The sequence below is a fragment of the Sphingobium sp. WCS2017Hpa-17 genome (assembly GCF_031843765.1).
Taxonomy (GTDB): Bacteria; Pseudomonadota; Alphaproteobacteria; order Sphingomonadales; family Sphingomonadaceae; genus Sphingobium.
The window spans coordinates 790,913-901,649 of sequence record NZ_JAVTIV010000001.1; the positions used below are offsets into that span (position 1 = coordinate 790,913).

General features: G+C 63.4%; 114 protein-coding genes and 1 pseudogene (2 of these 115 cut by a window edge). 34 read left to right on the top strand and 81 right to left on the bottom strand.

Annotated elements, in window-relative coordinates:
• Positions 1-383, bottom strand: the beginning of a protein-coding gene (gene tyrS, locus RQH62_RS03775) for a tyrosine--tRNA ligase (RefSeq protein ID WP_311267376.1). 835 nt of this gene lie to the left of the window's left edge; 383 of the gene's 1,218 nt are visible here — the first part of the coding sequence; the start codon lies at positions 381-383; its stop codon lies off the left edge, out of view.
• 241 nt (positions 384-624) lie between these two features.
• Here tyrS and RQH62_RS03780 point away from each other — a divergent pair, with 241 nt between their 5' ends.
• Both RQH62_RS03780 and RQH62_RS03785 read left to right on the top strand, forming a co-directional pair.
• Positions 625-1,419 (top strand): prephenate dehydrogenase, encoded by a 795-nt coding sequence (locus tag RQH62_RS03780; RefSeq protein WP_311267377.1) that lies wholly within the window; start codon positions 625-627, stop codon positions 1,417-1,419.
• 96 nt (positions 1,420-1,515) lie between these two features.
• Complete coding sequence (locus tag RQH62_RS03785) at positions 1,516-2,601, top strand: anhydro-N-acetylmuramic acid kinase (RefSeq protein ID WP_311267526.1); 1,086 nt, start codon at positions 1,516-1,518, stop codon at positions 2,599-2,601.
• A 191-nt stretch (positions 2,602-2,792) separates the two neighbouring features.
• Here the strand turns inward: RQH62_RS03785 and RQH62_RS03790 are convergent, their stop codons facing one another.
• Both RQH62_RS03790 and RQH62_RS03795 read right to left on the bottom strand, forming a co-directional pair.
• Positions 2,793-3,326 carry a hypothetical protein gene (locus RQH62_RS03790; RefSeq protein WP_311267378.1) on the bottom strand — a complete coding sequence of 178 codons (534 nt, stop codon included), beginning with the start codon at positions 3,324-3,326 and terminating at the stop codon, positions 2,793-2,795.
• A 58-nt stretch (positions 3,327-3,384) separates the two neighbouring features.
• A complete protein-coding gene (locus RQH62_RS03795; RefSeq protein WP_311267379.1) occupies positions 3,385-4,560 on the bottom strand; it encodes a VWA domain-containing protein in 1,176 nt (391 codons plus the stop codon).
• 145 nt (positions 4,561-4,705) lie between these two features.
• Here RQH62_RS03795 and RQH62_RS03800 point away from each other — a divergent pair, with 145 nt between their 5' ends.
• Positions 4,706-6,070, top strand: coding sequence for a methyl-accepting chemotaxis protein (locus RQH62_RS03800; protein ID WP_311267380.1), 1,365 nt, complete (start codon positions 4,706-4,708; stop codon positions 6,068-6,070).
• Positions 6,071-6,181: 111 nt separating this feature from the next.
• On the top strand, positions 6,182-6,649 hold the full coding sequence (locus tag RQH62_RS03805) for a hypothetical protein (RefSeq protein WP_311267381.1): 468 nt from the start codon (positions 6,182-6,184) through the stop codon (positions 6,647-6,649).
• A 31-nt stretch (positions 6,650-6,680) separates the two neighbouring features.
• Here RQH62_RS03805 and RQH62_RS03810 read toward each other — a convergent pair whose 3' ends face one another.
• The 9 genes and pseudogenes from RQH62_RS03810 to RQH62_RS03850 form a co-directional block, all read right to left on the bottom strand.
• On the bottom strand, positions 6,681-7,712 hold the full coding sequence (locus RQH62_RS03810; RefSeq protein ID WP_311267527.1) for a hypothetical protein: 1,032 nt from the start codon (positions 7,710-7,712) through the stop codon (positions 6,681-6,683).
• A gap of 92 nt (positions 7,713-7,804) precedes the next feature.
• Positions 7,805-8,218, bottom strand: coding sequence for a GFA family protein (locus RQH62_RS03815; protein WP_311267382.1), 414 nt, complete (start codon positions 8,216-8,218; stop codon positions 7,805-7,807).
• 23 nt (positions 8,219-8,241) lie between these two features.
• Positions 8,242-10,254, bottom strand: coding sequence for a M3 family metallopeptidase (locus RQH62_RS03820; protein WP_311267383.1), 2,013 nt, complete (start codon positions 10,252-10,254; stop codon positions 8,242-8,244).
• 152 nt (positions 10,255-10,406) lie between these two features.
• Positions 10,407-11,252 carry a MoxR family ATPase gene (locus tag RQH62_RS03825; protein ID WP_311267528.1) on the bottom strand — a complete coding sequence of 282 codons (846 nt, stop codon included), beginning with the start codon at positions 11,250-11,252 and terminating at the stop codon, positions 10,407-10,409.
• 76 nt (positions 11,253-11,328) lie between these two features.
• Positions 11,329-12,009 carry a DUF6975 family protein gene (locus tag RQH62_RS03830; protein WP_311267384.1) on the bottom strand — a complete coding sequence of 227 codons (681 nt, stop codon included), beginning with the start codon at positions 12,007-12,009 and terminating at the stop codon, positions 11,329-11,331.
• A 155-nt stretch (positions 12,010-12,164) separates the two neighbouring features.
• Positions 12,165-14,210, bottom strand: a complete 2,046-nt coding sequence (gene rpoD / locus RQH62_RS03835; RefSeq protein ID WP_311267385.1) for an RNA polymerase sigma factor RpoD — start codon at positions 14,208-14,210, stop codon at positions 12,165-12,167.
• Positions 14,211-14,254: 44 nt separating this feature from the next.
• A pseudogene (locus RQH62_RS03840) lies at positions 14,255-14,593 on the bottom strand (DNA primase); the annotation flags it as partial.
• Between the two features lie 8 nt (positions 14,594-14,601).
• Entirely contained in the window at positions 14,602-16,479 is a 1,878-nt protein-coding gene (dnaG, locus tag RQH62_RS03845) for a DNA primase (protein WP_311267386.1), read from the bottom strand.
• A 201-nt stretch (positions 16,480-16,680) separates the two neighbouring features.
• Complete coding sequence (locus tag RQH62_RS03850; protein ID WP_311267387.1) at positions 16,681-17,133, bottom strand: GatB/YqeY domain-containing protein; 453 nt, start codon at positions 17,131-17,133, stop codon at positions 16,681-16,683.
• A 153-nt stretch (positions 17,134-17,286) separates the two neighbouring features.
• On the opposite strand from RQH62_RS03850, the gene carA reads away from it, so the two are divergent.
• The 6 genes from carA to RQH62_RS03880 all read left to right on the top strand — a co-directional run bounded on the left by carA (position 17,287) and on the right by RQH62_RS03880 (position 23,818).
• Positions 17,287-18,465 carry a glutamine-hydrolyzing carbamoyl-phosphate synthase small subunit gene (gene carA, locus RQH62_RS03855; RefSeq protein ID WP_311267388.1) on the top strand — a complete coding sequence of 393 codons (1,179 nt, stop codon included), beginning with the start codon at positions 17,287-17,289 and terminating at the stop codon, positions 18,463-18,465.
• The gene (locus tag RQH62_RS03860; protein WP_311267389.1) at positions 18,462-18,830 is read left to right on the top strand and encodes a ribonuclease E inhibitor RraB; all 369 of its coding nucleotides are present in this window, start codon (positions 18,462-18,464) and stop codon (positions 18,828-18,830) included. The genes carA and RQH62_RS03860 overlap by 4 nt, the downstream gene beginning before the upstream one ends.
• A 16-nt stretch (positions 18,831-18,846) precedes the next feature.
• Positions 18,847-19,215, top strand: a complete 369-nt coding sequence (locus RQH62_RS03865) for a hypothetical protein (protein ID WP_311267390.1) — start codon at positions 18,847-18,849, stop codon at positions 19,213-19,215.
• 47 nt (positions 19,216-19,262) lie between these two features.
• Positions 19,263-22,598 carry a carbamoyl-phosphate synthase large subunit gene (gene carB / locus RQH62_RS03870; RefSeq protein WP_311267391.1) on the top strand — a complete coding sequence of 1,112 codons (3,336 nt, stop codon included), beginning with the start codon at positions 19,263-19,265 and terminating at the stop codon, positions 22,596-22,598.
• A gap of 81 nt (positions 22,599-22,679) precedes the next feature.
• The gene (gene greA / locus RQH62_RS03875; RefSeq protein ID WP_184271360.1) at positions 22,680-23,156 is read left to right on the top strand and encodes a transcription elongation factor GreA; all 477 of its coding nucleotides are present in this window, start codon (positions 22,680-22,682) and stop codon (positions 23,154-23,156) included.
• Between the two features lie 2 nt (positions 23,157-23,158).
• The gene (locus RQH62_RS03880; protein ID WP_311267392.1) at positions 23,159-23,818 is read left to right on the top strand and encodes a rhomboid family intramembrane serine protease; all 660 of its coding nucleotides are present in this window, start codon (positions 23,159-23,161) and stop codon (positions 23,816-23,818) included.
• A gap of 97 nt (positions 23,819-23,915) precedes the next feature.
• Here RQH62_RS03880 and RQH62_RS03885 read toward each other — a convergent pair whose 3' ends face one another.
• The 5 genes from RQH62_RS03885 to RQH62_RS03905 form a co-directional block, all read right to left on the bottom strand.
• Positions 23,916-24,137: a DUF4170 domain-containing protein gene (locus tag RQH62_RS03885; protein WP_311267393.1), complete on the bottom strand. Its 222-nt coding sequence runs from the start codon at positions 24,135-24,137 to the stop codon at positions 23,916-23,918.
• Positions 24,138-24,242: 105 nt separating this feature from the next.
• Entirely contained in the window at positions 24,243-24,872 is a 630-nt protein-coding gene (locus RQH62_RS03890) for a hypothetical protein (protein ID WP_311267394.1), read from the bottom strand.
• Positions 24,865-25,188, bottom strand: a complete 324-nt coding sequence (locus RQH62_RS03895; protein WP_311267395.1) for a hypothetical protein — start codon at positions 25,186-25,188, stop codon at positions 24,865-24,867. The genes RQH62_RS03890 and RQH62_RS03895 overlap by 8 nt, the downstream gene beginning before the upstream one ends.
• The gene (locus RQH62_RS03900) at positions 25,185-25,589 is read right to left on the bottom strand and encodes a hypothetical protein (RefSeq protein WP_311267396.1); all 405 of its coding nucleotides are present in this window, start codon (positions 25,587-25,589) and stop codon (positions 25,185-25,187) included. The genes RQH62_RS03895 and RQH62_RS03900 overlap by 4 nt, the downstream gene beginning before the upstream one ends.
• Before the next feature lie 62 nt (positions 25,590-25,651).
• Entirely contained in the window at positions 25,652-26,278 is a 627-nt protein-coding gene (locus tag RQH62_RS03905) for a hypothetical protein (RefSeq protein WP_311267397.1), read from the bottom strand.
• Between the two features lie 228 nt (positions 26,279-26,506).
• On the opposite strand from RQH62_RS03905, the gene eno reads away from it, so the two are divergent.
• From eno to RQH62_RS03925, 4 genes are all read left to right on the top strand, one after another.
• Entirely contained in the window at positions 26,507-27,781 is a 1,275-nt protein-coding gene (eno, locus tag RQH62_RS03910) for a phosphopyruvate hydratase (RefSeq protein WP_311267398.1), read from the top strand.
• A 79-nt stretch (positions 27,782-27,860) separates the two neighbouring features.
• Entirely contained in the window at positions 27,861-28,172 is a 312-nt protein-coding gene (locus RQH62_RS03915; RefSeq protein ID WP_184271383.1) for a septum formation initiator family protein, read from the top strand.
• A gap of 232 nt (positions 28,173-28,404) precedes the next feature.
• Positions 28,405-29,484 carry a pyruvate dehydrogenase (acetyl-transferring) E1 component subunit alpha gene (gene pdhA, locus RQH62_RS03920; protein WP_311267399.1) on the top strand — a complete coding sequence of 360 codons (1,080 nt, stop codon included), beginning with the start codon at positions 28,405-28,407 and terminating at the stop codon, positions 29,482-29,484.
• A complete protein-coding gene (locus RQH62_RS03925; protein WP_311267400.1) occupies positions 29,484-30,851 on the top strand; it encodes a pyruvate dehydrogenase complex E1 component subunit beta in 1,368 nt (455 codons plus the stop codon). Before pdhA ends, RQH62_RS03925 begins: the two co-directional genes overlap by 1 nt.
• Positions 30,852-30,933: 82 nt before the next feature.
• On the opposite strand, the gene RQH62_RS03930 is transcribed toward RQH62_RS03925, so the two are convergent.
• Genes RQH62_RS03930 through RQH62_RS03940 form a run of 3 tightly spaced genes read right to left on the bottom strand, consistent with a single transcriptional unit; the run spans position 30,934 to position 34,192 of the window.
• A complete protein-coding gene (locus tag RQH62_RS03930) occupies positions 30,934-31,596 on the bottom strand; it encodes a TadE/TadG family type IV pilus assembly protein (RefSeq protein ID WP_311267401.1) in 663 nt (220 codons plus the stop codon).
• The gene (locus RQH62_RS03935; protein WP_311267402.1) at positions 31,596-32,192 is read right to left on the bottom strand and encodes a TadE/TadG family type IV pilus assembly protein; all 597 of its coding nucleotides are present in this window, start codon (positions 32,190-32,192) and stop codon (positions 31,596-31,598) included. Before RQH62_RS03935 ends, RQH62_RS03930 begins: the two co-directional genes overlap by 1 nt.
• Complete coding sequence (locus tag RQH62_RS03940) at positions 32,189-34,192, bottom strand: pilus assembly protein TadG-related protein (RefSeq protein WP_311267403.1); 2,004 nt, start codon at positions 34,190-34,192, stop codon at positions 32,189-32,191. Before RQH62_RS03940 ends, RQH62_RS03935 begins: the two co-directional genes overlap by 4 nt.
• A 153-nt stretch (positions 34,193-34,345) precedes the next feature.
• On the opposite strand from RQH62_RS03940, the gene RQH62_RS03945 reads away from it, so the two are divergent.
• Together RQH62_RS03945 and RQH62_RS03950 are read left to right on the top strand one after the other, a co-directional pair.
• Positions 34,346-35,005 (top strand): hypothetical protein, encoded by a 660-nt coding sequence (locus RQH62_RS03945; RefSeq protein WP_311267404.1) that lies wholly within the window; start codon positions 34,346-34,348, stop codon positions 35,003-35,005.
• Between the two features lie 44 nt (positions 35,006-35,049).
• Positions 35,050-35,514: a hypothetical protein gene (locus RQH62_RS03950; protein ID WP_311267405.1), complete on the top strand. Its 465-nt coding sequence runs from the start codon at positions 35,050-35,052 to the stop codon at positions 35,512-35,514.
• 37 nt (positions 35,515-35,551) lie between these two features.
• Here RQH62_RS03950 and trmFO read toward each other — a convergent pair whose 3' ends face one another.
• Both trmFO and RQH62_RS03960 read right to left on the bottom strand, forming a co-directional pair.
• Positions 35,552-36,895 carry a methylenetetrahydrofolate--tRNA-(uracil(54)-C(5))-methyltransferase (FADH(2)-oxidizing) TrmFO gene (gene trmFO, locus RQH62_RS03955; RefSeq protein ID WP_311267406.1) on the bottom strand — a complete coding sequence of 448 codons (1,344 nt, stop codon included), beginning with the start codon at positions 36,893-36,895 and terminating at the stop codon, positions 35,552-35,554.
• A gap of 27 nt (positions 36,896-36,922) precedes the next feature.
• Complete coding sequence (locus RQH62_RS03960) at positions 36,923-38,236, bottom strand: dicarboxylate/amino acid:cation symporter (RefSeq protein ID WP_311267407.1); 1,314 nt, start codon at positions 38,234-38,236, stop codon at positions 36,923-36,925.
• A 186-nt stretch (positions 38,237-38,422) separates the two neighbouring features.
• On the opposite strand from RQH62_RS03960, the gene RQH62_RS03965 reads away from it, so the two are divergent.
• On the top strand, positions 38,423-39,790 hold the full coding sequence (locus RQH62_RS03965; RefSeq protein WP_311267408.1) for a M20/M25/M40 family metallo-hydrolase: 1,368 nt from the start codon (positions 38,423-38,425) through the stop codon (positions 39,788-39,790).
• A gap of 107 nt (positions 39,791-39,897) precedes the next feature.
• Here the strand turns inward: RQH62_RS03965 and leuA are convergent, their stop codons facing one another.
• From leuA to miaA, 8 genes are all read right to left on the bottom strand, one after another.
• The gene (gene leuA, locus RQH62_RS03970) at positions 39,898-41,571 is read right to left on the bottom strand and encodes a 2-isopropylmalate synthase (protein ID WP_311267409.1); all 1,674 of its coding nucleotides are present in this window, start codon (positions 41,569-41,571) and stop codon (positions 39,898-39,900) included.
• Positions 41,572-41,804: 233 nt separating this feature from the next.
• A complete protein-coding gene (locus tag RQH62_RS03975; protein WP_311267410.1) occupies positions 41,805-42,431 on the bottom strand; it encodes a YceI family protein in 627 nt (208 codons plus the stop codon).
• A gap of 5 nt (positions 42,432-42,436) precedes the next feature.
• Positions 42,437-43,054, bottom strand: a complete 618-nt coding sequence (locus tag RQH62_RS03980) for a YceI family protein (RefSeq protein ID WP_311267411.1) — start codon at positions 43,052-43,054, stop codon at positions 42,437-42,439.
• Between the two features lie 113 nt (positions 43,055-43,167).
• The gene (gene ilvC, locus RQH62_RS03985; RefSeq protein WP_311267412.1) at positions 43,168-44,187 is read right to left on the bottom strand and encodes a ketol-acid reductoisomerase; all 1,020 of its coding nucleotides are present in this window, start codon (positions 44,185-44,187) and stop codon (positions 43,168-43,170) included.
• 93 nt (positions 44,188-44,280) lie between these two features.
• Entirely contained in the window at positions 44,281-44,796 is a 516-nt protein-coding gene (ilvN, locus tag RQH62_RS03990) for an acetolactate synthase small subunit (protein WP_311267413.1), read from the bottom strand.
• The gene (locus tag RQH62_RS03995; protein WP_311267414.1) at positions 44,796-45,170 is read right to left on the bottom strand and encodes a hypothetical protein; all 375 of its coding nucleotides are present in this window, start codon (positions 45,168-45,170) and stop codon (positions 44,796-44,798) included. The genes ilvN and RQH62_RS03995 overlap by 1 nt, the downstream gene beginning before the upstream one ends.
• Positions 45,171-45,180: 10 nt before the next feature.
• On the bottom strand, positions 45,181-46,932 hold the full coding sequence (locus RQH62_RS04000; protein ID WP_311267415.1) for an acetolactate synthase 3 large subunit: 1,752 nt from the start codon (positions 46,930-46,932) through the stop codon (positions 45,181-45,183).
• Positions 46,933-47,044: 112 nt separating this feature from the next.
• A complete protein-coding gene (gene miaA / locus RQH62_RS04005) occupies positions 47,045-47,989 on the bottom strand; it encodes a tRNA (adenosine(37)-N6)-dimethylallyltransferase MiaA (RefSeq protein ID WP_311267416.1) in 945 nt (314 codons plus the stop codon).
• Here miaA and serB point away from each other — a divergent pair.
• From serB to RQH62_RS04020, 3 genes are all read left to right on the top strand, one after another.
• Positions 47,988-48,866: a phosphoserine phosphatase SerB gene (gene serB, locus RQH62_RS04010; RefSeq protein ID WP_311267417.1), complete on the top strand. Its 879-nt coding sequence runs from the start codon at positions 47,988-47,990 to the stop codon at positions 48,864-48,866. The genes miaA and serB overlap by 2 nt on opposite strands.
• 153 nt (positions 48,867-49,019) lie before the next feature.
• Positions 49,020-49,277, top strand: a complete 258-nt coding sequence (locus RQH62_RS04015; RefSeq protein WP_311267418.1) for a hypothetical protein — start codon at positions 49,020-49,022, stop codon at positions 49,275-49,277.
• 71 nt (positions 49,278-49,348) lie between these two features.
• Positions 49,349-50,839 (top strand): L,D-transpeptidase family protein, encoded by a 1,491-nt coding sequence (locus RQH62_RS04020; RefSeq protein ID WP_311267529.1) that lies wholly within the window; start codon positions 49,349-49,351, stop codon positions 50,837-50,839.
• 83 nt (positions 50,840-50,922) lie between these two features.
• Here RQH62_RS04020 and RQH62_RS04025 read toward each other — a convergent pair whose 3' ends face one another.
• Positions 50,923-51,672: a glutaredoxin gene (locus RQH62_RS04025; protein WP_311267419.1), complete on the bottom strand. Its 750-nt coding sequence runs from the start codon at positions 51,670-51,672 to the stop codon at positions 50,923-50,925.
• A 68-nt stretch (positions 51,673-51,740) separates the two neighbouring features.
• On the opposite strand from RQH62_RS04025, the gene RQH62_RS04030 reads away from it, so the two are divergent.
• Complete coding sequence (locus RQH62_RS04030; protein ID WP_311267420.1) at positions 51,741-52,133, top strand: MerR family transcriptional regulator; 393 nt, start codon at positions 51,741-51,743, stop codon at positions 52,131-52,133.
• Between the two features lie 501 nt (positions 52,134-52,634).
• Here RQH62_RS04030 and RQH62_RS04035 read toward each other — a convergent pair.
• From RQH62_RS04035 to RQH62_RS04045, 3 genes are all read right to left on the bottom strand, one after another.
• A complete protein-coding gene (locus RQH62_RS04035) occupies positions 52,635-53,045 on the bottom strand; it encodes a Rap1a/Tai family immunity protein (RefSeq protein WP_311267421.1) in 411 nt (136 codons plus the stop codon).
• An 81-nt stretch (positions 53,046-53,126) separates the two neighbouring features.
• Entirely contained in the window at positions 53,127-53,615 is a 489-nt protein-coding gene (gene ruvX, locus RQH62_RS04040; RefSeq protein WP_405053509.1) for a Holliday junction resolvase RuvX, read from the bottom strand.
• A 31-nt stretch (positions 53,616-53,646) separates the two neighbouring features.
• Complete coding sequence (locus RQH62_RS04045) at positions 53,647-54,762, bottom strand: DUF3089 domain-containing protein (protein WP_311267422.1); 1,116 nt, start codon at positions 54,760-54,762, stop codon at positions 53,647-53,649.
• 108 nt (positions 54,763-54,870) lie between these two features.
• Between RQH62_RS04045 and gatC the strand changes: the two genes are divergently transcribed.
• The 4 genes from gatC to RQH62_RS04065 all read left to right on the top strand — a co-directional run bounded on the left by gatC (position 54,871) and on the right by RQH62_RS04065 (position 58,924).
• On the top strand, positions 54,871-55,158 hold the full coding sequence (gene gatC, locus RQH62_RS04050) for an Asp-tRNA(Asn)/Glu-tRNA(Gln) amidotransferase subunit GatC (RefSeq protein ID WP_093015170.1): 288 nt from the start codon (positions 54,871-54,873) through the stop codon (positions 55,156-55,158).
• Positions 55,158-56,645 carry an Asp-tRNA(Asn)/Glu-tRNA(Gln) amidotransferase subunit GatA gene (gatA, locus tag RQH62_RS04055; protein ID WP_311267423.1) on the top strand — a complete coding sequence of 496 codons (1,488 nt, stop codon included), beginning with the start codon at positions 55,158-55,160 and terminating at the stop codon, positions 56,643-56,645. The genes gatC and gatA overlap by 1 nt, the downstream gene beginning before the upstream one ends.
• A 152-nt stretch (positions 56,646-56,797) precedes the next feature.
• Entirely contained in the window at positions 56,798-58,303 is a 1,506-nt protein-coding gene (gatB, locus tag RQH62_RS04060) for an Asp-tRNA(Asn)/Glu-tRNA(Gln) amidotransferase subunit GatB (protein WP_311267424.1), read from the top strand.
• Between the two features lie 117 nt (positions 58,304-58,420).
• A complete protein-coding gene (locus RQH62_RS04065) occupies positions 58,421-58,924 on the top strand; it encodes a hypothetical protein (protein WP_311267425.1) in 504 nt (167 codons plus the stop codon).
• Positions 58,925-59,127: 203 nt separating this feature from the next.
• Here RQH62_RS04065 and RQH62_RS04070 read toward each other — a convergent pair whose 3' ends face one another.
• From RQH62_RS04070 to RQH62_RS04085, 4 genes are all read right to left on the bottom strand, one after another.
• Entirely contained in the window at positions 59,128-62,337 is a 3,210-nt protein-coding gene (locus RQH62_RS04070) for an autotransporter domain-containing protein (RefSeq protein WP_311267426.1), read from the bottom strand.
• A gap of 252 nt (positions 62,338-62,589) precedes the next feature.
• On the bottom strand, positions 62,590-65,034 hold the full coding sequence (locus RQH62_RS04075) for a TonB-dependent receptor (RefSeq protein WP_311267427.1): 2,445 nt from the start codon (positions 65,032-65,034) through the stop codon (positions 62,590-62,592).
• Positions 65,018-65,947, bottom strand: coding sequence for a FecR domain-containing protein (locus tag RQH62_RS04080; RefSeq protein WP_311267531.1), 930 nt, complete (start codon positions 65,945-65,947; stop codon positions 65,018-65,020). The genes RQH62_RS04075 and RQH62_RS04080 overlap by 17 nt, the downstream gene beginning before the upstream one ends.
• A gap of 55 nt (positions 65,948-66,002) precedes the next feature.
• Positions 66,003-66,515 carry a sigma-70 family RNA polymerase sigma factor gene (locus RQH62_RS04085; protein WP_311267532.1) on the bottom strand — a complete coding sequence of 171 codons (513 nt, stop codon included), beginning with the start codon at positions 66,513-66,515 and terminating at the stop codon, positions 66,003-66,005.
• A gap of 123 nt (positions 66,516-66,638) precedes the next feature.
• On the opposite strand from RQH62_RS04085, the gene RQH62_RS04090 reads away from it, so the two are divergent.
• From RQH62_RS04090 to glgX, 6 genes are all read left to right on the top strand, one after another.
• Positions 66,639-67,850, top strand: a complete 1,212-nt coding sequence (locus tag RQH62_RS04090) for a serine hydrolase domain-containing protein (RefSeq protein ID WP_311267428.1) — start codon at positions 66,639-66,641, stop codon at positions 67,848-67,850.
• 108 nt (positions 67,851-67,958) lie between these two features.
• The gene (locus tag RQH62_RS04095; protein WP_311267429.1) at positions 67,959-70,427 is read left to right on the top strand and encodes a glycogen/starch/alpha-glucan phosphorylase; all 2,469 of its coding nucleotides are present in this window, start codon (positions 67,959-67,961) and stop codon (positions 70,425-70,427) included.
• A gap of 21 nt (positions 70,428-70,448) precedes the next feature.
• Entirely contained in the window at positions 70,449-72,608 is a 2,160-nt protein-coding gene (gene glgB, locus RQH62_RS04100) for a 1,4-alpha-glucan branching protein GlgB (protein ID WP_311267430.1), read from the top strand.
• Between the two features lie 49 nt (positions 72,609-72,657).
• Positions 72,658-73,917: a glucose-1-phosphate adenylyltransferase gene (gene glgC, locus RQH62_RS04105; RefSeq protein WP_311267431.1), complete on the top strand. Its 1,260-nt coding sequence runs from the start codon at positions 72,658-72,660 to the stop codon at positions 73,915-73,917.
• A gap of 8 nt (positions 73,918-73,925) precedes the next feature.
• The gene (glgA, locus tag RQH62_RS04110) at positions 73,926-75,374 is read left to right on the top strand and encodes a glycogen synthase GlgA (protein ID WP_311267432.1); all 1,449 of its coding nucleotides are present in this window, start codon (positions 73,926-73,928) and stop codon (positions 75,372-75,374) included.
• Positions 75,371-77,242 (top strand): glycogen debranching protein GlgX, encoded by a 1,872-nt coding sequence (gene glgX, locus RQH62_RS04115; protein ID WP_311267433.1) that lies wholly within the window; start codon positions 75,371-75,373, stop codon positions 77,240-77,242. Before glgA ends, glgX begins: the two co-directional genes overlap by 4 nt.
• On the opposite strand, the gene RQH62_RS04120 is transcribed toward glgX, so the two are convergent.
• The 15 genes from RQH62_RS04120 to RQH62_RS04190 all read right to left on the bottom strand — a co-directional run bounded on the left by RQH62_RS04120 (position 77,223) and on the right by RQH62_RS04190 (position 94,488).
• Complete coding sequence (locus RQH62_RS04120; RefSeq protein ID WP_311267434.1) at positions 77,223-77,792, bottom strand: NUDIX hydrolase; 570 nt, start codon at positions 77,790-77,792, stop codon at positions 77,223-77,225. The genes glgX and RQH62_RS04120 overlap by 20 nt on opposite strands.
• Before the next feature lie 149 nt (positions 77,793-77,941).
• Entirely contained in the window at positions 77,942-78,439 is a 498-nt protein-coding gene (locus RQH62_RS04125) for a hypothetical protein (protein WP_311267435.1), read from the bottom strand.
• 39 nt (positions 78,440-78,478) lie between these two features.
• Complete coding sequence (locus RQH62_RS04130) at positions 78,479-78,661, bottom strand: hypothetical protein (RefSeq protein ID WP_311267436.1); 183 nt, start codon at positions 78,659-78,661, stop codon at positions 78,479-78,481.
• Complete coding sequence (locus RQH62_RS04135) at positions 78,661-79,344, bottom strand: glycoside hydrolase family 19 protein (protein WP_311267437.1); 684 nt, start codon at positions 79,342-79,344, stop codon at positions 78,661-78,663. The genes RQH62_RS04130 and RQH62_RS04135 overlap by 1 nt, the downstream gene beginning before the upstream one ends.
• 25 nt (positions 79,345-79,369) lie before the next feature.
• Positions 79,370-79,720, bottom strand: coding sequence for a hypothetical protein (locus tag RQH62_RS04140; RefSeq protein WP_311267438.1), 351 nt, complete (start codon positions 79,718-79,720; stop codon positions 79,370-79,372).
• A 29-nt stretch (positions 79,721-79,749) separates the two neighbouring features.
• The gene (locus tag RQH62_RS04145; RefSeq protein WP_311267439.1) at positions 79,750-80,298 is read right to left on the bottom strand and encodes a hypothetical protein; all 549 of its coding nucleotides are present in this window, start codon (positions 80,296-80,298) and stop codon (positions 79,750-79,752) included.
• A gap of 25 nt (positions 80,299-80,323) precedes the next feature.
• Positions 80,324-81,127, bottom strand: a complete 804-nt coding sequence (locus RQH62_RS04150; RefSeq protein ID WP_311267440.1) for a hypothetical protein — start codon at positions 81,125-81,127, stop codon at positions 80,324-80,326.
• Positions 81,128-81,142: 15 nt separating this feature from the next.
• Complete coding sequence (locus RQH62_RS04155) at positions 81,143-85,786, bottom strand: hypothetical protein (protein ID WP_311267441.1); 4,644 nt, start codon at positions 85,784-85,786, stop codon at positions 81,143-81,145.
• A gap of 25 nt (positions 85,787-85,811) precedes the next feature.
• Positions 85,812-86,237 carry a hypothetical protein gene (locus tag RQH62_RS04160; protein WP_311267442.1) on the bottom strand — a complete coding sequence of 142 codons (426 nt, stop codon included), beginning with the start codon at positions 86,235-86,237 and terminating at the stop codon, positions 85,812-85,814.
• 22 nt (positions 86,238-86,259) lie between these two features.
• Positions 86,260-86,832, bottom strand: a complete 573-nt coding sequence (locus RQH62_RS04165) for a hypothetical protein (protein ID WP_311267443.1) — start codon at positions 86,830-86,832, stop codon at positions 86,260-86,262.
• 13 nt (positions 86,833-86,845) lie between these two features.
• Positions 86,846-89,629 carry a hypothetical protein gene (locus RQH62_RS04170; RefSeq protein ID WP_311267444.1) on the bottom strand — a complete coding sequence of 928 codons (2,784 nt, stop codon included), beginning with the start codon at positions 89,627-89,629 and terminating at the stop codon, positions 86,846-86,848.
• Positions 89,629-90,027 carry a DUF6950 family protein gene (locus tag RQH62_RS04175; RefSeq protein WP_311267445.1) on the bottom strand — a complete coding sequence of 133 codons (399 nt, stop codon included), beginning with the start codon at positions 90,025-90,027 and terminating at the stop codon, positions 89,629-89,631. Before RQH62_RS04175 ends, RQH62_RS04170 begins: the two co-directional genes overlap by 1 nt.
• Complete coding sequence (locus tag RQH62_RS04180) at positions 90,024-90,578, bottom strand: hypothetical protein (protein WP_311267446.1); 555 nt, start codon at positions 90,576-90,578, stop codon at positions 90,024-90,026. Before RQH62_RS04180 ends, RQH62_RS04175 begins: the two co-directional genes overlap by 4 nt.
• Complete coding sequence (locus RQH62_RS04185; RefSeq protein WP_311267447.1) at positions 90,578-91,186, bottom strand: hypothetical protein; 609 nt, start codon at positions 91,184-91,186, stop codon at positions 90,578-90,580. The genes RQH62_RS04180 and RQH62_RS04185 overlap by 1 nt, the downstream gene beginning before the upstream one ends.
• The gene (locus tag RQH62_RS04190; protein ID WP_311267448.1) at positions 91,183-94,488 is read right to left on the bottom strand and encodes a phage tail tape measure protein; all 3,306 of its coding nucleotides are present in this window, start codon (positions 94,486-94,488) and stop codon (positions 91,183-91,185) included. The genes RQH62_RS04185 and RQH62_RS04190 overlap by 4 nt, the downstream gene beginning before the upstream one ends.
• Positions 94,489-94,534: 46 nt before the next feature.
• On the opposite strand from RQH62_RS04190, the gene RQH62_RS04195 reads away from it, so the two are divergent.
• Positions 94,535-95,035, top strand: coding sequence for a hypothetical protein (locus tag RQH62_RS04195; protein ID WP_311267449.1), 501 nt, complete (start codon positions 94,535-94,537; stop codon positions 95,033-95,035).
• Here the strand turns inward: RQH62_RS04195 and RQH62_RS04200 are convergent.
• The 16 genes from RQH62_RS04200 to RQH62_RS04275 form a co-directional block, all read right to left on the bottom strand.
• Positions 95,001-95,189: a hypothetical protein gene (locus RQH62_RS04200; protein WP_311267450.1), complete on the bottom strand. Its 189-nt coding sequence runs from the start codon at positions 95,187-95,189 to the stop codon at positions 95,001-95,003. The two genes, RQH62_RS04195 and RQH62_RS04200, sit on opposite strands and share 35 nt — an antisense overlap.
• A 35-nt stretch (positions 95,190-95,224) precedes the next feature.
• Positions 95,225-95,683 (bottom strand): hypothetical protein, encoded by a 459-nt coding sequence (locus tag RQH62_RS04205; protein WP_311267451.1) that lies wholly within the window; start codon positions 95,681-95,683, stop codon positions 95,225-95,227.
• 1 nt (position 95,684) lies between these two features.
• The gene (locus RQH62_RS04210; RefSeq protein WP_311267452.1) at positions 95,685-96,119 is read right to left on the bottom strand and encodes a phage tail tube protein; all 435 of its coding nucleotides are present in this window, start codon (positions 96,117-96,119) and stop codon (positions 95,685-95,687) included.
• Positions 96,120-96,121: 2 nt separating this feature from the next.
• A complete protein-coding gene (locus RQH62_RS04215) occupies positions 96,122-96,544 on the bottom strand; it encodes a DUF3168 domain-containing protein (RefSeq protein ID WP_311267453.1) in 423 nt (140 codons plus the stop codon).
• Position 96,545: 1 nt separating this feature from the next.
• On the bottom strand, positions 96,546-96,992 hold the full coding sequence (locus RQH62_RS04220; RefSeq protein ID WP_311267454.1) for an HK97 gp10 family phage protein: 447 nt from the start codon (positions 96,990-96,992) through the stop codon (positions 96,546-96,548).
• A gap of 1 nt (position 96,993) precedes the next feature.
• Entirely contained in the window at positions 96,994-97,347 is a 354-nt protein-coding gene (locus tag RQH62_RS04225; protein WP_311267455.1) for a head-tail adaptor protein, read from the bottom strand.
• A complete protein-coding gene (locus tag RQH62_RS04230) occupies positions 97,347-97,949 on the bottom strand; it encodes a head-tail connector protein (protein WP_311267456.1) in 603 nt (200 codons plus the stop codon). The genes RQH62_RS04225 and RQH62_RS04230 overlap by 1 nt, the downstream gene beginning before the upstream one ends.
• Before the next feature lie 6 nt (positions 97,950-97,955).
• Positions 97,956-98,318, bottom strand: a complete 363-nt coding sequence (locus RQH62_RS04235) for a hypothetical protein (protein ID WP_311267457.1) — start codon at positions 98,316-98,318, stop codon at positions 97,956-97,958.
• A 2-nt stretch (positions 98,319-98,320) separates the two neighbouring features.
• Positions 98,321-98,533 (bottom strand): hypothetical protein, encoded by a 213-nt coding sequence (locus RQH62_RS04240; protein ID WP_311267458.1) that lies wholly within the window; start codon positions 98,531-98,533, stop codon positions 98,321-98,323.
• 49 nt (positions 98,534-98,582) lie between these two features.
• On the bottom strand, positions 98,583-99,797 hold the full coding sequence (locus RQH62_RS04245) for a phage major capsid protein (RefSeq protein ID WP_311267459.1): 1,215 nt from the start codon (positions 99,795-99,797) through the stop codon (positions 98,583-98,585).
• Between the two features lie 18 nt (positions 99,798-99,815).
• Positions 99,816-100,658 (bottom strand): head maturation protease, ClpP-related, encoded by an 843-nt coding sequence (locus tag RQH62_RS04250; RefSeq protein WP_311267460.1) that lies wholly within the window; start codon positions 100,656-100,658, stop codon positions 99,816-99,818.
• Positions 100,655-101,911: a phage portal protein gene (locus RQH62_RS04255; RefSeq protein WP_311267461.1), complete on the bottom strand. Its 1,257-nt coding sequence runs from the start codon at positions 101,909-101,911 to the stop codon at positions 100,655-100,657. The genes RQH62_RS04250 and RQH62_RS04255 overlap by 4 nt, the downstream gene beginning before the upstream one ends.
• Positions 101,911-103,725 (bottom strand): terminase large subunit domain-containing protein, encoded by a 1,815-nt coding sequence (locus RQH62_RS04260; RefSeq protein WP_311267462.1) that lies wholly within the window; start codon positions 103,723-103,725, stop codon positions 101,911-101,913. The genes RQH62_RS04255 and RQH62_RS04260 overlap by 1 nt, the downstream gene beginning before the upstream one ends.
• Positions 103,664-104,086, bottom strand: a complete 423-nt coding sequence (locus RQH62_RS04265; protein WP_311267463.1) for a hypothetical protein — start codon at positions 104,084-104,086, stop codon at positions 103,664-103,666. Before RQH62_RS04265 ends, RQH62_RS04260 begins: the two co-directional genes overlap by 62 nt.
• A gap of 197 nt (positions 104,087-104,283) precedes the next feature.
• Positions 104,284-104,490 (bottom strand): hypothetical protein, encoded by a 207-nt coding sequence (locus RQH62_RS04270; RefSeq protein ID WP_311267464.1) that lies wholly within the window; start codon positions 104,488-104,490, stop codon positions 104,284-104,286.
• 2 nt (positions 104,491-104,492) lie between these two features.
• Complete coding sequence (locus RQH62_RS04275) at positions 104,493-104,651, bottom strand: hypothetical protein (protein ID WP_311267465.1); 159 nt, start codon at positions 104,649-104,651, stop codon at positions 104,493-104,495.
• Between the two features lie 245 nt (positions 104,652-104,896).
• On the opposite strand from RQH62_RS04275, the gene RQH62_RS04280 reads away from it, so the two are divergent.
• Positions 104,897-105,079: a DUF2158 domain-containing protein gene (locus RQH62_RS04280; RefSeq protein WP_311267466.1), complete on the top strand. Its 183-nt coding sequence runs from the start codon at positions 104,897-104,899 to the stop codon at positions 105,077-105,079.
• Here RQH62_RS04280 and RQH62_RS04285 read toward each other — a convergent pair.
• The 12 genes from RQH62_RS04285 to RQH62_RS04340 form a co-directional block, all read right to left on the bottom strand.
• Positions 105,076-105,432 (bottom strand): HNH endonuclease signature motif containing protein, encoded by a 357-nt coding sequence (locus tag RQH62_RS04285; RefSeq protein WP_311267467.1) that lies wholly within the window; start codon positions 105,430-105,432, stop codon positions 105,076-105,078. The two genes, RQH62_RS04280 and RQH62_RS04285, sit on opposite strands and share 4 nt — an antisense overlap.
• Positions 105,433-105,637: 205 nt before the next feature.
• Complete coding sequence (locus tag RQH62_RS04290; protein ID WP_311267468.1) at positions 105,638-106,219, bottom strand: transcription termination/antitermination NusG family protein; 582 nt, start codon at positions 106,217-106,219, stop codon at positions 105,638-105,640.
• A 29-nt stretch (positions 106,220-106,248) separates the two neighbouring features.
• A complete protein-coding gene (locus RQH62_RS04295; RefSeq protein WP_311267469.1) occupies positions 106,249-106,692 on the bottom strand; it encodes a hypothetical protein in 444 nt (147 codons plus the stop codon).
• 1 nt (position 106,693) lies between these two features.
• Entirely contained in the window at positions 106,694-107,557 is an 864-nt protein-coding gene (locus tag RQH62_RS04300; RefSeq protein ID WP_311267470.1) for a hypothetical protein, read from the bottom strand.
• The gene (locus RQH62_RS04305; RefSeq protein ID WP_311267471.1) at positions 107,539-107,946 is read right to left on the bottom strand and encodes a VRR-NUC domain-containing protein; all 408 of its coding nucleotides are present in this window, start codon (positions 107,944-107,946) and stop codon (positions 107,539-107,541) included. Before RQH62_RS04305 ends, RQH62_RS04300 begins: the two co-directional genes overlap by 19 nt.
• Positions 107,943-108,185 carry a DUF2312 domain-containing protein gene (locus RQH62_RS04310; RefSeq protein ID WP_311267472.1) on the bottom strand — a complete coding sequence of 81 codons (243 nt, stop codon included), beginning with the start codon at positions 108,183-108,185 and terminating at the stop codon, positions 107,943-107,945. The genes RQH62_RS04305 and RQH62_RS04310 overlap by 4 nt, the downstream gene beginning before the upstream one ends.
• Positions 108,178-108,399 carry a hypothetical protein gene (locus tag RQH62_RS04315; protein WP_311267473.1) on the bottom strand — a complete coding sequence of 74 codons (222 nt, stop codon included), beginning with the start codon at positions 108,397-108,399 and terminating at the stop codon, positions 108,178-108,180. The genes RQH62_RS04310 and RQH62_RS04315 overlap by 8 nt, the downstream gene beginning before the upstream one ends.
• A complete protein-coding gene (locus RQH62_RS04320; protein ID WP_311267474.1) occupies positions 108,389-108,634 on the bottom strand; it encodes a hypothetical protein in 246 nt (81 codons plus the stop codon). The genes RQH62_RS04315 and RQH62_RS04320 overlap by 11 nt, the downstream gene beginning before the upstream one ends.
• Before the next feature lie 2 nt (positions 108,635-108,636).
• Positions 108,637-108,876 (bottom strand): hypothetical protein, encoded by a 240-nt coding sequence (locus RQH62_RS04325; protein ID WP_311267475.1) that lies wholly within the window; start codon positions 108,874-108,876, stop codon positions 108,637-108,639.
• Entirely contained in the window at positions 108,873-109,640 is a 768-nt protein-coding gene (locus tag RQH62_RS04330; protein ID WP_311267476.1) for a site-specific DNA-methyltransferase, read from the bottom strand. Before RQH62_RS04330 ends, RQH62_RS04325 begins: the two co-directional genes overlap by 4 nt.
• Positions 109,641-109,682: 42 nt before the next feature.
• Positions 109,683-110,243 (bottom strand): hypothetical protein, encoded by a 561-nt coding sequence (locus RQH62_RS04335; RefSeq protein WP_311267477.1) that lies wholly within the window; start codon positions 110,241-110,243, stop codon positions 109,683-109,685.
• Positions 110,244-110,352: 109 nt separating this feature from the next.
• Entirely contained in the window at positions 110,353-110,583 is a 231-nt protein-coding gene (locus RQH62_RS04340) for a hypothetical protein (RefSeq protein WP_311267478.1), read from the bottom strand.
• Here RQH62_RS04340 and RQH62_RS04345 point away from each other — a divergent pair.
• Positions 110,573-110,737 carry the 5' end (the start) of a helix-turn-helix transcriptional regulator gene (locus RQH62_RS04345; RefSeq protein WP_311267479.1) on the top strand. Its footprint extends 288 nt past the window's final position, so the window shows 165 of its 453 coding nt (coding positions 1-165); the start codon lies at positions 110,573-110,575; the stop codon falls past the right edge of the window. The genes RQH62_RS04340 and RQH62_RS04345 overlap by 11 nt on opposite strands.

Consider the following 110,737-nt stretch of genomic DNA (forward strand, 5'->3'; position numbering starts at 1 on the left):
TTGTCGAGCATGATCGCGTCGGTCGGGCCGTCACCGAAGGTCAGGAAGCGTTCGAACACGCGCTTGATGCTCGCGACATTGTCCGCGATGATATCGGTCGTCAGCAGCTTGCGCGCTTCGTCCTTGAAGCTGGGATCGCCGATCTTGCCGGTGCCGCCGCCCATCAGGACGATCGGCTTATGCCCCGCCTTCTGCAACTGGCGCAGCATCATGATCGACACCAGATGGCCGACATGCAGCGACGGCGCGGTCGGATCGAAGCCGATATAGCCCGGCACCACCTGCTTGCCGGCAAGGGCGTCGAGCCCCTCCGCATCGGTCATCTGGTGGATGTAGCCGCGCGCTTCGAGCAGGCGCAGGAGATCGGACTGATAATTGCTCATGGCGCGGGCCTGTAGCATTGCGACCGGGCGACGAAAAGACTGCGCGTTGACTTGGATGCATGAAGCGCTTAGCCCGGCGCCATGGCCAGAAACGTCATCCTGTTCCGGAGCTATTACCGCCGCTGACATAAGCGGTGGGTTTCTTGTCGTCCTTTCAACCGCTGCGCCAATCAGCGGTTGATCCGGAAAAATCCCCGACCAACGATTTGCGCGGCTCTCTTCAAAAGAAGCGAGGCTTTGCGTGATCCTGTTTTCCCCTTCTGTCCGGCCCTCGGTGGGCATTATCGGCCTTGGCGCCTTCGGGCGGTTGATGGCGGAGTATCTGGCGGCGCATGTTGCGGTGCTGGCCCATGATGCGCGGGCGGTGGAGATGCCGGTGGGTGTCGAAGCGGTATCGCTGGAGGAGGTGAGCAGGTGCGACATCGTTGTACTGGCGGTGCCGGTGGCGGCGATGCGGGCGGTTTGCCGGGAGATTGCGCCGTTGCTGAAACCCGGCGCATTGGTGATGGACGTGGGGTCGGTGAAGGTCGAGCCGGCGGCGATATTGCGGGAAGAGTTGCCGGCGCATGTCGATCTGATCGCCAGTCATCCGCTGTTCGGGCCGCAGAGCGTGGGGCAGGGGATGGCGGGGCTGAAGATCGTGCTGTGCCCGTTGCGCGGCGGCAGGGCGCGGCAGGTGGGGGCCTTTCTGCGTAGGGCGTTCGGGCTGGTGGTGCTGTTCGCGACGCCTGAGGAGCATGATCGCGAGGCAGCCTTTACGCAGGGGCTGACGCATCTGATCGCCAAGGCGATGCTGCGGATGGAGCATCTGCCCGACCGGATCACGACGCGCAGTTTCGACCTGTTGCGGCAGGCGGTGGAGATGGTGCGCCATGATGCGGTGGGGGTGAGCCGGGCGATCGAGCAGGCCAATCCATTCTCGGCGGAGGCGCGGGCCTGTTTCTTTGCGGAGATGGAGGCGGTGCGGCTGGAGTGCGAGGCGCCTTCCCTTCCGAAGGTTCGGGCTGAGCTTGTCGAAGCCCAGCACTTTTCATAAGGAAGTACGGCCCTTCGACAGGCTCAGGGCGAACGGGAGGGGAAGTCATCCCGTTCATCTCTGCTTTGATAAGGATCGTCCGTGACCAACGCCCCCCTGCTCGCCATCGGCCTGATGTCCGGCACATCGCGCGACGGGATCGACGCGGCGCTGATCGAGACGGATGGCGAGGGCGTGGTCATGCCGGTCGCGTTCCATGCCATGGAATATGATGACGGGTTCCGGCTGCGGCTGGCCGAGGCGTGCCAGCGGGCGATGGCGATGGAAAAGCCGGGTTTCGAGCCGCTGATCGCGTCGGTCGAGGCGGAACTGACCGAGCGGCATGTGCAGGCGGTGGCGGACCTGCTGGGGCGCAGCGGGCACGTGGCCGAAGATATGGGCGTGATCGGCTTTCATGGCCATACCGTCGCGCATCGGCCGGAATGGGGATGGACCTGGCAGATTGGCGACGGCGCCGGGCTGGCCGGCGGGTTCGGGATTCCGGTTGTGGCGGACCTGCGCAGCGCCGATGTCACGGCGGGCGGGCAGGGTGCGCCGTTGCTGCCGGTCTATCACCGGGCGCTGGCCGACGGGCTGAGCAAGCCGGCGGCGATCCTTAATCTGGGCGGGGTGGCGAACATCACCTTCATCGGGGCGGACGGGACGCTGATCGCATGCGACACCGGCATGGCGAGCGGGCTGATCGACAACTGGATGCAGACGCATGGGGACGCCGCCTATGACGCGGGCGGCGCCACGGCTGCGCGGGGAACGGTGGATGAGGGCCGGCTGGCGGCGATGATGGCCGATCCGTGGTTCGCGGTGCCGCCGCCCAAGAGCATCGATCGAGAGCAGTTCAGTATTGAAGCGGTGCGGGGGCTTTCGCTGGCGGATGGGGCGGCAACGCTGACGGCGTTCACGGCGGCCGCGGTGGCACGGGCGATCGGGCATCTGCCGGAGCGACCGGCGCAAATCCATGTCGCGGGCGGCGGGCGGCATAATGATACGCTGATGGCGATGCTGGCGGAACGGACCGGGGCGCAGATACTGAGCGTCGATGGGCTTGGCTGGGATGGTGATGCGCTGGAGGCGCAGGGGTTCGCCTATATGGCGGTGCGGCATCTGAAAGGATTGCCGATCAGCTTTCCGGGGACGACCGGGGCGCCGACGCCGATGACCGGCGGGGTTCTGTTCCGGGCTTAACTTCGCACATTTCCCGCAGATATCGACATTTTATTACGCCGTACCGATCCTATCGAAAAGACCCAGCCGCATGATAGCAGCTTGGTGGGATGTAGGACAGAAGCGCCTGGGAATCATCAGGCCGGTTTGTAAGAGGCGTTCCCCGACCGGCGCCGGAGAACGAAAAGGATAGGTTCTGACATAAGTGGCGCTCACGGCACGCCGATGACCCCTTCGGACTGAACCGGATATTGGCGCAGTAGCGCGTTGGACAGGTCGGCCGCGATGTTGCCCGGCGTCGCGGAATTGCGGACCGTTACGGCGGACCCGCGCCACAGTATGTCCGTCTCGCCACGCTTGCGCAGTGTCATGTCGAGTTGCGTGCGCTCCAACGCCACATTGCGGGACTTACCTGTGGGTACCGCGATCTTGACCGCCGATCCGACGCCGTTCATCAGGCCGCCATTCTGGACCTTCGGGCCGGTGGTGGCGACTTTTGCGTCCACGGTCCCGACCTCCGTCACCGAAACCGCCAGTTCCATCCTGAAGGCGGCATGGCCTGCGCCGTCCAGCAACGTGAAGCCCTTGTCCGCCAAGGCGCTGGCGGCGGCGTCGCGGAAAAGATCCTGTCCGGCGTCGATCTCTTTCGCGTCGACCGCCATCGTGCCTTCCGAAGGCGGCGTGGCGGCGAGCGAGAGGGCTGGCGCCAGCGCCATGAGCGCGATGATCGGCCATCGGGTGAACATGGCGAACTTTCTCCAGATAAAGGGTCCGGCGGGATATAAGTCGTTGAACGCCAAGCCGCTAGCGCTTGCGCGTCAATTCCCGCATGGCGGCGTCTATGCCCTCGATCGTCAGGGGATACATGCGATCGTTCATCAGGTCGCGGATGATTTTCGTCGACTGGCTATAGCCCCAATGGGCCTGCGATGCGGGGTTGAGCCAGACGGCGGCGGGATAGGTGCGGGTGATGCGATCGAGCCAGACAGCGCCGGCTTCCTCATTCATATGTTCGACCGATCCGCCGGGATGGCTGATCTCATAGGGACTCATCGCCGCGTCGCCGACGAAGATCAGCTTATAGTCATGGCCATATTTGTGGAGGATATCCCATGTCGGAATGCGTTCCGAAAAGCGGCGGCGATTATCCTTCCACACGCCTTCGTACAGGCAGTTATGGAAGTAGAAAAATTCCATATTCTTGAATTCGCCGGTGGCGGCGGAAAACAGCTCCTCGCACAGCGTGATGAACGGGTCCATTGAGCCGCCGACGTCGAGGAAGAGCAGCAGCTTGACCGCATTATGCCGCTCCGGCCGCATGCGGATGTCGAGCCAGCCCTGCCGCGCGGTGCCGCGAACGGTTTCATCGAGGTCGAGCTCGTCCGCCGCGCCTTCCCGCGCGAAGCGGCGCAGGCGGCGCAGCGCGACCTTGATGTTGCGGGTGCCGAGTTGTTTCGTGCTGTCGAGATTGGCAAATTCGCGCTTTTCCCAGACCTTGATGGCGCGTTTGTGCCGGCTTTCGCCGCCGATGCGCACCCCTTCCGGATTATAGCCGCCATGGCCGAAGGGGGAGGTGCCGCCGGTGCCGATCCACTTGTTGCCGCCCTGATGCCGCTCCTTCTGCTCCTCCAGCCGTTCTTTCAGCGTCTTCATGATCTCGTCCCAGTCGCCCAGCGACTTGATCTTCTCCATATCCTCCGGGCTGAGATATTTTTCGGCGATGAGGCGCAGCCATTCTTCAGGGATGTCGGCTTCGACGCCATCCTGGCTCAGCACGCCCTTGAATACCCGCGCGAAAACCTGATCGAAGCGGTCGAGCAGCCCTTCATCCTTCACATAGGTGGCGCGGGCGAGATAGTAGAAATCCTCCGGCCGGCGGGCGATGACGTCGCGGTCCAGCGCCTCCAGCAGCAGCAGATGCTCCTTGATGCTGGCATTGATGCCGGCGGCGCGGAGGGCGTCGAGGAAGTTGAGTAGCATGAATTGCTTGTCGGCCAGCAAGGGCCGGGATGCAAGCTGTCGCGGCGATCGGGGATTGTCCGAATATTAAGTGTTGCAGTGCATGGTTAATCCGTCATCATCCAGACATAATAGATTTGGCGGGGCGCACTTGGAAAACAGGGACTTGTTGGCTGACCTGGGGGAACGGTCAGGCGACATCGCATTGCAGTGCAGCGAGACGGCTGGATATCTGAGCGAACTGAACCGCCGCATCCAGGGCGATTCGGTGCATCTGGCCGATCTTCAGGCCAATATGGCCACGCTGGCGGCGAGCCAGAATGAAAGCGTCGCCGCCGCGCAGGAACTGAGCCTGACCGCGCGGCGCGCCGGACGGATCATCGCCGACGGGCATGATGTGATCGGTCTGTCGCTGGGCGAGGTGGCGGGGCTGGTCGAGCATGTCACCGGGCTGGAAGGCCATTTGCGCCAGTTCCTGACCGTGATCGAGGCAGTGGGCGACATCAGCGATGAACTGGGCGCGATTGCGCGGCAGACGCGGCTTCTGGGCGTGAACGCCGCGATCGAAGCGGCGCGGGGTGGCGCGGCGACGCAGGGCTTTGCGGTGGTGGCCGATGAAATCCGGCGGCTGGCGGGGCAGGCAGGGGAGTCCGCCGCTTCGGTCGGAGACAAGCTGGGCCAGCTGGATCGCGATGCGCGGGCGCTGATCGGGGGCGTCGAGGCGAATATCGTGCGGGGCCGTGGCGTGGGTACGCATATCGACCAGTTGCGCCTGAGCATGGCGGAGATCGCGTCGCTGGTGACGCAATTTGGCGAGCGGTCGGAGGCGATCGTGACTTGCACCGATGCCGCCGATGGGGATGTCAGCGCGTTGCGGCATGGGCTGGCGACGTTCGGCCGGTCGGCCAGCGACAGTGCCTTGCGGGTCGATGTCGCCCGCGAGCAGCTGGAGGGGCTGGAGGGCATGGCCAATGCGATGCTGAACACGGCCGCGCATGGCCCGCAGAAGACGCGCAACAGCCGCTATATCGCGCTGGCCGAGGATGGCGCGGAAGAGGTGAGCGCACTGATCGAGGAGGCTGTGCGGGCGGGGGAGATCAGTCTGGAGGCGTTGTTCGATACGGATTATCGCGCGGTGCCGGGATCAGGCCCGACCCAATATCTGAACGGCTTCACCGCCTTTGCCGACAGCCGGGTGCGGCCGGTGCTGGACCGGCGGACGAGCGAGGACAGCGCGATCGTGGGGTGCTGCCTGCTCGACATGAACGGCTATCTGCCGACCCATATCAGCACGCGCAGCCAGCCGCAGCGGCCGGGCCTGTCGGACTGGAACATGGAACATGCACGCAACCGGCAAATCTTCATGGACAGCCAGACGCGGCGGGCCTTGCAGGAGGAAGGCGACTTCTTCCTGTTCACCTATCGGCAGGATCTGGGCGAAGGCCGCTATCGCGCGCTGCGCAGCGTGTTCGTGCCGCTGCTGTTCGGCGGACGGAAGTGGGGGCTTTATGAGGTGGGCTATTTGATTTGAGGGTTGGGGAATAAGGCTGAAAACGACCAGAAGTTGCCGTTAGACCGCAGATAAAGTGTGACCCAAACCGGCCATTGCTCAGCGCGACTGATATCGACATAATCTGCCACTATGAAAAGCGAATGGCTCGATGCTTACCAAAATCCTTATGATCCCTGCCCAGCCATCAGGGCTTGGCTTGAAAGTGATGCCGAAGTAGCAATTAGGGAGTTGTGGGAGCGGCTATTCCATCAGGGGACTATCGGGACGGCCTCATATCGTGCGGTGCCGGAACTGGTTCACCTGATAGAGGCATCTGATCAACCTGATTGGAACTCATACGCATTGATCGCTTCAATCGAAGAGGCACGACTTGGTTCGGACAGTCCTTCGATGCCAATGGAATTGGATGACGGTTACGCGCAGGCTTGGGTGAGCCTGCTGCCGGTTGCCTTGCGTGACCTTAGCTCAGCTAACGATGATCCTTTGGTTCGCAGTTTAATCGCTGTAATCGCCCATGCGAAAAAACAGCATAGTCTTGCCATTATCGCGCTCTGCACCGAAGACGAACGGCAGGAAATGCTCGGAATGGGTAGTTAAGCCGACAGTCCGCAATCCACCCAACGACGCCTTACCGGCTGAGCGTCACGTCCCCGTTGGCGGCGTAGGTGGCGACGGCGGCGGCTTGGGCGGTCTGGGGGTCTTTGCCGTCCAGGATCGCGGCGATCTGGTGCGGGTTGGGGACGCGGTCGTACAGGCCGTAGAGGTCGGTCTGGCCGACCATATGGATCGACAGCTTGTAACCCGGCGCATCGGTGGCGGGGTCGAAGGCGAGGACGGTGCCGCTGTCATCGACCGGCACGATGATCGCGCCGTCGCTGCGACCGACCTGTTGCAGCATGTCGTAGCTGCCTTCGGCCGTGGTCACGGTGCCGCGGATGCACAGCGCATCCTTGCCATCGCGGGGGATGAGAACGTCCTGCGGTACTGCCTGTTCGGCGGGCTTGGCCGGGGTCAGACGGGCGTCCGCCGTGGGCGCGGCGGGGCAGGCGGCGAAGCTGGCCGGCGCGGTGGCATGCAGGCTGGCGGGATCGTCCACCGTCAGGCCGGCGAGCATGCCGTCGAGGCCCTTCAGCACTTCGGCGCGGCGCTCGGTGGGGCCGGTGATGCGGATCTTCACAATCCAGCGCCCGGCATGGATGAAGCCCGCCGCCGTCGTCAACGCACCGTCGGCTGCGTCGTCATAGACTGCGCGGATCGCGCTGTCCGCCCGGCCGGCGGCAGGGGCGCTGGCATAGGCGGTGCGGCGGGTCTTGGCGCCGAACCGCTCCATCACCGCTTTGTCGGTCATATAAGCGGCGAGCGAAGCGTCGGCATAAGTGGGCAGATAGACGTAGAGGGTCGCCTGAACGGCACCATCCTCCGACAGATATTGCGCATAATTGTCGACGGCGCGGCCGCCATTGGAGGCTTCGCCGCTCTTGGCGAGGGACAGGCCGGCGACGGTCTGGGGCAGGCTGATGCCGGCGGCGTCGGCGCGAATGGCGTCCTGCGTCGGTGTCCAGGCTTCGCCGTCTGCGGCCTGCGCGAGCGAGGGGACGGCGAGGCAGAGGGCCGTCGCCGACAGAAAAGCGGTAATGAGACTCCGGGCGCATTTGGGCATCAGCATCCCTCTCCAGATCCAGACCGTCTTGGCGCGGCCTTGAACTATGACAGGGAGGCTACAGACTAAACCGGGGGGCGCAAGAGCCTAAATCAGGCGACGGGCGGGATTTGCGCGGGATAATGGGGCAGGTCCGGGTCGTGATGCGCCCAGTCCGGCGCTGCGCCGGTCCATATCACCGCCTGCGGGCCGATCAGCGCAGGATCGTCCAGCGCGCCGGCGCGAATGAAGGTCAGATGCGGGCGCGATTCGGCCAGACTGAACAGCGGCGTGCCGCAGGTGGGGCAGAAACCGCGCTTCATGGCGTTGCCGCTGTCGGCGACACTGTCATGCCAGCGGACTTCGCCGGTCGTCGTCACATGTTCGCTGGGGAAGCAGATATTCACCGTGCCGGAGCCGCCGCCCAGATATTGGCAGAGGCGGCACCAGCACATGCGGGCGGCAAGCGCTTCGGCGTCGATCGTGATGCGGACGGCGCCGCAGAGGCAGCCAGCGGAGTGAGGCATGGTCTGTTCCCGTTGGGCGGGCCTTATTTGCCCGCCAGTTCATCCTTGAAGGCGTCCAGGCTGAGCGGGCGGCCCAGGAAATTCTGGATCAGCGCGTTGGCGTCGACCGAACCGCCCGGCTCCAACACCTGCTTGCGGTACTGCATGGCGGTGGCCTTGTCCCGGATGCCATCCGCCTTGAAGCGGGTGAACAGGTCGAGCGCGATCGCCTTGGACCAGACATAGGTATAATAGATCGCCGAATAGCCATCCAGATGGCCGAAGCTGGCATAGCTGTGCGTGTTCGGGACGGCCGGGAACATGGAGTAACGGCTGATCTGCGTGTCATACATGGTCGCCAGGTCGAAATCGGGCGCGCGATTGTAGAAGTTGAGCGACACGGCCGAATAGGCGAGCTGCCCCTTCCACCGAACCGCTTCGCCGAACTGGCGGCCGGCGTTCATCTTCTTCACCAGCTCTTCGGGGATGGGCTGGCCCTGCGCGTTGGAGGCGAAGCCCTTGAGGGTGTCATAATCCCAGGTCCATTCCTCCAGCAGTTGCGAGGGCGCTTCGATGAAGTCCCATTGCAGATTGCCCATCGACTGAAGGCTGTAGGTCTGCTTGCCGGAATAGAGGCTGTGGATCAGATGGCCGAATTCGTGGAGGAAGGTCGTGACGTCGTCATGATCCATCGGGCCGCTGCCGGGGAAGTTGCAGATGAGCGCGCCGACCGGCACCTGCTGCCCGGTGACGCCGGTGCGGATCGGGAATTGCGCGGCATGGTTATACTTGCCCTTGCGCGGGTGCATGTCGAGGTAGAAGCGGCCGATCAGCTTGCCCTGATCGTACAGTTCCCAGGCAGTGACGCTCTTGTCCCAGACCGGCGTGTTCCATGGGCGGATGTCCGCGCCGAACAGGTCGCCGACCAGTTTGAAGATGCCCTGCCGCGCCTTGTCATAGGTGAAATATTGGCGGACGACTTCGGCGTCGACGGCATATTTCTGCTTGCGCAGGAGGTTCTGCATATAGGCATTATCCCAGCCTTCCAGCCGGTCGATGCTGGGATCGACCGTTTTGGCGAAGGCGAAGAGTTCGTCATAATCCTTAGTCGCGCCTGGTTTCGCTGCTGCATTGACATCGTCGAGGAAGGCGGCGGCGCGGGTCGGATTGCCGATCATCTTGTCGGCGGTGATCAGCGTCGCATAGTCGGGCAGGCCGAGCAGCGTCGCCAGATCATGGCGTTTCTGGAGCAGCGTCTTCAGCACGGTTTCGTTCGCCGGCCAGCCGCGATTGCGGAAGGCGACCGATACTTTGCGCCGGGTGTCGCGGATCGCGGCGAAATCATTGACGGGCATGATGTCGGGATAATCATAGCTTATATGGACGAGGCCATCGGTGCCGGGCTTGTGCGCGTCGATATAATCCTGCGGCAGGCCCTTCAACTCTTCGGGCTTGAGGACGATGTCGCCCTTGTCGTCGCGGATATTCTTGGCGAAGAGCAGGCCGGTTTCGACGATCTCCTTCTGGAGTTGCGTCACCTTGGCGCGAGTCGCTGCATCCTTGTCAACGCCGGCGAGGCGATAGCTGACCAGTTGTTTGTTCAGCGCATAGGCGGTCTTCGTATCCAGTCCCTTGGTCGGGATCGCGGACAGGCGGTCGTAGATCGGGCGGGACAGGGAGACGTCGGTGACCAGCGAGGCGAGTTTCTGGACGCAGGCTTCGGCGGCAGCGCGGATTTTCTCGTCCGGGTTGGTTTCCGAAATCAGATACATTTCGCTGGAGCCGTCCGACAGGATCAGCGCCAGCCGGTCATAGGCGGTAAAGTCGGTGGCGATCGCGGCCGCGCCGGTGCGGGCTTCCAGCGCCGTCTTGGCCTTTGTCGCCAGCGTGAAGGTGGCGGTGCAACGGTTTTCCACGGCGGCGGGATCGGCCAGGGTCAGGGGCAGGGGATCGAGCAGGCCATGCACATCAGCGGCGGTCGGCGTGGTAACCGGCGCGGCCAGAGCCGTGCCGCTCAGCAGAAGAGACAGGAGCGGCAAGCGAGACAGGACAGACATGATACCCCCCGATGTTATGATGGCGGGAGACTGGCAAAGATAAGCAGGCTTCGCAAGCGCAGTCATGTTACTTGCCTGCCATCATGCTGACTTGATCAATCTTTGCTGTTCATTGCGCGCCGGGTGCAGGAACCAGATATATATTTGGCGGCTTATCGCCCCTGCCGCCGCGCCATAAAGGCGAGGCGTTCGAACAGCATGATATCCTGCTCATTCTTGAGCAGCGCGCCATGGAGGGGCGGGATCGCCTTGGTCGGGTCGCTGTTCTGGAGGACGTCGAGCGGCATATCCTCGTTCAGCAGCAGTTTCAGCCAGTCGAGCAGTTCGGACGTGCTGGGCTTTTTCTTGAGGCCGGGGACGTCGCGGATCTCGTAGAAAATATCCATCGCCTTGCCGACCAGTATCTTCTGGATGCCGGGGAAATGGACATCGACGATGGCCTGCATCGTGTCGCGGTCCGGGAATTTGATATAATGGAAGAAGCAGCGGCGCAGGAAGGCGTCGGGCAGTTCCTTTTCATTGTTCGAGGTGATGACGACAACCGGGCGCTCGGCCGCCGCGATCGTCTCGCCCGTCTCATAGACATGGAAGGCCATGCGATCGAGTTCCTGCAACAGGTCGTTGGGAAATTCGATGTCGGCCTTGTCGATCTCGTCGATCAGCAGGACGGGGAGTTTGGGGGCGGTGAACGCCTCCCACAACTTGCCCTTACGGATATAGTTGGCGATGTCATGGACCCGCTCGTCGCCGAGTTGGCCGTCGCGCAGGCGGGCGACGGCGTCATATTCATAGAGGCCCTGATGGGCTTTGGTCGTGGACTTGACGTTCCATTCGATGAGGGGAGCGTCCAGCGCTTTGGCGATTTCCTGGGCGAGGACGGTCTTGCCGGTGCCCGGTTCGCCCTTCACCAGCAAGGGACGGCGCAGCAGCACCGCGGCGTTGACCGCGACCTTCAGATCGTCGGTGGCGACATAGTCCTGCGTGCCTTCAAAGCGCATCATCCCATCCCATTCAGTTGTCGATGACAACCGGACTAGGCAATGCGGCAGGCGGGTGCAATCGGTAAAGGGGCGCTCAGGCGCTCTTGGCGCGGACGTCGGCGCGGGCGGCGAGCAGATCCCACAGGCCGCGATGCTGGTTCAAAAGCTGGCGCGCGCCGAACTGGATGGCGCGGTCGATGCCGTCATCGCCACCGATGGCGCGGGCGACGTCCAGCGTGGCGGCGCGTTCGGGCAGGGCGCAGGGATGGGGTTCAAGGCCGACACGCAGCGCGGCCTGATCCAGCACATGACGCACGGCGCGCCAGTCGAGCACCAGCGCCATCGCCGCGCCCATGGCGCAGCCGCGCCGGTCCGACTGGGCCAGCATGTCGAGCGCATGGCGTTGCTGGCTGACGGCGGTTTCGCAATCGGCCTGACCTGCCGTGCTGGGCGCGGGGCCGACGGCGACGGTCACTTGCGTGAGGTACGCGCGTTCACGGGCAAAGGCGTCGCCCGCCGCGATCAGCCATTGGCGGGCGGCATTGTCGGCGGAGCGGGTGGCGGCATGATCGATCACGCCGGGGTGGCGACCATGGAGCATGCAGAGATAATAAGCGCCGTCGGCCAGATCGGACAGCGAGAGCAGCGTATCGCGAGCCACGCCGGCGGCGGCGCGATTGGCGTAGGGATGGGCAGCCGTGCCATCGGCAGCGACCAGCGCTTCCAGGATTCGCGCTATGTCGCCAAATTGGTAGCGGGGTGCCGCTTCGCTCATGCTCTCATCCCTGTTGGTCCCGCAGGTGCGGGCTGTGACCACAGGCATAGTCTGGCGGAGTAAACGTCCGGTTTACGGAATCAGAAAGGGCGACCCTGAAAGCCGCCCTTTTCCGTCAAGAATGGTTAATTTAAATTTACCGGTGCATTTTAATTTTACTGGTCGAGGAACGACCGCATCTTGCGGCTGCGCGACGGATGCTTGAGCTTGCGCAGCGCCTTCGCTTCGATCTGGCGGATACGTTCGCGGGTCACGCTGAACTGCTGGCCGACTTCCTCAAGGGTATGATCGGTGTTCATGCCGATGCCGAAACGCATGCGCAGCACGCGTTCCTCGCGCGGGGTCAGGCTGGCGAGGACGCGGGTGACGGTTTCCTTCAGGTTCGCCTGAATCGCGGCATCGACCGGGATGATCGCGTTCTTGTCTTCGATGAAGTCGCCCAGATGGCTGTCTTCCTCGTCGCCGATCGGCGTTTCGAGGGAGATCGGCTCCTTGGCGATCTTCATCACCTTGCGCACCTTCTCCAGCGGCATGGAAAGGCGCTCGGCCATCTCCTCCGGGGTCGGTTCGCGGCCCTGCTCGTGCAGGAACTGGCGGCTGGTGCGGACCAGCTTGTTGATCGTCTCGATCATGTGGACCGGGATGCGGATGGTGCGCGCCTGATCGGCGATCGAACGGGTGATCGCCTGCCTGATCCACCAGGTCGCATAGGTGCTGAACTTATAGCCGCGACGATATTCGAACTTATCCACCGCCTTCATCAGGCCGATATTGCCTTCCTGAATAAGGTCGAGGAATTGCAGGCCGCGATTGGTGTATTTCTTGGCGATGGAGATGACGAGGCGCAGGTTCGCCTCCACCATTTCCTTCTTGGCGATGCGCGCTTCACGTTCGCCCTTCTGCACCATGTTCACGATGCGGCGGAATTCGGACAGGGACATGCCGGTCGCCTGCGCGATTTCGCTCACTTCGTTGCGGATGCGATCGACGGCGCGCCCTTCGGCAGCGGCAAAGGCGGCCCATTTCTTGTCGAGGCCCTGCACTTTTTCCAGCCAGGCGTCGTCCAGTTCATGGTTCACATAGCGGTCGAGGAAGTCCTTGCGGCTGACCTTGTGGCGCTCGGCCAGACGCAGCATCTGGCCGCCCAGCGCAGTCAGGCGGCGATTATAGGCGTACAGCTGATCGACGAGATATTCGATCTTCTGCTGGTGGAACTGGACGCTCTCGACCTCGGCGGTCAGTTGTTCGCGCAGTTCGTGATACGTGTCTTCGGCCTTCTGGCTCAGGCTGTCGCCATTGGCCATCGCGACCATGCGCGCTTCCTGCGAGGCGGAGAAGGCACGGAAGATTTCGGTGATGGTAGCGAACTTCTCAAGTGCCATCGGCTTGAGTGTCTCTTCCATCTGGGCGAGGGAAAGGGTGTTATCCTCTTCCTCTTCTTCCTCGTTGCGGCGGGCGCGGGGGGCGCCGTCCTCATCCTCGTCAGCGTCGGCGGATTCCTCCTCCGGCTCTTCCTCTTCCTTGAAGCTGGGGCCGGCGGTCTTTTCGCTGATCTCGCCGTCGTCATCCTCGGCGCCTTCTTCCAGGCTTTCCGGGGCAGGGTCTTTGGACAGCATGGCGTCGAGATCGAGAATCTCGCGCAGCTGCATTTCGCCGTTGTTGAGGGCGGTCGACCATTCGATAATGGCGTTGAAGGTGGTCGGGCTTTCGCACAGACCCAGGATCATCGTGTCGCGGCCAGCCTCGATCCGCTTGGCGATGGCGATTTCGCCTTCACGGCTGAGCAGTTCCACCGCGCCCATTTCGCGCAGATACATGCGAACGGGATCGTCGGTGCGATCGACCGTTTCCTTCTTCTTTTCGGTGACGAGCTTCGGCCCGTCATCGTCGCTCGAATCATCTTCGGCGTCCTCGGCGTCCTCACGCTCGCGCTGCTCGTCGCCGTCTTCGCTCGCTTCCTCATTTTCGACGATATTGACGCCCATCTCATTGAGGGCGGCCATGATATCCTCGATCTGCTCGGAGGACATCTGGTCCTGCGGCAGGGCGTCGTTCAGTTCGTCATAGGTGATGTAGCCGCGCTTCTTCGCGCGGGCGATCAGCTTCTTGACGGAGGCTTCGTTGAGATCGAGCAGGGGCGCATCGCCACCTTCCTCTCCATCACCTGCTCCACCATTTTTGCTGTTCGCCTTGGTCGCCATGTAATCGCCTTACTTCGTCGCCCCGAAAGAAGGGCTAACCTAAATCAAACAATGTCTTCGGACTGCGCAAGTTCCGCAACGCGACGGTCGTGATCGGCCTTCAGCATGCGCATGCGCTGCTGCTCAGCGAAATTTTCTTCGCTGACGTCGCTCTCGAACCGTTTCGTGGCTTCCACCAGTGCCGTTTCCAGCTCCGGTCCCTGCGCCATCACTCGAATGGCTTCCTCCAGATCGCGCGCAAGGCGATCAGGGTCGGTTGCCATCCTGTCGGGAGTGAGTGTGAAAGCGTCGGCCCGGAGCATCCCCTTGGCCATATTATACAACTCACCTTGCCCCAATATGGTAAGGAGGGCCTGTGTTTCAACTGTTTCTTTGCGGAAGGACATTTTTGTCAGGCGGCAAGGAGTTCCTCCTGACTGGACTTATATTCCTGAATGCGTTGGCTGTATGCACGCCGTTGAGAATGAAGCCGCTGATGGCGATCCCACTCATCCTCATTCATCCAGTTTTCCTTGTGGCGAGAAACTATGTGCCGTTCGTACTCTGCCATCTGCCGTGCCAACTCCTGATCGGTAACTATCACTTCAATAGCTTGGCTTAGATCGGCTTCCGCTGTATTAGATTCTGCGTTCTTGCTGTAAAATGTGTAGCGGAAATCATGTGTAATGTCTCGCAATTCGAGCGTTGGTACGCCTTCGTCTCCTGCAATTGCCTCAATTACAGATTCTTCCAAGGCAGGGCGCTTTAGGCTAATGGAAATTAGAAATTGCAGCCAGTTGTTTAGCAATTCTGTTTTTGGAACGTACTGCGAAAGATGCTCTCTGTGAGTATAAAGTACACTTGGCCAACGGCACAGGCCGAGGATGATTGCTCTATCAACTCCGTAATCAATGCGATCGGCAATATTATGCAATCGCTTGGATTCTTCCCGGCTGTCAGCAATGTATCCACGAACTTTATTGCGTTCCGATCGCTTCCAGCCCCAACCGAATTGTTCGAAAAAGCGGTTGCGAAGGTCGTCAGCGTATTGCTTCCGCACAAGCGGGTCTGCGATTGAAGCCACGCGCTCGTTAATGCGCTGTTGAAGGCCTGCCCGAGCTTCGGGAGTTTCAGTTGCCTCTTGGTTGAGTTCATGCTCCCAAACTCGCTGAACAAGCGGTTTTGCGAGAGCGAGGAAAGTTTCAAACTTTTCTTTCCCACCAGTTCGCACAACATCGTCGGGGTCCATGCCTGCTGGCAGTGTGACGAAAGACAGGCTGTGGCCCGGTTTCAATACAGGTAATGCACGAAGGGCCGCTCGATCGGCAGCCTTCTGCCCAGCCGCATCACCATCAAAACAAAGCAGTGGCACCTCAGTCATCTTCCAGAGGCGCTCGATCTGATGCTCAGTGAGTGCGGTGCCGAGTGGAGCAACGGTTTCGCCAAAGCCGGCTTGGGTCAGCGCGATGACGTCCATATAGCCTTCCACCACGATGACGCGGCCGGTCGAGCGGCTGGCGGGGGAGGCCTTGTCGATATTGTAGAGGGTGCGGCCCTTGTCGAACAATGGTGTGTCGGGCGAGTTCAGATATTTGGGCTCGCCTGCGCCCAATATGCGACCGCCGAACGCGATGACCCGGCCGCGAATGTCGCGAATGGGGAACATGAGGCGGCCACGGAAACGGTCGTAGCTTTCGCGCTTTTTCCCTGCGCCCTTGCCTTGCTCCAGCGCTTCCGGGTCGATCAGCAAGCCGGCCTCGACCAGCATCGGTTCGCCGAAATCCTTGAGCGCGGTTTTCAGGCGGCCGCGCCCGTCCGGCGAGAAGCCGAAGCCGAAAGCACGGCGGGTGGCGTCGGTCATGCCGCGCTTTTGCAGATAGGCGCGCGCTTCGCCGCCGTCGATGCCGGCCAGTTGCTCTTCGAAGAAAGCCTGCGCCGCGCCCATCGCGTCGTGCAGGCCCTTCGCCGCTTCGGCGCGCTTGGCGGCGCGCGGATCGGCGGCGGGGACGTCCATGCTGGCGGCGGCGGCCAGTTCCTTCACCGCCTCCATGAAGGGCAGGCCGCGCTGGTCGGTCATCCAGCGGATCGCATCGCCATGCGCGCCGCAGCCGAAGCAGTGATAGAAGCCCTTCTCGTCGTTGATCGTGAAGCTGGGCGTCTTTTCATTATGGAAGGGGCAGCAGGCCTTATATTCGCGGCCGGCCTTTGTGACCTTCACGGTCTTGCCGATGAGGGTCGACAAGGATGTCCGGGCTCTCAGCTCGTCAAGAAACTGTGGCGATAAGGACATTTCTTACATCAAAAACCTAAACGTGTTGCACACGAATCATAACATAGATGCAATCGTTGTGCAGCCATATTGATTGCGTTCCAACCTACTGAGAGTGTCAAGCGTCTCGTTTCTCGACTTCGCTCGAAACGAACGGACGTAGGCGGCTGCCCCCTCCCGCGGGCGGGAGGGGGAGAGCAGGTGGTGCTGCCCCGTCGTCGTTCACACAAGCGCCGCCTTCACCAGTCCGCTTGCCTTGCTCATGTCGATGACGCTGCCGTGGCGTTCCTTGAGCACCGCCATCACCTTGCCCATGTCCTTCACGCTCTCCGCGCCGACTTCGGCCTTGATGCCATCGATGGCGGCCTTCGTTTCTTCTTCGGTCAGTTGGGCGGGCAGGAAGCTCTCGATGACGTCCAGTTCGGTCTGCTCCTTGGCGGCGAGTTCGTCGCGGCCGCCGGTCTTGAACATGTCGATGGATTCGCGGCGCTGCTTCACCATCTTTTGCAGCACTTCGACCACTACGGCGTCATCGTCCGGCACGGTCGTCGCGGTGCGCAGTTCGATGTCGCGGTCCTTCAGCTTCGCCAGGATCAGGCGCACGGCGGCGAGGCGTTCCTTGTCGCCGGCCTTCATCGATTCAATCTGGGCGCTCTTAACCTGCTCGCGAATCATGGCGATCGAATCCTGTCTCTTTCGGAAAGAACCAGATATAGCGGCAAAAGAGATTTTTAACAGACGTTGACCTGAACGCCATGCGGGCATAGGTGACCGGCCGTTTAACCCGCACCAGACGGGTTCCCGCAAAAGCATAAAGGACCGCAGACCATGGCAGACGCCAAGACCCTCATTGTGCCCAAAGGAGCGACAGGGGTCGTGGTTTTTGCCGATGGCAGCGCGGTGTTCGGCCGCGGCTTCGGCGCGGTCGGCGACGCGGTGGGCGAACTCTGCTTCAACACCTCCATCACCGGCTATCAGGAGATCATGACCGACCCGTCCTACGCCGGTCAGATCATCAATTTCACCTTCCCCCATATCGGCAATGTCGGCACCAATCTGGACGATGTGGAGGCCTTGCACCCCCATGCGCTGGGCTGCATCGTGCGGCAGGACGTCACCGCGCCCAGTAATTTCCGCAATGTCGAACCGTTCGACCAGTGGATGAAGGAGCAGGGGCGCATTGGCCTGTCGGGCGTGGACACCCGCGCGCTGACCCGCCTGATCCGTATCAAGGGCGCGCCCAATGTCGTGATCGCCCATGATCCCGATGGCAATTTCGATATCGCGGCGCTGGCGGCGAAGGCTGCTGCCTGGCCGGGGCTGGAGGGCATGGACCTCGCCATCGAAGTCACGGGCAAGGAAAGCCGCCTGTGGAAGGATGGCGCGTGGAAGCTGGGCCATGGCTATGGTTTGAATGAGGCGGGTGATGAGCGCCCCCATGTCGTCGCAATCGACTATGGCGCGAAGAATAATATCTTCCGCAATCTGGTGACGGCCGGCGCGCGCGTGACCGTGCTGCCTGCGACCGCCTCCTATGAAGAAGTGACGGCGCTCAGCCCCGATGGCGTGTTCCTGTCCAACGGTCCGGGTGATCCGGCGGCGACCGGCGCCTATGCCGTGCCCGTCATCGCGGCGCTGCTGACCGACAATGTGCCGATCTTTGGCATTTGCCTGGGTCATCAGTTGCTGGGGCTGGCAGTGGGCGCCAAGACGATCAAGATGCATCAGGGCCATCGCGGCGCGAACCATCCGGTCAAGCGGCTGGACGACGGCCTCGTTGAAATCACGTCGATGAACCATGGCTTTGCGGTCGATGTCGATACGCTTCCTGCCAACGCGCGCTCGACCCATGTGTCGCTGTTCGACGGCAGCAATTGCGGTATCGAGCTGACCGACAAAAATGCTTTCTCGGTGCAATATCATCCAGAAGCTTCGCCGGGGCCGCAGGACAGCTTCTATCTGTTCAGGAAGTTCGTGGACGGCCTGAAAAAGCCGGTCGCGGCGTGAGCCAGAACCTGCCCCCCGTTGACGAAGCGCGTCTTGCCGCCGAGTGGGAGGCGGACAAGGACGTCCTCGCCAACCTTGCGCGCAATGGCGACGTGGCGCGCATTGCGCGGCCGGTGGACGTCAGCTTCCGGGGCAGCGAGAAGGATTTCGAGCGCGTCCTCATCCTCGCCAGCCAGTTCGGCTTCGTCGAACTGGATCGGGAGGAAGATGAGGAAGGCGACCTGTTCCTGTTCCTGGAATGTGTGCAACCGGTCGACGAAGCGTCGATCCGCGCGCTGACCAAGAAATGCCTCCAGATCGAAATCCTCTGCGGCGTCGAATATGACGGCTGGGGATGCGAGGCGCAGGCGGGGGGCGTGCATTGAGAGAGGGAGCCCGCTTGTGATGCAGGCCGATATGCCGCCTCGCTTTGACAATCTCGCGCAGGTTGAGCGTATCGATTCCTCGTCACCCAGTCTGGTCTTCGGATTTCAGGCGTATGGCGAGGAAGGCGATCTACAACGGCTTGAAAAAGCGCTGAAGGCGGCTCGTATCGAGTTCCAAAGGTTTGATTATCATACGAAAAGCGTCGTTGTGTCCCCGCCATATTCCGTCGCTGCTTCCATGGTGACCAATATGTGGAAGAAAGCCGCGGCGGGTGAGTTCGGTACGCTTCGCGTTGACATATTGCTGGTAGATAAAGATGCCGCTGCGGACGGTGTCGAAATTGATGAACTGGAAGTAGTGCGTCCTGACGAAATTCGTCGATAGCACTTAATTCCGATTTGGTTGAACTTCGTAGCTAAGGTCAAATAATCGTGCCCAAACGCACCGACATCTCCTCCATCCTCATCATCGGCGCTGGTCCGATCATCATCGGCCAGGCGTGCGAGTTCGATTATTCGGGCACGCAGGCGGTCAAGGCGTTGAAGGAAGAGGGCTATCGCATCATTCTGGTCAATTCCAACCCGGCCACGATCATGACCGACCCGGAATTTGCCGACGCCACCTATGTCGAGCCGATCACGCCCGAAATCGTGGCGAAGATCATCGAGAAGGAACGGCCGGACGCGGTGCTGCCGACCATGGGCGGGCAGACGGCGCTCAATACGGCGCTGGCGCTGTATAATGACGGTACGCTGGAGAAGTATGGCGTGCAGATGATCGGTGCGGACGCCGAGGCGATCGATAAGGCGGAGGACCGGATCAAGTTCCGCGACGCCATGGACAAGATCGGTCTCGAATCTGCCCGCTCTCGCATTGCGCATACGATGGAAGAGGCGCTGGAGGCGCTGGAATATACCGGCCTTCCCTCGATCATCCGTCCCAGCTTCACCATGGGCGGCACCGGCGGCGGCATCGCCTATAATCGCGAAGAGTTCGTCAACATCGTGCGCGGCGGTCTGGACGCGTCGCCGACGACCGAGGTGCTGATCGAGGAATCGCTGATCGGCTGGAAAGAATATGAGATGGAGGTCGTTCGGGACCGCAACGACAACTGCATCATCATCTGTTCGATCGAGAATGTCGATCCGATGGGCGTCCATACCGGCGACTCCATCACCGTCGCGCCGGCGCTGACGCTGACCGACAAGGAATATCAGATCATGCGCAACGCGAGCATCGCGGTGCTGCGTGAAATCGGTGTGGAAACGGGTGGTTCCAACGTGCAGTTCTCGGTCAATCCGAAGGACGGCCGCCTGATCGTGATCGAGATGAACCCGCGCGTGTCGCGCTCGTCCGCGCTGGCGTCGAAGGCCACCGGCTTCCCGATCGCCAAGGTCGCGGCGAAGCTGGCCGTGGGCTATACGCTCGACGAGATCGAGAATGACATCACTGGCGCGACGCCGGCGTCGTTCGAACCGACGATCGACTATGTCGTGACGAAGATCCCGCGCTTCGCCTTTGAAAAGTTCAAGGGCGCCGAGCCGCTGCTGGGCACCGCGATGAAGTCCGTCGGCGAAGTCATGGCGATCGGCCGCAACATCCATGAATCGATGCAGAAGGCGCTGCGCGGTCTGGAAACGGGCCTCTCCGGCTTCAATAACGTCGATCATCTGGTCGGCGCGCCGAAGGACGATATCGTCGCCGCGCTGGCGCAGGCGACGCCCGACCGTCTGCTGGTCGCGGCGCAGGCGCTGCGCGAGGGGCTTTCCGTTCAGGAAATCCACAATATCGCCAAGTTCGACCCCTGGTTCCTGGAGCGGATCAAGGAAATCGTCGATGCGGAAGGCGAAGTGCTGGCCAATGGCCTGCCGCAGGATGCGGACGGCATGCGCCGCCTGAAATCCATGGGCTTTTCCGACAAGCGGCTCGCCTATCTGGCGCTCAAGTCGGCCAATCTGCGCGGCATGGAGCGCGGCATCGCGCGCGGGTCGGGCCTGATCCACGAGGCGGTCAAGGCGATGACCGGCGGCGTGACCGAGGACGAGGTGCGCAAGCTGCGCCACAAGCTGGGCGTGCGCCCGGTGTTCAAGCGCATCGACACCTGCGCCGCCGAGTTCGAGGCGAAGACGCCCTATATGTACTCCACCTATGAAGCGCCGCTGTTCGGCGAGGCGGAGAATGAGGCGCAGCCCAGCGACCGCAAGAAGGTCGTGATTTTGGGCGGCGGGCCGAACCGGATCGGGCAGGGGATCGAGTTCGACTATTGCTGCGTCCATGCCTGCTTCGCGCTGAGCGAGGTCGGCTATGAAACGATCATGGTCAACTGCAACCCGGAAACCGTGTCGACCGACTATGACACGTCCGACCGTCTCTATTTCGAGCCGCTGACGGCCGAAGATGTGCTGGAAATATTGGCCGTCGAAATGTCGAAGGGGACTCTGGCGGGCGTGCTGGTGCAGTTTGGCGGGCAGACGCCACTCAAGCTGGCGCAGGCGCTGGAGGATGCGGGTATCCCGATCCTGGGCACCAGCCCGGATGCGATCGACCTGGCCGAGGATCGCGAGCGCTTTGCGGCGCTGATCGACAAGCTGAAGCTGAAGCAGCCGGCCAACGGCATCGCGCGTAGCCGGGAGGAGGCGATCGCGGTCGCCAATCGCATCGGCTATCCGGTGCTGATGCGTCCGTCCTATGTGCTGGGCGGCCGGGCGATGGAGATCGTCGACGGTCAGGCGCAGTTGGAGGAATATATCACCACGGCGGTCAAGGTGTCGGGCGACTCGCCGGTGCTGATCGACCAGTATCTGCGTGATGCGGTTGAGGTCGATGTGGACGCGCTGTGCGATGGCGACGATGTGGTCGTAGCCGGCGTGTTGCAGCATATCGAGGAAGCGGGCGTCCATTCCGGTGACAGCGCCTGTTCGCTGCCGCCCTACAGCCTGTCGGACGAGATCATCGCGGAGATCGAGCGTCAGACCGAAGTGCTGGCCCGTGCGCTGTCGGTGCGCGGCCTGATGAACATCCAGTTCGCGGTCAAGGATGGCGTCGTCTATCTGATCGAGGTCAATCCGCGCGCCAGCCGCACGGTGCCCTTCGTCGCCAAGGCGATCGGCACGCCCATCGCCAAGATCGCCAGCCGCGTGATGGCGGGCGAGAAGATCAAGGATCTGCCCAGGATCGACCGCAATGCAATCGACCATGTGGCGGTGAAGGAAGCGGTCTTCCCGTTCAACCGCTTCCCCGGCGTCGATCCGGTCCTGTCACCGGAAATGAAGAGCACCGGCGAAGTCATGGGAATCGATAGCAATTTCGCAATCGCCTTCGCCAAGGCGCAGATCGGCGCGGGCACCGTTCTGCCGACCAGCGGCACGGTGTTTATTTCGCTGAAGGACAGCGACAAGCCGGTGATCGTGCCGGCGGCGGCCAAGCTGGTCGCGATGGGCTTCAAGCTGATCGCGACGGGCGGCACCGCCGACTATCTGGCAGACCATGGCATCGCCGTGGAAAAGGTGAACAAGGTGGCCGAGGGACGTCCGCATATCGTGGACCGCATCACGGACGGCGACGTGCAGTTGATCTTCAACACGACCGAGGGCTGGCAGTCGCTCAAGGACAGCAAGGCGATCCGCACCAGCGCGCTGCGTCAGAAGGTGGCGAGCTTCACCACGGCGGCCGCCAGCGTCGCTGCGGCGGACGCGATCGAGGCTTTGCGGGGCCATGCCCTTGAAGTACGCTCGCTCCAGTCCTATTATCCTCTGTCGCACGCTTGATCCCCTGCACAGGAATGATGCTGCGGGGCGGCCCTGAGAGACGGGCCGCCAAAGGGAAGTTTTGACGAAGGATTTAAGGGAATGGCGACCGTCGAGAAGATGCCGATGCTGCAAATGGGCTATGACAAGCTCAATACGCAGCTCCGCGAACTGAAGGCCGAACGGCCTTTGATCGTGGACGCCATCGAAGAAGCGCGCGCGCATGGCGACCTGTCGGAAAATGCCGAATATCATGCGGCCAAGGAACGGCAGGGTCAGGTCGAAGCGACGATCAACGATCTGGAAGACAAGCTGTCGCGCGCGCAGGTGATCGATCCGACCACCCTGTCGGGTGACAAGATCATCTTTGGCGCCACCGTGACGTTGATGGATGAAGACGACAAGCCGGTGAAGTACCAGATTGTCGGTCAGGCCGAAGCCGACGCGAAGCTGGGCATGATCTCGTATAACAGCCCGCTGGGCCGTGCGCTGATCGGCCGTCAGGTCGGTGAGGAAGTGGAAGTGTCGGTCCCTGCGGGCGACAAATTCTACCTGGTCGACAAAATCGACTTCATCTGACCGTGCGACTGCCGGCCGGACGTCTGACCAACGGGATTGCGGCGATCACCTTCGTCGCTTTCCTGCTGCTCTATCTGACGGGGCAGGTGGATAATGCCGCTATCATCGGCGGCTTCATTCCCGCCCGGCTGGGCGATCCGGCGTTGCTGGACGGCATGGCCGCCGTGCCCGCTTTTCTGACGCCGCTCAGTTGCACCTTCATCCATGCCGGCTGGCTGCATATCGGCTTCAACCTGCTGATGCTGCTCTTCTGCGGCCGGCAGGTGGAGCATGTGCTGGGCTGGGGCGGGACGTTGGCGCTCTATATCGTCGGGGCCTATGGCGCCTGTCTGGCGCAATGGGCGATCGATCCCGGCTCGACCAATCCGATGGTCGGCGCGAGCGGCGCCATTTCCGCGATCATCGCGCCTTATGCGCTGCTGTACAGCCAGCAGCAGGTCCGCGCGATCGGGCCGCTGTCGGCCAATCTGGTGCGGGTTCTGTGGCTGGCGGCCGGCTGGGTCGCGGTGCAGCTGATGATCGGTGTCGCCAGCGGTGCCGGCATGAGCGAGCTGGGGCAAATCGCCATCGCCGCGCATATCGGCGGCTTCATTGTCGGGCTGGCGATGACCCGGCCCCTGTTGCGCTGGCGCTTTCGTAAGAAGCCGCGCGTTGTGCAGTAATATTTACTGAAATCAAACGCTTCGTCATTGCGAGCGTAGCGAAGCAATCCAGTGTCGCGCCCTTGGATTGCTTCGCTACGCTCGCAATGACGGGATTTTATGCGCTCGGCAGTTCCGGCTCCAGCAGGCGATGCAGGTGCACGATCACATAGCGCATTTCGGCATCGTCGACCGTGCGCTGCGCGGCGCTGCGCCAGGCCTTTTCGGCCGAGGCATAGTCAGGGAACACGCCGACCAGATCGACCTTGCTCAGATCCTGAAATTCCAGCGTCTGCGGATTGGTTACGCGACCGCCCATCACCAGATGCATTTTGCTCATGGCGTTCTCTATTCTCCTTTGGCTGATCGCGACGCCTTAGCATCGTCGCCGGCATCAGCCAAGGAGAGGAGGGGTAAGCGTCGATTGCGTATCCCGCAATCGCGATTAGTTTTTGGGCAATCGCGCCTTGATCGCATCGCTCAGCGCATCGACCTTGGCCGCGACCAGCGCGGTTACTTCATCCGCGAGCTTGGACGCTTTGGCAGGCAGGTCGGCGGAAGCCACGCTATCGCGCGCATCGGCCGCGACGTCGCTGGCTGCATGGAGCGCATTCGCGGCCCCTTTCTTGATGCCGCCGGCGCTATCGGCAGCAGCATGAAGCGCATTGGTAGCACCCTGCTTCACCGTTTCTGCGCCTTCTGCGGCAGCCGCGCGGGCGGCCACGGCGGCTTCCAGCACGCGCGACCCGGCGGTGACGGCCAGGCCCGGCAGCGCCTTCATCACGCGGCGGCTCTTGGGGAACATCCAGGCGACGACCGCGCCCACGGCGACGGCGCCCGCCACGGCGACGATCGGATGTTCCTGGACAATCTCATTGGCGCGGGTGGCGACGCGCTGGGTCCGGTCCTTGGCATCGCCATAGGCTTCGCTCGCCTTGTCGCGGCTGGTCTGGATCAGGTCGCCGGCGCTTTCGCGGGCCTTGTCGGTGGTATCCTTGATCTTGTCCGTTGCGGTGATCGCGGCGTCATTGGCGGCCTCGCGAACGCGGGTGATCTGGGCGCGGATGTCAGCCATCATCATTCTCCGAAATATCTGGGTCTGTGTTCCTGAAACGAACGTACAGCCGTCCGAAAAGTGCCGCCAGCGGGCGGCGGAAGAGAAAGAGGCCGAAGGCGGTGGCTGCTGCGCCGATTGCGACAGGCCGCTGCTGCACGTTTGCGGCGACCTGCGCAATGCCGCCGCGGACGGCCCCGCTCGCCTTGTCCTTAGCATCCTGTTTGAGCCGGGCAGGGGTGATGCGCGTCTTGGCCTCTTCCGCCGTCAGGTGTAGGCGGCCCCTGGCGGCGTCGGCCCGGTCGCAGGCGGCGCGATAGCGGCTTTCAAGATTCATGGCGCGATCGCCTTCTTCATGCGGGTGATGCACCCCTTGGCTGCCAGCAGCAGCAGCAAGGTGACGAGCAGGCCGCCGCCCACCACGATCAATGTGCCCCATAATGGCCCCACCAATTGAGACAGGGCGATGATCAGGCCGATCAGCAGCGCCACGATGCTGGCAAAGGCCAACATCAGCGCGATGGTAGCGAAGATGGCGGCATTACGTACGCCCACGCCGACGATGCCGGCCCGCAGCTTCTGCTTTTCCGCTTCGGCGGCGGCGTAGGCGCGGCCGTCTGCATAAAGGCGCGCCAGCACCGCTTTCACGCTTTCATCATGCGCGCTGTTTTCGGGCGCGCCATCAGGCTGCCCATCGGTCGGCAGCGTTGCCGCCGTATCCGCTGGTTCGTCAGTCAATTTGCCCTCCGCCCCGCCTTGCGGGCCTGTGCGTCGGTCAGAATATGCAACCGTGCGAAGGCTTACGCCTTGTCGTCCGATCCCTTAGCAAGGCGCATCAGCACGAAGCCGACCACCGCCGCCGCACCGATCGCGACCGCCGGGCTTTTCCGCACGAAATCGCGGGCTTCACCGATCAACTGGTCGACATCCTTGGCATCCAGCGAATCCGCTGCGCCAGCGACCGATTCCGCCGCCTGACGGGCATAGTCGCCATATTGCGGGCCGAGTTTGGAATCGACCGTGCCGGCCGTGTCGGAAATCAGCTTGGCCAGGCTTTGCAGCGTGGTGCCGGTCTTGTCCTTGGCCACGCCGGCTGCGGACTTGGCGGTCTTGCCGGCCTGTTCCTTGATCGGGTCGATATGCGCCTTCCAGTCGACGGCGTTCAGCTTGTCGGCGGCGGCCTTGGCGGCCTTTTCGGCTTGCGCCTTGATCGGGGCGATCTGGGCGGTCCAGCCGTGTGACGCGGCGCCATTGCCGGGCTTCTTGGCCGGTGCCTTGCGCGTGGCGGCCTTCTTGACCGGCGCGGTCTTTACGGCAGGCGAGGAAGGGCTGGCGATCGCCGGCTTGGCGGCCTTCGCTTTGGTCGGCTTGGCGACAGGCGTCTTCTTGACGCGCTTGACGGGCGGGGTTTCCGGTGTGTCGGCCATCGTCCTCAGTCTCCCTTTCATAATCACATGGGGCCGGCGAAGCCGGCGGGCATCATGGTCCAAATGCCTCGCGACGGACTACAGTTCCGTAGCCGTTACATTTTCGAGCATCGGCATTTTTTGCGTCTGCGCAACCCCCTGCATTGCCAATGCGGGAGGTGCTGGCTAAGCGGAGCGCGCATATCAGGCCGAAAGGCCGCCGCGCAGACCGCAAGTGCAGGAGCGATCATGACCGCCATTCTCGATATTCACGCCCGCCAGATCCTCGACAGCCGGGGCAATCCCACCGTCGAAGTCGATGTCATGCTGGAAGATGGCAGCTTCGGCCGCGCCGCCGTGCCCTCGGGCGCGTCCACCGGCGCCTATGAAGCGGTCGAAAAGCGCGACGGCGACAAGAGCAAATATCTGGGCAAGGGCGTCCTTCAGGCCGTCGCCGCCGTGAATGACGAGATTGCCGGCGAACTGATCGGCCTGGACGCCGAGGATCAGGGCGAAGTCGACGCTGCGATGATCTCGCTCGACGGTACCGAGAACAAGTCGCGGCTGGGCGCCAACGCGATTCTGGGCGTGTCGCTCGCCGCGGCCAAGGCCGCCGCCGATGCGCGCGGCCTGCCGCTTTACCGCTATGTCGGTGGCGTCCAGTCGCATGTCCTGCCGGTGCCGATGATGAATATCATCAATGGCGGCGAACATGCCGACAACCCGATCGATTTTCAGGAATTCATGATCATGCCGGTCGGTGCGGAAAGCATCGCCGACGCGGTGCGCATCGGTTCGGAAATCTTCCATACGCTCAAGAAGGGCCTGCACGACAAGGGGCTGGCCACATCGGTGGGTGATGAAGGCGGCTTTGCCCCCAACATCGCATCGACCCGCGATGCGCTCGACTTCATCATGCTGTCGGTCGAAAAGGCCGGTTACAAGCCGGGCGATGATGTCGTGCTGGCGCTGGATTGCGCCGCGACCGAGTTTTTCAAGAACGGCCGTTACGAAATTTCGGGCGAAGGCCTGTCGCTGACGCCGGTGGAAATGGCCGACTATCTGGCGGCCCTGACCAACGATTATCCGATCAAGTCGATCGAAGACGGCATGAGCGAGGATGATTTCGAAGGCTGGAAGGCGCTGACCGACAAGATCGGGCACAAGGTTCAACTGGTGGGCGACGACCTGTTCGTCACCAATCCCGCGCGCCTTGCCATGGGCATCGGCAAGGGGCTGGCCAACTCGCTGCTGGTGAAGGTCAACCAGATCGGTACGCTGACCGAGACGCTGGCCGCCGTCGATCTGGCCCATCGCTCGCGCTACAGCGCGGTCATGTCGCACCGTTCGGGCGAAACCGAGGACGCGACCATCGCCGACCTCGCCGTCGCGACCAATTGCGGGCAGATCAAGACCGGTTCGCTGGCCCGTTCGGACCGGTTGGCCAAATATAACCAGCTGATCCGTATCGAGGAAGAACTGGGCGACATCGCCGTCTACGCCGGACGCTCGATCTTCCGCTAAAAAGGCAAAGAGACTCGGCCGGCCGCAAGCGACGCATTTTTCGCTTGCGGCCGGCCTTTTCCTGTGATTCTTCTGATCCATGGCGCATATCGCGAAACTTCGTCTCCTCCTGTGGTCGGCTATCGGCCCTGCGATTGCGCTGCTCCTCCTGCTGTTCTTCGCCGGCTATGTCGTGCTGGGGGCAAATGGGGTGTTGGCATGGGGCGATTATTCGCGCCAGTTGCATGTCGCGCAGGCGGAATTGAAGCAGACCCAGCATGCCCAGGCCGAATTGCGCAATCGCGTCGATCTGCTCAATCCGCGCCGCGTCGACCCGGACCTGAGCGACGAACTGATCCGCCGCCAGCTCGGTGTGATTCACCATGATGAAGTGGTCGTCCCGCTCAACTGACGGTACGGAAGGGTAAGGTCCGCGAAAGGATTTTGCGCGGAAATCCTCTCGTTCGTAATTTTGCTGCGAGCGCGTTTTGCCACTTTGTGGCCAGTCCGTTCAAACCCATCAATTTTCGGTCATAGCTATTGGTTCTGGCCGGATTCCGGGGGGTCCGCAGTTGCAAACTATGCAACTCTGCCGCTATATCGGGCTTCCTTCCATCCTACCCCCACGCAAAAGGATAATAGCCTTGGCGAAACCAACCACGCCGCGCGCTGCGAGCGCAAAGGCAAAGGCGGCTGCACCCGCCCCTGCCGGTGCGGACCATAACCGGCCGCGCCCGGCAACGCCGACCGATTACAAGGCCAGCAAGGAAGAATTGCTGGAATTCTACCGGCAGATGGTTCTCATCCGCCGCTTCGAGGAAAAGGCCGGCCAGTTGTACGGCCTGGGTTTCATCGGCGGCTTCTGCCACCTTTATATCGGCCAGGAAGCGGTCGCGGTGGGTATCCAGTCGGCGCTCAAGCCCGGCAAGGACAGCGTCATCACCGGCTATCGCGACCATGGCCACATGCTGGCCTATGGCATCGATCCCAAGGTCATCATGGCCGAACTGACCGGCCGTGAAGCGGGTATCTCGCGCGGCAAGGGCGGTTCGATGCACATGTTCAGCGTCGAACATAAATTCTTCGGCGGCCATGGCATCGTCGGTGCGCAGGTGTCGCTGGGCGCGGGCCTGGGCTTCGCGCACAAATATAATGGCGATGGCGGCGTGTGCGTCGCTTATTTCGGTGACGGCGCGGCCAACCAGGGCCAGGTCTATGAGTCGTTCAACATGGCCGAACTGTGGAAGCTGCCGATCATCTTCGTGATCGAAAACAACCAGTATGCCATGGGCACCAGCGTCAACCGCGCTTCGTCGGAAGACCAGCTCTATCGTCGCGGCGAAAGCTTCCGCATCCCCGGCCTTCAGGTCGACGGCATGGACGTGCTCGCCGTGCGCGGCGCGACCGAAGAAGCGTTGAAGTGGGTGCAGGAGGGCAATGGCCCGATCCTGCTGGAAATGAAGACCTACCGCTATCGCGGTCACTCCATGTCCGACCCCGCCAAGTACCGCTCGCGCGACGAAGTGCAGGCGGTGCGCGACAATAGCGACCCGATCGAGGCCGTGAAGAAATATCTGGTCGCCGCGGGTGTCAGCGAAGACGAGATCAAGGTGATCGATCAGGATATCCGCAAGGTCGTGGCCGAAGCCGCCGACTTCGCCGAAACCTCGCCCGAACCGGAACTGGCTGAACTCTATACCGACGTGCTGGTGGAGCAATATTAATGGGTATCGAAATCAAGATGCCGGCGCTCTCGCCGACGATGGAAGAGGGCACGCTGGCCAAATGGCTGGTGAAGGAAGGCGACGAAGTGAAGTCCGGCGACATCCTCGCCGAGATCGAAACCGACAAGGCGACGATGGAATTCGAAGCCGTCGATGAAGGCAAGATCGGCCAGATCCTGATCGCCGAAGGCAGCGAAGGCGTGAAGGTCGGCACTGTGATCGCCACGATGGCGGGCGAAGGTGGCGAAGAGGCCGCGCCGGCCCCTAAGGCCGCCGAAGCCCCCAAGGCTGAGGAAGCGCCCAAGAAGGCCGAAAGCGGCACGTCCAAGCTGGCGTCGGAAGCCCGTGCGACCGTGCAGGATCCGGACCTTCCGGCCGGAACCGAATTCGTCAAGACGACGGTCCGCGAAGCATTGCGCGACGCGATGGCCGAAGAAATGCGCAAGGATGAGCGCGTCTTCGTGATGGGCGAGGAAGTCGCCGAATATCAGGGCGCGTACAAGGTGACGCAGGGCCTGCTGGACGAATTTGGCGACAAGCGCGTCATCGACACGCCGATCACCGAATATGGCTTCGCGGGCATCGGCGCGGGCGCGGCCATGGGCGGCCTGCGCCCGGTCATCGAGTTCATGACGTTCAACTTCGCCATGCAGGCGATCGACCACATCATCAACTCGGCTGCCAAGACCAACTACATGTCCGGTGGCCAGATGCGCTGCCCGATAGTGTTCCGTGGTCCCAACGGCGCGGCCAGCCGCGTCGGCGCGCAGCACAGCCAGAATTACGGTCCCTGGTATGCCGCCGTTCCCGGCCTGATCGTCATCGCGCCCTATGACGCGGCCGACGCCAAGGGCCTGCTGAAGGCCGCGATCCGCTCGACCGACCCGGTCGTGTTCCTGGAGAATGAACTTCTCTACGGTCGCAGCTTCGACGTGCCCAAGGTCGACGATTATGTCCTGCCGATCGGCAAGGCGCGCATCATGCGTCCGGGCAAGGATGTCACGCTGGTCAGCTACTCGATCGGCGTGGGCCTGGCGCTCGACGCGGCGGAAACGCTGGCGGCCGAGGGCATCGACGCGGAAGTGATCGATCTGCGCACGCTGCGCCCGCTCGACACCGCGACGGTGCTGGAAAGCCTGAAGAAGACCAACCGCCTCGTCGTGGTGGAAGAAGGCTGGCCGACCTGCTCGATCGCGTCGGAAATCGCTGCGGTGGTGATGGAACAGGGCTTCGACGATCTCGACGCCCCGGTGCTGCGCGTCACCAACGAAGATGTGCCGCTGCCTTATGCCGCGAATCTTGAAAAGCTGGCGCTGATCGACGCGGCCCGCGTCGTCGCGGCGGCGAAGAAGGTCTGCTACAAATAAGGCCGGCTACTGGCATGAAAAAGGAAAGGGCGGCTGTTTCAGCCGCCCTTTTCGTATCAGGTAGCGGTGCGCGCAATATGTATCAGGAGCAGGATGCCGTAGCCGACGTTGCCAGATTGCCGGCATTCTTGATCGCCTGATCGGTCCGTTCGCGCACGTTGAAGGCACTGGTGTAGCGGATGACCTTTGCGCCGAAGATCGAATTGGTGATCAGCGGCTGGTAGTTATAGGCGACCTCCACGAACATCACCGCAGTGCCGCTCGCCGGGGCCACCTTGGTCGCGGCGGTGGTACCCGGACCCATGCCATATTTCAGCGTGGCGTCGTTGGTGCCGTCTCCGGCGACGCCATATTGCGAGGTGAAACTGCCCGTGCCCCAGCAGCGCTGCCAGCGGATATAATAGCCCGCATTGCTGCCGCTCTTGCCGTTGGATTCGAGGTCGGACAGGAAAATCCGGCCATTGGCTTTCAGTGCCAGCGAATTGGTCGACAGATCGGCGCCGGTCATGATCTCGTTGACGTCGGCCTCATCAATCGAGGTACGGACACGCGAGGCATTGTCGGCCACGAGCATCGCCACCTGGCTGACGCGCATATGCGCCAGCGCCAGATTCGCGCACTCCAGACCGGCCATGCACAGCACGACCAGCACCGGCAGCGAAAAGGCGAACTCGATCAGCGCCAGACCGCGATCGTCACGGCGCAGGCGGCGCAGCAGGGCGCGAAGAGTATGAAGGCGCGTCATCAACTGCACCTGATCGTCGGTGTACCCTGATTGGCCCAGGGCTGGTTGCGGACCATGGTGGAGGCGGTGGCGGACTGGGTCGCGCTCCAGCCCAGCATCTTGGCGAGCGGGAAGAGACGCGGCATCGATATCGTCACTTCATAATAGACGATGTCGTCCGCACCGCCCAGACCGCTGGCGCCACTATTGGTGTCGTAACTGCCATTGCCATTGGCATCCTCATAGCAGTCGCCGACATTATAGGTGCCGAGCGGCGCGGTGTCGGTGGTGATCTTCTCCGGCTTGCCGACGCGGGAAAAGTTATAATAGCTTTTCTTGGTGGTCGATGTGGTGCCGTTCTTGGAATTGATCGCCGCCATCTGCGCCTCGATATAGGTGTCGATGTCCGTGCTGTTGAGCGTGCCGACCGAGGCGGATCGCGCCGCCTTTTCCAGCACGCCGCGGGTCACGGCACGCAGATAGGATTGATAGCCCAGGTCGCCGATCGCCATGATCGTCAGGATCAGTGGCCCGGCCACCAGGCCGAATTCCAGCAGCGTCGCGCCGCGCACATGATCGCGCAGCCGGGCCAGGAAGCGGGCGGTCCGGCCGATCATTGCGACAGCCTCAACCCGCCGATATTCTTGGCGATATCCTTGAACTTCTGGCGCAGGGTCGATGGCGTATAGGCCATGAACCAGTGGTTGCTGCTGTTGGCGCAGGATTGCAGTTCGTCATCCAACATGGCGGAGTCCAGAACGCCGGTTGCCGGCTTGTCCTTGAACCCCACCACCCAGATGTTGATGCCCTTGCCCTTGATCGCGTTGCACATGATTTCCAGACGGCGCTTGTGGATCGCGGTCAGGCTGGAGTTGCCCGTGCTGGTCGATGCTACGCGGCCGTCCAGCTTCTGATAGCCATAGGCGCCATAGACCGCATCATAGGCGCTCATGTCACCGTCCGTCATGAAGATGATATGGCGCGAAATGTTGAAGCCGTTGGGCGCGGCGCTGTTCTCGCTGGAGAAAATGCCGGTCGGCGACAGGAAGCGCGCACCCCACATCATGCCGATGTCATGATAGGTGCCACCGATTGCGATTAGTCCATCGACATAATTGTCGAAGCTGCCGGTCATGCCGGCCGGCGTGGCCGAGCGGTTGGTATAGCTGGCCAGCTTGCGCGCCTTGCTGGGGCAGGCGTTCCAGCCGCCGGTGCCGGCACGATAGTCCGTCAGGCGATTGTCGTTCAGCCAGCGACCGCTGCGGTCGAACTCGACATCGGGCCAATGGGGGCGCCATTTGGTCGCCGTATCGGTGGGCGCCGTGTCGATCTGAAGATCATAGGCGCCGCTCGGCACCGAACTGGTCGATGTCGATGTAGTGATGCTGCTATCGGTATCGCGTTCCTCGATGCAGCCCGACCAGGTGTTGGTGGCCGACACGGTGGTGTTGTTGCTATCCGTGGTCGCGCCGGTAACATAGGTAGGGTTGGCGACAGCATTGCCCGCGACATAGCCCGACACATCGAGCGGATATTGGCCATATTGCCAGCTATAATTCGGGGTTTGGGTGACGACGTCGGTATCGGTTTCGGTATAGCTGTTGTAGGTGACCGAGTTCCACTGACGCGAATAGGTGTTCCCCGAGCGCGAGCAGGCACTGGTCGATTTCCAGCTATAGCTTGTTCCCGTCGTAACCCGGGTTGTCACGGTGGTCGTCGTAATCACGCCGGAGCCATCAGTGCTGGACGAACTGGACGAGCTTTGAGATTGCGATGTGGTGTCGGCGGGCAGTGAAGGACAGCTTCCAGAGTTGGTTGCTGTTCCGCTTCCGGCGCTGGTGGATCCGGATTTATATGTCCAGGTGCCGTTGCTGGTCGATGAGGTATAGCTGCTGATATAGCGACGGCGGGTCTGATAGTTCCAGGTTTCGCCGGTCGTGCCGCCGACCAGCGCGCTGGTCGGCAGGGAATAGCCGACATTGACGGTCGAGCTATAGGGCATGAAGCCGTAGCGGATGCGGCCGGTCGTATCCGATCCCGCGCCCAGCGTGTCGTAGAAATCCTTGACCGCCAGCTTTAGCGCGGCGAGGCGCGTCATGGTGGTGCCGTCGGTATCGGTCATGTTGCTGGACATGGAGCCGGTGGTGTCGAGCACCAGCATGACATCGGTATTGCCGATGTCGAAACGGCTTTCGCAGGTCACGCTGAGCGGCAGCGTTTCATATTTGAAGATCTTCATGACCGTGGTGGGCATGGTCGAGTCTGCCGTGACCTGCACCGTGGTCGTCTCGCCGGGTTTGCTCTGGATGACCGGGGTGAAGGTCGCGGTCTGGAACGTGCCCTGCGGGAAGTTGAAGTCGAAGAATTTCCGCGCTTCGGCAATGTCGGACGTGGACATGGACGATCCGGTCATGGCACGTCGGCCGGCCAGTGCGGCGGCGTCGCAGGCCTGCTGCATACGGGCGCGGGCCATATAGGCGCGGCTCATGTCCAGGCCGCCGCCAATCAGTGCCGCGAGCGGGATGATCGCCGCGGCGACGATCGCCATGGTGTTGCCCGCCTGGTTCTTCGCCAGACGCTTCAGAAAGCCCATCGGTTGCTCGTTTGTCTTGCCCATTTGCCTGCAATCACCCATGTCGCGCCCGACACCCCCCAATGATGGGTCGGGCAGCCTGTCCGCCTATGCAGGCGCACTCGTTAGAATGTGTATGAGGAAGATGGTTAAAGGACCGATAACTTGGCGAATGCCTGCCGATGCAGGAGTCGCGGCGTGAGGCTAGGCGATGACGCGCTGCCGCCGCTGGCGATATTGCTGAGCGCCCATGCGGGTGGGCAGGTCGATCGGCACCGGGCGCTGTGGGCGTTCGACGCGCGGCTGGCGAAGGTGGCGCGAACCACCAGCGAGGCGATGATCGGGCAGATGCGCCTGGCCTGGTGGAATGACGTCATCGACGATGGTGCCGGGGTAAAAGGGCAGGGAGAGCCGGTGGTTGACGCCATGCGGGCATGCAGGGCGATCGACCTGCCCGGCCTGTCGGCGGTGATCGACGGCTGGGAAGTGCTGGTGGTCGAGCCGGAGATCGACCTGCTGGGCCTGCGCGACTATGCAGTCGGGCGCGGCGGCGGCCTGTTCCGGGCGCTGGCCGATGTGGAGCAGGCACCGGACTGGCTGATAGCGGCGGGGCAGGTCTGGGCGCTCTGGGATCTGGCAGGCCATGTCGGGGACGACGCGCTGGCGACGGCAGCGCTGGAACTGGCGCAGACCTTGTTGCCGCAGGCCGAGGGCGCGCAATGGACGCGGAACTGGAAGCCGCTGCGCATCGCCTTCACGCTGGCGCGGCAGGATGTGGCGGAGGGGCGCGGGGCGCCGACCGGCATCTCGCGATCACTGGCATGGCGACTGCTGCGAATCGCGCTTGTCGGGCGCTAGATTGTCGGGATAGGCTGGCCCTGCGACGAACGGAGGAGGGCGGCATGGGGCGATTGCTGGCGGGCGGCATGGCGGCGCTGCTGCTGGTCGCAGGCGGGCTGTTCTGGTGGCAGGGGCGGGCCGACAATGCGCCGGTGCCGCAACTGGCCGTAGCGCCGCCGCCACCGCCCGAAGTCGAAAGCCTGCCAGAAGGCGATCCCGATGCTGTCGGAGAGGCGCCACCCATGCCCGGCGAGGCCAGCCCGCAGAGCCGCGAGCAGAAGCGTTTTGCTCGTTACGACCGGAACCGCGACGGGGTCATTACCCGCGTCGAGATGATGGGCAGCCGCACCAAGGCGTTCAAGGCGCTCGACAAGGACGGCGACAATCTGCTGTCCTTCGAGGAATGGGCGGTGGCTACGTCGGATCGGTTCGGCGCGGCGGATGCCGACAAGGACGGCAAGCTGACGCCTGCGGAGTTTGCCGCGACCGCGCCGAAGCGAGCGGTGAAGGCGAAGTGCAAATGCTGATATCTGGTTCCCCGGCCTACGCCGGGGAACATGTGGCTCAGGCGATCTCCATATCCCCCATCCACACGCCGAAGGAGGCGCGGGCGCGGGCGGTATAGGCTTCCTTGCGCTGCTTCTTCTTCACATCGTCCAGCGTTGGGAACAGGCCGAAATTGACGTTCATCGGCTGATAGTCGGCGGTCGCGACATTGCCCGTCACATGGCCGAGCAGCGCGCCGAGCGCCGTGTCGGCCGGCGGCGGGGTCAGGTCGCGGCCCAGCAGTTCGGCCACGGCGAAACGCCCGGCGATCAGGCCGATCGCAGCGCTTTCGACATAGCCTTCGCAGCCCGTCATCTGTCCGGCGAAGCGGATATGCGGGGCGCTCTTCAACCGCAGCGTCTGGTCGAGCAGCTTTGGCGACTGGATGAAGGTGTTGCGATGCAGCCCGCCCAGCCGCGCAAATTCGGCATTCTGCAAACCGGGGATGGTACGGAACAGTTCGACTTGCGCGCCATGCTTCAGCTTGGTCTGGAAGCCGACCATGTTCCACAGCGTGCCGCTGGTATTATCCTGCCGCAACTGCACCACCGCATAGGGCCAGCGGCCGGTGCGCGGATTGTCCAGCCCCATCGGCTTCATCGGCCCATGGCGCAGCGTTTCCGGCCCGCGTGACGCCATGACCTCGATCGGCATGCAGCCTTCGAAATAAGGGGTGTTGCTCTCCCATTCCTTGAACTCGGTCTTTTCGCCGTCGAGCAATCCCTGAACGAAGGCCTGATACTGGTCCTTGTCCATCGGGCAGTTGATATAATCCTTGCCCTCGCCGCCGCCGGGACCGATCTTGTCCCAGCGATTGGCCATCCAGCACTGGTCCATGTCGATGCTGTCATGATGGATGACGGGTGCGATCGCGTCGAAGAACGCCAGATGATCCATCCCCGCCGCCTGCCCGATGCTCTGCGCGAGGCCGGGGGCGGTCAGCGGGCCGGTGGCGATGATGGTCATGCCTTCGGCCGGGATCGTGTCGATCCGTTCGCGCACGATCTCCACATTGGGATGCTCGGCCAGCGCGCGGGTGACGGCGTCGGAAAAGACGTGGCGATCGACGGCGAGCGCGGAGCCGGCGGGCACCTTGGCCGGTTCGGCGCTGGCCATGATGAGCGAGCCAAGCCGGCGCATTTCCTGATGCAACAGGCCCACGGCATTCTTGTCCGCATCGTCGGACCGGAAGCTGTTGGAGCAGACCAGTTCTGCAAGGCCGTCCGTCTGATGCGCGGGCGTCGTATCCCCGCTGCCACGCATTTCGGACAGGCGGACCTTGATGCCGGCCTGCGCCAATTGCCATGCCGCTTCGGTACCGGCCATGCCGCCGCCGATGATGTGAACCTGATGCTGTGTCATGGGGCCGTCCATGGTCCCACGCGGGCGTCAGGTCAACGCTTGTTCGCCGGTCGGATCGCCCGCGCCATAATAGGCCGCCTCGTCCAAAATCCCTTCGCGCTTGGCGACGATAACGCCGACCAGCACCTGTCCCGCGACATTGACCGCGGTGCGGCCCATGTCGAGGATCGGGTCGATGGCGAGCAGCAGGCCCACGCCCTCCAGCGGCAGGCCCAGTGTCGACAGCGTCAGCGTCAGCATCACGATCGCGCCGGTCAGGCCCGCCGTCGCGGCGGAACCGATGACGGAGACGAACACGATCAGCACATAGTCGATGAAGTGGAGCGGGATGCCGTAGAAGCCCGCGACGAAGATCGCGGCGAGCGCAGGATAGATGGAGGCGCAGCCGTCCATCTTGGTGGTCGAGGCCAGCGGGATGGCGAAGGCGGCATAGCCCTTATCGACGCCGAGGCGCTCGGTCACGGCTTCGGTGACGGGCAGGGTGCCGACCGAGGAGCGCGAGACGAAGCCCAACTGGATCGCCGGCCAGGCCTTGGCGAAGAAGGCGCCGGGTTTCAGGCCGTTGGCGATCAGCAGTGTCGGGTAGACGACCAGCAACACCAGCGCGAGGCCCAGATAGATGGCGGCGGTGAAGGTGCCGAGCTGCGCCAGCGCGCTCCAGCCATAGGTGGCGATGGCAGTGCCGATCAGCGCCGCCGAACCGATCGGCGTCAGGCGAATGACCCAGCCAAGCAGCGCGCGGACCACCGCCAGCAGCGAGCGAACGAAGGCGAGGAAGGGTTCGGCCTTGTCACCGACCTTGAGCGTGGCGAGGCCGACCGCGATCGAGATGACCAGCAATTGCAGGATGTTGAAGCTGATGCTGGTGGAGGCTGAACCATCGGTGATCTTGGTGCTGCCCGACAGGGCCAGGCTGTTGCCGGGGACCAGACCTTTCAGGAAATCGAGCCAGCCGCCCATGCTGTCGCTCTTGCCCATCGCCAGCGTGGTGCCGTGCAGGCCAGCGCCCGGCTGCACAATGACGCCGATGGCGATGCCGATGGCGACTGCGATCAGGGCGGTGATGGCGAACCAGAGCAGGGTTTGTCCGGCGAGGCGGGCCGCATTGTCGAGCGCGCGCAGATTGGCGATCGATGCGACGATAGCGGCGAAGACCAGAGGCGGCACGATCGCCTTCAGCAGCGACACGAAGATCGAGCCGACCGTCTTGAGCGTGGTCGCCAGCCAGTTGAGGTCGCCGTCCGGCCCAGCGCCGATCTGCCGTGCGACCAGGCCCAGCAGCAGCCCCACGACCATGCCGGCCAAAACCTGAAATCCGAAACTGCGATAATGGAGGGCCATGACTTTTTCCTCTGGGCGACCGGCGGCCTATATGGGGGGAGGCGGGCCGATTGCGCGCAAGCAATTCTTGACTGACGTAAAACAGGGATGAGGTGGCCCTCTTTCCATGCAGCCGGTCAAACGCATTGGCCCGGCCGATCCGCTATGCCACAGATGCAGCATCGGTCCATCAGGGAGTGCAAATATATGGATATGCGGGGCGTATTTCTGGGGGCGGCGCTGCTGGCCCTGCCGCAGGGCGCGCAGGCGGCGGCCGATGCGGGCGCGGCCAAGGATATCCTGATGCGCTCCGTGGCGATCAAGACGGTGCAGGGGGAAGGGCAGGTGCCCAGGCTGGCGGCCTATTATGCGTCGGTGCTGAAGGCTGCGGGCTTTGCCGACGGCGATATCGTCATCACGCCGATGGGCGAGACGGCGACCTTTGCCGCGACGATCAAAGGGAGCGATCCCAGGCTGAAGCCGCTGGGCCTGATCGGCCATATGGATGTTGTGGCGGCGGACCGGGCGGACTGGACCCGCGATCCCTTCGTCCCGGTGGAGGAAAATGGCTATATTTTCGGGCGCGGGTCGGAAGATAATAAATATGACGTCGCGATGATGGTCGCGACCATGGCGCAGTTGAAGAAGGAAGGCTGGAAGCCGCGCCGCACCGTCATCCTGATCCTTTCGGGGGACGAGGAAACCGACATGGTGACGACCAAGGCGCTGTCGCAGCAATATAAGGGACTGGAACTGCTGCTGAACGGCGATGGCGGTGGCGGGTTGCTGAATGATGAGGGCAAGCCGGTGCTGTACCAGTTGCAGGCGGGCGAGAAGAGCTATGCCGATTTTGAGTTCGCCTTCACCGATGCGGGCGGCCATTCCAGCGCGCCGACGCCGGGTAACCCGATTTATCGTATGGCAAAGGCAATCGACGCGATTGCGGCGTACAAGTTTCCACCGATGCGCAACGAACTGACCAAGGCATCGCTGGCGCTGTCGTCCGAACGGATCGGTGGCGAAGTGGGGCAGGCGATGAAGCGCTATGCGCAGAGCGGAGATGCGGCGGCGGCGGAATTGCTGTCCACCCGGCCGGAATTTATCGGGCAGGTGCGCACCACCTGCGTCGCGACCATGGCGCAGGCGGGCCATGCGCTCAACGCCCTGCCGCAAAGCGCGAAGGTCAGCGTCAATTGCCGCATTTTCCCCGGCGTGGGAATCGAGGATGTGAAGGCGCAACTGGTGAAGGTGGTCAATGATCCCAGCGCGACGGTGAAGACGCTGGGCGATCCGCTGGCGAGCGATGCATCTCCCTTGCGCGGGGATGTGATGCGGGCGGTGCGCGGTGCCGTATTGGCGCGGTCGCCGGGGATCGCGGTGATGCCGGGCATGTCGGCAGGCGCCACCGACAGCCTCTATTTCCGCGCTTTGGGCGTGCCGAGTTACGGCGTGTCCAGCCTGTTCATGAAGGCCGAGGACGGTTTCGCCCATGGTCTGAACGAGCGGGTGCCGGTGGCAGGCATCCCGGAATCACTGGAGCAGTGGGATCGGGTGGTCCGTGCTTTGGCGAAGTAGCGCTCGTCATCCCAGCGCAGGCTGGGATCTCCCTTTCTTTTACACCGGTCGCGCAGAAGAAGAGAGATCCCAGCCTTCGCTGGGATGACGAAAGGGAGCGGCGGGGCTTAACCCCGCACCGCAATCCCGTTGGCGGCGGACAGCACGGCCTTGACCGATGCGGTCGCGACGTCGCTGTCGGTGCCGACGCCGAAGACGGTGCGACCGTCGGCGGTGCGGCATTCGACATAGGCGGCGGCGTTCACGTCGCTGCCCGCGCCGATGGCATGTTCGCTATAGTCCGCGATTTCGAGGCTTACGCCCAGTTCGTCGCGCAGCGCGGCCAGCACCGAGGAGAGCAGGCCATTGCCGCGCCCGGAAATGCTGCGCTCGCCGCCTTCATGCGCGATCTTGCCAGTGAAGATGCGGTCGCCCGCTGCGCCGCTTTCATGATAGTCGATCAGCGCATAGGGCTGGTCGCCGGTCAGGCAATAATGCGCTTCGAACGCCTCGCCGATGTCGGCGGCGTTGAGTTCGCGGCTGGACTGGTCGGCCAGATTCTGCACCACCTTCGAGAAGTCGGCCTGCATCTTCTTGGGCAGCTTATAGCCCTTGTCCTGTTGCAGCACCCAAGCAACGCCGCCCTTGCCGGACTGGCTGTTCACGCGGATCACCGCTTCATAATCGCGGCCCAGATCTTTGGGGTCGATCGGCAGATAGGGGACGTTCCAGAACAGGTCGTTGCGCGCTTCCTGCGCGGCAAAGCCCTTCTTGATGGCGTCCTGATGGCTGCCGGAAAAGGCGGTGAAAACCAGTTCGCCGGCATAGGGATGGCGCGGGTGGACGGGCAGCTGATTGCAATATTCGACGGTCTGGATGACTTCGTCGATGTCGCTGAAGTCCAGTTCGGGGTTGATGCCCTGCGTGTACATGTTGAGTGCGACGGTCACCAGATCGCAGTTGCCGGTGCGTTCGCCATTACCGAACAGGCAGCCTTCGACGCGGTCGGCGCCGGCCATGATGCCCAGTTCCGCCGCCGCGACGCCGGTGCCCCGGTCATTATGGGTGTGCAGCGAGATCACCACGCTGTCGCGGCGCGAGATATTGCGGCAGATCCATTCGATCTGGTCGGCATAGATATTGGGCGTCGCGCACTCAACGGTGGCGGGCAGGTTCAGGATCAGCGGACGCTCGGGCGTCGGCTGGAGAATGTCCATCACCGCTTCGCAGCATTCCAGGCTGAAATCCAGTTCGGCGGTGGAGAAGGTTTCAGGGCTATATTCGAAATGCCAGTCGGTGTCGGACTGCTTGGCGGCGTTGTCGCGCAGCAGCTTTGCGGCGTGGATCGCGATGTCGCGGATTTGCGGCCGCTCCATCTGGAACACGATGTTGCGCCATGTCGGCGAGATTGCGTTATAGACATGGACGATCGCCTGCTTCGCGCCGCGCAGGCTTTCGAAAGTGGTGGCGATCAGGTCTTCGCGCGCCTGCGTCAGCACCTGCGGCATGACGTCGTCGGGGATCGCGCCGGTCTTCACCAGCCCGGAAATGAAATCGAACTCGGTCGCGCCGGCGGCGGGGAAGCCGACCTCGATCTCCTTCACGCCGACCTTGAGCAGCAGGTCGAAGAAGCGGCGCTTCTTTTCCGCGTTCATCGGGTCGATCAGCGACTGGTTGCCGTCGCGCATGTCGGTGGACAGCCAGCGGGGCGCCTTGGTGATGACCTTGGACGGCCACTGGCGGTCGGGCAGGTCCACCTGCGGGAAGGCGCGGTATTTTTGCGAGGGATCGGTCAGCATCATGGGATCAAACTACTTCCTGACACGGAGCGCGCATAAAGGCGCTTCCGGGGTACGACTTGACTGTTCTGGATGCCCTTAGGCGGATCGACGCTGCCCTTAGCCGGAAGGCAGCACAAAAGCCACGCCTAAGGGCGTGTAAGTCGTAGCAGGGTAAGAAGCGAAACGCGCTGCATGATGCCGCCCCTTAACCTTTTTTGGGGGCAGGGGTAAAGATGTTTCTTTCGCGGGGCCGTTCAGCCGCGACGGAATATTGCGTCGATGGTCAGGTCCACATGGTCGGACACGAAGGGGCGACCAAAGCCCATGCCATAATGGCTGCGTTCGACCGTCATCGTCCCGGCGAAGTGCAGCACCGACAGGCCGGGGGCTTCATCCGGGGTGGTGCCGACCAGCCGGACGGAGAGGGTGACGGGGCGGGTCTGTCCATGCATGGTGAGTTCGCCGGCAACCGGCGTGGGCGTATCGCCATTCACCAGCGGCGCATCCTGCGCGGCGAAGCGGATGGTGGGATATTGGCGCATGTCGAAGAAGCTGTCGCCTTTCAGCATGGCGTCGGTAGAAGCATCGCCAGTGGTCAGCTTCTCGACCGGGAAGCGGATGTCGACGGTGGCGCGGTCGGGCCGGGCGGGGTCGATGACGACGCTGCCTTCGGGGGCGAGGAAGTCGCCCTCATAGCCGCCGACCAGTGCCTTCACATGGAAATACACTTTGGTCGCTTCGCTATCGACCGCATAATGACCCGGCGCGTAAAGCGCCGCCCGCGCGGGGGACGCGGGCGGCGTAACGATTGGTGGCGCAGCGGCCGCCGGCACAAGCGCGACCATGCTGAAAAGCAGGGCGAACTGGGCCGGCGTGCGCATTATGTTTACTTCTGGAACGCGGCGATGATCTTCAGTTCCACCGCGTCGCCGACAACCGGCACCGCCATGCCCATGCCGAAATCGCTGCGCTTGATCGTGCCGGTCGCAACGAAGCCGATATTTTCCTTCTTGTTCATCGGGTTGGCGCCGGCGCCGTAAAATTCGGTGTCCAGCGTCACCGGCTTGGTGATGCCCTTGATCGTCAGGTTGCCGCTGATGGTCGCGCCAGTCGCGCCTTCGGGCTTCACGCTGGTCGACACGAAGGTCGCGGTCGGGAATTTGGCGGCGTCGAAGAATTCGGCCTTGGCCAGATGCTCGTTCAGCGCGGGAATGCCGGTGGTGAGGTTCGCGATCGGCACTTCGATCGACACCTTCGATGCGGCCGGGTTGGCCTTGTCCAGCGTCAGCGTGCCGGTGGGCTGGGCGATCACGCCCAGATTGTTGGTAAAGCCCATATGATCATAGGCGAAGACGATCTGGGTGTGGCTGGGTTCGACGGCATAGGTGCCGCCGGTCACTTTGGCGACATCCTTGGTGCCGGGCGTCGCGGCGCCCTGGGCGATGACGACGGTGCCGCCGGCAATGGCGATCAGGGCGGCGGCGGGGATCAGAAATTTACGCATGAAAAAGAGACTCCAGAAACGGTCAAGGGGCACGGCAAGAATATGCCGCGCCCCCGCCAAGTTCCAGAGCCATAAGCGGAAACGGATCGTTCCGTTTCCGGCCTGAATCCGGATCAGTTCTTTTCCTTGTCCACCAGTGCGTTGGCACCGATCCAGGGCATCATGGCACGCAGCTTCGCGCCGGTTTCCTCGATCGGGTGACGCTGGGCGGCGATGCGGCTTGCCTTCAGCTCCGGCTGGCCGGCGCGGTTGTCCAGAACGAAGTCCTTGACGAAGCGGCCCGACTGGATGTCGGCCAATACGCGCTTCATTTCCTTCTTGGTTTCTTCGGTGATGATGCGCGGGCCGGTCTTGATGTCGCCATATTCGGCGGTGTTCGAGATCGAATAGCGCATGTTGGCGATGCCGCCTTCATACATCAGGTCGACGATCAGCTTCAGTTCGTGGAGGCATTCGAAATAGGCCATTTCCGGCGCGTAGCCGGCTTCGACCAAGGTTTCGAAACCGGCCTGGACCAGCGCGGTCGCGCCGCCGCACAGCACGGCCTGCTCACCGAACAGGTCGGTTTCGCATTCTTCACGAAAGTTGGTTTCGATGATGCCGCTGCGGCCGCCGCCAACACCCGAAGCATAGGACAGGGCGATGTCATGGGCGTTGCCGGTCGCGTCCTGATGGACCGCGATCAGGCAGGGGACGCCGCCGCCACGCTGATATTCGCTGCGCACGGTGTGGCCCGGACCCTTGGGCGCGATCATGATGACGTCCACATCCTTGCGCGGTTCGATCAGGCCGAAATGGACGTTCAGGCCATGGGCGAAGGCGAGCGCCGCGCCGGCGCGCAGGTTGGCGTGCACGTCGGCGGCATAGATGGCGGCCTGATGCTCGTCGGGCGCCAGGATCATGAACACGTCGGCCCATGCGGCGGCTTCGGCGTTGGGCAGAACCTTGAAGCCTGCGCCTTCGGCCTTCTTGGCGGACGGCGAACCGGCGCGCAGCGCGATGCACACTTCGGCGACGCCGCTGTCACGCAGGTTCTGCGCATGGGCGTGACCCTGCGAACCGTAACCCAGGATGGCGACCTTCTTGCCCTTGATCAGGCCGATGTCCGCGTCGTGATCGTAATAAACCTTCATTGGATTAACCCCTTCTCGTCCTCCCATGCGGGAGGCGTTAGACAATGACATGGAAACAGAAGCGCCCCGTGGAGGGGACGCGAGCGAAAAAATTCAGTTGGCCTGCGTACCCCGGATCAGGCCGACCACGCCGGTGCGACCGACTTCGACCAGACCGATCTGGCGCATCAGGCCGACGAAATTGTCGATCTTGTCGGTCGTGCCGGTGATTTCGAAGATGAAGCTTTCGATCGTCGTGTCGACCACCTTGGCGCGGAACACGTCGGCCAGGCGCAGGGCTTCGATCCGGTCCTCGCCCGTGCCCGCGACCTTCACCAGCGCCAGTTCGCGCTCGACGAAGGGGCCGGCCTCGGTCAGGTCGGTGACCTTGTGCACCGGCACCAGCCGGTCGAGTTGGGCGATGATCTGGTCGATCACCTTGGGCGGGCCATTGGTGACGATGGTGATGCGGCTGACGCCATGGTCCTGCGTGATGTCCGCCACGGTCAGGCTGTCGATATTATAACCGCGCGCGGTAAACAGGCCCGCGATGCGCGCCAATATGCCGGCCTCGTTCGAAACCGTCAGCGACAGAACGTGTCGCTGGCTGAGTTCTTCCTGGATATGCATCAGATGATGGTCCCGTTATCAGTATCTTCGTGCCCGTCATGGCCGTCTTCATCGGCTTTGTCGTGGCGCTGTGAAATCATGGCGGCAAAGGCGAAGTGCCAGCTGCCGTCCTGGCGATGGGCGAGGCGGACGGGGAAGCCCGCCACGGCATCGAACATGCGGGTGAGTTGTTCGCCGACATAACGAGGGCTGGCCAGCAGGGTGCCGATATGCCGCTCGTTAAAGTCGAACCCCTCGTCCAGATGCACTTCCCATTCCTCATTGTCCGGGTCGGCATGGTCGATGGTCCAGCCGGTCAGGTCCGCCGTGCCTGCGATCCTTTCGAAATCCCACGGTTCCGTCACATGGATGCGGAGTTTCAGATGCTGGGTCACAGCGTCACCTTCAGACCAGAGCCTTTGCCTCGTCGGACATTACGCCTTCGACCTGGCTGGGGTCGAGCAGCATTTCGGTGTGCGCTGCGCCCGATGGGATCATCGGGAAGCAGTTCGACATCTTGGCCACGCGACAATCGACGATCACCGGACCGTCGGTTTCCAGCATCTGGCGGATGCCGGCCTCCAGTTCCTGCGGTCCTTCGATGCGGATGCCGGTCCAGCCATAGGCTTCGCCCAGCTTCACGAAGTCGGGCAGGCTGTCCGAATAGCTGTTGGAATAGCGGCTTTCATAGGTCAGTTCCTGCCACTGGCGGACCATGCCCATATATTCATTGTTCAGGATGAATAGCTTCACCGGCAGGCGATACTGGCTGGCGGTGCCCAGTTCCTGAATGTTCATTTGGACCGAGGCGTCGCCCGCGATGCAGATGGCGATGCTGTCGGGATTGCCCATCTGTGCGCCGATCGCGGCGGGGAAACCATAACCCATGGTGCCAAGGCCACCGGACGTCAGCCACTTGTTGGGCGCATCGAAGCCGAAATGCTGGGCCGCCCACATCTGGTGCTGGCCGACTTCGGTGGTGATAATGACGTCCTTGCCGGTCGCCTTGGTCGCCGCATAGAGATCGGCGATTGCGCGCTGGGGCATGATCTCGACGCCGTTTTCGGCATAGTCCAGGCTCTTGCGCGCGCGCCAGCCGGCGATCCGCGCCCACCATTCGGTGAGGTCCACCTTTTGGTGATTGCGCTGCTTCCACAGGGCGATGATATCGTCCAGCGCGCTGCCAACATCGGCCACGATGGCGACGTCGACATCGACGATCTTGTTGATCGAGCTGCGGTCGATATCGATATGGATCTTGCGGCTGTTGGGCGCGAAGGCGTCGAGGCGGCCGGTCACGCGGTCGTCGAAGCGCGCGCCGACACACAGGATCAGGTCAGCCTGATTCATCGCCCAATTGGCTTCATAGGTGCCGTGCATGCCCAGCATGCCCAGCCACTGGTCGGACGATGCGGGGAAGGCACCCAGACCCATCAGGGTCGAGGTGACGGGCGCGCCGGTCAGCGCCGCCAGTTCGCGCAGCAGCGCAGTAGCCTGAGGGCCGCTGTTGATGACGCCGCCGCCGGTATACAGGATCGGGCGCTCGGCTGCGGCCAGCATTTCGACCGCTGCGTCGATACCTGCCGCATCCGCCTTGGTCTGCGGATGATAGCTGGCATGAACCTTCAGTTCCGGCTTGGCATAGGGCGCGGTCGCGATCTGGACGTTTTTCGGGATATCGACGACGACCGGGCCGGGGCGGCCGGTGGTGGCGATATGGAAAGCCTCATGAATGACTTCGGCCAGCTTGGCCGGCGTCTTCACCAGATAATTATGCTTGGAACAGTGGCGCGTGATGCCGATCGTGTCCGCTTCCTGAAAAGCGTCCGTGCCGATCAGTTGCGTGGGCACCTGACCCGTGATGACGACCATCGGGATCGAATCCATCAGCGCGTCGGTGATGCCGGTGACGGCATTGGTCGCGCCCGGACCGGACGTGACCAGAACGACGCCGGGCTTGCCGGTGGAGCGGGCATAGCCCTCCGCCATGTGGGTCGCGCCCTGTTCGTGGCGGACTAGCACATGCTTGATCGTGGGGTGATTATAGAGCGCATCATAAATGGGTAGCACCGCGCCACCCGGATAACCGAACACGACTTCGACGCCCAGATCGACCAGGCATTGAACCAATATGTCCGCGCCGCTCTTTTCGGCCACGATGATACTCCTCCGTTTGATGAAATTCTCTCGATACGGGCGTGCTTTGCGCCCGCATGCCTTTAATGGCAAGGCGCCTGCCTCTAGTGGACAGAAAATGACGGGTCAAGCGCTAATGTTGTAATTTAGTTGCTAATTCACCAATGATCTTGTCATTAATGGCGCGGCCTTCGCGCGGCCAGCCGGGCGGGGGCTGGTTGGTGAACCAAGTATATTGGCGCTTGGCATATTGGCGGGTGGCCAGGCTTCCTGCGGCGATGCAACTGTCCAACTCGCTGTCGCCTTTAAGATAGGCGGCAATATCCGGCACGCCGATCGCCCGCATGACCGGCAGGTCGGGGTTGAGATTGCGGGTGAGCAATTGAGTGACTTCTTCGATCGCGCCGCCCTCCATCATCTGGACGAAGCGACGGTCGCACCGATCGATCAGCCAGTCGCGCGGCGGGCGCAGGATCATCGGGGCGAGGGTAATCCGGTTGGCGATGCCGCCTTCCTTATGCTGCTGCCATATCTTGAGTGGCTTGCCGGTCGATCGCATGACTTCCAGCGCGCGGGCGACGCGGGTTGTATCGGCTGGAGCGAGGCGAGCGGCGGCTTCCGGGTCTTCCTTGGCCAGAGCTGCGTGCGCTTCCGCCACAGGCAGGGCACGAACGGTGGCCCGGATATCGGGATCGATCTCGGGCACCGGCGCAATGCCGTCCAGCAGGGTGCGGATATAGAGGCCGGTGCCGCCGACCAGCACGGGCAGGCGACCGACCGCGTGAGCTGCGGCGATTTCCGCCTTCGCTTCGGCCGCCCAGCGCGGCGCGGTGCAGGCCTCCGCACCGTCGATATGGCCGAACAGGCGGTGGGGGACGTCGCCCATTTCCTCCGGAGAGGGACGGGCGGACAGGATCGCCAGGTCGGCATAGACCTGGCTGGCGTCGGCGTTGATGACGACGCCGCCGGTGGCTTTGGCGAGGGCAATGGCCAGCGCACTCTTGCCGCTGGCGGTCGGCCCGGCAATAAGCGCGACCCGTGGGCGGGATTCGCCGGTTTCTGGTTCGGAGTTTGACATGTTCGTCGCGACCTTAGTGGCAAGTGGCTCGATCGGGCAGGGGGATATTGCGCAGGCGGTCGATCGGCTGCGCGATGCGGGCTGCGAGCCGGGCGAGGTTGTTTGGCTGGACGACGGCAAAGCAGCCGATATCTTCTTCGCGGTCGATCCCGTCGCAGCCCGCGCCGCGCTGACGGATGTGGGCGAGAAGGTGGACGTGATCGTCCAGCCCGTCGCGGGCCGCGAAAAGGCGCTGCTGATCGCGGACATGGACTCCACCATGATCACCGTCGAGTGCATCGACGAACTGGCCGACTATGCCGGGATCAAGCCGCAGATTGCCGAGATCACCGAACGGGCGATGCGTGGCGAGCTGGATTTCGAAGGCGCGCTGCATGGCCGGGTCGCGCTGCTGAAGGGGCTGTCCGACAGCGCGATCGACCAGTGCCGTACCGAGCGGGTGGTTATTATGGGCGGGGCCAAGGCGCTGGTCCGCACGATGAAGGCGCGGGGCGCACGGACGCTGCTGGTGTCGGGCGGCTTCACCCGGTTCACCGGGCCGGTGGCGGAGGAGATCGGTTTCGATGTGCATGTCGCCAATGTGCTGGAGATCGCAGACGGCGCCTTGCTGGGCACCGTGACCACGCCGATCGTGGATGCCGCGCGCAAGCGGACCGAACTGGAGGCGGCGATCGCGGGCGGCGTCGACCGGGCGCTGACGCTGGCGGTGGGCGACGGCGCCAACGATATTCCGATGATTCAGGGCGCGGGGCTGGGCGTAGCCTATCACGCCAAGCCCAAGACCCGCGAGGCGGCGGCGGCGGAGATCGTCCATGGCGACCTGTCGGTGCTGCTCTACGCACAGGGCATCCCTTCAGCACAATGGGTAAGCGCATAACGGACCGGCGCTGAAAGCGAACGCTTCACCGTCATTTCGGTCGGGTAATGGATTTAATCCCTGTCTGGGGCGTTGGCATCGAGCCGCACGGGTCGCGGCGAGAGGTCTAACGGCGCAGGGCGGCCCCGCCGCCTAAGCGTCCAGGGAGTGATTATGCACATCAAATATCTGGCTTTGGCCGCTGGCGGGCTGCTTGCCCTGAGCGCCTGCTCCAAGAATGAAGCGCCGGTGACGTCCGCACCGCCCGTCGGCCCCGGCGCCATCGCCGGCACGGTCGCTGCCGACCGCGATGGGGATGGTTATGTCGACGGCTATTACACCGCCGATGGCATCTATCACGCGGTTCAGGGTCCGCCATGCCCGCCGCCACCCCCGCCGCCGGCGCCGTCGCGTCGGGGAGAACGCGGCTGATCCACGCAGCTTTTCGGGCGCGGCGACTCTGTCGCGCCCCATCGCTTGTCCCTGCGCTGATCGTTGGCCTGATGGTCGCGGCTGCCGTGCCTGCGCCTGTTGCGCTGGCGCAGGGCAAGGCCGCTGTCGACGCCGCTAGGTCGAGCGTGGCCGCCGAAATTCGCGCGGGTGTCAGCGGCAAATATAAGGATTTCTACGCCCCGCGTGGCTATTGGCCGCTCTGGGTCGAAAATAAGCGCATCGGCCCGCAGGCCGACGCGCTGTTGGCACTGATCGACCAGAGCGATGCCGACGGTTTGAACCCGCGCAGCTATGGCGGGCGCGATCTGGAGAAATTGATCGAGGCGGCGGATAGCGAGGGCACGCCCAAGGCACTGGCCCGCGCCGATCTGGCGCTGTCGCGCGCCTTTGCCGATCTGGTCGCCGACATGCGCCGCCCCGCCCGTGGCGTGAAGATCCGTTATCTGGATGCGGAACTCGATACCAAGCCGCCCGGTCCGGCCGATATCGTGCGTGCCGCCTCACTCGCGCCGTCGCTGACCGACTATATCCAGTCCGCCGGCTGGATGAGCCCGCTCTACATGCGGCTGCGCGCGGCGCGGGCGGGCTATATGGACAAATGGGGCGGCTTGCCGGCGATCCAGATTCCGCAGGACGTCAAGCTGCGCCCCGGTGGCAAGGTGTCGGAAATCGCGCTGCTCCGCCATCGCATGGGGCTGAGCGACGGGGTCGCTTATGACAAGGCGCTGGTGGCGAAGGTCAAGGCGTTCCAGACCGATCATGGGCTGAAGCCCGATGGCGTGGCCGGCGCGATGACGATCGGCGCGCTCAATGCTGGGCCGGCGCGCTATGAGCATTTGCTGGCGCTCAATCTGGAGCGGGCGCGGCTGCTGCCCGGACCATGGACCCGGCATGTGGTGGTGGATGCGGCGTCGGCCCGGCTATATTATTACAGCAAGGGGGCGATGGACGGGACGATGAAGGTCGTCGCCGGGGCGAAGGAATCGCCGACGCCGCTGATGGCGGGCATGATCCGCTATGCGACGCTGAATCCCTATTGGAACATCCCGACCGATCTGGTGGAGCGCAAGGTCGCGCCCAGGATATTGGCCGGCGGGTCGCTCAAGGGGATGCGATATGAGGCGTTGACCGACTGGACCGCCAATGCCGCGCCGCTGGCGCAGAGCGCGATCGACTGGCAGGCGGTGGCCGCTGGGCAGAACGAAGTGCGGGTGCGGCAATTACCGGGCGGCAGCAATGCGATGGGGCGGATCAAGTTCATGTTCCCCAACGACCTCGGCATCTACCTGCACGACACGCCGCAGCGCGACCTGTTTGCCAAGGAGGATCGCCATTACAGCAATGGCTGCGTCCGGCTGGAGGATGCGCAGCGACTGGGGCGCTGGTTCTTTGGCAAGACGCCCACTGCCGGCAGCGACGCGCCGGAGCAGCATGAACCGCTGCCCCAGCCCGTGCCGGTGTACCTGACCTATCTGACCGCCGTGCCGACCGCGACCGGGGTGCAGTTCCTGCCCGATGTCTATGGACGGGATGGGGACTAACCAACGTCCGTTCGTTTCGAGCGAAGTCGAGAAGCGAACGGGATTGGATTAGTGTCCGATGCCTACCAACATCCGTCTTTTGGTCAGTGGATACCTGCCAGCATCCACAGCGCCATCGCCACCATCATCACATTTTCGGTCAGCGACACGAATCCTAGGGGTACATTGCTGTTGCCGCCGACACAGGCGCATTTGAGTTCGCGCTTCTCGATATAGACCGCCTTAAACACCGATACCGCGCCGATGCCGCCGATGAACAGCGCGACGGGGATGGAAAGCCAGTCCAGTGCCCGCGTCAGCATCAGCAGGCCCGCGCCCAGTTCGAGGAAGGGATAGGCGAGGCCATAGGGCGGCAGGCGCCGGGCGAGCAGATCGTAGTTCAGGAACATGGTCGCGAACCGATCCACATCCTGCAATTTCAGCATGGCGAGCAGCATCATCGCGATCGCCACGAACCGCTCCAGTGCCGTGAAGGATAGGAGCGGCAGGAAGGTCAGCCAGTTGACGCCCAGCGCCAGCAGCGCGGCGACGAGAAAGACGGCGAGGACCGGGACATAGCTGGTCGCTTTGGGGTCTTTGACCCGCAGGCCCAGAAAGCGGCGCAGATCGTCATGGCCGCCGATCCGCTGCCCATCGATGAAGATTTGCGGGGTGGTCTTCACGTCATGCTGCGCCTTGAAAGCGTCGGTTTCGGCACGGGTCGTCAGCCAGTGATCGTCCACCGCATAGCCATGGCGTTTCAGCAGCCAGCGCGCCTTGACGCCGAACGGGCAGGTGTGGCCGGGCATCACCATGCGGTAGAGGCTGGCGCTTTTTGGAGCGGGGCTGGTCATCGGGGCATCCTTGCCGGTTGATCGGATGCCGCCCATATAGGGTCCGTACCATGGTCCGGAGTCAAGAGATGAGCATGACGATTTCCGCGCTGGCGCAGGCTGGCGGCGTCGGGGTGGAAACGGTGCGCTATTATCAGCGGCGCGGCCTGCTCGACACGCCGGAGCGGGGGGAGAGGATTCGCCGCTATGGCGAGGCGGACGCGCGGCGGCTGGCCTTCATCCGGTCGGCGCAGGGGGCGGGCTTTACATTGGAGCAGATCGGCGAATTGCTGCGGCTCGACGCCGGGCAGGACCGGGCGCGGGCACGCGCACTGGCGGCGGAGCGGATCGCGGCGCTGGACCACAAGATCGCGGAATTGCAGGCGGCGCGGAGTGCGCTGACGCGGCTGGCGCACCAATGCCATGCCAGCGAGGAAGGGCCGTGCCCGATCATCGCCGCGTTCGACGGGGAAGGCGCTTAACTTCGCACATTTCCCGCAGATTCGGACATGATGTTGCGTGCGCCTGATCCTATCGGAAAGCGGGGAGCGGACGGTGGAAAGAGCCGAACGGATTTTAGCAGGCGGGCGGCGTGTAGGACAGGGCGGTGAGGGCTGGCTGCCGACCAAAGGCGGATATTTAATATTTGACCTGCTTCATAGTCGTCACCCCAGCGACGGCTGGGGTCTCAGGCGACAATAGAAGGAAGCTGGCCGTCTTGCGCTATCCGTCAATGCAGCGTGTGCCTGCCTGAGATCCCAGCCTTCGCTGGGATGACGGTTGAAGATCAAAGGAAGGGACAAGTCCGCTACCGACCAGAAGTGGACATGTCCCCCCTCCCGTTTACGGGAGGGGGCTAGGGGGTGGGCTGGACGTCGCGATAGCCCACCCCGCTGCGACTAACGCGCTGCGCGCGCAAGTCTCGCTGCCCCTCCCGCAGGCGGGAGGGGAATGGCCGCTCTCCACCCAATTCGGACATCACCTCACCGCTTCTTGCGCGTCGCTTTCTTCTTCGCCGGCGCCTTCTTCGGCGTTGCGCACGGCCAGGCCTTGCGGGTAGCGGCGAAGACCTGGGAGGAGGCGGATTTCTGGCGGTCGATCGGGTTCCTGCTCAGGTAATTGACTGTGGTGGTGCGCAGTTCGTTGATCGTCACGCCGCCGGGAAGGCAGCTTTTGAGATTATTGGCCTCCCGCGTCGTGTTGAACGCGTCCACCGCCCCGCTGATATAGCCAAGGCACTCATAGCTTCGCTCGAAATAATCCTTGCCGTTCCTGTCCGCCGTGCAGGCCGCGTACAGTTCGTCGCCGCTGTAGAAGCCGGCGTTGGCAGCAGCGGGGAACAGGATGGCGGCAGCGAGGATCGCGCAGCGGAAAAGGCGGGGGTGCATGCTCATATGTCTCTATCTCTAGCCTTGGCGCTTTTGGGCCTAAGACCCCGGCCTGCGCCGGGGTGACGGATAAGGTGGAGAGGGTGGTTACTCCAGCCCCGCGACCAGCCCGTCGATCGCGCCCTGCAATATGTAGCTGGCGGCGAGTTTGTCGACCAGTTCGTCGCGGCGGGCGCGGCTGGCGTCGGCTTCCAGCAGGGTGCGGGTGACGGCCTGCGTCGACCAGCGTTCGTCCCACAGCAGGACCGGGCAGCCCAGATCCGCGACATTATGGGCGAAGGCGCGGCTGGACTGGCTGCGGGGGCTGTTGGTGCCGTCGAGGTTCAGCGGCAGGCCGATGACGATGCCCTTCACCATCTGCTGTTCGATGAAGGCGGCCAGGCCGATCTTGTCCTTGCTGAACTTGCCGCGGGTGACGGTGTAGGCGGGGCTGGCGATCGACCATTGCGCATCGCACAGGGCGAGGCCGATCGTCTTCGTGCCGACATCCATGCCGATCAGGCGCCCGCCCTGCGGCAGGGCTTGCCGAAAGGCGACGCGGTCGGTGGTTACCAGTTTGATGGGTGCAGAAGTCATGCCGTTGCCCTGTCACGTCCTGGGCCTCAAGTCACTTCTTTAGGAAGGCCGCCAGTCGTTTCTGCGCATCCTGCCGCACATTGCCCCAGAACAGGCTGTAGTCATAGACATGGTAGTTGTTGCCCGGCAGGGTGAACGGCCCCATGTCGACCGGCTCCCCGATCATCAGCACGCCGCTGGTGTCGCAGCGGGCGGGCACGATGCCGGTCAGCAGCTTGGGTGGCTGGCCCTGTTCGCGCGCGTCGAGCGTGCCGAGATTGGCGCTGGCCGGTGCCGCGCCGTTGAACGCACCGGTGATCGGGTTGGTGCAGAGCATATGCGTGCCCTTGCGCGGGCGGCCGGTATAGCCGGTCTTGCGCTCGAAACTTTCGACAACGGCGGACGGATCGGCCGGTTCGGCATAGCTTTGCCAGCTGACGATGCAGTGGGACTGGTCCTGCCGCGCGCAGGCGGGGAGGCCGAGGGCTGGCAAATCTGCCTCCACCGATACCGGCCAACCCACGACATAGGCGGCGACGACGCGGTCGGCGATCGGCTGTCCGGCGACCTGTTCGCGCAGCAGTTGCAACAGGTGGCGTGACCCCTGGCTGTGGCCGGCCAGGATCAGCGGACCGGTGGGGTTCGCTTTCAGGAAGGCGGCGAAGGCCTGTGCGACGTCGCGATAGGCAGCGGCCAGCGCCTTGTCGCCATCGGGCTTGTCGGTCAGGAAAGCGCCGTAATTGGCCTGACGGTAGCGCGGCGCCCAGACGGTGCCGGCCGCGTTGAAGGCGCTGGCCTGTCCCATCACGAACCGCTTTGCGGTGGCGTCCGTATCCTTGTCATCCAGCCGGGCATTCCAATAAGCGTCGCCCAATGTGGTGATGTAGCTGGTGGGGTGGATAAAGAAGATGGCGGCCTGACCGGGTTTGGACCGGGGCACGCCAGCGGGCGTCCAGAGCGCAGGGTTGTTATTTTGGATATCAGGCCGGGCGATCCACATGGTCGCGTCGATATAGGCGTCGGCGGGCAGCGGTTGCAGTTCGGCGAAGGCGTTGCGCGGGACCATGACGGCGCGCAGCAACTGCGTGCCCCAGATGCCGAAGACGAGCAACGCCGCGATCACCAGCACGACCAGCGTCGCGATGACATAGAGGAATTTGCGGGCCACCCTTGCTCTCCGAATTTGTCGTGCCTTGTCTGACGCATGGGACTGTCCTGCGCAAGGGGCGCGAAACCCGCTTGAAGCGGGCAAGTGCGGGTGCTAGCGGCTTGGCCCATGTCGATAGACCTTCAGACCGTGAAAAAGATCGCCAGCCTTTCGCGCATTTCGGTGACGGATGCAGAAGCGGAGGCCATGGTGCCGGAACTCAACAACATCCTTGGCTGGGTGGAGCAACTGGGCGAGGTGGACGTGACCGGCGTGCAGCCGATGACCGCCGTCATCCCCAACCATCAACGCCTGCGCGACGACGTCATCAACGATGGCGATGTGCGCGACAAGGTGCTGGCCAATGCGCCGCAGGCCGAACATGGCTTCTTCGCGGTGCCCAAGGTGATCGAATAATGACCAACAATCTGACTGATCTGACGGTTGCGGAAATCCGCGACGGCTTTCGTGCGGGCGATTTTTCGGCGCGCGAAGTGGCGGAAGGCTTCAACGCCAATGTTGCAGCCGCCAAGGCGCTGAACGCCTTCATCGTGGAAACGCCGGAAAAGGCGCTGGAAGCGGCCGATGCCGCCGACAAGGCGAAGGCTGCGGGCGAAACGCTGGGCGCGCTGGCTGGCGTGCCGATCGGCATGAAGGATCTGTTCTGCACCGAAGGCACACAGACCACCGCCGCGTCGCACATGCTGGAAGGCTTCGTGCCGACCTATGAATCGACTGTGTCGGGCAAGCTTTGGGCGGCGGGCGCGGGGATGCTGGGCAAGCTGAACCTCGACCAGTTCGCCATGGGTTCGTCCAACGAGACGAGCTATTATGGCAATGTCATCTCGCCCTGGCGGCGGGGCGGTGGCGATAATGTCGCGCTGGCGCCGGGCGGCTCTTCGGGTGGTTCCTCCTCGGCGATTTCCGCAAGGCTGTGCCCGGCGGCGACCGGGACCGATACCGGCGGTTCGATCCGCCAGCCCGCCGCCTTCACCGGCATTTCGGGCATTAAGCCGACCTATGGCCGCTGCTCGCGCTGGGGCATCGTGGCGTTCGCGTCGTCGCTGGATCAGGCCGGGCCGATGGCGCGCACGGTGCGCGACAATGCGATCCTGCTGGAGGTGATGTCGGGCTTCGATCCCAAGGATTCGACCAGCCTCGATCTGGCGGTTCCCCAGTGGGAAGCCAATTTGTCCAGCGATCTCAAGGGCAAGAAGGTCGGCATTCCCAGGGAATATCGCCCCGATGGCCTGAACGCAGAAATCTCCGCCATGTGGGATCGCGGCATCGCCTGGTTGCAGGACGCCGGCGCCGAGGTGGTGGAAGTGTCGCTGCCGCATACAAAATATGCGCTGCCGACTTACTATATCATCGCTCCGGCTGAAGCGTCTTCGAACCTCGCCCGTTACGACGGCGTGCGCTACGGCCAGCGCGACCTGCCCGATGGGGCGGGCTTGCAGGACATGTATGCCGCGACCCGCGCTGCCGGCTTCGGGCCGGAAGTGAAGCGCCGCATCATGATCGGCACCTATGTGCTGTCGGCCGGCTTCTATGACGCCTATTATACGCAGGCGCAGAAGGTCCGGGCGCTGATCGCGCGCGATTTCGAGCAGGCTTTTGAAAAGTGCGACCTGCTGCTGACGCCGACCGCGCCGAGCGCGTCGTTCGCGCTGGGCGAGAAGCAGGCCGATCCGCTGGCCATGTATCTGAACGACGTCTTCACCGTGCCGGCTTCGCTGGCGGGGCTGCCGGCGATGGCAGTGCCGGGCGGGCTGGATTCGGCCGGACTGCCGATCGGCCTCCAGATCATCGGCAAGGCGCTGGATGAGCAAACCGTGCTGAACGCGGCGCTCGCGATCGAGGAGCGTTCGGGCTTCACGGCGCGGCCGGATAAGTGGTGGTAAGATGGAAGAGGTCGCCACTATAGCATTGGTGGCGATCGCTCTGCCGCTGGTCTATCTTTTGGCTGACATAGTCGGCCTTTGTATGGGGCTAGGTTGGCGACATTATTCCAAGCGACGGAAGGTGCGTCGCGCGAAAGAGAAGTTGCACGAAGATGACTGAATCAACCTATCGCATCCAGGGCGCAACCGGCGAGTGGGAGGTCGTGATCGGCCTGGAAGTCCATGCGCAGGTGACGTCGAACGCCAAGCTGTTTTCGGGCGCGGCGACCGCTTTCGGCGCGGAGCCGAATACACAGGTGAGCCTTGTCGATGCGGCGATGCCCGGCATGCTGCCCGTGCCGAACCGCGAATGCATCCGGCAGGCGGTGCGCACCGGCATGGCGATCGACGCGCAGATCAACAAATGGTCGCGCTTCGACCGCAAGAATTATTTCTACGCCGATTTGCCGCAGGGCTATCAGATCAGCCAGCTTTATCACCCGATCGTGGGTGAGGGGCAGATCGAGATCGTGCTGGACGAAAAGAATCCGGACGCCAGCAAGAAGGTGATCGGAGTCGAGCGCATCCATGTCGAGCAGGACGCCGGCAAGCTGATGCATGACCAGCATCCGACCAGCTCCTATGTCGATCTCAACCGGTCGGGCGTGGCGTTGATGGAAATCGTGTCGAAGCCGGACATGCGTTCGCCTGCCGAAGCGGGGGCCTATCTGTCGAAGCTGCGGACGATCCTGCGCTATGTCGGGTCGTGCGACGGCAATATGGATCAGGGCTCGATGCGCGCCGACGTGAACGTCTCCGTGCGTCGTCCGGGCGAAGAATTCGGCACCCGTACCGAGACGAAGAATGTCAACTCGGTCCGCTTCGTCATGGCTGTGGTCGAGCATGAGGCGAACCGGCAGGTCGATGTGCTGGAAGCGGGTGGCAAGATCGTGCAGGAAACGCGCCTCTATGACCCGGATCGCAATGAGACGCGGTCGATGCGGTCGAAGGAAGATGCGCACGACTATCGCTACTTCCCCGATCCCGACCTGCTGCCGCTGGAACTGGACGACGCCTTCCTGGAGGCATGCCGCCAGTCGCTGCCCGAACTGCCGGATGCCAAGCGCGCACGCTATGAAGGCGCTCTGGGCCTGTCTGCCTATAATGCCGCGACCTTGACGGCCGACGCCGACACGGCGCGCTGGTTCGAGGCGCTGCTGGCCGAAGGCGCGCGCATCCAGAAGAAGAGCGAGGGCGACGTCGCCAAGGCTTCGGCCAACTGGCTGCTGTCGGAGCTGTATGGCGCGCTCAACCGTATTGGCAAATCGTTGGAAGAAAGTCCGGTAAGCCCCGAAGAAGGCGCCGAATTGCTGGCACTGGTGGCCGATGGCACGATCAGCGGCACGATCGCCAAGCAGGTGTTCGAGATCATGCTGGAAACCGGCGACAAGCCCGGCAAGATCGTCGAGGAAAAGGGCCTGAAGCAGACGTCCGACACTGGCGCGATCGAGGCGGCGGTGGCCAAGGTGCTGGCGGATAATGGCGACAAGGTCGAGCAGTATCGCGGCGGCAAGGAAGCGCTGTTTGGCTTCTTCGTCGGCCAGACGATGAAGGCGATGCAGGGCAAGGCCAATCCGCAGGTCGTCAACGAACTGGTGAAGAAGGCGCTGGCGGGCTGATCAGCGAGCCTTTTGATCGGACTTGAGTGCGACGAACAGATATGATCCATAGTGCCTGGGGAAGGGGCTATGGATCATATGTATTGCTTCAGCTTTTGGGGCATCCTGCCCGTCATCATGGCGCTGGCGGCGACGCCATGTCTGGCCGAACCCGCTATGACCGCGCCACCGCTGACCGTCACTACATCGATCGCATTTCCACTGAACACCGTTGTCGGTCCCGTTCGGGCGGGACTATTGTGCATGCCCAACGGCAAGTTGCGCGGCCGGGACTTCCTGCGTTCGCAAAGGGATTTTTCGTTGCTGATCCAGCGGGCGCTTTCCGAGCGTCAGGCCGATCCTTCCTTGGCCCGCCTGGGCGATCTTCAGGTCGATTTGCAAAGGATGCGCGTTAAACTCTGCGCGCGATCCTGGGGCGTCTTTGGAACAGGCGACAGGAAGGCCTTGTCCGGGCAGGCCGAATTTACGTTCGCATGGTCCAGTAATCGGGACAGCGCCGCCACAAAGTCTATCGCCCGCATCATCATCGAACGCAACAAGGATGATGCGATTCCAACGGAGGAGATCATGGAGCAGGCGTTGAACCGGCTGCTGGATCAGATTGCACAGTCTTCCCTCTAGATCGAAATGCTTTTGTATTGAATGACGGCGTAGGTTCGTCTCAAGTCATTTGGCTCTGGCCCAACAAATAAGGGGCGCCGCCGGGGGGACCAGCGACGCCCCTCTTTTATGTCCGGCGCCCTTGGGGAGGGTATGTTGCCGGAGCGGAAGGGACGGGCCGGGAGGGTCTGTGGGGTGTGGCCCGTCCTTTCATCTTCAAGACGTCACAGAACGAAGTTCACCGTCGCCCTAAATGAGATGGCGACGTGATTTTGTTGTTCCTCCGCGCCAAATTCGCCGCCGACGCGGAACGTGTCGGTGCCGCCATAGAGGCGGGCGCGGCCGGTCCAGCCATTGGTGCGGTCTTCCGATACCAAAGTGAAGCGATCGCCATCCTTGAAGTAAGCGGTGGTATCGCCCAGCGATCCGCCCACGATCTGGCGACGGCCGCCTTCCAGTTCGATCCGGACCCAGCCGTCTTCCTTGTTCAGGCTGCCAAAGTCGTAGCCGGCGGTGACGGTGCCGTTGGCGGTCAGTTCGTCGCTGGTGCGGCCCAGCACGGTCAGGTTGAACGCATCGCCGCCACCGGTTTCGCTATAGCCATTTTCCTTGAGCCGGTAATAGTCGATGCCGACCGCCGGACGCAGGCTGAAACGGCCCATGTCGATCTGGTAGGCGGCGCCCGCCGTCGCGGACATGAGCGTGCCGTTCCAGTTGCCGTCCGCCGTGCGGGTGACGTCGCCGCTTTCGAAATGGCGGGTGCCGTCGAACTTGATGCGGGCGGCGGACAGGCGAGCGAAGCTGAGCAGCGGCCCCCATTGGCCGCGCCAGTGTGCCGCCAGCTCAAATTGGTCGGAATCGACCGCATTGTTCGACCCGCCGCTGTCGCTGCCATGGATATAGGCAAAGGAGCCGCCGAACGCGCCGATGTCGCTCAGATATTCCAGACCACCGCCGGCGCCCCAGCCGGTGATGTCGTAGGAGGCGGTGCTGCCCACGCTCTTGGCGCTGCCGAACGCGACCTGCTGCAACCAGAAGCCCAGGCGTCCGTCCTTGGTGCGGTAGATGCCGTTGGGATCGGACAGGATACGAGCGGTGGCGCGCGATCCCGATGTGACGGCTTCGAAGGTGCCGCCGGCATGGTCGGGCAGCATCTGGCGCAGATTGCTGGTCAGGGTCGATCCGTCGTTGATCGCCAGATAGGCGGCGGCGACGTCGGCGTCATTGTCCAGCGCGTTGAAGATCGCCGAATAGGCGCTGGCGGTCGATCCCTTGAGGCCCAGTTCCGACACGGTCTTGGCCGCGACCGACAGGGTCACGGTGCCGGCGGCGCTGTCGCCGGTCACGCTGCTCTTGAACATATAGGGGAGCAGGGTGGCGGTGGTGAGGGTCGGCGCTCCGCTGAGCGAGCCGGCACGGACGATGACATAGTCGCCGACCGATCCGCCGACCTGCGTCAGGTTGACCTTGACCTGCGATCCGCTGGCGAAGCTGGCGGCCCCGGCCACGTCATAGACGGTGCTGGCGCCGGTCTTGCCATTGATGGTGACGCCCAGCGTGGAGGTGCCGCTGGCCGAGAGCGAACCCAATGCGACCGAACCGGTGCCGGTGCTGTTGAGCGTGCCGCCGTTCAGCGTCACCGCGACATTGCCACCATTGGCGATCGCGCCCGACAGCGACGATGTGCCGCCCAGCGTCAGGGTGCCGGCGCCACCGCCGAAATCGACCGTGCCGGCGACCGAGGATGTGCCCGCCAGCGACAGGCTGTTGGTGCCGGTGCCAAAAGCGATATTGCCGGTCAGGCTGGAGGCGCCGGACAGGGCGATGCTGTCGTTGCCGGCGCCCAGGCTGAGATTGCCGGTAATGGAGCCGGCCGAGACGGTCAGTGCGTCATTGCCCGATCCCAGACGAATGTCGCCGATGATGCTGGGCATGGTCGTGGCGGTGGCGGAGGCCGTCGCCTGCGTGAGGGTGACGCCGCTGCTGTTGGCGCTCAGGTCGATCGCGACATTGGAGCCGCTCTTGCCCCCGGTGGCGCTGATCTTGCCGGTGTTCGACAGGCTGGAGACGGTGCCCGACGAATCGAGGATCGCGATCGCGCTGCCCTTTTCGGTGCTGCCTGCCGCAGCCGCCACGGTGCCGCTGACGACGATCGATCCGGCGGTAGCGCCGGCGTCGATCACCAGACCGCGTGCGACCGTGCCGTCCTTCGTCGATCCGCTGGCGGCGACCGATCCGCTGACCTCGATCGTGCCGGCGCTTGCACCGGAGCCAAGGCGCAGGGCGGTAGCGTTGCTGTCATAGGAGACGGCCGCGACCGTGCCGGCGACCTTCACGCCCTTGGCGATGCTGACGTCGCCGCCCAGCCCGCCGATGGCCAGGCCATTGGCGTCGACGCCGTCATAGATGCCATAGCCGGCGATGCCGCCATTGACGATCAGGCCATAGCCGGTGTTGCCCGCCGCGACCGCGCCGATGGTGGTGTCGCTGTCCGCCGCGCCGATCTGGACCGCTGCGGCCTTGCCATAGGTGATGACGGCGGCGGTGCCTTCCGTTGCGTCGGTCAGGCCGTCGCCATCGACGTCGGGTTTGGTGCTGTCCAGCGTGGGCGGTATGTCGAAGATGACGCCGCCGGTGACATTCCCGGCGATCACCAGCGCGGAGCCGCCCTGCAACAGGTCGTCCGCATCCAGCTTGGTCACGTCGGTCGGGCGGGTGGTGCTGCGATAGCCGGTGCTGGTGATCGTGCCCTGGATCTTGACCGCGCCATTGACGTCGCCCAGTAGCGCCGCGCCGATGCTGTTGGCGCCCTGGACCGAGGTGGTGCCGCGCAGCGTGACATTGCCGGTGACGTCATTGGCGACGACGCCATAGCTGTTGTCGCCCAGAACGGCGGTGGTGCCGCTGGTCGACAGATTGCCGGTGAGTGCGCCGTCGAGGCGAATGCCGGCGGACTGGTTGCCCTCGATCGAGATGGTGCCGCTATGGTCGATATTGCCGGTATGGGCCGCGCCGGATTGTACCCAGATGCCGTTCTTGCCAGACCCTTTGGCGAAGGGACCGTCAATGTCGCCGTCGCTGTCCGTGTCGGTCGCGGTATAATCTTCGGTCAGCGTGATGGTGCCGCTGTTGGTGATGGCGCCGCTGGTGCCGGGGCCGACCAGAATGCCGGTGACGTTGTTGGCGTCGTTGATGGTGATGGTGCCCGCGTTCGACACCTTGTTGTTGCTATCGACGGTGACGGCAGCGCCGCTGGTCAGTTTGATCGATCCGGCCGAACTGATGGTGATGTCGTCAGCCGCACCGTTGGCCACGGTGGAGGTTTTGACGGCAGCGGTAGTGGCGGTGCTGATGGTGGTTTCTGCCGCGGCATCGGCCACGGTAAGGGCCACGAGCACGGGCGCGATCGCCGTGCAGGCCAGTAGATGTCGCATGATGTCTCCTCTGCGTATCGCGCTGTATCAAGTGCGCGCGTGCGCATGGGACGTCGCCGGACCGTGGCTTCCGTCAGGCAATGCGATGAATAGTTGTTCAGAATTGAATTGAGCGGCGAGATCGCCCAGCAAAGTCGTTCGTCCTGAGCCTGTCGAAGGACTTTCCTTTCCAGAACCGCGCGGAAGGACGGGGCTTCGACAGGCTCAGCCCGAACGGAGGATGGTGGCATCCCGGTTGGGCGATGCGCCTGCTTAGAAAGCGAAATCTACGCCGACGCGGACGGTGCGGGGGCGTAGCGGGGTGTAATAGTCGGTGCGCAGGTCGAACGGCGTGCCGAGCGAGAAGCGATTGCCGTTGCTGTCCAGCAGGTTGGTGAGCGAAAGCGAATATTGCACCGGGCCACGGGTCAGGCTGGCGGACAGGCTGGTGTCGACATAGTCGCCCTGCGTCTGGCCCAATATCGGCCCGACGCCGAGGCGCGACTTGCCGATATAGCGGGCCGAGCCGGAGAGGCTGAACCGCATGTCGTTACCGATCGTCGTGCGATAATCGAACGCCAGCCGACCACTGAGATTGGCGACGTTGGGCAGGCTGAGCGAACGGCCGTCATAGGAGAGCATGCGCACGAAGTCGGCGGGCTGGGACAGGCGGCTGTCATTATAGATGACGCTGCCGTCGAGCGTAAGTTGCTGCATCGGCCGCACGACGATGCGGCCTTCCACCGTGTAGATTCGGCCGTCGCCGATATTGGCGGTGGTAGGCAGGCCGATGCGATCGGTGACGTCGGCCTGGATATTGCGCCAGTCGGTATAGGCGATGTTGGCGCTGGCGGCGAACAGGTCGCGGCCCGGCACGCCCTTGCGCGCGCCCACTTCCACGGTGGAGATGCGGTCGTTCTGGAAGCGGCGCACCCGCTGGTCATCCACGGCCAGCCCACCGGGGCGAAAGCCCTGCTGAAAGCGGGCGTAGAGGGTGACGTCGGGGATTGCGTCCGTCAGCAGCGAGGCGGATGGCAGGAAGATCGTCTCGCTGCGGTCGGCCTGCGCCTCCGCCCGTGCCAGTTCGCTGTCGGAGAGAGCGGCGACCGGATCGAGCGCTTCGCCCGACAGGCGACTGTTGGTCAGGCGGCCGCCGAAGGTGGCGATCAGCTCCTTGACCGGCTCGAAGGAGGCTTCGCCGAACATGGTCGCTTCCTTGACCATGTTACGCACGCCGGTCGCCGCTGCCGCCATGCCCCGGCCGTACATGGGCACGCCGGGGATGATGGCGGGCTGCACGTCGGCTGTGCCGAAGGAGGTGAGCGAGCGATTGAGATCGGACGTGCTCTGGAGGTAGGAGGCGCCCAATATCCAGCCGAGGCCATTGTCGAGGTCGCGCACCAGCCGGTTTTCGGTCGAGAAGATGTCGACCCGGTTGCGCTGGCGGAACAGGGCGGGCGGGCCGCCCGGCTGGGTCGCGTCGTAGCTTTCCGCCAATATGTGACGGACATAACCGGTGGAGGAGACGAAGCGCAGACTGTCCCACTGCTTCTCGATCCGCAGGTTGCCGAGCAGATAGTCGGAATAATAAGGCTGGGCGACGGCAGAGGCGCGTTCCAGTCGGCCGACAGACCGGGTCGCATATTGGGCGTCGTCGCCGTCGATATGCTGGTAGACGCCGTTGAGGTCGATGGTCCAGTCATCGCTGGGGGCGAAGCGCAGGGCAGCGCGGCCGCCATAGGTGCGCACCCGGTTGACGTCGTCCTTGCCGCGATTGACGTCGTCGATATAGCCGCCGTCCTGCACGCCATAGCCGACGACGCGCAGCGCCAGCTTTTCCGACACGATGGGGATGTTGAGGGTGGCTGACAGGTCGCCGCCCGGATCGCCATGCTGGGTGGCGGAAAGGCCAGCCGACATCTGTCCGCCATATTCGGCGAGGTTGGGCGCATTGGGCATGACGCGGATGATGCCGCCCAGCGATCCGGCGCCGTAGAGCGTGCCCTGTGGGCCTTCCAGCACTTCGACCCGGCCGACATCATAGAGTTTGAGGTCGGGGTCGGGCGCGGCATAGTTCAACCGCATGTCGCCCAGATATTGGCCGGTGGTCGCCTGCGTCGGCCCGGCGACGCCGGAATCCGCAATGGCGCGGATGAACAGCTTGTTGCGGCCGGCGCCGGCATGGGTGGAACTCAGGCTCGCTACCCGCGCGAGCAATGTGGCGGTGCCGCCCGATGCCTCGGCCGTGGTGAACAGGTTGGCGTCCAGCGCTTCTACCATGCCGGCATAGCGGGGCAGAGGCGTGTCGCGCTTGGAGGCGGTAACGATGATTTCGGCGGGCGGCTGTTCGGCCAGTGGTGCGGCCAGGATGGGCGCGCGGGCAGCAGAGGGTGGGGGCGGGGATTTGGCGCGGACGATGCGCCAGCCATTGCTGCCGATCCGCTGGGCTTTTGCGCCGCTTCCCTTGAGTAACATGCGCAGGGCGGCTTCGGGGCTCATCCGGCCCTGAATGGCGGGGGTGCGCAGGCCCGCGAGCGACTGGTCGGACATGCCGATGCTGGCGCCCGTTTGACGGCCGAGCGCTATCACTGCCTCGCCCAGCCGGCCGGGGGCGATGCTGATATCCTGTCTGTTCGCCCCTGAAGCGGGCGTTGCTGTCGCTATGGCGATCGCGAAAAGGGGCGTGGTGACGATCAGAAGGTCAGTTCTGCGGCCCATTTCCCTCCTTCAACAGCCATGCGTCCCCCTGACGCACGGCAGACAGGCCCATCAGCGGCGCGGCCTGCGCAAAGAAGCGCGCAGGATCGCGATCCAACTGGAGCGTGCCGGTAAAGCGTATCGCCTGCACCTGCGGCGTGAATTGCACGGTCAGGCCCAGCGAGCGGGCGGCGTCTTCGGCCACCTGCGTGACGGGCGCGTTGCTGTAGACCAGCTGCCCCTGACGCCAGCTGGCGACGGCGGCGGGCGCGATGTCCATGACGCGCAGCCCCTGCGCATCGTCGGCCAGCGCGCGGCCAGCGGGCAGGGCGATCGCTTCGGCTTGCGGGTTGTAGATCACCTTGCCTTCCGACACGCCGATGCGGGTCGCGGCCTTGGTGCGCACGATGTTGAAGACGGTGCCGGCATCCTCGAACACGGCGTCGCCGACGGTCACGCGGAAGGGGTTGGCTTCGTCATGGCGCACGGTGAAGGCGGCCTCGCCGGCGTCCAGCGCCGCGAAGCGGGCATCCTTGCGATCGAAGCGCATGGTGGTGTCGCCGTTCAGCTCTACCTTCGTGCCGTCGTCCAGCGCGATGGTGCGGATTTCGCCGGGGCGGGTGGTGACGCTGTAGATGTCGCTGCGGTTTGCGACACCGAGTGAGACAGCTGCGACGAGCGCCGCCGCAACCGCGCCGCCGCCGATCCAGTGCAGCGGACGGCGCGACCGGACGCCCGGATCGTTCGCAGCGATGGGCAGGGCGACGGGTTCGGACGGTACGAAGCTGTCCAACTCGCTGTCCGCCAGCATCAGCGCGTCATAAGCGGACGCATGCGCAGGGTCGGCCTCCAGCCATGCGGTGAAGCCTTCCCAGTCGCTAAATTCCGGGTCGCGGGTTTGGATGACCCAACCCAGCGCCTCCTCGTTGATCATGGCTCCGGCCCTGTTCATTTTTTGCCCCTTGCCAGACCTGACGTCGCCGACCCGCTCATTCCGTATCCATTTTCTGCTTGAGCGTCAGCATGGCCCGATAAGCCTTTTGCAGATCCTTCTCCACGGTGGTCAGGCTGACCCCCAGTTCGTCGGCAATGACGCGCTGGCCCACCCCCTCGATCCGGAAGCGGCGGAACACCAGTTCGACGCGCGGCCCCAGGTCACGCAGCACGGCGCGGGCCTCGTTCAACTGTTCGTTCAGCACCATGCGATCATCGACGGCGATATCCTCGGTCGGGTCGGCCATCACCCCGCCCGCGCCCTCCGCCCAATCCTGTTCGCGCCGTTCGCGCCGCGTGGCGGAGCGATAGCGGTCGAGCATCAGATTGTTCGCCATGCGATACAGATAGGGCAGCGGATCGGATACCGGGCCAAGATCCTTGGCCTCCAGCTTCATCCACATATCCTGTAGCAGATCTTCGGCATCGTCGCCCGCGCCGCGTGCGCGCAGGAAGCGCAGCAGGGCGGGGCGGTTGGCCATGAAGATTGCGGAGAGGCCGGTGGCCATGCCTGTCATGCGTCCGTTTATGCTGTTCTGGACGCCGCCATAGAGGGCCGGGCGGGGTCTTGGCAACGTCCAAGCTGTTTACGCGCCTGCCATGCTGGGTTAGCGGGGGAGGAGAGCAGGCATATGGCGGGCGATATGGTGAACGGAATCGACGGCAAGGCGGCGGTGGCGGCGGGAATGGACCCCGATCGGCTGGGCGCGCTGGTCGATCATCTGGATCGCACCTATCTGGCCAGCGGCAAGCTGCCGCACATGCAATTGCTGCTGTCGCGCGATGAAGATGTGCTGCTGTCCGTGGTGCGCGGGCAGGCGCGGGCGAGCGGGGAGCCGTTACAGGCGGACGCGCTCTATCGCATCGCGTCGATGACCAAGCCGATCACATCGGTCGCCTTCATGATGCTGGTGGAGGCGGGCAAGGTCGCGCTGGACACGCCGGTCACGGATGTCATCCCTGAATTTGCCGATCTGCGTGTGGGACAGGCCAATCGGGCCAGACCCAAAAGGCCGATGCTGATGATCGACCTGCTGCGCCATACGTCCGGCCTGACCTATGGCTTGCAGCGGCAGACGCCGATCGATGCACGCTATCGCAAGCTGGGACTGGACGAGTTTCAGCAGAAGCGCACGTCGGACCAGTTCATCGCCGACCTCGCCACCCTGCCGCTGGAATTTTCACCGGGCGACAAGTGGAATTATTCGGTGTCCACCGATGTGCTGGGTGTGGTGGTGGAGCGGTTGAGCCGGCTGGATCTGGAGACATATTTTCGCACCCACATCCTCGATCCGCTGGGCATGGTGGACACGACCTTCATGCTGCCGGACGAAAAGGCGCATCGCATGACCGATGCCTGGCGGCTGGATGAGGGCGGCGGCATCAGTATCGCCGATATCGGCGTGCGCAGCGGATGGCGCCGGACCGGGCGTTTCCTGTCGGGTGGCGGCGGGCTGGTATCGTCGGTGGAGGACTATCATCGCTTCGCGCGCATGTTGCTGCGCGGCGGGGAACTGGATGGGGTGCGGCTGCTGGCGCCGGAGACGGTCACGCAGATGCGCAGCAACCAGTTGCCGGGCGGCGGCGACCTGTCCAGCATGTCCAGCGCGATGTTCAGCGAGGCCGATTATCAGGGCGTCGGTTTCGGGCTGGGCTTTGCCATGGGGATGGAAAGTCAGGAATATTATTGGGGCGGCGTCTTTTCGACCTATTTCTGGATCGACCCGGTCGAGCGGCTGATCGGCCTGTTCATGACCCAGCATCTGCCGTCCAGCACCTATCCGGTCCGCGCTGAATTGCGTGCGGGTGTTTCGGGCGCGATCGTCACGCGACGCCCGCGCTGAACGGATCGAATTGCGGCGCGGCAAGTTATTGCTGCACCGCAAAAATGGCATGGCGTGGGACCAGGCGCTGTGCCATCATCGGCGGTGACTCATCAGGGGGACTGCGCGATGACTCTCGAAGCCCGAACGACACTTCCCAAGCCTGCACCGCGGCAGGTGGACCCGGAAGTCCTGGCCCATGAGATTGTCGAGCGGCTGACATACCGCATCGGAAAGAATGCGGCGGCGGCCAAGCCGCACGACTGGCTGCATGCCGTGATCCTGGAAATTCGCGACCGGGTGATCGACGCCTGGATCGCCTCCACCCAGAAGACCTATGAGGAGCAGGGGCGGCGGGTCTATTATCTGAGCCTGGAGTTCCTGATCGGGCGGCTCATGCGCGACGCGGCATCCAATATGGAGATGCTGGACGATTTGCAGGCGGCGCTGGATTCACTGGGTGTCGACCTGGACCTGATCGCCGCGCTGGAGCCGGATGCGGCGCTGGGCAATGGCGGGCTTGGCCGTCTGGCGGCCTGCTTCATGGAAAGCATGGCGACGGTGGATGTGCCGGCCTATGGCTATGGCATACGATATGTCAACGGCATGTTCCGGCAGGAAATCAGCGATGGCTGGCAGGTGGAATTGCCGGAAAACTGGCTGGCGCACGGCAATCCGTGGGAGTTTGAGCGGCGCGAGGCGAGTTATGAGATCGGCTTTGGCGGCCGCGTCGATCCGGCCGAGAGCGAGGATGCCGGGCCGCACCAGATGCGCTGGCGCGCCGCCGAGCGGGTGATCGCCACCCCCTATGACACGCCGATCGCGGGCTGGCGCGGCAAGAGGGTCAACACGCTGCGGCTGTGGGAAGCGCAGCCGATCGACCCTATCCTGCTCGACAAGTTCAATGCCGGCGACCATCTGGGCGCGCTGTCCGAAAGCAACCGGGCCGAGGCGCTGACGCGGGTGCTCTATCCCGCAGACTCCTCGCCTGCGGGGCAGGAATTGCGGTTGCGGCAGGAATATTTCTTCTCCTCCGCATCGTTGCAGGACATCGTCCGCCGGCACATCCAATATTTCGGCGATGTGAAGACCTTGCCAGACAAGGCGGCGATCCAGCTGAACGACACCCATCCGGCGGTCGCGGTGGCGGAATTGATGCGCATATTGCTGGACGACCATGGCGTCGATTTCGGCGAGGCGTGGGACATTACCCGGCGGACGTTCAGCTATACCAACCACACGCTGCTGCCCGAAGCGCTGGAAAGCTGGCCGGTGCCGCTGTTCGAGCGGCTGCTGCCCCGGCATATGCAGATCGTCTATGCGATCAACAGCAAGCTGCTGGGCGAAGCGCGCAAATCCGGGCAGTTTGATGACGGGGCGATCGGCACGATTTCGCTGATCGACGAAGGCGGTGAGCGGCGGGTGCGCATGGGCAACCTCGCCTTTGCCGGGTCGCATAGCGTGAACGGCGTGTCGGCGCTGCATACCGACCTGATGAAGGTCACGGTCTTTGCCGACTTGCACAAGCTGTATCCGGCGCGGATCAACAACAAGACCAATGGCGTCACCTTTCGCCGCTGGCTGATGCAGTGCAATCCGGGGCTGACCGGTCTGATCCGCGAGGCGATCGGCGACCGATTCCTGGACGATGCGGAGGCGCTGCGCGATCTGGATGGCTTTGCCGACGACAGCGGTTTTCAGGAGAAATTCCTGGCGGTGAAGCGCGCCAACAAGGTGGAACTGGCGAACCTGTTGCGCAAGCGGATCAATGCGCGGATCGACCCGGCGGCTTTGTTCGATATCCAGATCAAGCGCATCCATGAATATAAGCGGCAGTTGCTCAATATCGTGGAGGCGGTGTCGCTCTACGACCAGATCCGGTCGCACCCGGAAAAACACTGGGTGCCGCGCGTGAAACTGTTCGGCGGCAAGGCGGCGCCCAGTTACCATAATGCCAAGCTAATCATCAAACTGGCGAGCGACGTCGCGCGCGCGGTCAATCATGATCCGGCGGTACAGGGCCTGCTGAAGCTGCAATTCGTGCCCAATTACAACGTCTCCATGGCGGAGGTGATGATCCCCGCCGCCGACCTGTCCGAACAGATTTCGACGGCGGGTATGGAAGCGTCGGGCACCGGCAACATGAAGTTTGCGGTCAATGGCGCGCTGACCATCGGCACGCTGGATGGTGCCAATGTCGAAATGCGCGACCATGTGGGGGAAGATAATATCGTCATCTTCGGCCTGACCGCGCAGGAGGTGAATGAGCGGCGGGCGCAGGGCTATGTGCCGCGCGAGGTGATCGGCCAGAGCCGAGAGTTGGGACAGGCGCTGGATGCCATTGCCAGTGGCGTCTTTTCCCCCGACGATCCGGATCGCTACAAGGGGCTGGTGCAGGGCATTTACGACCATGACTGGTTCATGCTCGCGGCCGATTTCGACAGCTATTCCGCCGCGCAGCGCCGCGTCGATGCGCTGTGGTCGGATCAGGCGCTCTGGGCGAAGAAGGCGATCCATAATGTCGCTCGCATGGGATGGTTCTCATCCGACCGCACGATCCGCGAATATGCGGCTGATATCTGGAAGATCGCGCCATGACCGGAGGCAAAGGATAAAGTGGTGCTGAAGCCCGAACAGATCGACCGATTGATCAGCGGGCTGGATGACGATCCCTTTGCCACGCTTGGCGTGCATCCGGCCGGGAAGGGATTCACCGCCTGTGTGTTGCTCCCCGAGGCGGTGAGTGTCGAGGCGCAGACGCTGGACGGCAAGAGCGTCGGCACGCTGGAGCAGGTGCATGGCGAAGGGCTGTTCTTCGGCAAGGTCGCGGTCAAGACGCGCCAGCCGCTACGCTATGTCGCGACCTATGGTGATGGCGGCGGATATGCGCTGGTCGATCCTTACGGCTTTGGTCCGGTGCTGGGGCCGATGGACGATCATTATCTGGCCGAAGGATCGCATGGCCGGCTGTTCGATAAGCTGGGCGCGCATGTCATCACCCATGAGGGCGTGACCGGCACCCATTTCGCGGTCTGGGCACCCAATGCGCGGCGGGTGGCGGTGGTCGGCGACTTCAACCGCTGGGACGGGCGGCGCGGTTTGATGCGCCATCGCGCCGACGCTGGCCTGTGGGAGCTTTTCCTGCCCGACGTGGGGTCGGGCAGCGTGTATAAATATGAGATTGTCGGCGCGGACGGGGTGGTGTTGCCGCTGAAGGCCGATCCCTTTGCCTTCCAATCGGAATTGCGGCCCTCCACCGCCTCGATCATCGCGGCGCCGGACGATCACAAATGGGGCGACGATCGCCATCGCGACTATTGGCGCACGGCCGATGCGCGCCGCCAGCCGGTGTCGATTTACGAAGTGCATGCCGGGTCATGGCAGCGCGGGGATGACGGCAATTTCCTGAGCTGGGATGCGTTGGCGAACCGGCTGATCCCCTATGTTGTGGGTATGGGCTTTACCCATATCGAATTTCTGCCGATCAGCGAATTTCCCTATGATCCCAGCTGGGGGTATCAGACGCTCGGCCTGTATGCACCGACCGCGCGGTTTGGCGATCCGGCGGGTTTTGCGCGCTTCGTCGATGGCGCGCATCGGGCGGGGATCGGCGTCATCCTCGACTGGGTGCCGGCGCATTTCCCGACTGACGAACATGGGCTGGCCCGCTTTGATGGCACGGCGCTGTACGAACATGCCGATCCGCGCAAGGGATTCCATCCCGACTGGAATACGGCGATCTATAATTTCGGTCGGCGCGAAGTGGCGCAATATCTGGTCAATAATGCGCTGTTCTGGGCGGAGCGTTATCATGTCGACGGGCTGCGCGTCGATGCCGTCGCTTCGATGCTCTATCTCGACTATTCACGCGCGCCGGGCGAGTGGATACCCAACGACCATGGCGGGCGGGAAAATGTGGAGGCGGTCGCTTTCCTCCAGCAGATGAACAAGGCGCTCTATGGCGCGCATCCCGGCATCATGACCATTGCCGAGGAATCGACCAGCTGGCCCGGCGTGTCGCAGCCTGTGGATGCCGGCGGGCTGGGCTTCGGGTTCAAATGGAATATGGGCTTCATGCACGACACGCTGCGCTATTTGCAGCGTGACCCGGTGCATCGCGCCCATCATCATGACGATATCACCTTCGGTCTGCTCTACGCCTTTACCGAGAATTTCGTGCTGGCGCTCAGCCATGACGAGGTGGTGCATGGCAAGGCATCGTTGCTGCACAAAATGGCTGGCGACGACTGGCAGAAGTTCGCGACGCTGCGGGCTTATTATGCCTTCATGTGGGGCTATCCCGGCAAGAAGCTGCTGTTCATGGGGCAGGAATTTGCCCAGCGTAGCGAATGGAGCGAGGATCGCGCACTCGACTGGGATCTGCTGGATCATGGGCCGCATCTGGGGGTGCAGAAGCTGGTGAGCGATCTCAACCATCTCTACCGCTCCCGCCCGGCGCTGCATGCGCGCGATTGCGAGGCAGAGGGGTTCGAATGGGTGTTGGTGGATGGCGCGGCGGATAGCGTCTTCGCCTGGCAACGGCGCGCGCCCGGCGTCCGGCCGATTGTGGTCATCAGCCATTTCACCCCGGTGCTGCGGCATGGCTATCGCATGCGCCTGCCATCGGGCGGGCGCTGGCGCGAGATTTTGAACAGTGACGCTGCCGATTATGGCGGCAGCGGCGCGGGCAATATGGGACGGGTGCAGGCGGATGAGGAAGGGTGGGCGAACATCACCATCCCGCCCTTTGCAACCCTGATGCTGGAACTGGATTATTGAACACCGACGGCGCGTGCAGGCAGTCGCGGGCGAAATGAGGAGAGGCCCTATGCAGAGCAAATATCAGCCGATCGCGCGTGACGCCATGGCCTATGTCCTGGCCGGTGGTCGCGGCAGTCGGTTGGCGGAACTGACCGATCGCCGCGCCAAGCCCGCCGTGCATTTCGGTGGCAAGGCGCGGATCATCGACTTCGCGCTTTCCAATGCGCTCAACAGCGGCATTCGCCGCATCGGCGTGGCCACGCAATATAAGGCCCATTCGCTGATCCGCCATTTGCAGCGCGGCTGGAACTTCCTGCGCCCCGAACGCAATGAGAGTTTCGACATATTGCCGGCCAGCCAGCGCATTTCCGAGAGCCAGTGGTATGAAGGCACCGCCGATGCCGTGTACCAGAATATCGACATTATCGAGGCTTATGCGCCCGAATATATGGTCATTCTGGCTGGCGATCATGTCTACAAGATGGACTATGAGCTGATGCTCCAGCAGCATGTCGACAGTGGCGCGGATGTCACTGTCGGCTGTCTGGAGGTGCCGCGCATGGAGGCGGTGGGTTTCGGCGTGATGCATGTCGATGAAGCGGACGTCATCACCGCCTTCATCGAAAAGCCCAAGAACCCGCCCGGCATTCCGGGGCAGCCTGACATGGCGCTGGCGTCGATGGGCATCTATGTCTTTCGCACCCGCTTCCTGATCGAGCAATTACGCCGCGATGCCGACGACCCGGCCAGCAAGCGGGATTTCGGCGGCGACATCATTCCCCATATCGTCAAGCACGGCAAAGCGGTGGCGCATCGCTTTTCCAGCAGTTGCGTGCGGGCCGAAAGCGAGCTGGTCCCCTATTGGCGCGATGTCGGCACGATCGACGCCTATTGGCAGGCCAGCGTCGACCTGACCGATGTGGTGCCCAGCCTTGACCTGTACGATCGCAGCTGGCCGCTCTGGACCTATTCGGAGGTCACGCCGCCGGCCAAGTTCGTGCATAATGAGGATGGCCGGCGCGGATCGGCAACCTCCTCGCTGGTGGCGGGCGGGTGTATCGTGTCGGGATCATCGCTCCATCGCAGCCTCCTCTTTTCGGGCGTGCGGACACATAGTTTTTCGTCGGTGACGGACAGCGTCATCATGCCTGATTGCGAGATCGGGCGCGGGGCGCGGTTGCACAAATGCGTGGTGGATTCGGGCATCCTGATCCCGCCGGGCCTGATCATCGGCGAAGATCCGATATTCGATGCGCAGCGTTTCCGCCGCACCGAAAGCGGCATATGCCTGGTGACGCAGGCGATGATTGACCGGCTGGCGGCCTGAGCGACGCCATGACGATCAAGCTGTTGTCGGTTGCGTCCGAAATCTATCCCCTCATCAAGACGGGCGGGCTGGCCGATGTCGTGGGCGCGCTGCCCGCTGCGCTGGCGGGGCAGGGCGTGCAGGTGCGCACATTGGTGCCCGGTTATCCGGCGGTCATGGCGAAGCTGGGCAAGACGAAGATCGTCCATCGCTATCCCGACCTGTTCGGCGTGGCGGCCAGCCTGCTGGCGGCGCAGGTCGATGGCCTCGACCTGCTTATACTGGACGCGCCCGGCTTCTTCGCGCGGGAAGGCGGCCCCTATGGCGATCATGGCGGCAATGACTGGCCCGACAATTGGCGCCGTTTCGGGGCGCTGTCGCGGGCCGGGGCGGACATAGCGGAAGGGCGGCTGAAGGGCTGGCGGCCTGATGCCGTCCATGTCCATGACTGGCAGGCGGCGATGACGGCGGCCTATATGCGCTTTGGCCCGGCCGCGCATCTCCCCAAGCTGGTGACGATCCACAACCTCGCCTTTCAGGGGCGGTTCGCGGCGGATATTTTCCCCCATCTCGGTCTGCCGCCCGAAGCCTGGGGCGTCGATGGCGTCGAATATTATGGTGGGATCGGCTATCTGAAGGCGGGGCTGGTGTCGGCCGATGCGATCACCACGGTCAGCCCGACCTATGCGCAGGAAATCCGGTCGCCGGTGCATGGCATGGGGCTGGATGGCCTCATCAACGGGCGAGTCGACAAGTTGCACGGTATATTGAACGGCGTCGATACCGATATCTGGAACCCCGCGACGGACGCGCTGATCGCCAAGCCCTATGGCGCCCGCGCGCTGGGTAAGCGAGCGGCCAATCGGCGCGCGCTGGAGACGCGGTTCGGGCTGGAGCATGACGATGCGCCGCTCTGCATCATCGTCAGCCGCCTCACCTGGCAGAAGGGTATGGACCTGATGATCGACGCGGCCGAGCATCTGGTCGCACTGGGCGGCAAGCTGGCCGTATTGGGATCGGGCGATCATCCGTTGGAAGGCGCGCTGCTGGGCGCGGCGGATCGGCATCGTGGGCGGATCGGCGTGCAGATCGGCTATGACGAGCCGCTGTCGCACCTGATGCAGGCGGGCGGCGACGCGATCCTGATCCCGTCGCGCTTCGAGCCATGCGGCCTGACCCAGCTTTATGCGCTGCGCTATGGCTGCGTGCCGGTGGTGGCGCGGGTCGGTGGGCTGGCCGATACGGTGATCGACGCCAATGAGGCGGCGGTGGGCGCGGGCGCGGCGACGGGCATCGTCGTCGCGCCGGACGATGCGCTGGCGCTACATGGGGCGATCAACCGGCTGGTGGCACTGCATGCCGACAAGCCGGCATGGGAGGCGATGCAGCGCGCGGGCATGGGCGCCGATTTCAGCTGGACCCACAGCGCGGCGCGCTATGCCGATCTCTACCGGGCGTTGATCGCGGAGGCGGCATGACCTTCGGACCAACCATCGGCGCGGGTGGCACGCGCTTTTCGGTCTGGTCGCCCGATGCGGTGCAGCTCTGGCTCTGCCTGTTCGATGGCGATGATCGGGAGGTGCGGCTGCCCATGCTGCGCGATGCCGATGGTTGCTGGCATGGCGAGGCGGCCGGCGTGGGGGAAGGCGCGCGCTACGGCTTTCGCGCTGATGGCCCTTATGATCCGGGTGCGGGCCTGTGGTTCGATCCCGACAAGCTGCTGCTCGATCCCTATGCGCAGGCGATCGACCGGGCCTTTGTCTATGATCCGGCTCTGGCAGCACTGCGGGGGCAAGGGAACGATACCGCGCCATTGATGCCCAAGGGCGTCGTGACGGCAGGGTTGCCGACGGTTGCGCCCGAACCGCCACGCTTCGCACCGGGCGGGCTGATCTATGAAGTGCAGGTGCGTGGCTTCACCATGCTGCATCCCGACGTGCCGGAGGCGCAGCGTGGGACGATCGCCGCACTCGCGCATCCCGCCGTCATCGACCATCTGAAAAAGCTGCATGTCGGCGCGATCGAATTGATGCCGATCAACGCCTGGATCGACGAGCGGCATCTGGGGCCGCTCGGCCTGACGAATGCGTGGGGCTATAATCCGGCCAGCTATTTCGCGATCGACCCGCGACTGGCGCCCGGCTGCATGGCGGAACTGCGGGATACGGTGGCGGCGCTGCATGACGCTGGCATCGGCGTCATCCTCGACATGGTCTATAATCATGACGGGGAAAGCGATGCGCAGGGGCCGACGCTGTCGCTGCGCGGGCTGGATGCGCGGGGCTATTTCCGACACGCAGCGGACGGCACCCTGATCAACGATACCGGCACGGGCAACAGCATCGCGTGCAACGCGCCGATCGTGCGGCGTCTGATCCTCGATTCGCTGCGGCATTTCGTGGCGCAGGCCGGGGTGGACGGTTTCCGTTTCGACCTTGGCCCGGCGCTGGGACGGATGGCGGACGGGTTCGATCCACAGGCCCCGCTGTTGCAGGAGATGCGCGCCGATCCGTTGCTGGCGGACCGGGTGATGATTGCCGAGCCGTGGGACATCGGGCCGGGCGGCTATCAACTGGGGCGGTTCGGCGAGGGCTGGCTGGAATGGAATGACCGCTATCGCGACGATATGCGGCGCTTCTGGCGCGGCGACGCGGGGACGCTGGGCGCGCTGGCCACGCGGCTGGCGGGATCGTCGGATATGTTCGGCGGGGATCGGACCCGCAGCGTCAATTTTCTTGCGGCGCATGACGGCTTCACGCTGGCGGACCTGACGGCGTACGAACAGCGACATAATGAGGCCAATGGCGAGCAGAACCGCGATGGCCATGGCGAGAATTTCAGCTGGAACAACGGCGTTGAGGGACCGAGCGACGATCCGGCGGTGCTGGCTGCGCGGCGGCGGGATAGAGAGGCGCTGCTGTCCACGCTGTTCGCTTCACGCGGGACGATCATACTGACCGCCGGCGACGAATTCGGGCGCAGCCAGCAAGGCAATAACAATGCCTATGCGCAGGACAATGCGATCGGCTGGATCGATTGGGCAGGCCGCGATCGGGCGCTGGAGGCGCATAGTTTCGCACTCGCGGCGTTACGGGCGGAAGCGACGGAGTTGCAAGGCGTCGTCATGCTGACCGACGCCGATGTGGAATGGCTGGATGAGAATGGTCAGGGGCTGACGATCGGTCAGTGGGAAGATTCGGGCCGTCGCTGGCTGGCACTGCGCTATCGGAAGAGCGGCCTGGCTGTTTGCGTCAATGGCGCGGATCAGGCGTGCCGGTTCCATTTGCCCGAAGGCGATGTGACGGTGGATGCGCGATCGGTGCGGATCAGCCGACCGGAACGCTGAACAGGTCCGGCCGCCGCAGTCGCAATGCCATCAATGTGATCGCCAGCTTGCCGTCGGCGATTTTCTTGTCGGTAAATAGCGTCCATAGCTCGTCCAGCGGCAGTTCGTGGACGCTGATATGTTCCTGTTCCTCATCCAGCCCGCCACCGGCGGCGATCCGGTCCGCCGCGCGATATTCGGCGAGGAAATAGTCGATCTTTTCGGTCACGACGCTGGGGATGCTCCAGATCTGGCCAAGATGGGTGAGGGCGCCGAGGCGTACGCCCGCTTCCTCCAATGCCTCGCGCCGGGCGCAGTCGGCCGGCTCATCCTCCAATATGCCGGCGATCGCCTCCAGCATGTCGGGCAGGCCCGCCAGCATCACCGGGGTGCGCGGCATGGATACAACGAGCGCGACGTGGCGATCGGGATCATAGGGCAGGACGGCGACGGCGCGATTCATCTCGACCACATGGCGCTCGAATGTCTCGCCGTCGGGCGCGCGCATGGCGACCAGCAGCAGGTTGAGCCAGCCCTGATAGAGGGGGCGTGTCGAGATTATGCTGGTCATCGGGCGTTCTCCGGTTCCGTTCGCCTTAACCCAGCGACGGCGTAACGCCAATGATGATGGAAATGGTGAGTCCAGCTGGGCTCGAACCAGCGACCTACTGATTAAAAGTCGGTAGATTATCCATATTTATCAAAGCGCATTTCTACATGTTACACGTTCTGTTCACGGACGCTACCCCTAAGCGTTGCGGGATTTGTAGAAATGGACCGAACGTCAGTAGGCGAGGGGGTAGGCCTACTGATCGTCGACTGATTTCTGAGCGGGAAGATGTCGCAATATTCGTCGCGCGGCTCAGCCGGTGGCGGGCGCAGCTTCGGGCTGGGCTTCGGCTGGCGCAGCGCCGGCCGTGATCCATCCAGGGTAATTCGCACCACCGCGCCGAACGGCTCCCTGCTCTGGAAGGCCGCGCGGGCGTTATCGATGTCGGACAGGATCAGGTCGACCTCGTGCGGCTGGATATAGCCGATCTGTCGGCCGCGACAGGTATAGACCCCGACGGCCGGGCGGCGGCCGATCTTGCCGCGCTCGCGGCGCAGCGTCAGCGCATCGCCCGCAACGCTGATACCGATCTCCGCCAGGCGCCCAGCCGCCCGGTCCGTCTTGAAGTCGGAGCCGATGACGAGGAAGGAGACGGAGCCCGTGAACATGATAGGAACATAAGCGTCCTGTGGGCTGGTCGCAACGGGCTATTGCGGATCGCCTGCTGCGCCGGTATCGCCTCCGCGATCCTGCCGCACACCTTCATCGCGGCGCGCAGGGTCACCCTTGATGGACTTCACCAGCGCCCGGCCGGCTGCGACGATGTAGCCCAGCCCCTCGATCGCTAGCCCGACCTTGCCCAGACCGCGTGCGATCTTGCCGAGGCCCATCAGCCCAGCACCTTCTTCAGCTTGGCCAGATAGGTGCGCTGATCCGTCAACCCCTCCGATCCGCCCTGGACCAGCTTGCAAACTGCCGCGGCGTCGTCGCGATCCGCCGCCGCATTGATCTTGCGCGCGCCCCAATAGGCGCAGGCTACCAGCAGCCCGATCGCCGGCTGCGATACCAGATCAGGATTGGCCAAGACGTCGACGCCGGTCAGCGCCTTCGCCTCTCGATAATTGTCTTCGAAGGTGAGCTGCGTCGGGCCGCGCCCCCGATGGCGCCACCCATCGTTCGCATTGTCGTTGCCAAACCGACCGCCATAAACGAAGTTCGCCAGCGCCTGCGGCTTGCCGGCAAACGGCTGCGCCGATGCAAGCGTCGGGAAGCGCGACGGCCACACCTGCCGCAGCCGCGCCGCGCTGTAATTCAGGTTCTCTTCCATCCGCCTGAAGCCGCCGGTCTCGACGGCCCAGCGCGCGAGCGCATGTGCCAGGCGCAGGGATGTCCCCAGACCATAGCGCGGAAACAGATCTGCCGCAGCCTTGCCCAGATCGCGCGTCAGGTCGCTGGCCGCGCCGCCGGCATAGGAGAAAAGGCCCGCGTGGCTGAGCGGACCGAAGTCCCCGTCGATCTTGCCGGCATAATGGCCAGCCGCCTTCAGCCGGGTTTGCACCGCCTTCTTGTCCATATCGATGTCTCCGATGATGTGCCGCTCAGCGCGGCGTGTTTCCCATGAAGGCGTCGATGGCAGCTTTGAACCGGCCGCCGACGGCGCTCTTGGCGATGCCAATAATACCGGCGCCCAGACTGCCTATGCCTATGCCGGTGATGCCAGCCGCGAGCAGTTCAAGGCTCTGCGCCTGGACCCACAGCACGGCGACGAGAAGGCAGAGCATGGTGATGGCCGCGTCCAGCGTCCATTGCGCCTTGCTCTTCGCCTGTAGGCCAATGATGACGCGGGTTATGATGACTGCGCAGATGCAGACGATCGTGGGGCCAGCGTGGAACGGTTCGCCGAAGATCCACCAGATGACGGGCTCGCGGGACGAGATAGCAGAGGTCATTGCGGCAGCCCCCAGCGCCGCACCCAGCCTCACCGCAGACATACGGCTGCCAGGGCGGCAACAAAACTCAGGATTATGACGATTCCGGCGCGGACGAGCACAGGCCAGCGGGACCACATGTCGACGGGCAGGGGAGCCTTTCTCAACTGATGCTCGATCCCCGGCTCCCCCAGGATCACGATCGTCATCCACATCAGGCCGCACCCGACGGCTATCGGGTCAATCCAGCGCTTTGCCATGCTGACCCGCGCCGACGTCACCACGTCGGCTGGGTTCCAACCCCAGAGGAACATCGCCTCCGCGCCGCAGCGCAGCGTGATGCCAAGGCCCGCCAGAAGCGTGATCCCCCGATACAGGGATACGGGATGGAGAGGATGGTCCCAGAAGCGCTGCGTCCAGATCCGGCTGCTTTGCTTGCCGACCAGCATCGCCCCGAGGAAGGTCGTGGCCGTCATGATGAAGAGGTTGAAGAGGAACAGAGACTCCCCGTTGTCGAAGCTGGGAGGGACGTTTGTGGCCGGCCCCTCCGCGATATAGTTGGCGACGACGCTACCCGCCGCGCTGATCCAGTTCAGCATAGCTGCCTCCCGGTCATATTGCAGGTCACAGGCCGTAAACGGCGGCCACCGCATCGATGAGGGCATTGCGCCGCGCATTGGCCGGGCTGGTGGCGTCGGCGCTGTAGAAGGACAGGCCACCCAGAATGATTACCGCCTCGATCATGCCGCTGAATTTGTGCGTCGGGTTGGACACGCCCGGCCGGCCGCCGAACCAGGTTCCAACAGCAGCGTCCTTCGCGTTTTCCGTGATAGCGCCCAGCAGCGTCTTGCCTAGGAAAGCGGACATGCGGGTTCGCAGCGGATCGTAGTTAACCGTCAGGATCGATCGCGTGCTGTGCGGTATCACGCCGATCAGATTGAGCCCGCCAGTCGATCCGTGGCGTGCTCGCAGCGTCAACGGGCCATCCACTGCTGGCTGCTCCAGCCAGATTTGCAGATATTCTCCGTTCGGCAGTTCGTAAAGGAGCACGCGGATGGCGCTGGCCGTGGTGCCGTTGGCCGGATTGATGACGAAAACGGCAGTGTAATCGCTCGGCATCGCGAACGTCGGCACCGCGAGGCGCTGCTGGTTGTCGGGTAAAGCGGGGAAGACGAAACCGAGATTGTCTTTTGATCCACCGCTGCCGGCGAGCGCGACGCCGTTATCGACCGTCCCGGCCAGCGCGGCCAGCCGGTCGCGAAGCGCGGTTGTCGATCCAGCGAGCAGGCTCTTGGCATCGAGCCAGAGCAGGAGGCCTTCGATATTGACCAGATCGATCTCAGCTTGCGTGATGTCGATATATTGGCCGGCGCGGGCGGCGCTGGTGCGGGTGATGAGGGTGCTGCCACGGGTGGCGGGGAGTGCCATGCTGAAAGTCCTTTCTCAGGCGGAAACGGTGACGGGGATTTCCTGCTGCTGTGCCCAGAGCATCAGCGGCCGGCCGGTAGTGTGCGACCCGAAGAAGCGCAGCGATCGGAAGCAGGCGCGCAGGCCATACTGGCGACCCATACCGTTGCGGTTGGGGGTGCTGGTAACGACGTCGCTGTAGACCTTGGCACCGATGCAACCGACCGACATGACTTCGCCGACGCCCGTCACAGCGGTCGAGACGAGGAAGGTCAGAACGTTGCCATCGACGCGGACGCCGGACACGCTGCGAGAAGCGGTGCTGTCCCGATAACTGACACCATAATTGCCGGGATCGACCACGCCATCGGTGTCGATCATCCATGGTTCGGACAGGATCGCCGTGACTTCGCGGCCGACGCGCCTGGCTGAAATGACATAGGGCCAGCGGAACCGGCCATAGGTCACCATTTCCCAAATGATGTGGCCAGCCAGCTCATCGAAATAGCGATGCGACTGCGCCAGATGGTGCACGGTCGGAACGTCGTTTGTGGTGCCCCAATAGAGCGGCATCGCAACAGCGAAGTTGGATTTGATGGCCGCCCAATTGCTCATGGCCAGCGCGGCTGGCAGTGGCAGGCCACTATTCAAATCTTTGGTCGAAGCCGGCTGGCAAAGGACGATTGGGATCGCATCCGACTGGCCTGTCAGCGCCTTCAGCGCATCCGTTTTGGCGCGTAGGATGTCGAGCCGTGCCTGATATTGGGCGACGGTATCGCCGTCATTATTCTCGCCCTGGTTCCAGATGATCCCCCGAAGGCGCGGCGTAAGGCCGAGCGCGGTTGCGAGGCTAGCGGCGGCGGAGATCATCGTGCGGAAATCCGCCCAAGGCTGCGCATCGCTGCCGACCGACGAGCCGACGAGGTTGGTAAAGCTGGTGCCGGAGAAGGACTGGTTGATGAGCAGCACCTTGGACACGTTGCCCATGTCCAGCGCATAGGCCTCGGCTGCACCCAGCCCTTGCCCTTCACGCTCGCCTACTACCATGTCGATGAAGCTGGTGTAGCGATCAGGCGTGATCGGCGTGGCGGCGTCTCCTGACCCGCCCGCCGACTGGTGCGGATGGGGGCCACCGTTGAAGGTCAGGCACCGACCGGGCAGCGGCGCCTGAAGGGTGAACTTCGGATTGGTGGAGCCGCCCAGCGCATCGCCGTCAAAGCCGCCTGCGTTCGACTGACCCAGCTTGCCGATGATGTCGAGGAACAGCGGCGTCAGGGACGTCGTGGACATCAGCCGGCGCCACGTCACCACGCCGATCGGATAGAGGGCGTCCAGCCCCTTAACCCGCACCATGCCCGGCGATACGACATCGAGCGCGGCAAGGTCGCCCTGTTGGGAGAGGGTGACCACCTGCCGCGCCGGCACGAGCGTCCCGCCGATATCAAAAACCGCCACCTGCTTGCGGCCGAGCGCGGTTTCGCCGGCTGGGTCCGCGATGGACTGGCCAACAATCCCGGTAGTGTAGGGAACCCCGTCATATTCGCCGGTGAGCATCAAGCCATCATCGACCAGAAGGTTTGGCCGATACCCGTTGGTGTATGGCACGCGCACCGAAGGCTCTACCGCCAGCGCGCCCAGCATCAACCGGCCCTGTTCATCCCGGCCGATCGGGAAGGCGCCGTCCTGATCCACAACGACGGCCGACCGCCCGCCGCTGAGCGGTGCGCGCTGGCTGCCGGGCCGTGCAAAGTGACCGTCCAGGCCGTCCGGCGTCATGATCAGCGAGGACAAGCCATTCGCGTCGATTTGCGCTGGCTCCATGCCATAGGTCAGGGGCACCCGCGTGCCCTGAACAGTCGGCGGAAGGTCGAGCGCGTCGACGCCCCGCGCGATCGCGAGCGTGGTCAGATCCTGACCGGAAATGTTGCGGACGCACTCCAGCAGGCCAACGCCATTCATCTCGCCAGAGCGCACATATCCAGGCTTCGCGGCGTCGATCGTGAAGCGCTCGCCGACGTCGATCACGCCGCCGTCTGCGCGAAGCACATCGCTGCGGTCGATCCACCCGGCCGTCTTGACGCGGCCGAAAGCGCCGGGCCGGATGTCCTCCCATGCGATGCCAGCGAAGGTTGAAAAGCGGTCGCTGTTCAGCATCGGCCGGACGGCGCGATGGCTGTCATCCGTGAAGGCCAGCGCCATGCCCATGAAGATCATGGTGCCGCCGCTGTTAAGCAGGCTCGCCTCTTCATCGGCGATGAACGGGCGATACCGCGCACCGACATTATATTCGGAGGCGACAGCCTTGCCGGTCAACGCCGTGTTGATGATCGCGAGGATGTCCGCGTTGGTCATCGCCGTATAGTTGGCGTTGAACACGATATCGACCGCCGCGAAGCCATCGACCTGCACCGTCAGCGTGATCGGCGCACCGGTCCGGTTGCCCAGCCGCGCGCCTAGCTTCGTGATGGCGCCCGGTCGGCCGCTGGTGATGTCGGAACTGATATCGCCCCAGCCATAGGAATAGCCGGCCATGCCGATATCACCATCGACGCGAATGACGCCGGCCGTGCCGGTCTTCCCGCACAGGATCGGCGCTGCCGTACCGCTCAGAACGACCTTGGAGGTCGCGCCGGAGGTGGCGGACGTAATCCGCAGCGCGCGCCCGAAATCCTCGATCCGGAAGACCGCAGGGCTGTTGCCATAGCCGACAAGCTCCCAGCAGCGATGATCGGCGGGCTGCTGATCGAGCGCGGTCGGGAGCCACGGCTGCACCGCCATGGTGATGTCGCCGGAAAGGGTGGTGTTGCTCAGCAGTGCCCGGTTCATGATCATGGAGCCGATCGACTCCAGCCGGAAGCACCAGCCCGCGACGTTGGTCGCCGTCAGCGAGCCGCCGATCCATTCCACGATGGATGGCGACGTGAAGCCGATCTGATCATGTGCGGAGAAAGCAGCGCGCGGCGCGCGGCCCCCGCAATTGTCAAAGCCGAAATAGGAACCCGACGTCGTCCCGAGAGCCCATGCGTGCTGAGACGCCCAGACGGACTGGCCCCAATAGGCATCAGCCGCGTCGTTGCCGAAGTGGACGATATCGACGTTGCGCCAGATATTCCGGCTGTCCGGCGCGAAGTTGACCGAGTCGATATGCGCGCCGTAGCGCATGTTGCCGACCCAGAGCGTGACGTCGCTGACCTCCTGCGTGCGGTTGAAATCGAAGCCGCTGGTCGCCTGAATGGTAGCGATCGGCGTGGTTGCCGGCAGTCGGGCGTCGATGGTCGTGCGGCCCTTGCCGGCACCGCGCAGGATGATGTTTTCGCCGTCCGTGCCGGAGCCAAGCAAGCCAAGGCTGCGCTCGGCGAACACGCCTTCGCCGACATTGACCTGCGCCATTGCGCCCGGACTGCCGAGGGCCGTGGCAGTCTGAAGGGCGAGGGCGATGCTGGCATAGCTGGCCGCATCGAGGATAGCGCCAAGTCGCTTCCCGGTAGCAAACACCGTGCCCACCGCCTGATCGACGGACGTGCCGCGCGTTATCTCATCTCCGAGCAAGGCGGTGCTGGCTGCCTCCTGCATTACATCGGAACTATTGCGGAAATAGTCCATCACCATGTCGGTGAGCTTGATCGTCTCGGCAGTGCCGGCGTTCGCTGCATCGGTCAGCCTGATGTACGGCCGCAGGTCATCGAGCACGATGCCGGTCGGCACAAGGAAGGTGAAGGAGACGATCCAGCGGCCGGGACTTGTCTGGCGGTCGACGACGTCGGACGCGACGACTGCCGCCACGCCAAGATTGACGTCGCGCACCTGCATGTTGATCGTGTGCGTGCGCGCCCAGGAGACTGGCGCATCGAAACCCATGATGATGCGCGCCTGGCGGCCGGGCAGCATCTGGCGTAGCTTGCCCGTCATCGGCAGGCGCCACTGCAAGATGGTGTCCTGCCCGCTTTGGCCGGCCGGTATGGTGATGCCGGTGACGCGTCCAGAATTGTCGTTGGCCGCAGATGCCCCGCCGAAGAGTTGGAAGATCGGCTGCACCTTGCCGAAGATATCGGCGGCAGGGGCGAGGGCAGCAAGGCGCGTGTCCAGCGCCGCGTCGGCGCCGGTCGCGCCGGCCGACGTGGGCGTTGCGATCACATCCCAGATGACCGACTTGACCTCGAACGAGCGGATTGCCGTGGTCGAGGCGTTTGGGCCGATCTGGATGGTCGGACCGACCATCCGCTCATTGCCGACCATGACATAGGTATAGTCGCGGGTCAGACGGGTACCGTTCTGTGCAGCCGGCAGCGCGATGCCCTCATTCTGATCGATAGCGCCATTTTGCCGATCGACGCGGACCGCGTTGCCGCCGAATGGGGTGGCGGCCAGATAGCCGGCCGTCGCCTCCATCAAGACACGGATCCGGATGGTCGAACCCGCGAGGCGCTGGGCTTCCTCATAAGTGAAGGGAATGCGCGGCACTACATTGGAGCCTGCCCCGTTCTGCCCGATGGGGATGGTGAAACCGACGGTCCGGCCGCCGACGATGATTGGCGTTGCTCCGCCGTTCGTCGCAGTGAAGACGGAGGTTTCCAGCAGCTTCTCGCCGGAGGTGGCGGTGATGTTGGGCAGGGCTCCGCCAATGGCGACTGCCTCTTCCACCAGTTCCAGCTGATCGTCCGTCAAGCCGGGGCCGCGCATGCCCCGCTGACGTGGCGCGCGAAAATTATCCGCCATTTACCGTGGTCCCTTTACCGAGATAGACAAATCCGGCGACGGGGCGGTCGATCGCGCCGTCGGCATAGGTGATGATCGCGTCCCAGACGTAGCGGTCCGCCTCGCCCGGCTCGGGCTGATTGAGGCCGCTGGGGAGCGCGTTGATAGCCGCCTTGCTCGCGACAGGAGACAGTCGTAGGACGCGGTCGCCGGGCTTGGCGACGCCGGATGCGATATCCTCGTCGCTTTCCAGTTGATCGGTGAAGGGTACGGAGCCGCAATCGAGTAGGGGTGCGCCCGTCGCGCCCTCGTACAGCCGCCACTGAAGGCTGATCGTCGCGCCGGCCAGAGGCAGCGCCGCGCCGGAATAGGGCAGGTCAATGGTCGGTCGCCACGTCTCGTTGCGTGACGCCGTCAGGTCCAGGCGTTCGGTCATGGGTGCTCCGATATGTGGAGGGCTATTGCTCGATGGCGATCACGGTGACGGTGGCGCCGACAAGCACGGTCAGCACGGCAGTCAGGATATTCGGCGCCTCAACCTTGATCTGGACGCCGGTCTTCGCGAGCGTTGCGGCGACCTGCGTCGCCTTCACCCCGCCGACGGCTGTGGCCGGGATCGCCCAGAAGCCGATCGAGGGTGCCGCGCTGGCGGCGTCGAACATCGTCCCGAATGAAACGACCGCGATGCCCTGGGCATTGGTGATGGCATTGAAGATGCCGAAACGCTTGGCGGCGTTGAAATTGAAGGCCGCCGCCTTGGTCGCGACATAGCCGTCCGTGCCCAGATACATGCCGGTGGCGGGCTTCGTGCCTTCGCCGCCGGTCCAGTCGACCACCTTGATGAGCGTCCGGACACCATCCAGTTCACCGGCAAGGACGGGCGTCCAGCCGTCATTGCCTTCCGGGCCGGGGACGGTCGATGCCGAGCCGGGCGTGCCTGGCGTGCCCGGATCGCCCTTGTCCGCGACATAGGGCATCAGGCTATCGCCATCCTTCATCGCCCCACCGACGACGTTCATTTTGACAGTCATCGGCCGACCTCGCTTAGAGCTTGATGACCCGGCGAACGTGCGGCCGGTTGAGGCTGGTGGTCAGGACGGTGGTCCCGCTCGCCACGGTGCCGGCCACATCCTGCGTCGAGCCGTCGTCGAAGGTGACGCGCATTGTGATCGCGCCATCCGCGACGCCCCGCGCGCCCCAGTTCAGCGTCAGCGCGTCGGCAGCGCGGGTTGCCACCGCACCGCTCGTCTTGATCGGGGAGGTTGCCTTGCTGCCCAGCTCACGCTGGGGCAGGCCTATGCGCAGGGTGAAGTCGATCGCTGCGCCGGCTGTGCTCCAGTTGTAGCGGATGACGTGCCTCGCCGACGTCGCTGTCAGCGTTCGGGTATTGGTATAGCGGGCAAGCGTCGCAGTCAGGCCCGACAATAATGTGCCGCCGCCTTCGGAACCCGCGCGCATTTGCAGATTAGCCACGTTGGCGAGCGACCCAGCGATTAGGGCGAGAAAGGCGCTATTGGTCCAAGTTTGGCCGATGCTGGCCGCCGCGCCAGCATTGTCGGGGCGCAGTGTGAGGACGGTGGTTGCCGACGCGGTGCCGTAGAAACGAATGTCAATGATATCGACGCCGTTGACAGTGCTGAAGCCAACTATCTCGCGGGTCAGGCCTGCACCGCCCTCCGGCATTGTCCATCCCGTCGGCAGTGCGCCGCCAGAGCCGATCACACCAAGCGCAGCGCCACCGGTACCGCTGTTGACGACTTCATTAGCGGTTGATGGCTCGTAGAGCAGGCCAAGCAGTGCGTGCGTGATCGGATGATAGTCGAACCGCGCGACGTCGGCAGCTTCGCTGACAAGGGTGCCCGCTATATTGGTGCGCAGACCGGGGCCGGAGCGCGCTATGGTCGCGCCGGATGGCAGAGCGGTGCCTGTGAAGTCGAACGCCCCGACGTCGGCCGAAGCAGGGTCGGTCGGATCGGATGCTTCGTCATCGCTGTTGAAGGCAACGACCCACCAATAATAGGTACCGGCACCGACGGTGTCGGTGATCTGCTGCACTTGGCCCAAGCCGCCAACGATCGGGCCGGTGATCGCCGTTGCGGCGCTGAAGACGTTAGTGATTCCGCGATAGACGCGGACATAGTCGAAATTGGCGCTGATCGGGTTGCGCCAGGCGACCGCCGCGCCGGTACTAGAGCTTGTGACGGTCAGGTCGGTAGCAGGATCGACGGTGTTGCCGCCATTCTCCCAGCTGTCGCCATCAGCCTCACCGGGCGGAACGAGGGTCGGCGGTGGCGGCGCGGTGCCGGTCATCGCGAGGGCGATTGGATGCTTGGCATTCGTTTCCGTTTCGAAGGTCAGCGTCACGGTCGCGCTCGCGATCTCCTTGTCTGCGGCGGCGATCACGCAGAGGTGATTGAGGCCGCTTTCTGCATCAACGACATTGAGCGCCTCGCCCAGCCGGTAGCGCCACAGGCGCGGCTTGCAGGGGATGCTGATGCCGGACAGTTCGCGGCGACCGAACAGATCATAGGCTGCGAGCTGCGCCGCCTGATCCTTGTCCGTGACCAACTCGAACGACAACTCCTCTTCCTTGGGCTCCCCATCGAGCGCGATGTAGCTTTCGAAAGCGACGGCCTTGGACTGGACATACTCCCACTTGTTCGCTTCCGACCGGTATTTCGGGATGATCGTATTGATGCGATCCTTATAGGTCCGCGTGCCGGGTATGACGCGCTCGCCGTCGGCGAAGTCGTCTATTGTCACCGTGTCCAGCGCGACTTTGGGCGATTGGAAGCGCACCGAGAGCAGTCCGCTTGAAATGACGGGCACCCCGGCGCCCGCCGCGCAGATACGCTTCAGATTGTCCCACAGGCTGATGCCAGGACCGTCGAAGACATGCCCGTCACAATTCCAGCCGTTCGCCTCACAGACATTGGCGAATGCCACCCATTGCGGCCAGTCGAAGCTGTCGAACGGGAAGCCGCAGCCGTTTACCCGGATCGTTTGCTCGCCCGTTTCCGGATCGATCGCATATCGCCCGCGCGCATAGGTGATGGCGTTGAGCGCGACATTGCGATCGAAGGTGAACGTGTCTTCGTCCGCAAACCGATGATCGCCTTCGCCGCCGGGGAAGCTGTCATCTTCCCGCGGATCATAGACGCGGGCGAAGCGAGCGACGATGCCAAAGGCCGGGATGCCGTTCGCCCAGACCTTGTTGTTCCGGTCGAACCGAAAGCTGAGCAAGCTGGCCGCCATGCCGGACAGCTTGTGTGCTGCGCTCCAGTCGGGGATTGCGCCCCACGGCCCGCTCAGGGCCGCTGGCTCCGGTCTTGCGCCAAGCTGGTGATGGGCGTGAAGCCACGAAGAATAGTAGCCAAGTGCGGATGTGCCCGAGAAGCTGACTGCCTGCCAGTCCATCAGCAGTGATTCAATGCCGTCGATCGGGCCGCCGCCGCTCCAGACGAAAACCTTCGTCATGTAGGGGTTCTTGGTCTTTCCGACCTTTCCGCCATAACCCACGTCGTGCAACTGGCTGCCGGCATAATAGCAGCGGCCCATGCCGTACGGGATCGGGTTATTGGCGCCGATCTGCACCTGATTGACCGATCCCAGCATTCCCGGCTTTTTCGCGGTCAGCTGCGCGCCGAGGGATGCCGCCGTCGCCACCGCCGTCGCCACTGTCGCCACCGAACTTACCGTTGCGGCGAGGGATGCCGCTTGAACAGTGTTGCCGAGTATGAGCTGGGCGCCGCCAACGGCACCGAAGCCTGTAGTGGCCAAAGCCACCACGCCGGCAACCATTGCAACGGTACGGAGCGTCTTCGACATCAGACCCTCCAAGCCGCCTTGATCTGGAGCGGGACGAGGTTGACGGGCACATCGCTGTCTTCATGCCAACCGAAAACCTTGTGCCCGACGCAGATGACCGCCGCGTCCATACCGCCATCGCCATCGAGCACGGCAATATCGCCGAGCAGCATCCGCGCATGCGGGATGCGCGGCAGGATGGCGTCGAAGGCGGCGGCCAGCCCACCGACGGACACATAGGCGCGCCGCGCGCCGGTAGCAGACCGGTAGCTCGGCATCTTGGGCGGCTTGTGGCCAAGTTGCAGCAGATGATAGCGAACCATCCGCGCGCAGTCCGCCGTGGCGAAGTCCAGCGGTCGCTGGCGATACTTCGCTAGCGTAGCTTCCGTCGCAACGCGACGCGCTTCAAGGTCGATCATGTGTTAGGCGTCGCCGCTCCCCAGGCGGTCGATCGCGGCATGCCCGTTGCATTTGCCATGCCCAATTCCCCCGGATAACAGGCCTGCTGGAAGCGGTCGTTCAGCGCATTGCCCCGCATGACCATGAACAGCCGCTTCGCTGCGCTCTCAAACTCGATGTCGACCGCGCGGCTGCCCCGACCGGCCCTAATTGTAGAGGTGTCGATGGCAAGGTCGGCGGTCTGCTCGGGCGTACCGACGATCCGGCCGGTGGCGGTGTCATATTCGCCAAGCCAGAAGCGCATCCGACTGCCCTGAAGCGCCGGGTCGTTGAGGGCGATGCCAGCGGCTGAACTGGGAGGCAGGAAGGTCACCTTACCGCCTGGCGCTTCATCTCCTGTCTTCTCTTCGAAGCTCTCCGCCGCGCTGATCGTACCAAACATCGGGTCGATGCAGTCGTAAAGGTCGGCGCCCCAATAGACGAACCCAGCATCGCACATCATGACCGTACGGCCCGGCGTCTCGATCTTCATCAGCGCGACAAGGTTGATGACGCCGCCGGTGAAGGCCATCAGCGCCGCTCCCAAATCTCAAAAGACAGGCCGATGGTCCGATCAAGCGCCAGCTCCCACGACACTTCGTTGCCGCGCACGAACCCCTCGATCATGGGCCGAGACACATGCAGGACAGACCCTGTCGTCGGAGGCTTCCGCAGCATCTGGGTCAAGGTCAGCGTGACCTTGCCATTCGATGCGACGATCGCCGGCGCGGCGATGAAGTCGAAGAAATGTTGGCCGTCGATCTCCAGGCTGACGGGCTGCCCTTCCAGAAAGGCGTAATTCGGGACGCAGTTCATGACAGCCAGGTTGATGCCCGCTTGCCCGGCGCCATCGACCACGATCGGCGATCCATCGGAACGGTTCGGCGCGCCCGGATCGAAGTCGAGCAGAGGGTATTCGATGCGCACACCTTCCTTCTGACCCTTCACCAGCCGGTTGACCCAGATCCTGCCTTCCTTCTGATTTTCGAGGCGTGGCAGAGAGATCGTCACCGAATAGCGGTTGCCTAGGCGATTGAGGCGCTGGACCTCGCCGCCCGTCGCCGGGTCAAGAAACCCGCCGAAATCTTGCACTTTTGGCGACGCTCCGTTGGGTGCCGGCCAGTCGGGGAGGTCGATCATGGAATGGCCCTGCTACCTTTTCGGGCCAGCGCAACTTGGGCGCCCTGCGAACCCGCGCCGGCAGCGCGCATTGCCATGGGCGCGGCGACGCCGGCCGCCCGGCCATCAACGACGACGTCGAAATAGGGGGAGGGGACGATATGCGCGATGCCGCCGCCCACCGGCCCGCCCACTTCGCCCTTGCGGCGAACCGCGAATTCCTCATTCGAGGACATGCGAAAGGAGACGACATTGCGATCGACGCCAGACATGCCCGGTGGCGTCGTGAGCCAGCCGGGCGTCCCATTTTTGAAACCCATGAGGTTGCCGGTGCCGAGCGTGGACGACAATCCGTCAAGATAGGACTGTGAGGACGCACTGACACCGCCGAGGCCAGAGCTTCCGCCGAACACGGCGCCAATGCCCCCGATGATCGATCCTAACAGGCCGCCGCCGCTACCTGAATTGAGGGCGCTGGCCCCTTGTCCGAAAGCATTGCGGAACAGCGAAAACAGGAAGTCGCTGATGCTGTTCAGGCCCTCCTGCATCCCGCGCGCAACCTGATCCTTCCACCAGTTCTTGGCGAAGCCCTTCAGGTCGCCGTCAAGCGCTGCCCGGAGCCCTCCGTTGAAGACGTCGCGCCATTCACCCTGTTGACGGGCAAGTTCCATTTCGGCGTCTTCATTTTCAGCCTGGCCGCGCGCGACACCCTCGGTCAGGTCCTGCGCCTTCAGTTGCTCGATACGACGCTCGATATCGAAGCGGCGCTGTGCCTGGCGGATAGCAACCTCACTATCGCCGCGAGATTTCATGAGATCGATCTGGCGCTGGGCTTCGTCCTGGGCAAGCCACTTCGCCCGGCCGGCAGCGCGGGCGGCATCGACCTTCGCCTGCTGCTCCATCGCCATCGTCGTGGCCTGCTCCAGCCGCAGCTTTTGGTCAGTGACGTCGACCAGCTGCTGCTCAAAGAACAGGATGCGATCCTTCAACTCTTGCTGGCGTTCCAGCTTCAGCGCCAGTTCGTCATCACCGGCCAGACGCGCCATGTCGAGATCGACGCTCAGTTTCTGGTCGGTCAGTTCGCGCTGGGCGGCGACCCGCCGGGCAGATGCGACCGCCGCAAGGTCGGCCTCGGCGGCCTTCTTCGCTTCGACGGCGGTCAGGCCCGCGTCCTCATAGGACTTGATCTGCTGCTTGAGGTCCAACTGATCCTGAAGGCGCTGCACGGTGCCAGTGTCGCCGCGCATCTGCGCAGCGTTCAGTTCGGCCTGAAGGCGCAACTCTTCCCGGCGTGCGGCAAGCTCCTCCTTCGTGGGGCCGGACTTGCCACCGCCGCCTTTGCCGCCGCTCCCGCCGCTGCTATCGCTCGGTGTTGACACAGGAGCGCTGCCGGATGGTTTCGCTGCGGGCGATGCCAGCACAGACTTGTGAGCCGCGATCAGATCTTGTTCTTGCTGCCAGACGCCGCGCCATTCCTGACGCGCTGCGTCCATCGCCCTGTCTTGCTCGGACCGGCCAGAATTGTCACCGCCGCGCCCGCCGCGACGAGTGGAGAGAGGAACGCGCTCCTCATACTGGACGGCGCGGCGCTCGCGCGAACCGGGGACAACCTCATATCGCGTCCGCGTTTCAGTGCGATATCCTGCGCGAGCATCGCGTCCGGTCTGGATAATTGCCGCTTTTCGGATGGCCAGTTCAGCTTGAGCGTGGCGGAAAGCCTCATCGGCCGCGCGTCGATGCTGATCTGCCATAGATCCAATGCCGGCGGCGATTTCACGTGAATTGTCACGCGACATTATAGCCTGATATTCCGCCTGAAATTTGTTCGCGGCACTTTGCTCGTTCGCCATATCCTTGGCACTGGCAGCTGCTTGCGCGCTGGCTTTGCTCATTCCGTAGATGGCTAGTGCAATGCCGCCGATCACCGCCGCCCATGGCATCAGAAACGTCATTGCAGCGCGAAGGGCCGTGAATCCGACGGCAGCGCCAGCGGCGGCGGTGCCGGTGGATGCTGTCGCGATAGCAGTGGCCGCAGCGGCCGGAACGAAGCGCCCGACCAGCATTGTCGTGATGCCCGCCCACATAGCGATCATCTTGCCGCCAACGATCAGAAGAGGGCCGACGGCAGCCGTCAATCCGAGCATCGTGCCGATCGCAAGTTGGATCGGCTGGGGAAGGTCGGCAAATGCACCAATCGTGGCCGCCACAACGGTGAGAACCTTGGTAATGGCGCTTAGGATGCCACTGTCGCCAAGCGATATGGCCGCTGCTTCAAAAGCCTTTTTGACCTGCGTCATCGCGCCGGCCCAGCCCTTCATGCGGGCCTCCATCTGCGTCTGCGCTGAAGCCTTGTCGATCTCTGCCCTGATGCGCGCTAGGCCATCGGCCCCTTGGTTCATCAGCCCGATCGCGGTGCGCATGGCGTCAGTGCCAAAGATCGTGGTCAGAACCTTGCTCTTGGCCTGGTCATTTAGGCCGCCCAGCTTATCTTGCAGGCTTTGGGCAATCTCGCCCATCGACTTCAGGTTGCCCTGCGCGTCGTAGAACGACAGGCCATACTGATCGATCGCTGCGGCTGCCTCTTTCGACTTGCCCGGTAGTGTCGTCAAAAATGTCTTGTAGCTGGTGCCAGCATCTGAACCGGAGGCGAACAGCGATGACGTAGCGGCCAGCACGACGTTCATATCCTCAAAGGACTGCCCGGTGCCACCAGCGACGCCGCCCGCCTGACCGATTGCCAGGCGATAATCGTCAAAGCCCATTTTGCTGACCAGCATCGCGCCGGTCATCTTGTCGACAATGCCGGGCAGTTCGGACACATCTCGCCCGAACTGCTGGAGAATATCTGTCACGGCGTCGGCCGACGGCGCGAACTCAGCGCCATTGGCAGCAGCGAACTTCAAGGTGGCCTCGGTTGCGCCGCCAAGGATCTGCTGAACGTTGAGGCCGTTCTTGGCCAGCATTTCCATGACATCGGCGCTCTCTGCCGCCGTCGCGGTGAAATTTTTGTCTTTGCCGAAAGCGATGGCTTGCTGCTTCATCGCTTCCAACTGCCGGCCAGTCGCGCCGGTAGCAGCTTCCACCCGGTTCATGGCGCTTTCAAACTTCGCGGCCATGCCGAGAGCTGCCCCGCCCACTGCCAAGATCGGGAGCGTGACGCCGACACTGATGGACTTGCCGATATTCTCGACGCGCTGGCCCATTTTCTCCAGTTTGCGAGTGGAACGCGACATTTCGCGCTCGGCGTCGGACAGGCCTTTGTCGAAGGCAGCAGTGTCCAGGCCCAGAATAACCCTGAGCTGGCCGATTACGCTACTAGCCATGCCTGACCCTCTACGTATGATCCGCCACACCAAAAGGAGGCAGAATATGAAAATTTGCGGATGTCTCGGGCTGGCCATCGCCTTGGCCGCCTGCTCAACCGAGCGCAGCGATCAAAAGCCGGAACCTGAGCAAGCGGGGCCCAAGAGCGAGATCACCGAAGAGGGTGGCTCTCTATTTTTCAGCATCGAGGCAGATGCAGTCATAGGAAATACTAGGCCGACTTTGATACTGGTCTGCGAGGGCGGAAAGGCGAAAGATTTTCAGCTGCGATCGGTTCTGGAGCCGTCAAAGCCTACGCCGCTGGCCGGAACGTATGGGCATTTCCAGTTCGATGGCGCAGATCCCGTCAAAGTCGAGATGGCTTGGAATCTGAGCGACCTGTGGGGAGCTAGGGATAATGGCGGGGCACAGGATGGTCGCAAGATTGCGGTGAGAGTTTTTAAGTCGAAACAATTCACCTACGCCCCGCCGTCTGGATACGGTTTAAAAGAAATATCTTGGCGAACTCCGATTATTCCGCCGAAGGTCGTTTCCGCTTGCGCTTAGCATCAAGGAAGTTGCCCCATGCCGCTGCCTGCTTCTGCCAGGTGCGGGCCTTGGTGGCGCGCTTCGGCCCGGACTTCGACAGTTCCTTGCTGAGATCCGGGAGCTTCTTGATGCGCTGATAATAGGCCGTCCGCCACGCGCCCATGATGACCATGTCAGTATCGGCACGGCGGCGGGCGGATGCGGCCTCTACGGCTTGGGCGAAGAGCCGCGGCGTTTGCCGCCAGAAGGCTTCTTCCGGCTGCCCGATTTCGAGCCAGATTTGCCGGCACTTGGCGATGCTCCAGGGGCTGCGCTCGCCCCCATCAGAGGGTCCGCTGCGCCGCCCTCGACCGCCTCCGGGAAGCTGAGAGTATAGGCCTCTGCCAGCAACTCGCTAGCCTTGGCCGGTCCGATCGCCTGAATGACCTTGCCGGCGGTGCGCGCATCGACAGCGCCGTGATGCTCTTCCAGCGCGGCCTGCATGACAGTGATCATAGCAGACGGGGATGCGAGGACGCGGGTGCCGATATCCTCGATCATGCCCTTCAGCGTGGTTTCGACCGCCGCAAGCGCGTTGAAGTCGAACAGGAGGATGCCGCCCTTCTCGAAGCCGACAACGTCGACGTCGGGAAAGGCGACCTCGCCCTTATGCTTGTTCGCGAGCATATCAGCCGGCCGCCGGGGTCAGGACGGGCTTGCCGCTGATCTTGAACGTCGCGGCACCGGTCATCTTGTCATCCAGCGGGGTCGCCCGGCTGTGGCTGGTGAAGAAGCCCTTGATATCCAGCGTTGCGCCGTTGGGATATTCGATCTGCCATTCCGACAGACCACCTTCCTCGATCGCGTCCGTCACAACATCATCGTCAGCAACGCCGGGGATGAGGTTGTACGTCAGCGTGGTTTCGCCGGCATCCTTCAGGCCCGGCTTGAACTCGCGCCAGCGCTCGGGCGAGGTCATATGCGTGAACTCGACCGAATCGATGGTGGTTTCCGGCGGCTCAAATTCTACGACCTCCGCGAGCGTGACATAGGTCGACGCTCCGGTCTTCTTTTTGAACAGGGTGCCATAACCGATATCGGTGGCTTCAGCGGTGGCTGCCATCTTTACGCTCCTGATAGTTTGGAATGCCAGACGTCCAAATCGAGACGGGCGCGGTGGATAACCCCACTGCCAACCGCCTTGTCCTCGTCCGTGCTGGCGTCACGGTCGATGACGAAGATGCGAAAGCGATAGCCCCCGAAGGTGGCGCGCAGGCCGTTCAGCCCGGCTTTGCGCCCCGGCGGCGCGATGATGTGCGAGACGTCGCGCGCCTGCTTGAAGGTGGTGCCCCAGCTGTCCACCTGCACCCGCGCGCGTACCCAGCCGCTAGGGGCGGCAAGGTTCATCTGCTCGATGCTGCTGATGTCCCAGAGAACGACGGACGGGTATGGCCTCCCCTGTGGCGACAGGTTCCAGTCCACCCGCGTGCCGACGGCGGCAGGCATGCCGGTCAGCGCCAAGATATAGGCGCGCAGCGCTTCTTCCATGTCAGCCGCGCCGGGCCGTTTTACGAGCGTGGCGGCGGGCGGCGCCATCGACCGCTGCGCCTAGATCGGCCGCGAGATCGGTCAGCAATTCCTGATTATGCGCGTCCCACGCCTTGCGCATATAGCCATCGGGCGGATTTTTTATGCTGCCGAACTCGCGGGCCACGGCATGGCCGTGTTGCGTTTGGTCTGGCCCCATATAGACTTCAACCACGGCCTTGTCGGCGAAGCGCTTCTTGCGCTGGCCATGCGTGCCCTGGCGGGTCGATATAGCGATACTGTCGCGCAATTCGCCCTCGCCGACCGGGGCGCCGGCCTTGGCCGTGTCTCGCATCGGCTCCAGCCGCTTCTTGCCGAACCGGGTCAGCGCCGCTTTGCCGGTAGCGCGGGGCAGCGAGCGCAGGACATTGTTGATGGCGCTCAGGCCCTCGATCCGCGTTTTCGACATGTCATGCCTCCCGAGGACGATCGGGGCGGGCGGCGGTCGTGATCTCAATCACGTCTTCGCGCTCGCGCCCTTCCTTGGTGCCAGTCACCGCATAGGTGACGCCCTGATGCTTGATGATGAAGCCGCCAATGATGGTGCGGGTGAGGCTGTCGGACCGGACCGTCCAGCGCGTGGTGAGCTGCTGGCCATTCTCGCCAGCTTTCAGCTTTTCGCCATCGCTGACGTCCGCCTTCTTCGCCCAGCGCTTGCCGATCTCCGCAAATGGCCCCTGCACCGTGGCGGTGCCATCATCGATCGGAGCGGCGCCCCAGATGGAAATGCGGCGATCGAACGCTCCTGCGGACATGCGGCCCATCAGGCATAGACCCGGAAAGGCGACAGTAGGTTTTCAACGGTAGTCGACATGGGGATGGACGTCGGCGCAATGTTCATGTCGCTGGCCGTTTCGGTGAAGCGGTACATATCCCCCACCATGAGCAGGATCGCCTGCTTGATCGGTTCGGGGACGTCCGGCTCCAGCGGCTCAGCCTCCGGGTCGGCGGGATAGCCGGCGCGGTACTGGATGCGTACCGTCTCCGCATAGCCGCGATAGGCGCCCGGCGTTGGCCACGATTTGCCCCAGGCGGAGCCGAGATCATGGCCGAACAGTTCGTAGGAATCTGCGGCGACAAGCTGGGGCTGTCCCTGACCGTCGAGATAGTGGACCGACACGATATCAATGACCGGCCGATAGGGCAGGCGGATGATATCGCAGAAGCCGCACATGCGGGCTTCCAGCGTCTGCGGTCCCAATGCCCGCCCCAGCCAGCCGTCGGGACCGTCGATATGTTGCGTGGCCGCCTTGATCAGTCGCTCGATATGCGGGCGCTGCTCTTCCCCGGCGTCGAGGTGCAATTGCTGGTCAGCTTCCTCCCACGTCACAATGGGCGCGGGAGGAATGATGACGGTGACGCGCATGCCCGGTCAGTCGATCAGGAAGTGCAGCTTGCCGCTCTTGGCGTTGCCGCCCTGGGCGACCACCACCTTGAGGCGGTCATTGGCAATAGCCGGCTTCGCCAGCACCGCTACGCCGCCGGAGGCATAGAGAGCGGCAGCGCCGGCCGTGGTATGCGTAGCCGCGCGGGGATAACGCGACGTCGCAGCATTGACGTTATTCTCCGCCCAGATCTGTTCGCTGGTCGCATCAGCGGTGACGACAAAGTCGACGCCATCGGCGAAGTCGACCTTCTCATAGACGATCGAGCAGATTTCGCCCGACACGCGGGGGCTGAACACGGTCGCGCTGCCATCGGCGGCGGTGGTGATTTCTACAGTGATGCGGCGCATTGTTATTCTCCCTCGCGAGGCGGCTGTGCGCCTTTCGGCTTGGTGGTCGGCTTGGGTGCGGGCTTCGGCGATGCTTCGTCAGCATCGTCCGCCACCTCTACCGCGCGACCACGTTTGATGAGGTCGCGTCCATAGACATCCGACACGGTGACCTCGCTGCCGCGCCGGATCATGCCTTCGTCACCCCGAAAGGTGCTGAGTGCTTTGATTTTCATGATTGCCTCCATCGATGCCGGCCCGGCCGAAGCCGGGCCGGCGCACCGGTTACGAGCTGAACGGACCGGTGATGAAGCCCTCCGGCCGCTTCACGGCGAGCGCGGCGCGCTCTTCGCAGCGGACGGTGATCATGTTCTTTTCGAAGTCGTCGTTATTCTCGGTGGAGATCACGACGTTGGCATCTTCGCGGTCGAACAGCTGCGCGCCCGTCTTGAACGGGCCGGTCAGGAACTCGCCCTGGAATTCCGGCACTTCGGTCGGCACGATCGGCAGACCCCACAGGGTCGGGCCGGCCAGTCGCAGCGGATTGGCCAGCACATAGTCGCCGACCTGATTCTTGGTCAGTTCGATCTTGGCCCAATCGATGAAGTGCATGACGAAGCCGTCGGCGGGCAGGCGAGCCAGCTGCGACTGAAGCATCGCCAGGCGGAGGTCATCGATCGGCGTCTGGAATTCGACCGTGAAGGCCGGATCGAACGCCTGCGCCTGCGGCACGATGCCCTCCAGATGGACGCCGGTGCCATCACCGAACAGGATTTCCTGCTCTTCGGCATATTTCAGGCCGTAGCGCATTTCAGCGTCGACGGTGGACTGAAGCTGCGCGAAGTCGTCAAGGATCTGCTTGGATGCCTTGAAGAGGTGGGCGATGGTTGCGACCGGCGTGATCTTCGTCGCGAAGCTGATGGTCGATTCCGGCTTCTTCGTGCCTTCCGGCACGACCGCCGCATTATTTACGAAGCCGGTCTGCTGCACCCAGAAGATGGCCGGCGACCCGGTGCGGCCCGGCGCGATGAGGTCGCGGATAAACAGCCGCTGTTTCGGCATCACGTCGATGCCGGGCAGGCGCTGAGGCTCGACCACGCCCTCGGCAACGCCCGAACTGAGCAGGGCGTTCTGAATATCGCTGATCGCGATATTGAGGCGCTGGCCGCCTTGGAGCGATGCAGAGAAACCCTTCAGCTTCGCTTCGTCGGCAATCAGCTGTGCGCCGACGCTCTTGGTGCGGTCGCTACCGCCACCGGGACGGCGCACCGAGCGCTGCTCGACCTCGCCCAGCTGCACCTTGAGCGCTTCCACAACGCCGACCAGTTCGGTCTGCTTGGTCGCCATCTCATCGACGGTTGCCTTGGTTTCGTCCGCCAGCTTGCCGGCGTTCTTCACCTCCGTCATGGCCGCTTCGGCCTTTTTCGTGAAATCGTCGCTAACGCGCACGAGTTCTGCCGACACCTCCTTGAGGAGGGTCGCCGTGTCCTTATCCGACATGATAATTTCTCCTGGCCGCTATGGCCGCTTCAACTTGAGATGGGCCAGAGCAAGGCTCAGCCCGATGGCAGGGTCGACAGCGCCCGGCGTGTCGGCATCATCGACAGCGCTCGGCATGCCGGTGAGGTCTTTGACGAGGCGGCGGCGCTCCGCGCGGGGAACGCCCGCGCGCGCCATGGCGGCCTCGATCTTGTAGATGGGGGACATTTCCGATTCTGCGCGCACGGCGGTAGGCACCTTGTCGGCATCAAGGAAATGATCGGCAAAGCCCAGTTCGACCGCCTTCTTGCCGGACAGGAAGGTGGTGGCGTCCATCATGGCCGCGACATCCTTGGCGCTCTCGGCGGTACGATCCACAAAGAGGTCGACGCAGGCCTCATCGAAAATGGCCATGGTGTCATGCGCTTCTTTCATCGCATGGCGGTCACCGACAGCGATCCACTGCGTGTTATGGATCATCATCAGGCCCGCTTTGGCAATTTCGATCTGGTCGCCGGCCATGGCAATGATAGCGGCGGCCGACGCCGCGATGCCGATAACCTGCACGGTTACCTGATGCGGGTGCTGGCGAAGCATGTTGTAGATCGCCAGGCCTTCGAAGAAATTGCCGCCGGGACTGTTCATCTGAACGGTGACAGGCTTCGCGCCGATCGCGCGCAGGGCGGCGCTGACCCGGTTGGCCGTGACGCCGCGACCGTCATAGCTTTCGCCGATCGGGTCAAGGATGCTGATGACGTCGTCGCGGCCCTCTGCCGCCGTCACGGCACTATTCCAAGACGCGACAGCCTGCGGAGCGAGGTCGAAGCTTACCTCTGCCTTGGGCGGCGTGATCTGGATATCGGGGAGGGTGCGGAGGCTCATGCGTCTTCCTCGGTGGTCGGGGCAACTTTCGGCAGCGCGCGGGGCTGCCCAGCCATGGAAAGGGGAATGAGGGTCGAATTGATGTACAGTTCGTCGGCCATTGGATGAGGATCGGGTGGCAGATTTTCCTTGCGCCGCCATTCGTTCGGGCGAAGGCCTGCATTCTGCATCATCTTCGACATCAGTTCGGCGCGCGTCTTGCTGTCCGCACGAAGAATGCCCTCGACCGCAAATTCAACGAAGACGCCCTTGCTCTTGTCGATGGGCGTCAACAGATCCTTTTTAATCCGCTGCTCGATGCGCGTTAGATAAGGGCGCAGGCCCAAGGTCAGCCAGCCCAGCATGATCTGCTCGACGCCGCTGCCCCACATGGTCTGGCCTTCGGAGGCGTGGCCGATGAGGATCGGCGGAACGCCCAGCCAGCGGCATACGTCTTCGATGTTGAAGCGCCGCGACATGATCAGTTCCGCGTCACGGGCCGACATGGTGACGTTTTTGAAATCGACGCCGCCCTCCAGAATGCCCGCCCATGGGGCATTGCGTCCGGAATTCGCGTCGATCAGCGTGCGCTTGGCATCGGCGCGCTGCTCGGGCGTCAAAGGCTTTTGGCCCGCCGGCATCACGAAGAAGCCTTTGCTTCTCATGCCCTTGGAAAAGACCTGTCCGGTTTGCCGCTCGGTGGCCTTGGAAATGCCCAGCGTGTTTCGCGCGTAGCTGACAGGCGACATGCCCAGATCGCCATCGCCGAAGCCGCGGATATGAAACACCTCCTTCTCCGGCAGCGTCTCTTCTTTCCCGCGATCGAAGAAGCGATATTTCAGCGCGCCCGATTCATCGCGCGACACGGCTGTGTCTGCGGGCATCCGCTCCAAAGAAATCAGCCGCCCGCTTGGGGCGGTTTTCTTCTGAGCATAACCATTCCCACCGGTGCAGAGGCCGAGGATGCGGCCCTCCCAGAACTCTACCGCCGTTTGATCCGCGTTCGGGCTGTCGTGGAGCAGAGCGTAGAGAGGGTGGTCGGACACGGCCTGCTTATCGCCGGATGGGCCGCGCTGGTAGACGTTGATCGGCAGAGTTGCGATCGTCTGGGAAATCAGACGAGTGGCGGCCCAGAAAGCGGAGAGCTGCATGGCGCCATGACTGGTAACGACTTCATCGGCATAATTGTCGACGCCGCTATAGGCAGCCCAGAATCCATCATCTGCGGGCATCGCGCCGACAGGGCGCTCGCGCCAGAAATTCCACCACGCCATCAGGCCATCACCGCGTTGGCCAGGAAGTCGCCAAGGTTGCCCTCTTCTTCAGGTGGCAGCATCTTGGGCGCCAGCGAATGCACGGTCGCATCGACGCCATCGATCTTGTTCATCGACATTGGCGTCTCCTTCTTCGGCAAGATCGAGCCGTCTATGCGGCGATCGACAACCGCATTGCCGACGCACCAGGTCATCACCGGATTGTTATCGTGGCGGAGCAAATGCGGGCCGCCGATGACGCGGTTTTCCAGATTGCGCGCCGGGTTGGTCACGTTCTTGGCGTTCTTCGGCAGGATCGACGCGAAGCCGGTGCCGTCATCCAGATCCGCATTGAGCCGGACGGCCATTTCTTCAGCCGCCGCGAAGTGGTCGAAAACCGTATTGCCGACCCGAAGCACCGATTTAAGGCGGCGTATCAGCCGCTCGACGCGGGCCTGATCCACCCAATCGCCCGGCGTCAGGATCAGCTTCCCCTCTTTATGCCACTGGCGATAGAGCGTCACATTGTTGCGGTCGCTCTGGCCTTCGCGGTTCAGCACCGCCTCGGGCAGGAAGAACCACGTCTTGAGCAGCATCTGATCGTCGCCGGTGATGGCGGACAGCGCCACAGAGGTGAGGTCACTCTTGTGCGCAAGGTCGGCGCCGATGTCACAGTCAAGCCCGGCGAAGTCCCGAAGCCGAAGCGTATCATCGCCGCACAGCAGCCATTGCGGGACGCTGAGCCATGCCGTTGCCGCAGACATCCAGCGGTTGAGGCGCTTGGTAAAGAACTCGCCTTCCTCGCCCGGCGCGCCCTTCGCCTTGATGGCGAGGCGGCGCATGGAGGCAAGGCTGGGCGTGATCGGCATGAGAGGATTGGCCTTGGGCCAATTCTTCTCATCATAGGGATCGTCCCCGACCTTCCTTTCGGGGGTGAAATCCTTGGGTCCGTCGAGCGTGAAGATGATGCCGAACACATGGTCGGCAATGATCGACCGCTCCAGCATCTTCGTCGTGAACGTCCGCTGCTCGTAGCAGACGCCGTCCAGAATATAGCCGGCCGTCGTGATCTTCCAGTAAAGCGGATTCCGGCGCGCACCGTCGGCGGAATGAACGACGTCGTAGAGGCCGCGATCCTTGTGTGCGTGCAGCTCGTCCAGCACCGCCAGATGCGGGTTGTGGCCGTCCTGGGTCGCAGACTTGGAGTTGATGGTCTGGATCGTGCCGCCGTTCATGTCGCAGGTGATCGCCCGCGCCCATGCTTTCAGCGCGAAGGCCTCCTGCAAGTCCGGCGTCTTCTGCACCATCAGCTTGGCGGGGTTGAAAACCTTCTGCGCCTGGGCGCCGGTGGTGGCGCCGATCAGTGTCAGCGGCCCCGGCTCATCCTCGCAGCAGGTGCAATACAGCACCACGCCAGCGGTCAGTGTCGACTTGGCGCCCTTTCTCGCCATCTCGATATAGGTGTCAGTGAAGCGGCGCAGGCCGGTGGCCTTCTCCCGCCAGCCGAAGACCATGGCCAGAATGAATATCTGCGCCGGCTCCAGCGTGAGCGTGGGTGTTTCCCAGCGCCCTTCGACGTGCGGCAGGCCCTCGATGAAATCGCAGACGTCGTTCGCGTACCAAGGATCGAACTTGTAGGGCCAGTCCTTTTGCTTCGACCGCTTGAGATCGTCTAGGTGCCGCTGCCCTGCCAGGCGAACCCATTTGCAATGATGGACCTGCTTCTTGTCCGCCGCCGCGCGCTTGGCATAGGCCAGCGCGATAGCGGCGAAGTCACGACCGGTTTCCTGCGCCGTTGCGGGCGAAGCGATTTGCTGGCTTCGCGCCATTCGCATTACCTCCGACGCCGACGCGGCTCTTCGGCCCGGCAATTCTCAGCAGCTCTTCATGCTGGCGAAGGACGGTCAGATAGGCCGCCGATGGCAGTTCGCCGGCCGAACTGAAAGCCACGCGGACCTCAGCCTCCAGCGAGCAGTACCGGGCGAGCAGGGCGCTATCGACTTCCGTCACGCCAGCCGCCATCACGCGGCCAATGACTTCCTGCCAGACCTCGATCGCTGCCGGGGTCAGATATTCCGGCTGGATCGGGGGATCACCGGGAACGATGATCTCCGTCTTGACGCCGTCGCGCACTGGTTGGAATGTGCCGCGCGCCAGCTTGGCGCCGGGCGTCTCGGGCTTGGGTCCGCGCTTCATCGCCGGGCCTCCTGAAATTTAATTGGCACGCAAAATTTAATTCGCACCGAAAGTTTAATCTGCACGCGCAGAAAAAAGGCCCCACGCTCGGTCCCAGAGCCATCGACCCCCTACTTTTTGCCCACCCCCCCTCTCAGGGGCAAAATCGGGTCCGATCCGGCCCAAAATGGGTCAAAAACGGCCGATTTCTGTGGGTTTCAGCCTTGGTTCAGGGTGACGTCGGTGCCGTCGACGTCGAAGGCCACGACGGCGCGGGAGGTTCCGTCGGCCAGCGTCGTAACCTGGCACGACACCTGACCGGGCAGGGCCTCGCCGTCCGGGCCACACATGACCAGCATGGGCAGACCGCCGGACCAGCGGGGAGGGCGAACGCGGACGTTCAGCGATGCAATGCCATCAGCCATGCTCAGCGTGCCTCGAAGCGGAGTGCGTGTTTAGCCATCCACTCCACCGCCGCATCGGCATCGGTCAGGATGCCGAGATAGCACAGGACATAGATGGCGATCATGGCAGGGCGATATAGCCAGCGCTTGCGCACATGCAGGGTCAGAGTCAGTTGGGCCATCCGTCCGCTCCTATGCCCATGTAGCCACAGGACGCAGGCAAACCAACGGCAGCGACGATCGATGCCCTGGGCTGGTGAGCCATACGACCTCGCCGACATTGTCCGCAGCTTCAACAACAAGCCCCAGTGGACTCCCACTCGCCAAGCGCACAAAGTCGCCGACGACGACCGGCTCATGAGTCGCCCGTTCAACGAGAACAAGCGGGTTCGCATCACTCTGTTTCATAGCAACCTCGGAGAAGCGAATGACTGAGAACACATTTAAGGCAGGGGATGTCGTTAGACTGAAATCAGGCGGACCGACCATGACCGTTACCCGCGTTGGCGAAGGCGCATGGGTTGGCACGGTCTGGGTATCTTGGTTCGATTCAAGCAACAAACCGCAGAGTGGTGAATATCCCCAGGAAGCGTTGGAATTGGTCGATTAACTGACAGGCCAGCCGTCCAATCCTATGCTTAGGCGCGAGCGAGGGCGTTTTGCACCGCGCGCTCGCGCCGCTTCCTCCGCAGTCTTTGCATCGTGGCAGGGCTTGCAGATGCCCTGATAGTTATCCCGCTCGCCTGTGCCGCCCTCGCTGAGCGGCTTGATGTGGTCGGCTATGGTCGACGGGGTGGTGCGCCCGCGTGCCAGACAGGGGCGACACAGCGGCTCTTCCCGCAGCACGATCGCCCGCATGATGTCATGCTCACGGCCATAGCCGCGTTCATGCCTGCTCTTGCGGGTGCTGGCCCACGCTTTGGCGCAGGGCTTCTGCTTCAAGCTGGGCGGGCGGCTGGGCATGGCGCCTCCGCATGAGGGCGAGGGTGGTAGGGCTCGAACCTACAACCTTCGGTTTTGGAGACCGACGCTCTACCGAATTGAGCTACACCGACTTGGGAAATGCAGTAGCACGAAGGCGGAAGCGCGCTTCCGCCAGATGAAGGGCGAGGTCTGCACTACCCAAGCGGGTCCAGAACGATGCACGCCCATGCTGCATCCTGTGCAGCTACGCCGCCATCTTGGCGGTGTTCGAGTGTTCTTCTACATCGGCGGGTGACAGGATGGAAGTGGGAATTTGCGTCCTCCATCCATTGCCGAAATCCAGCACTGTCGCCGTTAGGTTGCTGCGAAGCACGACGCCCTTCATGCCGCCATAGATGCCCTCATTTACCTTCGCCTTGCTGTTGAGCGGGAAGGCGTATTCCGCCCGGCGAATGGGCGTGCGCTTGGCCTCCAGCCTGCGCAGGCTCGACAGGTGACGATCTTCTATGATCGGGATGCCGCCGAAGCAGTGCAGCACATGAAAGGCGACGTGCGCAGCCTCCATCAACCCAGCGCCGCGACGAGGGCGGACTGGCAATGAACCAAGCATGATGAGGTCCGCCAGATGATGAGAGGCCGCGAAGACATAGCTGGGCATGATCGGCAAACGGACCTGCCGCTTTACGTTCGCACGCGTCACCTTCATGGTGACCGTCTCGATCGGCGTCCAGACGTCATAGCCATCCTTGCCAAGAGATTCCGCCAGCCCGATCGTGGTGCGGCCCGACGTCCGCAGGATGCACCAGCACTTGCCCTGTTCGCTCATTTCCAATTCGCTCCGTTCTACTCTTGTTCTTACCGCTTCGAAGGGTGCGCCGCCAGCGCCTTTGCCGTCAGCGCCCCGGCGCTCACCGTTTCGTCGTCATCGACCGGGGCCACCCATTCGCGCTCGTGGCGCAGGATCAGCATCGATGCGCGGCCCTGACGGTACCGGCGCACGGCGGACAGCGGCGCGGCCGCCTCGCGGATTTCGGCGACCGTCGGCATGAACCGGCTGGTGCGCAGAAGGTGGACGCAGGCGTGGGCCAAGTCGCAGGCTGCCAGATCCGAAAGCCCATCCTGATAGGCTGAGAGCGTTAGCTTGGCGTCGAGATCGCTCATGTTGCGCTTGGCCATGGCGGTGGACAGCTTGATGACCCACCCGTTGATGTCCGTATGTGTCGCCAGCGGCGGCTCGGCGGCGGCCACCGCACGCAGCGCCGGCAGGAACTTCGGGCCGGGGACGGGCAGCTCGAACACGTTAATTCGGGATTTGACTGCGGCGTCCAGCTTCGTCGGCAGCGGCGGCTCTTGCCAGTGCGCTGGTAAGTTCGTCTGCTGCGGCTGGATATGCACCATTTGACCCATGAGCGTTGTTCCTTTTGGCAATCATGAGGCGCACTGCGCCGTCGAAATATCGGAGGTGATGGATGGGTGACGAGGCGGCGGACACGCCAGAGCCGACGGTCGCCCGGAGGTCAGCGGGCGACGCGCCTCGCGAAACCCATTCGCGGACGAGGTCGATGTGTTCGGCTATCCGGCCGGGCTCCATGTGCCGAACGCCAGCCATCCGGGTGAGATCGTCTGCGAGATCTGCAAAATCGGTCGCGTGCGCTCCATCACCATCAACAACAATTGAAGAGGAAGAAGAAGATGAAGAAGAAGGGGGGGGTAAAATAACCCCCCTTTCATCATGAACTAAGGGGGGTTTTTCTTTGCGAGGGCGACCCCCCTTTGTTCCGTGTGAAGCGCCCTTTTGACCATGGACCTTGCCGAGTGATCCTCCAGCGGCGCGAGCCTCGCGTACCTCTTCGTCGCGCACCATGCGGCGGCTGTAGATCACGCCGTCATCGGTGCGCGAAAAGACGCCGTTTGCCTCTAGATCTGCCATGCAGCGCTTAACGGTCGCAGGGCTTTCGCCCACGAGGCGCGCAAGCATGTCGGGCGATATGGGGCGGCCCTGCGCGGTGAGGTGGCCGTATGGCTCACCCTCGTGCATGATCGCCATCATCTCCATCCAAAGGCCGCGCGACACCAGTGCGCACAGGCGCAGGCCCGGATCCGTGCGCCAATCGGCGGGGTAAAATTGAAATGCAGGGCGCTTGCTCACCGAATCCACCCCCATGCACGCACAACGGCCAGCGCCTCTTCAGACTGCCGGATCATCGCCCAAGGAAAGCCCCAGCCGATCAGCATGTCGCGCCAACCCTCCTGATCCTCGGACAGGTCGTTGCCGATCTCGCGCTTCACCTCGATGAAGCCGATCTGCTGGCGCTGACGGCCGAACAGGATGAGGTCGGGAAAGCCCGGCCGCAGCCCATCCTTGCGTAGCGCCTGCATCTGCTTGGCACGCGACAGCTTGTCCCCGGCCAGGTGCGCACCGTTCGGCACGGCAACCGCCTCGATGCGCTGCATGGCGAGCAGGCGGATGGCGCCGCGCTGCACCGGCCGCTCTTGCATGCCAGCGCCGCGCTTCCCTCCGCGCGCGACCGTGTTAAGCCAGGAGCGTGTCATTCCATCCCCAGCGCGGAAAGATAGGTCTGGAGGATCGCCTCCATTTCCTGCCGGTCATGCGGCTGCATCTTGCGCAGGCGGATCACCTGCCGGATGATCTTGGCATCGTAGCCGGTGGCCTTCGCCTCCAGATAGACGTCCTTCACATCGTCGCTGATGCCCTTCTTCTCTTCTTCCAGCCGCTCGATGCGCTCGATGAGCAGGCGCAACTGATTGGCGGCGACATTGCCTTCAGACATCGGTAATCTCCTCGAATATGGACCGCTGAGGGTCGGGATTGGCCGCCTGCCAGTCGGCAAGGCGTTGGATGGCAGCATTGAGCGAAGCGGCGGCTGCGGCATGTTCGGCCTGGGCGGCGATCACCTTCCCCGCGGCGCGCTCCACGCGCTTGCGGCACAAGACGATCGCCTCCTCCATCTGCTCGGGCGTGACGGTGCGTGGCTCAATGTCCATCGGCGACCTCGAAGCCCAGATAGGCCCGCGCGAAATCCAGCCGGCGAACGGCAAATGATGCAGGCACGTCGATCCTGTCGGCGGTCCGGACGATCAGCGCCTCGATGCGCTCGCACAGCGCAGCGCTGCCGTCCCGGTGCGCCGCCTTGCGCATCTGGAATTCAGCGTCGCCGATCGCCTCGCGCGGCTTCTGCGCAGTGATGTTGTGCCGTTCCCGGTTTGATACCGCGTACATGGTCAGTTGCTCTCGCTGGTGCTGGTGAGGTGCAGGCCCTGCTCAACCTGCTCGACAAAGGCGGCCAGCCGGGCGGACAGGAGCGATCCGCTCTCTGCGTCGACCTTGCCGGCGGCGATGAGGTTGGTGACCGCCGCGATGTGCCACCGGCCGAAGTCGGCGATGCGGGCGCGCTCGGCAGTAGTGGCCTGGGCGGTCACCTCGGCGAAGGTGCGGCGGCGGTAGCGGCGGGCGCGGGTCATGCGGCGGCCTCGGTGAAGAGGTTGCCCTGACGCTGGGCGTCTGCGATGCGCTTGCAGGCGATGTCGAAATATTTGGGGTCGCGCTCGATGCCGATAAACCGCTTACCGCGCTCCAGTGCGGCAACGCCGGTGCTGCCGGTGCCCATGAACGGGTCGCAAATCGTGTCGCCGTTCGCGTTCACGATGATCTTGCGCATGACGGCAAGCGGCTTCACCGTCGGATGGTCGAATTCGCCCTGCTGCCCGACCGGCGCAACGATGTAGCGCGCCTTGTCAGCCAGGTCTCCCGCCGGGAAGCCGCCGGCGTTCCAAGCGTGAATGTAGATCTCGGTGTCCGGCTTATAATGCTTGTTCGCGACAGGCATCGGGTTCGACTTGTGCCAGAAGCACAGGGCGAAGCGGTCGAACTGCTCAGACAGGTGAGGCAGTAGCGTGTCGAGCTGGTCGTTATGGCAGAAGATGACGACGCTGCGAAACTGGCTTGCGGTGATGACGCGGTGGTCGAAGCCCTTATCGAGGCCAGCCGCCTGAATCTTGTCCATGCACTGGCGATCGCGCCGGAAGATGCCACCGCCCGACGCTTCGAAATCATAGGGCGGGTCCATCACGCCGCAGTCGATCGGGCCGAGACGGGGCGGGATGTCGTGGCAATTGCCCAGATACAGCGTCGCTGCGCCGATCACGACGGCGGTCGGTATCGCAGGCAAAACAATATCGTTCGCGGAACCGGCATCAACCGGCGCCGCGTGGGTCGCGCTGTCCATGTTCTCACTCCTGGGCTGGCTGGCCCGCTTCGTTCAGTCCTGTCAGATGATGTGCGCGCGGAGCGTCGGAATCAGCGCCTCGGCGGCCTCCGAAAACTTGGCGCGCTCGCTCGGGTCGATGATGCCATCGGCCAGATAATCATTGCCGTCCGCCACCAACTGCGACGCCTGCGCCAGCGCGCGGCGCATGCAGGCGGCGTCGGCGTCATCGATGCGCGGCGGGGCGCAGAAGCCCATGGCGCTGTTGACCTGCGCCCAGGCGGCGGCCGGCAGATGCGCGAAGACGGACATCATCAGATGCGCGGGCATCGTGGCCGGCGGCGTGGCGGCATAGCTGCGCAGCGTCATGTGCTTGACACCTGTCAACTGCTCCAGCTCGGCCCAGGTGATGGCCTTGCCGATGCCGGAGCCCACATATTTGTTGAGCTGCCGGGCGATGATGCTTTTTCCGATCTCGTCGGAAAGGGCCGTATTCATTTCCATGGTGAAACCTTCGCAACTGCGGCAATCCAGCCGGTATGGAACAGGGAAAACATCAGGCGGCCTCACGCTGCGCATGCGGGCAATCGCGAACCGGGCAGGCGCGAATGGCAGCGTCGTCAAGGCGGTGGTCGCAGGTGGTGCAGAGGGCGGGGGCGCTCGCGGTCGGCAACGGTGGGATGACAGTGCAGCCCGCCGGAAGTTCGACGCGCAGTTTGCCGACCTCGGTCATTTATGCAGCCTCCTCGATCGGCGCCTGCCGCCGGGCGGCATGGACCACATCGTTTAGGGTCGCGGCGTCGATGACGAATTTCGAATGAGCCTCTATCGCAAGGGCGATCTCTGCCGAGCAGCGGTTGGAGCGCTCGATCTCTGACACCTGCCCCTTACTTTTCAGCCCGAACAGTGCGCCGAACGCCTCCTGATTGAGGCCAAGCGATTTGCGATATTGGATGATCCTCATGACGTTTTGTTCGCCTAAACTGAACTCCATGTCAATGGGTGCTGTTCACTTATCAGGTAACGACATTCACTTGCGCAGTTCGTATTTTCGAAACATGGGCAGAAAAAGCGTCGATACCCCTTCTTCCGCACCGCCATGGGACTGGTTTCTCAAC

Excerpts from the sequence above, each read along its gene's own strand:
- RQH62_RS04090 (WP_311267428.1), top strand. The coding sequence starts at position 66,639 with ATGGCGGGCGATATGGTGAACGGAATCGACGGCAAGGCGGCGGTGGCG.
- RQH62_RS04025 (WP_311267419.1), bottom strand. The coding sequence starts at position 51,672 with ATGACCAGCCCCGCTCCAAAAAGCGCCAGCCTCTACCGCATGGTGATG.
- RQH62_RS03825 (WP_311267528.1), bottom strand. The coding sequence starts at position 11,252 with ATGCGCTTTGAAGGCACGCAGGACTATGTCGCCACCGACGATCTGAAG.
- RQH62_RS04265 (WP_311267463.1), bottom strand. The coding sequence starts at position 104,086 with ATGAAGCGCGGACCCAAGCCCGAGACGCCCGGCGCCAAGCTGGCGCGC.
- RQH62_RS04170 (WP_311267444.1), bottom strand. The coding sequence starts at position 89,629 with ATGTCGAAGACGCTCCGTACCGTTGCAATGGTTGCCGGCGTGGTGGCT.
- RQH62_RS04095 (WP_311267429.1), top strand. The coding sequence starts at position 67,959 with ATGACTCTCGAAGCCCGAACGACACTTCCCAAGCCTGCACCGCGGCAG.
- RQH62_RS04210 (WP_311267452.1), bottom strand. The coding sequence starts at position 96,119 with ATGGCAGCCACCGCTGAAGCCACCGATATCGGTTATGGCACCCTGTTC.
- RQH62_RS03905 (WP_311267397.1), bottom strand. The coding sequence starts at position 26,278 with ATGGCCGACACACCGGAAACCCCGCCCGTCAAGCGCGTCAAGAAGACG.
- RQH62_RS04275 (WP_311267465.1), bottom strand. The coding sequence starts at position 104,651 with ATGGCCCAACTGACTCTGACCCTGCATGTGCGCAAGCGCTGGCTATAT.
- RQH62_RS03925 (WP_311267400.1), top strand. The coding sequence starts at position 29,484 with ATGGGTATCGAAATCAAGATGCCGGCGCTCTCGCCGACGATGGAAGAG.
- RQH62_RS03895 (WP_311267395.1), bottom strand. The coding sequence starts at position 25,188 with ATGAATCTTGAAAGCCGCTATCGCGCCGCCTGCGACCGGGCCGACGCC.
- glgC (WP_311267431.1), top strand. The coding sequence starts at position 72,658 with ATGCAGAGCAAATATCAGCCGATCGCGCGTGACGCCATGGCCTATGTC.
- RQH62_RS04320 (WP_311267474.1), bottom strand. The coding sequence starts at position 108,634 with ATGTACGCGGTATCAAACCGGGAACGGCACAACATCACTGCGCAGAAG.
- RQH62_RS04125 (WP_311267435.1), bottom strand. The coding sequence starts at position 78,439 with ATGTTCACGGGCTCCGTCTCCTTCCTCGTCATCGGCTCCGACTTCAAG.
- RQH62_RS04075 (WP_311267427.1), bottom strand. The coding sequence starts at position 65,034 with ATGGGCCGCAGAACTGACCTTCTGATCGTCACCACGCCCCTTTTCGCG.
- RQH62_RS04245 (WP_311267459.1), bottom strand. The coding sequence starts at position 99,797 with ATGTCGGATAAGGACACGGCGACCCTCCTCAAGGAGGTGTCGGCAGAA.
- RQH62_RS04030 (WP_311267420.1), top strand. The coding sequence starts at position 51,741 with ATGAGCATGACGATTTCCGCGCTGGCGCAGGCTGGCGGCGTCGGGGTG.
- RQH62_RS04180 (WP_311267446.1), bottom strand. The coding sequence starts at position 90,578 with ATGGCCTTCACCGGCGGCGTCATCAACCTTGTCGCGCTGATGAAGATC.
- dnaG (WP_311267386.1), bottom strand. The coding sequence starts at position 16,479 with ATGTCCTTATCGCCACAGTTTCTTGACGAGCTGAGAGCCCGGACATCC.
- eno (WP_311267398.1), top strand. The coding sequence starts at position 26,507 with ATGACCGCCATTCTCGATATTCACGCCCGCCAGATCCTCGACAGCCGG.
- leuA (WP_311267409.1), bottom strand. The coding sequence starts at position 41,571 with ATGATGCTGACCGATCCCTCGCAAAAATACCGCGCCTTCCCGCAGGTG.
- glgX (WP_311267433.1), top strand. The coding sequence starts at position 75,371 with ATGACCTTCGGACCAACCATCGGCGCGGGTGGCACGCGCTTTTCGGTC.
- rpoD (WP_311267385.1), bottom strand. The coding sequence starts at position 14,210 with ATGGCGACCAAGGCGAACAGCAAAAATGGTGGAGCAGGTGATGGAGAG.
- RQH62_RS03950 (WP_311267405.1), top strand. The coding sequence starts at position 35,050 with ATGGGGCGATTGCTGGCGGGCGGCATGGCGGCGCTGCTGCTGGTCGCA.
- RQH62_RS03965 (WP_311267408.1), top strand. The coding sequence starts at position 38,423 with ATGGATATGCGGGGCGTATTTCTGGGGGCGGCGCTGCTGGCCCTGCCG.
- RQH62_RS04250 (WP_311267460.1), bottom strand. The coding sequence starts at position 100,658 with ATGAGCCTCCGCACCCTCCCCGATATCCAGATCACGCCGCCCAAGGCA.
- RQH62_RS04020 (WP_311267529.1), top strand. The coding sequence starts at position 49,349 with ATGGTCGCGGCTGCCGTGCCTGCGCCTGTTGCGCTGGCGCAGGGCAAG.
- RQH62_RS04150 (WP_311267440.1), bottom strand. The coding sequence starts at position 81,127 with ATGGCACTCCCCGCCACCCGTGGCAGCACCCTCATCACCCGCACCAGC.
- RQH62_RS04165 (WP_311267443.1), bottom strand. The coding sequence starts at position 86,832 with ATGACTGTCAAAATGAACGTCGTCGGTGGGGCGATGAAGGATGGCGAT.
- gatA (WP_311267423.1), top strand. The coding sequence starts at position 55,158 with ATGACCAACAATCTGACTGATCTGACGGTTGCGGAAATCCGCGACGGC.
- RQH62_RS03980 (WP_311267411.1), bottom strand. The coding sequence starts at position 43,054 with ATGCGTAAATTTCTGATCCCCGCCGCCGCCCTGATCGCCATTGCCGGC.
- RQH62_RS04140 (WP_311267438.1), bottom strand. The coding sequence starts at position 79,720 with ATGACCTCTGCTATCTCGTCCCGCGAGCCCGTCATCTGGTGGATCTTC.
- RQH62_RS04230 (WP_311267456.1), bottom strand. The coding sequence starts at position 97,949 with ATGCGCGTCACCGTCATCATTCCTCCCGCGCCCATTGTGACGTGGGAG.
- RQH62_RS04200 (WP_311267450.1), bottom strand. The coding sequence starts at position 95,189 with ATGGTCATCATGGGCGCGTGGCGGACGGCCTATTATCAGCGCATCAAG.
- RQH62_RS04235 (WP_311267457.1), bottom strand. The coding sequence starts at position 98,318 with ATGCGCCGCATCACTGTAGAAATCACCACCGCCGCCGATGGCAGCGCG.
- RQH62_RS03805 (WP_311267381.1), top strand. The coding sequence starts at position 6,182 with ATGAAAAGCGAATGGCTCGATGCTTACCAAAATCCTTATGATCCCTGC.
- RQH62_RS03915 (WP_184271383.1), top strand. The coding sequence starts at position 27,861 with ATGGCGCATATCGCGAAACTTCGTCTCCTCCTGTGGTCGGCTATCGGC.
- RQH62_RS03820 (WP_311267383.1), bottom strand. The coding sequence starts at position 10,254 with ATGTCTGTCCTGTCTCGCTTGCCGCTCCTGTCTCTTCTGCTGAGCGGC.
- RQH62_RS03810 (WP_311267527.1), bottom strand. The coding sequence starts at position 7,712 with ATGCCCAAATGCGCCCGGAGTCTCATTACCGCTTTTCTGTCGGCGACG.
- RQH62_RS04255 (WP_311267461.1), bottom strand. The coding sequence starts at position 101,911 with ATGGCGTGGTGGAATTTCTGGCGCGAGCGCCCTGTCGGCGCGATGCCC.
- RQH62_RS04195 (WP_311267449.1), top strand. The coding sequence starts at position 94,535 with ATGAAAATTTGCGGATGTCTCGGGCTGGCCATCGCCTTGGCCGCCTGC.
- RQH62_RS04175 (WP_311267445.1), bottom strand. The coding sequence starts at position 90,027 with ATGATCGACCTTGAAGCGCGTCGCGTTGCGACGGAAGCTACGCTAGCG.
- RQH62_RS03940 (WP_311267403.1), bottom strand. The coding sequence starts at position 34,192 with ATGGGCAAGACAAACGAGCAACCGATGGGCTTTCTGAAGCGTCTGGCG.
- RQH62_RS04305 (WP_311267471.1), bottom strand. The coding sequence starts at position 107,946 with ATGACACGCTCCTGGCTTAACACGGTCGCGCGCGGAGGGAAGCGCGGC.
- RQH62_RS03890 (WP_311267394.1), bottom strand. The coding sequence starts at position 24,872 with ATGGCTGACATCCGCGCCCAGATCACCCGCGTTCGCGAGGCCGCCAAT.
- ruvX (WP_405053509.1), bottom strand. The coding sequence starts at position 53,615 with ATGACTTCTGCACCCATCAAACTGGTAACCACCGACCGCGTCGCCTTT.
- RQH62_RS04155 (WP_311267441.1), bottom strand. The coding sequence starts at position 85,786 with ATGCGCGGCCCCGGCTTGACGGACGATCAGCTGGAACTGGTGGAAGAG.
- RQH62_RS03790 (WP_311267378.1), bottom strand. The coding sequence starts at position 3,326 with ATGTTCACCCGATGGCCGATCATCGCGCTCATGGCGCTGGCGCCAGCC.
- RQH62_RS03830 (WP_311267384.1), bottom strand. The coding sequence starts at position 12,009 with ATGAGCGAAGCGGCACCCCGCTACCAATTTGGCGACATAGCGCGAATC.
- RQH62_RS04070 (WP_311267426.1), bottom strand. The coding sequence starts at position 62,337 with ATGCGACATCTACTGGCCTGCACGGCGATCGCGCCCGTGCTCGTGGCC.
- RQH62_RS04065 (WP_311267425.1), top strand. The coding sequence starts at position 58,421 with ATGGCGCTGGCGGCGACGCCATGTCTGGCCGAACCCGCTATGACCGCG.
- RQH62_RS04160 (WP_311267442.1), bottom strand. The coding sequence starts at position 86,237 with ATGACCGAACGCCTGGACCTGACGGCGTCACGCAACGAGACGTGGCGA.
- glgA (WP_311267432.1), top strand. The coding sequence starts at position 73,926 with ATGACGATCAAGCTGTTGTCGGTTGCGTCCGAAATCTATCCCCTCATC.
- RQH62_RS04225 (WP_311267455.1), bottom strand. The coding sequence starts at position 97,347 with ATGGGCCGCATGTCCGCAGGAGCGTTCGATCGCCGCATTTCCATCTGG.
- greA (WP_184271360.1), top strand. The coding sequence starts at position 22,680 with ATGGCGACCGTCGAGAAGATGCCGATGCTGCAAATGGGCTATGACAAG.
- RQH62_RS04145 (WP_311267439.1), bottom strand. The coding sequence starts at position 80,298 with ATGCTGAACTGGATCAGCGCGGCGGGTAGCGTCGTCGCCAACTATATC.
- RQH62_RS04285 (WP_311267467.1), bottom strand. The coding sequence starts at position 105,432 with ATGCCCAGCCGCCCGCCCAGCTTGAAGCAGAAGCCCTGCGCCAAAGCG.
- RQH62_RS04315 (WP_311267473.1), bottom strand. The coding sequence starts at position 108,399 with ATGGACATTGAGCCACGCACCGTCACGCCCGAGCAGATGGAGGAGGCG.
- RQH62_RS03975 (WP_311267410.1), bottom strand. The coding sequence starts at position 42,431 with ATGCGCACGCCGGCCCAGTTCGCCCTGCTTTTCAGCATGGTCGCGCTT.
- RQH62_RS04260 (WP_311267462.1), bottom strand. The coding sequence starts at position 103,725 with ATGCGAATGGCGCGAAGCCAGCAAATCGCTTCGCCCGCAACGGCGCAG.
- RQH62_RS04085 (WP_311267532.1), bottom strand. The coding sequence starts at position 66,515 with ATGGCCACCGGCCTCTCCGCAATCTTCATGGCCAACCGCCCCGCCCTG.
- serB (WP_311267417.1), top strand. The coding sequence starts at position 47,988 with ATGTTCGTCGCGACCTTAGTGGCAAGTGGCTCGATCGGGCAGGGGGAT.
- RQH62_RS04240 (WP_311267458.1), bottom strand. The coding sequence starts at position 98,533 with ATGAAAATCAAAGCACTCAGCACCTTTCGGGGTGACGAAGGCATGATC.
- RQH62_RS04290 (WP_311267468.1), bottom strand. The coding sequence starts at position 106,219 with ATGAGCGAACAGGGCAAGTGCTGGTGCATCCTGCGGACGTCGGGCCGC.
- RQH62_RS04300 (WP_311267470.1), bottom strand. The coding sequence starts at position 107,557 with ATGGGGGTGGATTCGGTGAGCAAGCGCCCTGCATTTCAATTTTACCCC.
- RQH62_RS03960 (WP_311267407.1), bottom strand. The coding sequence starts at position 38,236 with ATGGCCCTCCATTATCGCAGTTTCGGATTTCAGGTTTTGGCCGGCATG.
- RQH62_RS04220 (WP_311267454.1), bottom strand. The coding sequence starts at position 96,992 with ATGTCGAAAACGCGGATCGAGGGCCTGAGCGCCATCAACAATGTCCTG.
- RQH62_RS04330 (WP_311267476.1), bottom strand. The coding sequence starts at position 109,640 with ATGGACAGCGCGACCCACGCGGCGCCGGTTGATGCCGGTTCCGCGAAC.
- trmFO (WP_311267406.1), bottom strand. The coding sequence starts at position 36,895 with ATGACACAGCATCAGGTTCACATCATCGGCGGCGGCATGGCCGGTACC.
- ilvC (WP_311267412.1), bottom strand. The coding sequence starts at position 44,187 with ATGAAGGTTTATTACGATCACGACGCGGACATCGGCCTGATCAAGGGC.
- RQH62_RS03930 (WP_311267401.1), bottom strand. The coding sequence starts at position 31,596 with ATGACGCGCCTTCATACTCTTCGCGCCCTGCTGCGCCGCCTGCGCCGT.
- RQH62_RS03795 (WP_311267379.1), bottom strand. The coding sequence starts at position 4,560 with ATGCTACTCAACTTCCTCGACGCCCTCCGCGCCGCCGGCATCAATGCC.
- RQH62_RS04135 (WP_311267437.1), bottom strand. The coding sequence starts at position 79,344 with ATGGACAAGAAGGCGGTGCAAACCCGGCTGAAGGCGGCTGGCCATTAT.
- RQH62_RS03815 (WP_311267382.1), bottom strand. The coding sequence starts at position 8,218 with ATGCCTCACTCCGCTGGCTGCCTCTGCGGCGCCGTCCGCATCACGATC.
- RQH62_RS04185 (WP_311267447.1), bottom strand. The coding sequence starts at position 91,186 with ATGATCGACCTCCCCGACTGGCCGGCACCCAACGGAGCGTCGCCAAAA.
- RQH62_RS03935 (WP_311267402.1), bottom strand. The coding sequence starts at position 32,192 with ATGATCGGCCGGACCGCCCGCTTCCTGGCCCGGCTGCGCGATCATGTG.
- RQH62_RS04205 (WP_311267451.1), bottom strand. The coding sequence starts at position 95,683 with ATGCTCGCGAACAAGCATAAGGGCGAGGTCGCCTTTCCCGACGTCGAC.
- RQH62_RS04080 (WP_311267531.1), bottom strand. The coding sequence starts at position 65,947 with ATGATCAACGAGGAGGCGCTGGGTTGGGTCATCCAAACCCGCGACCCG.
- RQH62_RS04340 (WP_311267478.1), bottom strand. The coding sequence starts at position 110,583 with ATGAGGATCATCCAATATCGCAAATCGCTTGGCCTCAATCAGGAGGCG.
- gatB (WP_311267424.1), top strand. The coding sequence starts at position 56,798 with ATGACTGAATCAACCTATCGCATCCAGGGCGCAACCGGCGAGTGGGAG.
- carA (WP_311267388.1), top strand. The coding sequence starts at position 17,287 with ATGGCAGACGCCAAGACCCTCATTGTGCCCAAAGGAGCGACAGGGGTC.
- RQH62_RS04325 (WP_311267475.1), bottom strand. The coding sequence starts at position 108,876 with ATGACCCGCGCCCGCCGCTACCGCCGCCGCACCTTCGCCGAGGTGACC.
- gatC (WP_093015170.1), top strand. The coding sequence starts at position 54,871 with ATGTCGATAGACCTTCAGACCGTGAAAAAGATCGCCAGCCTTTCGCGC.
- RQH62_RS04280 (WP_311267466.1), top strand. The coding sequence starts at position 104,897 with ATGACTGAGAACACATTTAAGGCAGGGGATGTCGTTAGACTGAAATCA.
- RQH62_RS04190 (WP_311267448.1), bottom strand. The coding sequence starts at position 94,488 with ATGGCTAGTAGCGTAATCGGCCAGCTCAGGGTTATTCTGGGCCTGGAC.
- ilvN (WP_311267413.1), bottom strand. The coding sequence starts at position 44,796 with ATGCATATCCAGGAAGAACTCAGCCAGCGACACGTTCTGTCGCTGACG.
- miaA (WP_311267416.1), bottom strand. The coding sequence starts at position 47,989 with ATGTCAAACTCCGAACCAGAAACCGGCGAATCCCGCCCACGGGTCGCG.
- RQH62_RS04215 (WP_311267453.1), bottom strand. The coding sequence starts at position 96,544 with ATGGAAGAAGCGCTGCGCGCCTATATCTTGGCGCTGACCGGCATGCCT.
- RQH62_RS04270 (WP_311267464.1), bottom strand. The coding sequence starts at position 104,490 with ATGGCTGATGGCATTGCATCGCTGAACGTCCGCGTTCGCCCTCCCCGC.
- RQH62_RS04310 (WP_311267472.1), bottom strand. The coding sequence starts at position 108,185 with ATGTCTGAAGGCAATGTCGCCGCCAATCAGTTGCGCCTGCTCATCGAG.
- RQH62_RS03885 (WP_311267393.1), bottom strand. The coding sequence starts at position 24,137 with ATGAGCAAAATGCATCTGGTGATGGGCGGTCGCGTAACCAATCCGCAG.
- RQH62_RS03850 (WP_311267387.1), bottom strand. The coding sequence starts at position 17,133 with ATGATTCGCGAGCAGGTTAAGAGCGCCCAGATTGAATCGATGAAGGCC.
- RQH62_RS04130 (WP_311267436.1), bottom strand. The coding sequence starts at position 78,661 with ATGGGCCTCGGCAAGATCGCACGCGGTCTGGGCAAGGTCGGGCTAGCG.
- RQH62_RS04035 (WP_311267421.1), bottom strand. The coding sequence starts at position 53,045 with ATGAGCATGCACCCCCGCCTTTTCCGCTGCGCGATCCTCGCTGCCGCC.
- RQH62_RS04015 (WP_311267418.1), top strand. The coding sequence starts at position 49,020 with ATGCACATCAAATATCTGGCTTTGGCCGCTGGCGGGCTGCTTGCCCTG.
- RQH62_RS04120 (WP_311267434.1), bottom strand. The coding sequence starts at position 77,792 with ATGACCAGCATAATCTCGACACGCCCCCTCTATCAGGGCTGGCTCAAC.